Here is a 115,343-nt window from a genome sequence, read left to right as displayed (position 1 = left end):
ATTGTACTTACTTCACTTAAAGTTGCAAAAATGAGCGATCGTACAGCTATTGACGAAACCACAGCCCTTGCAATAATCCTTTTCATGACGGCCTGCATCCTTTCATTTCTTTCGATGAAAAGAAGAGGACCCGCAAACTACCCATTAGAGAGGGCTGCCGATATTATATTTTTATTAGGTCTGGTTGTTCTTTTTTTAACCACAATGATGGTTACCTTTAACGTTATAAATTAAATACCCAATGCCTAATAATATTCCCCCTGTTACAGCAAACGATCCAGCTTCAGCATTTCAAAGATTACTAACTGTATTAGACACTTTAAGAACGCAATGTCCATGGGATAAAAAACAAACCATGGAAACCCTACGTCATTTAACCATCGAGGAAACTTATGAACTGTCTGACGCGATCCTTGAAGGAGACCTGGATGAGGTAAAAAAAGAACTGGGTGATGTAATGATGCACCTCGTTTTTTATGCGCGTATTGCCTCAGAGACTAATGATTTCACTATAATCGATGTACTTAATGGTGTATGCGACAAACTGATCAGCAGACATCCACACATCTATGGCGATGTTGAAGTACAGGATGAGAACGATGTAAAGCGCAACTGGGAACAGTTAAAACTTAAAGAAGGAAACAAATCAGTTTTAGCTGGAGTACCAGCAGGCCTGCCTTCTTTGGTAAAAGCAAGTCGTATTCAGGAAAAAGCAAGGGGTGTAGGCTTTGATTGGGACAATAAAGAACAGGTTTGGGAAAAGGTTGAAGAAGAATTACAGGAATTTAAAGATGAGTATAATGTTACCAATGGTGCAGTTGTTGATATAGAAAAAGCAGAAAGTGAATTTGGCGACCTCCTATTCTCATTAATTAATTACGCACGTTTCATTAATATCAATCCCGAAAATGCTTTAGAAAAAACCAATAAAAAATTCATTAAACGCTTTCAATATCTCGAAAGCAAAGCCAAAGAAAATGGCAAAGCCCTTAATGATATGACACTGGCAGAAATGGATATTTATTGGAATGAAGCCAAGACCTTAAAATAAAGGCATCCCATACAAAAACCCAAGTCAAACGTTTGCATTAATAATAATCCACTGATATATTGACACTTACATAAAAGCTAAGATTTCAATATTCTTACCTTTAAATAAGCCCCTTATTTCTTATTTTAAAATGGGCCAAAACCACTTATTTGGCACTAAAAGCTGAGAAGCTTCTGATAATCAGACAAAATAAAAGCATGCAACAAGAGATAAAATTTATCATTAAATTAACCTCTTGTTAATTTCCGATAGTAATTCAGTAAAAGCACGAAAAAACAAACGTTTGCGCAACATTACTATTACAATTAAATAGCCCCCAACTATTTTTAGTTATACCTTCACTTATAATAACTTAAGTCAGTTTATGCACTCAAAAGTATAGACTTGATGGAGGAATAACTAAACTAAACATATAAATATGAGATCTAAATTTCTACTATTTTCACTATTAATAACATTTCTCCTCTCAATAGAGGGTTATGCCCAAACCGGGATTAAAGTAAACGGAAAAGTTTCGGATGCTAAGGGTCAAGGCATTCCGGGAGTTAGTGTTAAGGTAAAAGGGGGCAAAACAGGTGCGCTTACCGATGCTTCTGGCAGCTATACTGTTACCGCACCAAATGCACAAAGCATTCTGCAATTTTCATTTATCGGCTTTGATCCTCAGGAATTTACTGTTGGAACAAAAACAGAGATAAACGTTACTTTGGCCGAAACACAAAACGAGCTGGAACAGGTAGTTGTTGTGGGTTATGGTACATCTAAGAAGAAAGACCTTACCGGTGCAATCAGCTCTATTTCAAAAGAGAGCTTAAACCTTGGAGGCGTTACTTCAAACGTTGCACAAGCCATTCAGGGCCGTGCATCTGGTGTACAGGTTAGCCAAGCCAGTTCAGCTCCGGGTGGCTCTACGCTTATCCGTATCAGGGGTGGTAACTCTATTAAATCTACTAATGAGCCTTTATATGTAGTTGATGGTTTTATTACCGATAACGGTAAAGACATTGCGCCAAGTGATATTGAAGACATTCAAATTCTAAAAGATGCTTCCGCAACTGCCATCTATGGTTCAAGAGGAGCTAATGGTGTGGTAATGATTACCACTAAAAGAGGTAAAGCCGGTAAATCTGTAGTTGAATTAGAAAGCTATTATGGTACTCAAAGAATCAAAGAAAAACCAGAATTGATGAACGCCACCGATTACAAGGCAATTGCTAATGCTAAAGCTTTAGAGCAGGGTAATCCGCCTGAGTATACAGCTGCCGATCTGGCAAGTACAACCAATACCGATTGGTTTAGCCTTGCTACAAGAAACGCAACTGTACAGAGCCATAACCTAAGCATAACTGGTGGTAATGAGGATACAAGAATTTCAATTTCAGGAAACTACTTTGGACAGATTGGAGCACTAAAGAAAACAGATTTCAATCGTTACTCAGGTCGTTTCAACATCGATCATAAAGTTGGTAAGAGATTTACTACCGGAGCAAATGTTTATGCAGCCAGATCATTCTCAGAATTCAAAACTTACGACGGAAACATAGTACCTTCTAACGTCCTTTATGGCATCCTTTTTTCTTCTCCTGCTATTGCTCCTTACAATGCTGACGGAACATACGCACGCAGAAACGGAAGAGATAACCCATTGGCATGGTTACTTGAGCCAACAAATGATCGTTACAACAATAAAATGACAGCCAATATTTTTGGAGAACTTCAAATTATCGACGGTCTTAATTTACGTGTAAACGCAGGTACAGAGTTTTCAGCTACCAAGGAGGGAACTTACCTACCTACTACTCTTGTTTCAGGAGAAAAAGTTAAAGGACAAGCCTCAGTTAACGAAGTTAATGCAACGCGTAACCTAATTGAAACCTATCTTAATTACAAGAAGGTATTTAATGATATTCATTCGTTTACTGCTCTTGCAGGTTTTTCATATCAGTTTGATCAAAACGAAAGACATTACACTCAGGTACAAAAATTCACTACTGATAAATATCTTTACAACAATCTAGCTGCCGGTTCAGAAAGAATTGGGGCTATCACTAATAAAGAAGAAGAGATAAGATATTCTTATTTCGGTCGCTTAAACTATGCACTAAAAGATAAATACCTGGCTACTTTTACCTTACGTCAGGATGCTTCTTCAAAATTCCCATCAAAAAACCGTGTTGGTTATTTCCCTTCCGGATCATTGGCTTGGAGAGTTAGCGATGAAGACTTTATGAAAAACAATAAAGTGTTCTCTAACTTAAAAGTTAGAATGGGATATGGTGTAACCGGTAACGACAGGATTGCAAACTATATTTACTTAAGTACATTTGGGCCTACAGGCGTATCACTTAGCGAAGAAAGTGATCTGTATGGTGGTTTAATTGCTACGCGTTTACCAAATCCAGATTTAAAATGGGAAAGTAATTACCAGTTTGATGCCGGTGTTGATATGGGCTTCCTAAATGATCGCATTAATGTTACTGCAGATTATTATCATAAAACAACAACTGATTTGTTATTAGACATCCCTGTTCCTCAAATATTTGGTTTTACCGTTCAAACAGTAAATGCGGGTGAGCTGCAGAATCAAGGTGTGGAACTGTCAATAAATACCAGAAATGTTGAAACTGATAACATGACCTGGAACACCACCTTAAACATAGCTTATAACAAACAAAAAGCTACAGACTTATTTGGCAGACCTTATATCATTTCGCAAACATCCAATCCAGATGGTAGCGTTCCAGCGGCTGATTTTACAAAATTGGTAGTAGGAAGAGAATTGAGCGAATTGTATGGTTATGTTTATGATGGTGTTATTAAAACCGGCGAAGTTTATGCGCCACAACCACTTTCTAAACCAGGCGATCCTAAGTACAAAGATTTAAATGGAGATGGAGCAATCACAGCTGATGACCGTCAGATATTAGGAAATGCATATCCTCACTATGTAATGGGTTTCAACAACAGCTTTACCTACAAAGGATTTGAATTAGGCGTATTTTTTCAGGGCGCTTTTGGTGCCGACCTGTACAACATGAACCGTTTGTTATTAGAAACCTATACCGGTAAAGATGCATTACAGCGCTGGACACCTCAGAACAACAATACCGACGTTCCAAGAAATGGATATTTTACTTCAAAATATGGCGGTTATATCAACTCCAGATTTGTTGAAAATGCTTCGTATGTTAAGCTAAAAAACCTAACAATAGGTTACAATATTCCTACTTCAAAAATTGGATTCTTAAAAGGGGTAAGTAAGGCAAAAATCTATTTCACAGCTCAAGATATATTTACAATAACCAATTACTCTGGTCCGGATCCAGAGGTAAGTACTAATGATGCCGGTAACTCGAACTTAAGAGCAGGTCTTGATTTCAATGCTTATCCTGCTTACCGATCATTCACTCTTGGTCTTAAATTAAATTTCTAACCTATTACAATTGTCAATTATGAAACGTACTATAATTTTATTATCAGCTTGTTTAATAGGTCTTGCTTCATGTAAAAACACTGCAGAACCTAATGTATACAGCATACTTACCGAAGCTAATGCTTTCCAAACTAAAGCAGATGCAGTGGCTGCTGTAAACGGGGTTTATGCCCGTTTAAAACAACCAAGCGGAATTAGTGACTCTTACCAATATTATGCGGGCTTCCAAATGGCCATCACAGACTTTACTACTGATATTGGTCACTCTTTTCAGTCTGGTGATATCTCACAACTTTCAGACGCGCAATGGTCTACCAATAACAAATACCTAAACTTTGCATACCAGCATCAATACAAACTAATTGCCGATGCAAATAATGCTTTAGCTAACATCCCTAAAATCAAAACGCTAACAGAAGCACAAACAAACCAGTATTTCTCAGAGATCAAATTTTTGAGAGCATTGGCTTATATTGACTTAACTGATGAATTTGGCCCTGTTATCCTGATTACAGAGGAAGAAATGAAAAATCCTGACTATACGGCAAAAACACCTCCTGCAAGTCTTGAAACCATTAATACTTTCTTAATTAATGATCTCGAAACAGCAGCAGCAAACCTGCCGGTAAACTACGAAGGAAAAGCAATTTACCCTACTAATGATGTTGGACGTGTTACTAAAGGCGCCGCACTTTCATTACTTACCAAACTATACATGCGCGAGCATCAGTGGCAAAAAGCTTTAGAAACTATTCAAAAAATAGAAGACTTGCATCAATATGAATTATTCCCATCTTATGCCGGCCTTTTTGCAGAAAGCAACAAATGGTGTAAAGAATCTATTTTCAGTGCATTGGCTGATGCTTTAAATGATGGAACAGAGCTAATGAACCACTTTGGGCCGTTAAACAACCCGGTTGTAACAGATCGCTGGCAATATTATGCTGTAAGCTGGAGCTTCTGGAACTCATACGCACCAAATGATGAGCGTCGTGAAATGTTCTTTTATGATTACAAAGGTACTGATGGCTTACAATACATGCAGGCCCCTGCCGGCCAAACTACACCACCGGCCGGTAAATATTACCTGCCAGATGTAGCTACCAAAAAATATGCAGATCCTGCCGGTTCTAAAACATATTACGATGGCCACGGCATTCCAATTCTTCGTTATGCAGATATTGTACTTTGCAAAGCAGAAGCATTAAACGAAGTAAACGGGCCTACCCAGGCTAGTATAGATTTGATTAATTCTGTAAAAGCACGCTCAAAAGCAACATTACTTGGTGCTCCGGGCACTTATACTAAAGAAACCCTTCGCGACAAAATTCTACAGGAACGTGGTTGGGAATTCTTCTTTGAATGCAAACGCAGAGCAGATTTAATCCGTATGGGTAAATACCAGGAAGTAGTTAACGGCTATTTAAAATCTATTGGAAAACCAGCTTCAATAGATATTGCCAAACATAGATATTTCCCTTATCCTCAAACTCAGGTTGATCTAAATTCGAACTTGAACAATGCAGGAAGACTTTAACAATTAACACATCAGATCGGGATACAGCCATAAAAAGGTATTGTATCCCGATTTTTTGTTTCTATACAATTTCACATTACCTTGTACAACTTCTAAAACCATCCATATGCTATTTATTAAGAGGCTGATTCCTGTATTCCTTTTATTTCTGTTAAGTGCCTGCTCTAACCAGTGCGAACAGCAAATTACAGAGATAAAACTCAGCGCTCCTGATAGAAATAGTTTAAGGGTCCATGCAGATGTTGAGCTCAAAACTCCTTTAAATGTTTCAATAGAATACTGGATAAAAGGAAAAGAAAAGAAAATATCAAGAACACCTGTTTCAATAAACAAAAAGCATCACCGAATAGTGATGACCAACTTAAATCCGAAACAAGAGTACCAGTACCGCGTAATTACGCAGAACAGCAAATGCAAAGCAATAAGCAAAACATACGACTTTAAAACACCGGATTTCCCAATGTGGATTCAGGACTTTTTTAAAGTTTACGCTCCGGACCCTAAAGTAATTCCGACCTCTTTTAAAGAAGGTTACATGCTCATCTACAGACGAGAAATACCGGGCATAATTTTCATCATAGATGCTAAAGGTGCAATAAAATGGTACCATCAGGTAGATGGAACAGGTTTTAAAACCACACACTTTACCCAAAACAATACCATGCTCTCAATACTTGGCAATGATGAATATCCAACAAGTTATGGCAATGAAATACTGGAAGTTTCCTTAAACGGTGATACACTGCTTCACCTAAAAAAAGGCGAAAAAGATTTTAAGCAAACCATACATCACGAAATTATATTAAACAAGCAAAATCAGGTAGTTACCCTTTGCGTTGAACAAAAAATAATGGACCTGAGCAAGTATGGTGGCAGCAAACAAGACACCGTAAAGAGCGATGGTATTCTGGTACTGGATAGAAATGGCAAAAAAGTATGGAGCTGGAAAGTATTTGATGAGCTTGACCCACTTAAAGACAAAAATTTAATGAGGGATAAAAAAGACTGGATGCATGCCAATAGCTTAAACTTCGATAAGGATGGCAATTACATCATCTCTTTTTACAATAACGGACAAATCTGGAAATTAGACTCAAAAACAGGCAAAGTGATCTGGAAATTTGGTAAAGATGGCGACTTTAAAATGCCTGAAGGAAGCACCTTTGACCAAGGCCACTCTGTCCATATGAATAATCAGGGTAATCTGATGCTGTTCGACAATGGCACCAGCAAAAAACTATCAAGAACACTAATATTTAAGCTAAATGAAACCCAAAAAACAGCGCAGCTAATAACTGAAACAAAACTCCCTCAGGAAATCTATAACGATCGTATGGGAAGCTCTTACCTGATAGCCGATACTACAATTCTGCAATGTACCTCAAAAAGACATACCGTAGTGCTTACCAATTTCAAAGGAACCTTTCTGTGGATGCTCAAAAGCAGTATTATGCCTTATCGTGTAGAGTTTATACCTAAAGAAAAGTTAGCGCCATATATAGAAAACTAACTGTGTTTCTTTTTCATAGTCATCTTAGCCTTCTGCCCTATTCCGTAGTTGTAATCTTTAGCATTGCTTTCCTTTTTTTCATGAAAAGCACCACCGCCTTTAGGTAAATCTGTATTTTCTTTTACAGTTTTAATCTTTGCTGTAGTTTTAACAACTTTATCAACTACCAAATCTTCAGGCAAATCCATAACCGGAATTTTAGCCCCTAATGATTGTTCAATTTTTCTTAAATCCACCAACTCCATATCAGTAGCAAAAGTAATGGCTACAATATCTTCCGATCCTGATTTTACTACACGACTTAAAAACAATTCTTTTTGTTCAGGAACCTCGAAATGGAATATAAATGGAATACCCGATAGGTTTACATTTGCTGAACCCTCATTTGCTACAATTAAAACCCTCGCTTCAGGTGTATCTTTAAAATCATCTAAATGATCAAATCCTTCTTCATCAAAAAACAAAGGGTTCAACAAAGAAACAACACCGGGTTTTGCCGAATGTAAACTTTTGCTAAGCTTTTGCGCGGTCAATCTCGAATTCACAAATACTACTACCTTATCAAACACCTCATCATCACGAAGCAGCAGGTTCAATAAATTTACTTTCGTTTTAAAATTAGGAACCTGATATAACAAAAGCTCATGTGTTACCGCCTTACTGTCCCCTAAATCTTCAACCTCTAAAGTGGCAGGAAAATTCATAAACTGATCAATCATATGATTCAGTTTATCATGAACAACAGTAGTGAAAATTAAATGCTGAACCTTACCTGCACTTCTTGCCAATTCACAAACAGGCAACTGCATCCCTTGTTTTACAATTACCTCGGCATCATCAACAATCAGCATCTGTAATCTGTTTAAGTTAAGGCCAAGCTTTAAATATACCGCACGTGCTCTTGTAGGTGTAGCAACAACAATATCAATCCCATCAAGCAGTTCCTGTATCACTTCATCCATCCCTCCAGTGCCATACAAACCTATAATGCGCAGGTTGCGGTTTTTACTTAAAAGCCTGAACTCTTCAATTACAGCAAGTACACGTTCCTGATCAGGAACAAGAATCAATACTTTAGGAGCTTCATCGGTACTGTATTTTAAACGCATTAAAACCCCAAGCACATAGGTTGTAGTTTTACCACAGCCCTCTGGTCCAACAGCAATAATATCTTGCCCGCCAATTATTCTGGATAAGGCTTTAGCCTGAATTTCTTTAGCAGAAATATATCCGGCATCATTCATTGCTGTTACCAGCGGCTTGCTTAGTTTTAATTTATCTAACGACACAGTTTCCTAATATTAAATTGTAATGGCTGCAAATTTACAGAAATAAAACAACATCGCCGTTCACAGAGAACAGAAACCTAATACACCCTTAACAATTAGTTTAACCCATAATCACAAAACCATAATCCCATTTTCATATTGATTTTACAGCACCCCCCTAGATTTGCGCTGTAAAAATCAAACTCAAACATGAAAAGAAAACTACTTTTATTTAGTGTTATATGCCTCTTCTTCGCTCAGGCAGCTATAGCACAAAATCTCATTAAAGGGGTCGTAAAAGACACCAGGGGTGTAGGCATACCCGGCGTTAGCGTAAGTGTAGTAAATGCCAAAAAGGCTACAGTTACAGATTTCGAAGGAAAATACAGCATTCCGGCAGCAGCAGACGCAACACTTTCCTTTACTTACCTGGGCTACATTTCGCAAAATGCACCGGTAGCAGGTAAAGCCCAATTAGACATTATCTTACAAGAAGATTCTAAAACACTTGGCGAGGTAGTAGTAACCGCAATAGGTATTAAACAGCAAAAGAAAAAAATAGGATACGCAACACAGGAAGTAAAACTTGATGTATTGTCAGAATCAAAAACAATGAACATTGGTAATGCCCTATCCGGACAAGTTGCAGGTTTAACAGTAAACAACCCAACAGGGATGTTCCAGGCACCAAGCTTTTCTTTAAGAGGTAAAAACCCACTTATTGTAATTAATGGGATTCCTGTTGAAACAGACTTTTTTGATGTTTCTGGCGATAATATTGCCAACATAAACGTATTAAAAGGTACAACAGCATCAGCTTTGTACGGTTCAAGAGGTAAAAACGGTGCAATACTAATCACCACAAAAAATGCCGAAAATGACGGATTGGAAATCAACATCAATACCAACAATATGGTTACAGCCGGTTTCACTGTATTTCCAAAAACACAAACTGAATACGGAAACGGATCAAACGGAAAATATGAATTCTGGGACGGCGAAGACGGTGGTATCTCTGATGGTGATATGATCTGGGGTCCCAAGTTCCAGCCAGGTGTTAAAATTGCACAATGGAACAGCCCTATCAGAAACAAGCAAACCGGAGAAACCATACAATGGTATGGAAATGTTAAGGGAACTATTTATGATGATAAATCTAAGTACGAAAGAGTACCTACTGACTGGGTTAGACACGACAACTTAAACGATTTTCTTAGACCCGGAATAGTAACCAACAATGATTTTTCTGTAGCCTACAAAGGTGCTAAAGCACAATTTTATGCTTCGGGTAAATATTCATTTCAAAGAGGCCAGGTGCCAAACACCTCACTTACAACAGGCGGCATGAACTTTAACTCTTCATTTAACCTTACCAGCAACCTCCAATTAGACGCTACCTTATCATACAACAAAGTTAGCTCGCCAAATTATCCACGTTACGGATACGGACCTAAAAACCACATGTACACCATCTTAATATGGATGGGTGATGATGTTAATGGTAAAGACCTTAGAGACCACATGTATGTTCCGGGTATGGAAGGTTACAGACAAGCCAATTATAACTACGCCTGGTACAACAACCCATATTTCGCTTCCGAAGAACTTACACAATCAACAGATAGAAATGTATTAAATGCACAGGCAAAACTTAGGTGGCAGGTAACGCCTGATCTAAGTTTGCAGGCAAGAGCATCAGGCCGCGAAAACAAATCGTTCGATAACATGAAAAGCCCTAAATCGTACATGAACTACGGCGATTCAAGAAATGGCGATTACAAAATGTGGAACAATTCGCAAATGAATGTCGACCTGGATTTTCTTGCTTCATACAACAAAGAAATATCAAAAGACCTAACCTTCACATTAAACGCGGGTGCTTCAACCTTTAACAGAGACATACAACAGGAATACGCATCAAGCGACGGTTTAATTGTTCCTTTTGTTTACAGTTTAAACAATACTCAAGGCCCTGTACAGGCTACAAATTACCTGGAGCAGAAATCAATCCGAAGTGTATACGGATCAGCAAACTTTGATTTATTTAATGCAGTTTACCTAAACGTAACCGGCAGAAATGACTGGTCGTCAACCCTTGCAAAAGAGAACAGATCATATTTCTATCCATCTGCATCGTTAAGTACTATGGTTTCAGATTATATTAAAATGCCTAAAGCTCTTGATTATTTAAAACTTTACACCTCATGGGCAAAAGTATCAAACGACCTTGCCCCATACAGTATCTTTTCTACTTATACAAAAGATGTTACTTACGGATCTATACCATCTGTTAGCTACCCTAATGGCATTATCAATCCTAATATTAATCCAGAAAAATCTACATCATACGAGGTTGGTTTATCTACTTCGTTAGTTAAAAAAGTGGGTCTGGAATTTACCTATTACAATGTAATAGACGAGAACCAGATCATAGATTTAAGCACATCAGAGGCATCTGGTTTTAAAACACGTAAGGTAAACGGCAACAAATATAAAACACAAGGTCTGGAAATAATGGCCAATTATAACGCCGTAAAAACTCAGAATTTTAGATGGGACATTGCTGCAAACTGGAGCACCTCTGTAAAGAAATTAACCGAAATTTATAACAACCAGGCTAAATTTGGCGACCTTAAATTAAACGAAAGAGCTGACAGCTTTTATGGAACAGTATGGCAAAAAAGTGCCACAGGCGAGGTAATTTTAGATCCAAACACCGGCCTTCCTACCAGAGATAATTTTAACGTAAACCTTGGTCACAGCGATCCAAGCTGGCGTTTAGGTTTGCAAAACAAATTCATGATAAAAGGTTTTGATGTAAATATCGATATCGACGGTGCATGGGGTGGTGTTATGCGCTCTGTAACTATCGAAAAAATGTGGTGGGGTGGTAAACATCCTAGCTCTGTTGAATTCAGAGACGCAGAATACGCAGCCGGAAAAGCAATTTACATTCCAGAAGGTGTAGTAATTACCGGTGGCGAACTTAAAAGAGATGTAAACGGAAACGTACTTTCTGATACACGTACTTATAAGAAAAACACAACTGCTGTAAACTGGCAAACATGGAGTCAGATCTATCCATACCAGGCCAGGGTTACTGAAGATGAAAACAAGAAATTCGCTAACGTTTTTGATCGCTCATTCTTCAAATTAAGAAGAATATCTGTAGGCTATGACCTTGCAAAGGTTATAAAAATGGGCAGCTTAAAATCTGTTCACGTATCTGCATACAGCTACAACCCATTAATGTGGAAGAAAATGCCATTACTAGATCCTGATTATGGTGACGACAATAACCTGCAAGATCCATCTGCAAGATTTATCGGCTTCTCACTAAGTGTAAAACTTTAACAGCTATCACATTTAAAACAAAAGAATAATGAAAAAATTAATATATAGTTTAATAGCCGGGGTGCTCCTTATGTCGTCATGTAAGGACCAGGATTTGATGAACATAGACCCCAACAAACCTACCCAAACCCACCCTCAGCTTTTGCTTACAAAAATTGAATGGGATACCTTCCGTGCCTACAGCGGTACATCGCCTTTATACGCCACACGTATGCTGGTGCAAACAGATGGAGAAAGCGAAGGCCAGTATTTTAAATGGGGAAGAGGCGATTTTGGCCCTTACTCCTCTCTTAGAAATGTAACCAAGATGATAGAAGAAGCCACCCGTATTAACGATAACTCCTACATCGCCCTGGCCAAATTCTTTAGAGCTTATTATTTTTACAACCTAACCCTTACTTTTGGCGATATCCCTTACAATCAAGCCCTAAAAGGAGAAGATCAGGCTGGCTACACCCCTCCTGTTTACGACAATCAGAAAACTGTGTTCCAAGGCATCCTTAAAGAACTTGACGAAGCAAACAACATGCTTAAAGGCCTGAATGTAATTATTGCCGGTGATATCATTTACAAAGGTGATGCAGCTAAATGGCGCAGGCTGGTTAACTCTTTCAGATTAAAGGTATTGATGACCTTATCGAAAAAAGAAAGCGACAATGATCTGAAAGTTAAAGAAACCTTTGCCCAGATTGTACAAAGCGAGCCAATTTTAGGCAATACAGAAGCCGATGGCGATGGCCAGTTGATATTCCTGGATCAGGAAGGAAACCGCTATCCGGAATTTAACTCAAGCGGTTTCGGATCTGGTATGTTTATGGCATCTACTTTTATAGAGCACCTGCAAAACAGAAAAGACCCGCGTTTATTCCTGTATTGTACACAAACAAAAATCGGTAAAGAGGCAGGCAAGCCAATTAATGATTTCACATCATACGAAGGTGGAGACCCTGCAGCTCCATATGCCGAAACCAGTATTAAGGCCGCAGCAGGTAAAGTATCTAAAGTAAACGACCGTTTTCCAAGCAACCCTACCAATGAACCTTTGGTACTAATGGGCTACTCGGAACAAGAATTCATTATTGCCGAAGGAATTGTAAGAAACTGGATTACCGGCGATGCTAACCAGCACTACAAAAACGGGGTTAAAGCATCCTTTAAATTCTATCAAACTTATGTTAAAGGTTACGAGGCCTACTTAACCGAAGAAAAAGCAAATGAATACTTAGCATTACCCGTAAACAACTTTGCTTTGAGTACAACCACTGCCCAAAAAATGGAGCAGATAATTACTCAAAAGTATTTAAGAACCTTTTTCCAATCGGGTTGGAGTGCATTTTACGATAACCTTAGAACCGGATACCCTGATTTCCGTCGTCCTGCCGGGGTTACCATCCCTTACCGTTGGATTTATCCTCAGTCTGAATACGACAACAACAGGGAAAATGTTTCAAAAGCAATTGAATCCCAGTTCGGTGCAGGTAACGATAAAATAAACCAGCAAGTTTGGTGGGTAAAATAACCCCTTATTCTTTATAATTTGTACAAAGGATTGATTAGTTTAGGCTAACCAATCCTTTTATTATAACACACCTAAATGGAAACCAGAAGAGACTTTATCAAGAAAGCAACCTTATTAACCGGTGCGCTAGGCATAGCAGGCATTTTACCGCCATCAATACAAAGAGCTATGGCAATAAATCCTAAAGTGGGCAGTACCTTTTTAGATGCAGAACATGTGGTATTTTTAATGCAGGAAAACAGATCGTTTGACCATGCTTTTGGCACACTTAAGGGCGTAAGGGGCTTTAACGACCCCAGAGCCATTGCCCTGCCCAACCAATACCCTGTATGGTTGCAAAGCAATAAAAAAGGCCAAACCTATGCCCCTTTCAGATTAAATATTAAAGATACAAAAGCAACCTGGATGAGTGCTCTTCCACATTCGTGGGAAAACCAGGTAGATGCCCGTAACAACGGCAGATACGATGGCTGGCTTGAGGCCAAAAGATCTGGCAATAAAGAATATGCCGATATGCCACTAACCATGGGCTACTACAATCGTGAGGATATTCCTTTCTACTATTCTCTTGCTGATGCTTTTACAGTGTGTGATCATAATTTCTGTTCTATTTTAACCGGAACCAGCCCTAACCGCTGCTTTTTCTGGACAGGTAAAATCCGCGAAGAACAAAACGCCACCTCTACCGCACACCACTCAAACGGATATATAGATGGATCAGAAAAAGTTTCATGGAGTACATTTCCAGAGCGTCTGTCTAAACACAATGTAGACTGGAAAATATACCAAAACGAGCTAAGTGTAGGCGTTGGTCTGGAAAATGAAGAAGACGACTGGCTGGCTAATTTTACAGATAATGATATGGAGTTTTTTAAACAATATCATGTAAAAAGACATCCTGAGCACCTGGTTTACCTGCGCAAAGCAAAAACCGAACTAGAAGCCAAGCTAAAAGAGAAACCAGACGACAAACTAAAAAAGAAGCTTGATTTTGTAACCAAAGAGATTGAGTTTTTAGAAGTAAACACTCTTGATAAATTAACTCCGGAACAACAAGACCTACATAAAAGAGCCTTTGTTACCAACCGTAATGATCCCGATTTCCATAGCCTGGAAACCATTACTTATGACGACAATGGCACTCAAAGAACTGCCCAGATTCCTAAAGGAGATGTGCTGCATCAATTCCGCGAGGATGTTGACAAGGGTAAATTACCAACGGTTTCATGGCTGGTTGCACCAAGTAACTTTTCTGACCATCCGGGCGCGCCATGGTATGGTGCCTGGTATCTTTCAGAAGCAATAGATATTTTAACCAAAAATCCGGAAGTATGGAAAAAGACCATCTTTATTCTTACTTACGATGAAAACGACGGATATTTTGATCACCTGCCACCTTTTGTATCTCCTGATCCAAAAAATCCGGAAACCGGGATAGTTTCAAAATCATTAGACAACAGCTCTGAATATCTTTACAAAGGCAAAAACAGTGAAAGAGAAAGCTCTATTGGTTTAGGCTTCAGGGTGCCAATGGTAGTGGTGTCGCCTTGGTCACGTGGCGGTTATGTAAACTCTCAGGTATTTGACCACACCTCTTCTATCCAATTTTTAGAGCATTTTCTGAGTCATAAAACAGGTCAGAAGATTTACGAAGATAATATAAGCTCATGGAGAAGAAGTCTATGTGGCGACTTAACTTCTGTATTCAGACCTTACAACGGCGAGAACATTCCTTTGCCAAAAGCAGTAGAAAGATTACCTTTTCTTGAAAGCATTCATAAAGCTAAATTTGCCAAGCTACCTAACAACTTCAAAAACTTAGATCAGCTGGCTATTGCAGGTATCATTAAAAACCCTAAAGGCAATCCTAACCTACCAAAACAGGAACCCGGTATTAAACCTGCAAATGCAATTCCATACGAACTTTATGCCCATGGTGCTTTTGATAAGGCTAGCAATCAGTTTAAAGTTGACTTTACTGCAGGCAACAAATTCTTTGGAAACAAAGCTAAGGGCGCCGGTTTTATAGTATACGCTAATGATAATAACTGGAATTTTACGGTTGATGCAGGCGATATGCTAAACTATAGCTGGCCTTTAAACAACGATGCTTACGATTTAAAAATATACAGTGCCAACGGTTTTTACCGCAGATATAAAGGCGGTGCCAACGATCCTAAAATTGCTATTTCTTTAATGTACCAAAGTGAAAAGGACGGCAGCAGGGTAAATGGCAATGTATTACTCCATGTTAAACGTTTAGCTAATGGCGAACAGGTTAGCTTAACAGTAAAAGACAACAGCTATAAAAAAGCCGCTGTAAAAGCGGTTTTAAAGAAAAATCAGGAAGAGATTTTTATCCCTTTGGATCTGAAATCGAGCCACAGCTGGTATGATTTTGCGGTAACCGCAGAAAAACATACGGGCTACAGTCAGCAATTTGCAGGCCATGCAGAGCATTCAAAAGAAAGCTTTACCGATCCACTAATGGGAAATATGGTTTAAAACGCTTCGCACCTGGTTTTCATAATACGTCTTTACACTTCGTATTCACTTCTCGTCACCTCAACAACAAGAGAGATCTCATGGTTATGCCGGCTCAAGAGACTTTCTTATTGTTGAGATGACGATGGTTTTAAATGCAACTTTTAAACAGTTTTCCACAACACAGTGCCGAAAACTACTAAAAACATGTAAAAATCACTTAAAAACTATCTAAAACACTTGAAAAACAGTTGAGAAACTATTGAGAAACACTTGGGTTGGAAGATGGTTGGAAGATGGTTGAGAGATCGTTGAAGGATGGTTGGAATATGTATAAGGATATTCCAACCATATCTTAAGCATTGTTTAAACATCTCTATAACATCTTTAACTTCAAGTGTTTCTCAATAGTTTCTCAACTGTTTATTAATGGTTTCCAATTAAAATCTAAAAAAAGAGATACCCTTGTAGCGTTTCACTTCGCCTTTGCGTAATAGTAGAAGATTAACCACTATTATGACCATCAAACAAATACTACCAATTACACTAAGCTTATGCTTATTTATGAGTTGCAAAAAAAACAATGAAAAAGTAGTTTTCAACGGCACTTATAAAGGAAAGTTTATTGAAGGACTAACCAATCAGCTTGTTTCGGTTAATGCAGAAATTAAGTTTGATGGAACCGATTATATAGCAACAAATGGCACTGGTATATTTGCGGTTGAAAACTCACAGATTAAGTTTTCTATGGCTTACATAGCAACAATGGATTATATTGGCAACAAGGTTTTGAATGGCGATTATAAGTTTGTGATTAAAGGCGACAGCTTAATCCTAGACAGGATAACCAGTGAAATAAATTACAAAAATCAATATAGATTAAAGCGAATGAATTAATAAATGCTTATCGAACATAACGCCTCAGATGCTGAGTTAATAAGGGAGTGTAAAAAGGGCAACCTAAAATACCAGGAAATGTTGTACAAGCGGTTCTATGCTTATGCAATGGGAATTGGTATGCGCTATCTTATTAATAAAGACGATGCTTTGGTAGTGGTAAATGATGCTTTTATTAAAGTATTTAACTCTTTGCACAATTTTAAAGACGACTTAGAATTTAGACCCTGGTTTAGAAAAATATTGGTTAATACCGCTCTTGATAGTAAAAGAAAGAACTTGAAATACGTTTATGATAGTGAAATTCCGGAGGTGCATCAGCAAACCATGTATCCTTCTGCTATTGAAAAACTCTCGGCAGCCGATATTTTGAACCTGATGAAGCAGCTTCCGGAAACACACCATATAGTTTTTAACCTGTATGAAATTGATGGCTATTCGCATAAAGAAATTGGCCAGATGCTAAGTATACCCGAAAGTTCGTCGAGGACTTACCTTACCAGGGCGAAACAAGCATTACAAAAATTAATACAAAGCGACCTTATAAAGATATGAACACGTTAGACGATAAATTGAACAATCATATTAAGGCAGTTTTCGAAGAATTTGATACTGAAGGGGCAGATTATGGCTGGATAGAGCTTAGAAAAAATTTTCCGGTGAAAAGTAGTAACAGGCCTCTGTACTTTTGGTTGTCGGGCATTGCGGCTTCTTTATTAGTGGCTGGAACATTCTTATTTAACACATTTAATAATGATGCTTTAAAAAATGTTATCCAACAAAACAGAGTTACAAAAGCTACGCCTGCAGCGCCTCAAAAAACTGAGAGCAATTTAGATAAATCCAACGCTAAAAAAGAGATTATTTCTTTTGAAAAAAGAACTGTTTCTGTAAAAAACACTAAGAAAAACTTTCCTGTAAATGTGGTAAAAACAGAGATAGTAGCTGTTAAAATTACTGATACAGTACCAGCCAATGAACTTACCAAAAAGGTTATTACCCCACTTGCAAATGTTGCTGTTGCTAAACCCGATACTGTAAAAAACACCAAGCCTACTACTACCCTTGAATTTTTACAAAAAGAGAGTGAAAAAGAAACCAAATTTGAGCTTGCATCAACTGGTAAAAAAGCTACGAACCGAAAAAATGTATTGTTTGATGTTTATACTGCTACTTTTTTAAATTATTATGCAGACAATCCGGTAAAGGTAAATGCTGGTGCAGGTTTTAATGCGAATATTAGGATCAACAAGAGCGTATATCTTTCTATGGGTGCAGGCATTAGCGAAACTAAGATAACTTACCAAACCACAAGGCCTTCCTCTTTATCTAGCTACTCTAATTCCGCAGCAGATCTTGCGCTTATGAATGGTTATGTATTGGGGGCCAACAGTATTAAATTAAATGCGAGCTTTCTAAATATAGATATACCTGTGGCTTTTAAGTTTTATCCCGGGAAAAGTGGTAAATACTATTTTTCTACAGGCATAAACTCAAGCACATACCTCAATCAAAAATATTCCAGTTCTATAACGGGTTTTAATCCCACATCAAATAGTTATTCTGATTTTAAAGGAAAAACTGAGGAAAGCAATTTTAATGGTTTCGATTTTGCCAACAGTGCCATTTTTGCTATTGGAATTAATCAGCCAATTGGAAAAAGCAGCACCTTAACTTTTGAGCCCTTCTTTAAGCCATCTTTAAGAGGCTATGGCGACAAAGATATCAAAATAAACACTGCTGGTTTGAACCTGAAATTAAGTTTGGGTGGCAAGAAATAGTTATTAAATTTGATAATAGATTTACCATCTATTTTAAACTACATCTCTATGAAAAAGACCTATCCAATCCTGACCTTGCTGCTGCTGGTTTATTGTGTTAATGCCAATGCCCAATTTGGCAAATTAAAAGACGCGTTAAACAACGCCGCAGGTAATCTACTGAACAGCAAACAATTAAAACTACTTCAAAGTGACCCTATAACAACCAACTTTGACGACTGCAACAAAACAGAAACGATGCCTGTAAACTTTGGCGCTGACTCGGTTAAAAAGAAACTTTGTGATTTAACTTCCAGCTATACATCGGCACAGGGATTTACATTAAAGCCGGGCTTTTATACCGGAACTTTTAAAAGCTTTTGCCTAAAGGCAGGAACTCATGGCCCGGGTAATGGCGATGGCTATTTATATGCCCCCCTTGCCGGCCCTAAAGAAAAAATTGCAAGAACACTTATTGCAAATTGGGAGCAGCATCCTGAAATTGAACAAAGCAAGGTACAATTGCTTTTGTGGGCAATAATTGCGAAAACTAATTTTAGTAAACTATCGGCCGATCTTCAGCTTGCTGCGGCAAAATTGCTTAACAAAGATGACCTTTCGGCTTTAAGCAGCAGCATAATGGATTATTTATCAAGCGAAGCGATGCTAAAAATAACTGCCAACTTGCCTGAGCCTGCAAAGACAATTGTAGAAATTGAGAACAAAATGAGAGGGCTGTTATATCAGGCAAATTCATCGTACGATCAGATTGAGCAATTGGCTATGCTTAGCGGCAATGCCGTGCCTGATACTGATTTCCCACGCGGAATATGGGGCTTACACCCTGACGGTTATTATATTAAATACCTGCCTCATTCCTATACCAGAACTGAAGTAGTTATTTATGTTCCTAAAACTATTGCATCAGTAAAGTATCTTCCTGTTGGAACAGTTGCTGTACCTGCAAGCAGAGGCTGCCAGCGCCTGGGTCAATCTAACTTATTAGCCTGCGAGAATTAACATCGTACACATCTCTATATGAATGTTTCTGACATTATTAATTACCGTCTCTTTAACCAACAAATTGCCAGAACAGCGTTTAGTACCCCACAGCAAATTGTAAGCTGGATGGTTGCCATGCAGGCACAGGAGTATGCGATGTCGAAATGGGCAATTGGTTTGCGGTTAGGCGATGTTACTGATGCTGATGTAGAAAAAGCTTTTAATGATGGCGAGATACTACGAACCCACTTGCTGCGCCCTACATGGCATTTTGCTGCTCCAGATGACATTAGATGGTTGATTGAATTGACCGGGCCCAGAATTCGGAAAGCAATGACTTATTACGAAAGGGAGCTTGAACTTGATAATCAGCTTTTTAAAAAGTGTAATGATATTATAGGAAAGGCTTTGACCGGTGGTAACCACCTTACCAGAACTGCATTGAGTGACCTGCTTATAAATAATGGGATCAGTTTAAATGGCAGGCAAATGGGCCACGTAATGATGAATGCCGAAATGGACTGTTTAGTGTGTAGCGGCAAACGGCAAGGCAAACAATTTACTTATGCACTGTTTGATGAAAGGGCACCAACTCGTTTATCAATAGTTAAGGATGAGGCCTTGCTGTTATTAGCACAACGATATTTTGCAAGCAGAGGCCCTGCAACGCTTAAAGATTTTTCTGTATGGTCTGGACTTACCATTACTGATGCAAAAAAAGCCGGTTCAATGCTAGATAATAACGAATTTACCAAAGAGACTTTTAATGATATAGAATACATACTTAAAAGAGAAACATTAGAAATGGCATTGGATGCTGCCTCAGCTAAAAAGATTCAAAAGAGTTTTCTGATGCCTGATTATGATGAGTATGGAATGGGGTATATAGATCGCACTGCGATATTTAACCCCATTAAGCTGTCTAGCGAATTTAGAAAGAAAAACCCGGTGTTTGATAGAATGGTTATAGTTGATGGCATTATTGAAGGTACATGGAAAAGAACAGTAAAGGCCAAATCAGTAGTAGTTGAAACTTATCTTTTTAGGGAATTAAGTAAATTAAAATTGGAAGCTGTAAAAAAAGCTGTTAACAGATTTGTTAAGTTTACCGGTGCTAGTGAATAGTTTTAGATAATCGATATGACCACTACAGAATTAGAAAAATTACGTTATCCGATTGGTAAGTTTGAGAAACCTGCTCAAATAACCAGAGCATTGTTGGATGGTTATATTGCTACTATTGCTTCATTTCCTAAAGCTTTAAGAAAAGAAGTAGCTCATTTAACAGATACACAACTTGATACTCCGTACAGGCCTGGAGGCTGGACAATTAGACAGGTGGTTCATCATTGTGCAGATAGCCATATGAATAGTCAGGTAAGGCTTAAATGGGCTTTAACTGAAGATAGTCCGGTTATTAAAGCCTACTACGAAGAAAGGTGGGCTGAACTTGCAGACAGCAGAACATTGCCGGTTGAACCTAGCTTGATGATATTGGAAGGGCTTCATGAGCGGTGGACTTTTCTATTAAATTCGCTTAGCGCAGAGGAACTGGAAAGAGACTTTATACACCCTGAACATGGCAGAAGTATAAAGATCAATGAAAATACCGGTTTGTACGACTGGCATTGCCGTCATCACCTTGCTCATATTACGGAGCTGAAAAAAAGGCAAGGCTGGCAATAGGTTTATTTAAACCTGATGGCCTTTAACGGACTTATTCTGCTAACCAGTAATGATGGGATTATGAGTACTACAAAGCAGATTACAATTGTACAGATGTTTAGTAGTAACACATCTAAAAACTGTACTTCAATTGGTACATACGACAGGTAGTAAGATGCCTGATCTAATTTAAAGATATGCGTATGGGTTTGCAAAAAGGCTAAGCCAAGACCTAGAATATTGCCCAGTACAACTCCAATTCCTACAAGGTAAAGTGCATTGTAGAGGAATATTTTCATTACACTAAAATCGGTCATACCGAAGGTTTTGAGCATACCGATCATATTGGTACGTTCCAGTATCATGATTAACAAAGCGGTGATCATATTGATTACGCCCACTACCATCATTAATGCAAGGATAATTTTGGTGTTTACATCTAACAGGGACAGCCAGGTAAAAATTGCAGGAAAATACTCCTGGACCGACTCTGATTTTAATCTTGTTTCCAGATTGGTATAGATGTTTGTAGAGATGGTTCTAAGTTTGGAAAAATCTTTAACTCTGATCTCTATACCCCCTATTTCGTTGGGTTTCCAATTGTTTAAACGACGGATCAGGTTGAGGTCTCCTAATACAAAACCTTTGTCGATCTCTTCTACTCCTATATCATAAATTCCTACTATTTTAAACGGGCGGCGACGGGGAGGATCCTGCACAAAATGCATGATAAAGTTATCGCCTGTTTTTAGTTTTAGCCGGTTTGCGGTAAATTGAGATATCATAATCTGCTTAGTTGCGGCAGCACTATCGGCAAAATTTATGACTGTTCCGCTTACCAGGTGTTTACGTATATAATCCCAGTTAAAGGTCTTATCTATGCCTTTAAAATTTATCCCTTCAACTTCATCGTTGGCAGAAATGATAGCCGGTTTTGTTGCATAAGGTTGGAAATATTCGATTTCGGGATTGCTTTTGAGTCTGGCAATGGTTGCAGGCTCAGGCACAAAAGGCGATAGTTCAAATGAATTGTTAAGATCGAACTTAAAGATTCTTACATCGCCAATGTAACCTCTTACTTTTTCCTGGATCTCGGTTTTAAAGCCTTTAATGATTGCAACGGAAAGCATCATTACAGCAAGACTGAGCATTACTCCAGCTATAGCAATACGAACTATTAGTTTTGAGAATGTGCGCTCTGATTTTATGGCAATACGCCCTGCTATGAAATATTCTGTATTCAACCTCTTGCAATAAATTTTAACTTAGTAAAAGTGCTTTTATACCTCCGCACTTTTCGTTGTAAAAATGCAAATATTAAACTAATTATAGCAATAAAGCGCTACAATTCCGTATGGATAGTGTAGCGCTCAGCAAATTTGGGTTCTTTAATTACCGTTACTAAGGTCTAGTACAATGGTATTTGCTTTGGGTGATATTCTGAATACGGTTTCTCCGCCGGGTTTGGTAAACGTACCTTGTTTAGCAGATATTCCATACTTCATATGCTCAAATTCTGCATCAATGCGTTGAGGATTAATTTCTTTAAAAGGCAGTGGAAAATTACCTGCGGTTGTTAGGTCCAGATACCAGTTAAGCGCATTTCCTCCGCCTATTAACGTGATCTTTGTTTGTTTTTCATTCATATCGATCTGAATGGTGCCTTTTTGAGTTTTTAATGGCCAGGAGATCTTAAGCTGACCTTTTACTTCATTGGAGATCACCGGATCTTCGCCTTCAAGCATTTCCTCTTTTCCTTTGATCATGGCCTTAAACCTTAATCCTGCCAGGTTATGCGGCTTGCTCCACAGATAGCCATCCACAACGGGAAGTGTGAAAAAAGTACATTCATTAGAAGTAGCTTTCTCTGTGGTGTAAACTGAAGGAAATTTCTCGTCAAACAGGTGGATGTCGCGAACCCTCAGGCCACCATCTTCCCATAAAAAATTAAGTCTGTAAAAGCGGCTGTTGAACCAAACTGTTTTCAGATCGCTATTGTCCAGATCTTTATTTACAACAAAAGACGTAGCTGGTGTGGTTTTGTAATTCTTCTTAAACCACAAACCAGACTCTTCCAGCGTTTCTACTTTTATCTTTTTTTCATCTCTTAAGCGTGCAAGCAAGGGCAGCTGTATCTCAAAGCCTTTCTTCATTGCATCCCAGGTAAAGGAATTTTCCTGCCCTGCCTGGGTATAATTGAATTCCATCGATTCGCCCTCTGTAAATTCTTTTAAGAACCAGTTTACCCAATTGGCATCCCCACCGGCTTCGGGATATACAGGCTCTAGTGTAATTACACCTTGTCTGCTGGAATTGATCCCTGTATCGTATTGACGTATCGGGTCGCTACCCAGCATTCTGAAAATAGGGACAGGGATTTGGTTCTTTTCGTTCTGTGCCGGCATATAGGAGTTGATTTTGCTTGAGTAATAAGCCTGGTTCCAATATCCACCCCATAACGTATATCCATCCGTACCATATTGATCCTTACAGTTCGCAGAAGCAACGATCTTGTATTTTTCGTACATGTAATTCAAACTATGTGCATCAATAAACCATGACGCAACAGATTTGGGGTAATACCCAAATATATTTTTGAAGTCGGCCATATAGACATCAATGATTTTTTCCCTTTCCTGAGGGGTGTAGCCCGTTGCAAAACCTACGTCTGCATGCCAGTCCCAGGCATATCTTCCGCGCCATTTCAAACCAGCCTTTTCAATTAATGGCTGTGGGAGCTCCCACCAGGCACCAATTTCGAACGTTCCTTTGGGTAAATCCTTTAGCAGACGCTGATACCTGGCATCCATAAGTGCATCATATTGAAGTAAAAAACTTCCACCGAGATGGTACTTTTTCATCATCTCAACCTGCTTTACTACTGTTTCGTACAGAACCTGCTGGGTGATTTTAGGGTCTCTTGGTTCGAGAAGCCTGATAAAATTTACAATATTCACTATTTTAGGTTTAGGTTTCTCTGCCCCTTTCATCAATACTTTCTTAATGCTGAAAGAAGATAAGAAGATCAAACCGATCATGCCGAGGATAAATCCCAGAAATTGTTTGTTAAAATTATTTTTCATTCGTGTGTGTATATAAAGATGGGTATCGTTTTTTTATGATCAAATTTGATTTTTTAGGCATCTCACTTAGCAGAACAGGCTTATCCTGAGGTCTTGTTTGTTTTTGATTAATATCTCCCATCAGGCTCCACCTTCTGGTCATTCCAACTGGTTCAGCAGCCTTCAAATCATAGCGGGTAAAATCTATAACGAGTTTTGGCGTATTAAGTTTCCAATCTTTCAGCAGTGCTAATCTAAAATTTTTATTCATAAACCAGTGAATCTCCATATTGGCATCAGAGCCGCCAATTCCGGATCCCCTCTCCACAAATTGGTAATTGAAATTATTGCTTTTGTAATGTGCTCTCCAAAGCATACCAAACTCTCCTTGTGTAATCATTTTGGTATCAGGCCAGCGTTTTTTAACATTGCTTAACCAATCCTTCAATCGGGCAGCATCATAAGGCAAAGACAATTCCCAGCAATTGGTTACCCAGCCAAAGCCATTCAAATCAAACCCCTTATCGAAATGGATGGCTGTAGAGTGAAGCATTTCCTGCAAACCAATATCGTTTCCGTGTTTTCCTAATGTTTCAATCGGGCCAACCCCCATACGACTGTTAAAACCTTCTGCGAAACCTTGTCGCCTTGCGGCTAAGAAATCAACTGTCCAGCCATCGAGGTTAACACAATCAATAAAATCACTTTTATTTTGGGCAGGCTTGCAAAAGTGTTCTTTTGAAGGGTAAAAAGGATAACAAACTGAGCCATCGCCATCCTGATTGTCGATTGCAAACTGGCTCCAGATATTACCCTGACATACATGGATATTTTCCTTTTCGGCCAGGTATTCCTGATTTTTTGCGGAAAGAAAGCCAGCCACTACACTGAGCGGACGATAGCCATTTCCAACCATTTTACTTATCAAGGTAAGACCATCGTGCAAGTCTTTGTTTACCTGCTCAACATCGTTATAAGCATTTGCAAAATAAGCTCCCGGAATAAAGGTTATTTCATCTCCATATTTATGGTGATAACCCACCACTAATTTCCGGATTTCTTTATAGTTCTCTGTACTATCATTTAGCGCGAGCCAACTGAATGCCCAGGTCATTCTGGCACCGGGGAAGCCCTCTTCTACTGCTTCTCTAAAGGCGAGAACTTTTTCAGGTGTATGTAGTGCACGCTCATCTTCACCAACATTGCGATCCCTCGATACTTCGATCTGGTTTACCCGGATGATTGTATTAAAGGTTAGAAACCGATGACCCATGAGTGCCTCAGGAGCTGGCTTGTTTGTTTGCCCAAATGCGAAGGACATAAAACATACAAATACAAAGTTTAATAAAGCTGCTTTTTTTAACATATAATTCATTTTTCTATTATAAAAAGCCAGCCGACTTCCGTCGGCCGGCTCGAGCGTATATTATTCTACCACCCGGGATTTTGTTCTAATTTGTGACCGTTGGCCTGATAGAAGGCGACCTCTTTAGTTGGAAGCGGCTGAAGGTAATCCTTATTCGGATCGAACTTTCTGCTTTTTTCAGCAATCAGAAACCCATTTGCATCTACCTTGGTCAGGTAACTTGGATCGCTGTAAGGTGTTTTGGAAGCCCATTCAGAACCTGTGATCTTAATTCCTTTAACATCCTGCGGCAATTCCGTCTCGGCAGTTTTCCATCTTCGCAAATCGTCATAACGGAATCCTTCCAAAGTAAGCTCAACGGTTCTTTCTCTCCTGATCTCGTTTCTCATGTCAAGGTTGTGGGCAGCTACAAAAGTGTTGGTCAGATGTGGCATACCCGCACGATCCCTGAGTTTATTAATAGAAAGATCGAGGTCGCCGTCACTTATAGCGCCAGCCTTTTCAAAAACTGCTTCTGCATAGATGAGCAATACTTCAGCATAACGAATAAGATGTCGGTCAAAGTCAAATATACTGGCATCTCCATTCTGTCCGGAATTATTGGCAAGTGGGTCTTCCGACATATATTTATACAATATATATCCGGTATTGAAATTACGCTGTGGCTTATCGGGCCAATTGGCGATCTTAGTTACGGGGAAGAAAACCCTGTTGGTTAATGTTCCGGGAATGATCATAGTCATTGTCATCCGAGGGTCCCTGTCCTGAAATTCAGAGACGAATGTGCCGTATCCTTTAAAGACTGTTCCTGGAGAGGTAATTGGCAATCCATTCTTATCCAGATAAAGATCTACCATCTTTCTGGTTGGGTTATATCCATTTCCATCATACTGATAAGGAATGTCATGACCTAGAATATTCCGAGCGTATCTCCGATCTAGTATTGATTCACGGGAATCATCGCCATTTTCTAAAAACAAATAGCGATAACTTTGCTCCCCTTTATCCGTATAGAGGCCATAGGTACCACTATTAATGAGGTCTCGTGAAGCGGTAATGGCAGCATCGAGATATTTCGTCGCATTGCCATCGGCCCTGAATTTCCCCCACGTTCCTTCAAATAATGCCACACGTGCCGTTAAAGCAAGTGCTGCACCCTGAGTAATCCGGCCGACATCAGCAGAAGCTAATGCCGACTGCAAAGGCAAGTCGGCTTTGGCTTCCTGCAAATCTTTCATTATAAAATCAACGGTTTCCGTTCTGCTTGATCTTGGGGCAAACAAAGCAGGATCATTGGTGGCTAAAACTTTTGTAATTAAAGGCACGCCTCCATAGAGCCTAAGTAATTTCCAGTAATACCATGCCCTGAAGAATTTGGCTTCTGCCACATACCTTTTTATTTCCTGGTCGGCATTGGCCGATCCTTTTTCAATAATGTTATTGGATGAGCGGATATAGCCATAGCTATCCGTCCAGAGATTTACTGTTTCAGCAGGTTGCAGGTTGCCGTTACTTACAGAATTTGGGAAGTTAAATGCGATATCTGATTCGGTATCTTCAAAACCAAAGCGATCAAGCCCGTTATACAGATTATTTGCTGCCAGTTTAAAATCTGCACCTGTTTTCCAGAAGGTAGCATCGGTAATGCTATCTTCTGAAACCAGATTGAGGTCTTTTTTACATCCATTTAAAAACGCGGCAAGTATAAACACGCCAGCGATTAATAATTTTCTATGATTTATATATTTAAGTTTCATAAAGCTTGCGTTTAAAATTTAACAGTAAGGCCCAGAGAATACACCTTGTTGAAAGGATAAGTACCCTCGTTTCTGAATCCATCCTCCGGATCAAAGTTTCCACCAAATGTTCCTTTGGAAATGGTAAAGAGATCCTGACCACTGAAAAATATTCTGGCAGTTTTCATCTTTAAACTATTGGCAATACTTGCCGGCAGGTTATACCCCAGGGTAATTACCTTAAACCTTAAATAAGCAACATTTTGCATGGTGAGTGATGAAGCCCGATAATTATAGCTCCTGATGTCATCGTAACCTACACCACCCGGAAGGTAGCGAGGGAACTTAGCATCGGTCCGTTCAGGCGTCCAGGTCTTTCCGTTGTAATAAGATAACGAAGGCCAGTAAAATGTATTTGGGGTAGCGATGTTACCCTCGTACCTTACATCTCTCTTCCCTACTCCCTGTAAAAACACCTGAAGGTCTAATTGCTTATATCCGACACTAATGTTAGATGAAAAAGTGTAACGAGGAATCAGGTTGCCGAGATAAACCATATCACCATTAAGTCCTTTCGATTTGTCACCAAAAGCAGTCAATTTTCCATCCCCGTCAACATCACGGTACATTACATCGCCAATTGCAACCCGGGCAGGAACGCCTGTAAGTTTCTTATAGTTATCAAGCTGCGCCTGATTCTGGATGATACCATCGTACACGTAACCGAAATAAGACCAGATACCGTACCCTTGTCTGAATCTGTTAAGTCCTTCCTGATAATTATCCAGATTTTTAAGTTCCACCAACTTGTTACGGCTATCACTAAGCTGTAACGATACGCTGTAGCGAAAATCGCCCATCTTGTCTTTCCATGTCACTGATGTTTCAAAACCTTTGGTTACCAACTTACCCTGATTTGAGGAAGGTGCGTTACCACCATAGGTTGCGGGCACAGCGATGTCAACAAGCATGTCGTTGTTCGTTTTATTATAATAATCAAAAGAAAAATTAAATCTGGAACTAAGCATTGCCACGTCGATACCTATATTTTTATTTTCGATCGTTTCCCAGGTCCTGTCGGTAGATGCTGGATTAGCATTGGCCCCTGTTAAGCCTGAATTAGGACTACCTATCGGATAATTTCCACCTATGCCGATCAATGGAATATAATCATACAGGCCAAGTTCTCCTATCTCCTGGTTACCCATTTTACCCCAGGATGCACGTAGCTTTAACAGATCAAAAGTGTTTAGAGACTTAATAAAACTTTCTTCAGATAAATTGTAGGCCAATGCCGCCGATGGGAACACTGCACTCCAGCGCTTATCTGGCGAGAATTTGGAACTACCGTCGGCTCGAGCAGTTAGGTCTAAAACCAGTTTCTCTTTGAAAGAGTAACTGAACCTACCAAAATAGGAGCCCAATGCCTGATTGCTGAGTCTTCCTGTGAAATTGGCATAAGCAGCTTTGGTTCTGTCGGCCAGATTTAAAGTAAAGATGTTATTGCCAATAAAATTATAGCCATAGGTTGTTTGGCCTTCGATTTTGGTTTTTTCAATCGATCCTCCTCCCGTAAAGTTTATTCTATGATCAGCACCCAACTGTTTGTTATAATCAAGATATACCTGGTACAGTTGGTTTAATGTTTTCAGGTTAAGGTAAGAAGCTGAATTTGGTGTATTTCTGATATCCTGAACTCCGCCAACATAATTATATCGCGTAAAAGTCCTGCTGGTACCATTATCATTAAGGTAATCTAGTCTGATAGCTGCCTGTCCGATTAATTTAAGTCCTTCCAAAATGGTGTAATCAGCCTTAAAATTGGTGGCGAACCTAGACGAACTTCCACGCTGGGTACCGGCTTCTTCTAAAGACTGAGCGGGGTTTTCATAACCCTGATAACCATAGAATTGCCCATTTGGATTGCGCACCGGCTGATAGGGAAACTGACGGGTAACGTTAGTCAGCGCATTTCCAAGCATACTTGGTGTAATAGTAGACTTATTCTCAAAACTGGTTCTTGTCTCAAAATTGAACTTGGGAGTGAGCCGAAAATCATAATTGAGGCGAAGGTTATATCTTTCGGAGTTGTTTTCCCCAAATCTGAGTGATCCTTCATCTCTATTGTAGCCCATAGAAACTACATAATTATTGTTTTCTCCTCCGCCTGATATAGAAAGGTTATGCAGCTGTTGAGTAGAATTTTTATAGATTTCTTTGTTCCAGTCGGTATAACCAAAAAAGCCGGGATAACTAGTGATTCCGTAATTCCAGCCGCCATCCAGTTCCGGTGCAGCGTTAGCCTTGATTTTATCAAATACCTCCTGCGGAAATCCGTTGATACCCGCATTGCGAAGCCCCTCGTCCATAAACTCAGCATACTCTAAAGTGTTCTGAATTTTCCTTAGGTAAGTTGGCGTTTTCAAACCTACAGTGCCGCTATAAGTAATTTCCGGTTTTCCGCTTTTCCCCTTTTTTGTGGTCACAATGATCACTCCTTCAGCCGCACGGGCCCCATATATGGCTGCAGAGGCATCTTTTAATACAGAGATTTCGGCAATATCGTTTGGATTAATATTGTCAATATCACCGGGGATGCCGTCTATCAGGATCAGAGGGTCACTTTCACTTACAGATGAATAACCCCGAATTTTTATACCGTAACTTTGATTTCCTGGCTGCCCGCTTCCCTTGGTAATGGTTAATCCTGGAACTGTCCCCTGCAAAGCATCCAAACTATTATTAAGTGGTCGATTCTCAAACACGTCAGACTTGACTGTCGAAATAGCGCCAGTAACGGCACCTTTAACCCGAGTACCATAGCCAACAACTACAACCTCATTCAGGCTTGTGTTCATCTTGCTCATTTTAATCTCGATGGATTGTTGTCCATTGATCGGGATCTTTTCGGTACGGTAGCCCAGATAGGAAACTATGAGAGTAAAATTCGGCTCGGGATGGTTTATTGTAAAATTACCATCCTTATCTGTTACCGCCCCGGTCTTGGTTCCTTCAACCATAACCGAGACCCCTATCAGGGTTTCATTTGTAGCAGAATCTCTGACAACTCCTTTAAGCAGCTGCCATTTTTCGGTAGCTTGCCAAAGGTTGTTATCCCAGCGCCTTTTTGCTGTTATCAGCACTGTTTTATTCCGGATTTTGTAGTCGAAAGGTTGCCTTTCAAAACAGAGCTCAAGTACCTTTTTCAGATCTAGGTTCTTGATATCCAAAGTAACCGGTTTTGCATTTTTTAGAGTTGCATTGTTGTAAAGGAAATCAAAATCCGTTTGCTTCTTAAGCTCGGAAATGACATCCGTTATCTGTGCATTCTGAACAGATATACTGATTTTCTGCGCAAAGCTTTCTGCCCTGAGCTGAAAAACAGTAAAAAACAATAACATATAGGTTAGCCTCATCTTTAGGGATATTAGTCGAAACATACAGGAATCCCTCCTGAAAACTATTTCAGTATTTTTTTTATACATTTGGTCGGTTGGTTTTTTAAATTATTCGTTTAGTTTGATCAGACCTCCAGCTCCAGTTCAATCTGGCATGCCAAGGACGGCTCAAACGTCCTTGGTTTTTGGTGTCCTAATTTTTCGTTAGTGATTACACATCTTACTCCTTTCTTTTAAGTATTTATTGGTTACTACTTATACCGGATACAATAATATTACGGTTAGAAATCTGAAAACGAACACCACCAAGCTCCTCTAAATTTGCCAAAAGCTCTGACAGGTTTGCATTTCTGGAGAATGTACCTCCAAAGCGGTCATTCCCTAAACTATTGCCATACGTAACATCTACATTATACCATCGGCTTATGGTTTTCATTACACTTTTAATATCCTGATTATCGAACAAGAAATACCCATTCTTCCAGGCAATTGCCTGATCAGTTTTGACATAACTGATCTCAATATCCTTTCCGGTTTCGCTAAGGTTAGATTGCTGACCGGGCACCAGCATTTTTGCCTGACCTGTTGACAACTTACTAATCCGGACACTACCTTGTAGCAGGGTTGTTGCAATAGCAGAGTCTTCGGGATATCCTTTTATGTTAAAATGGGTACCCAACACACTTACTATCTGATCCCCTGTCTGCACTTTAAACGGTAGCCTTTTGTTATGGGCCACTTCAAAATAGGCCTCTCCGGTTAAACGTACCCGACGATCTTTTCCATTAGAGGTTACCGGAAAATAGAGTTTAGACTCAGAATTCATCCAGACTTTGGTGCCGTCTTGAAGTGTAATCTGATATTGGCCACCTCTTGGAACATATAGGGTATTGAAGGCCATTTTATCAGGTGTAACTGTTTGATTTTTTTCAGTATAGTAAGCTAAACTTCCGCTGTCCGTTTTGGTGATCAAAACACCATTCTTTCTCGAAATTTCTCCGTTTTTACTGTCATCGAGAACAATTTTTGTCCCATCAGCAAGCGTTAGCATCGCTTTATTTTTTCCCGGCAGTATTGGAACCTGCACCAATTCTGTAGGAACTTCGGAGTGATCCGGGAACAGCTTGTAAAACAACAATCCGGTGCCGAGCAAAATCAAAATTGAGGCGGCAGATATTTTCCATGACCAGCTAAACAGCTGATGTTTCTTCTGTATATTTTTTCTTTTACTAAAATTTCGATACAACTCCTCTGATAGCTCTTCCTCTCCGCCCGCCAGATTGATCCAGTGATCAATCTGGTTGCTGCCGGCACCTAACTCTTCATACCAGTTATTAAGTTCTTCCAGTTCCTGCTTAGTGCAGTTGGAAGTGTGAAACCGTTCGAATAAATATTGTAACCTTTCGCTATCCATAAATGATCTATCAGTGGCTTGTTTATAATAGTTAGACGTATGGAAATTATCTAACCGTTAGTCTATTTGTTTTTTTTGATAAAAAAATATGAGAGCATGGATACGTACAAACCGGGAAGCAGGATGGCAAAGGACAGTTATCACAATTACATTACTTATTTTCGTATCAATGGATACAGGCATCTTTCGCCTGCGCTGATAATTAATTTTTGAGGATTTTCGTTAGCCAAATATAGAATTATGCCTGTAGAGCTTAGTGATTCAGAATTGATATTGCTATGGCAGAATGGAGAGGATCATGCTTTTGAAGTACTATACAAAAGACATGCTGTTCGTTTGCTGGCGACTGCATTGAACAAAATCCGAAGCAGGGAAATATCTGAAGAAATTATACAGGAAACCTTTTTAACATTATTTACAAGAAAAAAAACGGCAAATCAAATTACCAATTTATCTGCATTTTTGTATACTACGGTTAAACATAAGATCATAGATCATTACAGACGGGAAAAACTATTAAAAAAGTATGAAGAACATAGTTTATACGTGTTCAATGAAACAGATAACTCTACCTTACAAGCCATTGAATCCAGAGAGCTGGAACAGCAACTAGCTTTTCAAGTAGAAAAACTTCCTTTTAGATGCAGGAGTGTTTTTACCCTCAGCCGCAGCCGGCATCTGTCTAATAAAGAAATCGCTGCTGAACTGGCTATTTCCGAAAATACAGTTGAACAGCATATGAGAAAAGCATTGAGATTGCTTCGTAATTATTTTTTTGATGGCAAACGAGGGTTAATCATTTTATGCACATTTGCAATGTGGCTTCTTTAGCTTTATAGATTCGATACCCTATTTTTATTATCTTTATCCTTATGACATCATCTATTATTCATATTTTAAGTACTGCGTTACTTACCCTTTCTCTACAGGCCTGCGGATCATCTACTAAAATCGCATTTAATCCCGCTGTTCCAAACCCGTACAAAGTAAAAGCTGAAAACTTTGACAAACCTAAAGCAGACGAACTTAGGACTGGTGCCGAACAAACCGAACTGTATGTGCCCTATTTGAAAGGAAAGCGCGTGGGTATGGTGGTAAACCCTACTTCTGTTATAGGAAAAGAGACGACGGTAGACAGCTTACTAAAGCTTGGTGTAAATGTAGTTAAGATATTTGGGCCTGAACATGGTTTCCGTGGAAACGCAAGTGCAGGCATGCATGTTGATGATGATATTGATAAAAAAACAGGAATCAAAGCTGTTTCGTTATATGGTAGCCATTCAACGCCAACAAAAGAAGATTTGGCGGATATTGACATCATGATATTCGACATTCAGGATGTTGGTGTTCGCTTTTATACCTACATAAATACTTTGCAGCATGTAATGGAGGCTTGTGCAGCCAATAAAAAAGAGGTTCTGATTCTGGACAGGCCAAATCCTAATGGCTTTTATATTGATGGACCTATATTAGACCCTCAGTTTAAATCTGGTATCGGCTTAAAGCCTATCCCAGCGGTACATGGCCTCACTGTAGGCGAGTATGCCCAAATGCTAAATGGTGAAGGCTGGTTGGATAATAAGCTTAAATGCAAGATCAAAATAATTAAGGTAGCCAACTATACCCATGACACACCTTATGAGCTACCGGTTAAACCATCGCCGAACCTGAATACTGCTCAGTCTATTTTATTATACCCTACCACCTGCTTGTTTGAAGGCACTTATTTAAATCATGGACGTGGTACTCTGTTTCCATTTACTATAATAGGCTCTCCCTCTTTAAAGGGTAAGTACAGTTTCTCTTTTACGCCAAAAAGTATTAAAGGCATGTCTGAAACTCCGATTTTCATGAACCAGGTATGCTATGGTCTGGATCTTAGAGACTACGATGCTAATATTTTCAGAAAAACTAAACAGATTAATCTAGAATGGATTATTGCACTTTATAAGGCATCACCAAACAAAGCAGATTTTTTCAATTCGAAATTAAGTAATCAGATGTTACCTATTGAAAGACTGATTGGGGTGGCTGATTTCAGGCAACAGATCATAGCCGGTAAATCTGAAGCCGAAATAAGGGCTAGCTGGGAACCGGGATTAAGTAAATACAAAACAATGCGTGAAAAATACTTGTTGTACCCATAAGTAGCCGCTAATTTTTTAGTTATTTTGCCACCTAAAATACGGATTGATGAAAATAGTTTTTATGGGTACGCCCGATTTTGCAGTTGCTTCTTTAAATGCATTAGTTGAAGCCGGATTTGATGTAGTTGGTGTGGTTACAGCGGCAGACAAACCTGCTGGTCGTGGGCAAAAGCTTAATGAAAGCGCTGTTAAGCAGTATGCGGTATCGAAGGGCATAAAAGTTTTGCAACCCTTAAAACTAAAAGACCCGTTATTTATTGAGGAATTAAAAGCCTTAAATGCCGATTTACAGGTTGTTGTGGCATTTAGAATGTTGCCCGAAATGGTATGGGATATGCCTGCAAAGGGAACTATTAACCTGCATGCATCTTTACTCCCTCAATACCGTGGCGCTGCCCCAATAAACCATGCGATCATCAACGGAGAAAAAGAAAGTGGGGTTACTACATTCTTTTTAAAACATGAGATTGATACGGGTGATGTAATATTTTCTGAAAGTGTCCCTATCGCAGATGATGAAACTGCGGGAGATTTACACGACAAACTAATGAATGTGGGTGCTGGTTTACTTGTTAAGACGGTTAAGTCAATAGAAGATGGTAATTATACAGAACAACCACAACCCCAAAGTACTGAGCTAAAACATGCGCCAAAAATATTTAAAGAGCATTGTTTAATTGACTGGAACCAGCCTGTTCACAAAATATACAATCAGATTCGTGGTTTAAGTCCTTATCCTACTGCTTTTACAAAGCTAAACGATAAAACACTAAAGGTGTTTAAAGCAGAACTTGAAGAAAAAGAACCTGGTATTTCGCCAGGAAGCTTTTTGTCTGACGGCAAAACTTATTTAAAGTTTGCTACCCGAGACGGTTTTATCAAATTGACGGATCTGCAGTATGAAGGTAAAAAACGCATGCAAATTGATGAATTTTTAAGAGGCATGCGCTTGTAAGATCTTTATTTTACCCGATTTATCAATTCTTTTCCGGCCAAAAATGCATCTACATTCTGAAATGTAATTTGAGCTATTTCTTCCATTGCTTCTTTAGTAAAAAAGCCCTGATGAGATGTAATCAGTACATTAGGAAAAGAGATTAAACGGGTAATAAGATCATCTTTAATTACATTTTCTGAGTGGTCATGAAAAAACAATGTGCTTTCCTGCTCATAAACATCGAGCCCCAAATATCCAAGCTGTCCTGTTTTTAAAGCCTCGATAACTGCTTTTGTATCAACCAGGCCTCCCCGACTTGTATTGATTAGCATTGCTCCTTCTTTAAAAAGTTTAAGCGTGTCTTTATTGATCAAATGCTTGGTAGTTTCGGTAAGGGGGCAATGAAGTGCCACAATATCTGCATCATTTAAAGTTTCCTCCAAAGTACCATACTTTACTCCAAGTTCCTGAAGTTCTTTTGATGGATATGGGTCGTATGCACTTATTAAACAACCAAAACCTCTTAAGATTTTACAAAATGCTTTACCTATATTACCGGTACCTATTACTGCTACTTTGTGTTTGTGCAAGTTAAAACCCATAAGTTTTTCTAAAGAAAAGTTACCTTCACGAACACGATTATAGGCTTTATGTGTTTTACGGTTAAGGGTCAGAATTAAGGCAATTGCATGCTCCGCCACTGCCTCAGGGGAATAGGCCGGAACTCTTAACACGGGAATATCCAACTCATTTGCGGTTTCAATTGCAACGTTATTAAAGCCTGCACAACGTAAAACAATTAGTTTTATCCCACCCTTATGTAAGGTTTTTATAATATCGGAACCTACGCGATCATTTACAAAAATACATACTGCATCAAAGCCTTCTGCAAGCTTAACAGTTTCTTCTGTTAAGGCTACGGTAAAAAAGGATAGATCATGGCCAGTATTAAATCGGCTTAAAAATTCTTCATCGTATCGGTAAGTACTAAATACAGCTATCTTCATATGTTTTTATGCGTTTAATGAAACGTAGAGTTCACTTTGTGTAAGCCATTTTCCATTTACCTTACGCCACATTGCGGCATAATTACCATGGTACTTTGCATTTTTATAATCCCACTTACCATTTTCCCATGCCAGATCACCTCCTTTACTTACAACAATTGTTTCGGGGATGCGTTCAAAAAGCGGGCTGCTTTTGGAGAACATATATTTCCAGTCGGCCACGATTTCGGCTTTGCCGACAGTATGGCTGCCATCACCTGCAATCTGTACAAAATCGTCCAGCCAATATTTAGACACGCCATCTACATCCTTTTTTGCAATGCAGCTATTTGAATCTAATCTTGCCTCTTTTATTAGTAATGCCTCTGATGAATTCATAATGGTAAAACTACAATTCTAAGTTGTAATTTTACCATTATTACTTAATGTATCTATTTGGCCTGAGGAAGGACTACCCATTTGTTCAGGGTATTGTCCTTAGCCTGAAGAACAACTTTATAAAACTCTGAAGGATAAGCTTTAACATCTGCAAAAAAGTGCTGTTGATTAAGGTCTACTTCTCCTAAAAGATGATAAGTATCTTTTCCTCCTGTTTTAAAATTATTTGTAGTGGTTAGCCAGACTTTAACCTTTCCGGTTTTCTGTAAAGCTTTCCAGCTAATATCAATGTGGTTTTGAGTATATATAGTTTTAAGCGATGCGACAGATACCGGACCAATAAAGGAAGTGCCATCTATTTCCTGCGCTACACTATCAGGTAGTTTTACATTTAAATAATGTGCAATGGAAGGCATTATATCAACCACACCAAGATCAAAATACTGCCCATAGGTATTCAGGTTTTTATAATTACTTACCATCCAGGTTGATCTTTGTCTGTCCGACTGCCCGCCATGTCCACGGCCACTTTTTTCATCACGACCATGATCTGTTGTGATAATAATTAACCAATCTTCTTTAAAGTTTTTCTGACGGTAACTTATTGCCTCCCAAACCCTGCCTACCTGTTTATCTAACATACCCACAGCATTATAAAATTCAGGGCTATCGCCATGAGCATGGCCCATATCATCAGTATACTCCAGATAAATCCAGGAAAGATCAGGTGCTTTATCATGAATAGTGGTAGCGGCATCAGTTATTACCTGCTCATCAATGCGATGCATATAATCTGCCTTTTTATCGTGTTTAAAACGAACAGTATCGAGCTCATAGCCATCAAAAAAGTAATCGACCTTTAAATTTCCAGCATCTGGCAGATTATGCCCCAATAGTTTGGTGCGGTTATCTGTCCAGCTAGAGAAAATAGCTGTTTTCTTATTGGGATATTGAGCTTTAAATAACCTGAATATATTCTGATAATTATAGTTAGGCACTTTAATATCATTGTCGGGAACATTGTGCTTATTTACCCAGGTGCCGGTAAGTAAACTATTATAACCAACTGCCGATATGGTAGGCGTTTCGCTGTAAGTACCTTTACCACCCCCTACATACATTCGGGAATACGATCCTTCTTGTATTATCCTCTTAAAATTAGGAAGATTTTGGTTTTCAATAACATCGGCAGGAATACCATCAGCTATAATATAAACAACCTTTTGTTGTTTTTGCTGAGCATATGTTGCCGCTGATAGCAAAACACTAAAAGCAAAAATAAATGAGATTCTCATAATGTTAAAAAGTATGTGGGAAATATTCATTTTCAACTGTGCCGTCTTCATATAAATTCAGCATTGCATAACCAGGAGGGGTTTCTAAATAGTATCCAGGTCCGGTAGACTCGGCATCGCCTTTACCCCACCAGAAACCACTCATTGCTCCATTACAACAGTACAAAACATTGTTGTAGCTGGTTTGATCTGACAAATGATTATGGCCACTTAAACAAACTTTCACTTTATCACGGTGCTTGTAAAAAAGATCTTTTAGCTTTTTACAGTCCGAGTGCCCGCCACCTACAAGAACCTGTGTAGTGCCCAAAATAGGATAATGCGACATCAGTAATGTTGGTGTTGACGCTGGTAGTTTCTCCAACTCTTTCTCTAACCATTCATATTGTTCCTGATCTAATGAGATGTTACTATTATTGCCATCAAGCACAATAAAATGCCAGTTCTTTTTAGAAAAGCTATAATACCGGTTAGGAATTTTTAACCGCTTAACCACATAATTTTTTCCATACATTTCATGCTCTTTAGAAGGAGCTTTCCACCATGGGTCGTGGTTACCAATACAGCTATGAACTTCGTATTTATCAAGTGTTTTTATGCAATCATCCCAAATACCCCATTGCTGAATTACCTGATCGTATTTAACATTATCATATGATGCATCATTAATGGAATCTCCTCCGTTTAGAAAGAAATCAGGTTTGTGCTTGTTAATGATTTGTTTTAAACAGCTTTTAAACCTTTCAGGTGCATTGTCTCCGTCTCTGATATGCACATCGGTTATATGTGCTACTGAGAGGGCAAGTTTTTTAGTTTTCTTATCCTGGTTTTCAGGATTAGAAGCAAAGGCAGACAGGCCGCTGGTTGCTACGGCGCCAACAGCTAGTCCTGCTGCCTTTAATAAAGATCTTCTTTTTAGTTTCGTCATCTCGTTTTTATAGCCAAATAAACTATTGGTTATTACCAGCCGAATATCTGTTTCAGGTTCGGGTTTAATACAACTTGTTGCTGAGGAATAGGGCGATAGTAATACTTAGGTTCTTCAAATTTACGAGTAACATTTTCAGTTACAATAACTCCACCATTTGCCCCATTTTTTAGGAATACTGTAGCATCAGATCCTATTTCACCTGTACGGTAATAGATAAGTGTTACCCCTAATGAGTTCTTTTCTTTACTAGCTTCGGCCGGGATAGTAACAGACTTGTCTATTAAAATAATATCTTCAACTCCATCGCCGGTCATATCATATTTACCTAAACCGGGGAAATACATTCCTTCAGGGCTTTTGGTAAGTAGTTTTCCTGCTTTCCATCTCATTAAATCATCGAACCTGCTATTTTCAAAAGCAAATTCAACCCTGCGTTCTCTTCTGATTTCAAGAATAACACCCTGGTTAGACTCAACATTATTAAACTGTTGCAATAATAATGGATCAGGAGAAGCATTTGCATCTGCCATGATAAGATTAGGCATACCTGCTCTCTTTCTAATCAGGTTAACAGACTCATCTAATTGCGATTGGTTAAGTGTTCCTAATTCAGCAAGGGCCTCTGCATAGCTTAGCAACACTTCAGCATAGCGATAAACAGGAAAATCAACACTGTTTAAGGTTACATTATCGGTACTGTTTACATACCCCTTTAACTGATGATAGCCTGTAAAGTTTTTATTTAACCTTTGTAGGTACGGCTGAGCATCAGGAACTCTAACCCAGCCTGGATAAGCCATTGTTTGAGCCAAACGAGGATCACGGTTCTCGAATTCCTTTACAAAACCAAGTTTATCATAGTTAGGCATTGCAGTAAAACGAGTTCCATCTTTCATTAAATAAGCCTGGATAAGATCTTTTGCAGGTGCTTGCTCATAATCGCCAAATACCACGCCATTTACATTTTGCGATACGTTTTTTGTCTGATCAAAGATGTTAGCCAATATAACTTCCGGGTTACTGGTTAAATCCTGACTTGCAAACAAGGTTGCATAATCTTGCAATGGCTTTCCGGTATTATAAATTGAGAACTTTTTAGATGCAATTATCTCGCCACTCACTCTTGCTGCTGTTTCTAAAAAAGTATTTGCCGAGGCTTTTAAATTAAGCTCATTATGGTATTTACGGTAAGTTCCTTCGTAGAGTGCTGCTCTTACATAAAATACGGCTGTGGCCCATTTACCTGGAGTTCCGGGAGTTACATTTTCTTTTACATTTTTATAGGCAAAATCCAGATCGGCCATAACACTATCCATTACCAAAGTGCGAGGGTCGCTTGCTTTAAAAAGCTCTTTATCCTGAGGGTTTAAAGTACCTGAATACCATGGCACATCAGAAAAGCGTTTCACTTTATCCAGATAGAACTGCGCACGATAGTATCTGGCAAGTCCGGCATAGTGCTTTTTAACCTCCAGTCCGATATTTGCTTTATTATAGTTCTCAAGAAAATAATTGATATTGCGAAGTCTGCTCCAGCTCCATCCACTATTAATATTTTGGGCATTTGTATTACCAGCCATCACATTTTTTACCTCAACAGCAGCAGTTGTTGCCACGTTATCACTGCTTTGGTCGTTCAAATAGCTATTACGATCTGGCATAGACAACAGTCCATTCACATACAAAGAAAGATCTTCTTCTGTATTAAAGAAAAGGTTTGGTGAAATAGAATCCTGAGGAAAACGATCGAGATTGCCCTTTTTACAAGCTCCCATTACAATTGCAAGAACCGTAAACAGGATATATATATTTTTTTTCATGACTAATTTTTAATGATTATTAAGTTCTGATTATTAAAAGTCCAGGTTTAAACCAACTGCATATTTCCTTTGAAACGGATATGCCCAAGCACTAGAACCTTGATTTACAGCCTCAGGATCAATAAATTTCTTAATAGCAGAGAATTCATAAATATTTTCTCCTGATACAAATATCCTTAAGCGGTTAACTTTAAAACGTTTGGTTAAACTTGTTGGCAGCGTATAGCCCAGGGTTACATTTTTAATCCTTAAGTAAGCGCCATTTAATAAATATTTTGTTTGCGGGATATCCAAACCACTACCGTAATTAGCATCTGCTAACCAAGATTGTAATACAGGGTACTCAGAATCAGTATTTGCATCGGCAAGGCCTGCTGCAATGTATGAGGCAGAGTGTTTAGCCCTTTGCTCAGGTGAATCAGATGTTCCCCTGTAGTAGTTCAAATTCCACGGATAAACGTTAGCATAAGGCTGCTGATAAGGACCCCAGAACAAATAATGATGAGGATAAAAATCTCTTTTTAATACACCCTGAACAAATACTGAAAGATCAAAGCCATTCCAGTCCATATTCAGGTTTGTTCCTATACTGTATCTATCTCTGCTATTTCCAATTACTTTAAGATCTTTTGGATCGTTACTGCTTAATCCTCTTTCAATTTTATTGTCACCATTTAGATCTTTATACTTTGGCCATCCCGGAAGAATTTCTAATGCTCCCCATGGGATAAGGCTTGTTTCATCCAAAGCAGCTATTTCTTCTTTGTTTTTAAAGAAACCATCATTCTCAAGTCCCCAGATTTCACCAATATCCTGTCCTACACGGTAAGAAGAGAACAAGTTCTGTTCATTTTTAAATTTAGTAATCTTAGAGCGGGAATCGGAAAGGAATATTTTTGCCTGGAAATTGAATGGTTTATCGGATATATCGAATCTATCTCTGTAGGTTACCGAAAGCTCCCAGCCTTTAGTTCTAAGATCTGCCGAATTTTGTGCAGGAGGTGTAGTTCCTAGCACTCCTGGCAACTCTTGCCCTGCTATTAACATTCCCTTAGTATCACGGATAAAGTAATCAAATCCCAAAAGGATCTTGTCATTCAATAATCCTACATCAGCACCCACGTTAGATGTTGAAACTCTTTCCCAGGTATAAGTTTGCGGATCAATATATAATCTTGGAGCTCCGGTGATAATCAAAGGTCGTTTACCACCTATCAAATAAGGAGAAAGATCTGTTCCCAGAGTTTGGATATAAGCAAAGTCACCAACATTCTGGTTACCAAGATCTCCATAAGTTGCACGTAACTTAAGAGTTGACAATACTGGAGCCAAAGGTTTAATAAAGTCCTCAGAACTTGCTATCCATGCAAATGAAGCCGATGGGAAAAAGCCCCAGCGTCTTTCTGTTGGGAAACGGGACGAGCCATCATAACGTCCTGTACCTTCCAAAATATAACGATCTTTATAAGTATAGTTTACCCTGCTAAATACACTATTGGTAGCATAAGCACTATAACCGGCAGACATTCTGGCATCACCAGTAGTTAGACTAAGAAAAGGAAGGGATGATGAGATAAGTACATCACGTTGCGCATTTACAGAAGAATAACGATAGTTTTCGCTATTAAAACCTACCATTGCGCTGAAGTAGTGGTCGCCGATGGTTTTTTTATACGTGGTATACATATTAAATACGTTACTGTATAAATATCCATTGGTTTCGCTTACATATCCATTACCACCTTCTTCTCTAACATCGCCCGGACCGTATCCAATTTTATACTTCTTAGAATCGTTATGGTATTTCCACAGTTCTCTTTTAAAAGACGCATCACCATTTACCTGCAAATCGCCATTAAGGAAAGTTGCCGTAGCACTTGTAATGTTATTAAAGCCAAACATGTTCTGAAGGTTGCCTCCACCATCAACAAGTCTGGCAGCCAGTCTACCAGCAGCTGTATTTGACCAGGTACCATCTGGATTTTTAGCAACATCAGTTGGTTGCAGATAATAAAGATCTCTAATATCGCTATTAGGCAATGCACGTTTAGTTTCATAAACGTTAAGGTTATTGTCTACCTTAAGCCAGCTTAAAGGAGAAAAACCTAGTCTTGACCTCAAACCATATCTATCCCAAAAATCGGGTGTAAGTTTATTAAGTCCATTATCTTTTGCGTAATCGGCCGAAAAATAATAAGTAAGTGGTTTGTCGTTTAACTTAGCTCCACCTGATAAAGATATTGTATGATTTTGCGAAATACTTGCATCATTAAAAAAGTAGCCGTACCAGTCATTGCTTCCCATATAGGCCCATCTTTTTGGATCAGCAGGATCCAGGCGTGTATCTGGAAGAGAAGGGTTTTCTGATCTTTCTTTTGCCCATTTATAATACTCGTCCGAAAAATTCACATAATCCCATGGAGTGTTATCTGTAGCGGTTTCTAAAACCCTCGAAAAGATATAAGGATCTGTAACCGGTTTAGGCAATACAGTAGGTTTACCCCATGAGCTGAATGCATTGTAGCTAATATTTTGTTTACCGGCATCTCCTTGTTTTGTAGTAACTAATATTACACCAAAAGCCGCTCTGGCTCCATAAATTGCTGCAGATGCCGCATCACGTAATACAATAAATGATGATATATCAGCAGGTGTTAACCTTAACATATCATCGTTTGTTGAAGGAATTCCATCAATAACAATTAAAGGTGAACCTCCGTTAATTGAAGTATACCCCCTAATATTTATGGCTGGAACTGTACCCGGAGAACCGCCTCCATAGGTAATGTTTAACCCAGGACTAAGCCCTTGCAATGCCTGCATTGCATTGGTAACCGGCCTCGATTCAAGTTCCTTTCCAGAGATCTGATCTATTGCCCCTGCAATGTTAATTTTTTTCTTTGTTCCAAACCCCACTACTACCACTTCTTGAAGATCACTCAAGTCAGGAGTTAGTGTTACGTTTACTTGTGTTTTTCCATTCAAGTTAATTTCCTGAGGCTTATATCCGATATAAGAAAATACCAGGATAGCTTTAGGGTTTACATTGGTTAGGGTGTAAATACCATTTGAGTTTGTTGCAGTACCCAGCTTTGTTCCCTTTACACTGATGTTAACTGCCGGAATAGGCCCTTTGGTTTCGGCATCCACAACCTCACCCTTTACGGTGATATTCTGGGCAAAACTCTTTGCTGCAAAAAACATGAAGCAAATTAGTAGTAGCTTTTTTTTCATAATTGCACTAAGATTAAGTTTGTTTGGTTTGTTATTGTATTTACTGTCTGAGCGCCGCAAATATCCACATGCAGTGTTAACAGTAGGTTAGAACTAAATTAATAAATTAATTGAACATACATTCAATCTATAAAAATAAATTTGCGAAATAAGATTACTTTTGATTAGTTTGGAAGAATAAATTTTATCATGGGAAGAAAGAGTCTTAAAGAGACAAGACAACTAGAAATTATTAAGATATTTTATAAGGTTGCTAAAAAAGAGGGGTATGAGAATACCTCGATAGCAAAAATTGCCAAAGTAATGGATATTAATCCAAGCCTTATTATCCATTACTTCGAAACAAAAGAAGACCTAACCTACGCCCTTATTGATTATATACTTGAAAGGTATCTGTTAATATATACTATTAAGAACAAGGATGCTGTTACACTTTCTGATTTGCAGAAAACAATTGAAATGCTTTTCTCTAAAAAATGGAATTTGCTCTTTGACGACGGGTTGTTTTATACTTTTTATGCTCTGGCATTCAGAGAAAAAAAGATTAAAGAGAAATATAAGACTATATTAGATTCTCTTAGGCTGGCCCTAGCTTCAATGATAGACCGTTGCAATGAAAAACAACTGATCAGAGTAGAAGATGCCAAAACGGCTGCCGATCTTATTTTTGTACTGGTTGATGGTGCCTATTTTTATCTTTCTTTAGAAAGTGATAAAAAGGCATATGCAGAAAGACTGGATTATTATAAAAGTAAAGCATATCAGATTTTAGGAATAGAGAAGTTAATCCTTTCTAACAGCACTCTGGGTTCTTAACTGCCGGCCAAAAGCATAAACCCCAATGAATACCCAAAGTAAATTGGCCATAACATTAGGCCAATCGCTGTTTTCGAATGCTATCGTTACTAAACAAGAGCCGCCCACAATATTGAGTAACTGGAAAATCCGAGAGTCGGAGGTTATGACTTTTGTGCTTAATAATAAGTAACCTAGTGTACATAAAACCACACCAAACCAGCCAATACCTGATATTATCATCTGAAACATGCTTGTAACTTGCTTTAAGAGTTAAAAGTAAAAATGCAATTTAATATGATACAGAGGAAATTTTATCGGATAATAGTTATACTTCCTTTTAATAAACCACATGCTCTTTTTAAATCAATTATATAATAGTAAGTCCCTACCGGCAAATCTTTCCCATTTTGTCGGCCATCAAAAGGTTGCTTGTATCCGGTTGACGCAAATACTTTTTGTCCGTAACGGTTAAAGATAAACACAGTTCCTTTGGGATAGTTTATCATGTCTGGTATTAACCAAATGTCATTGTGTCCATCATTGTTAGGAGAAATAGCATTCGGCACTTTAGACAAGCCTTCATTTTCTATAGTAACTCTTATTCTTCCGGTAGGACTCTCACATAATCCTACGACCTGACTAATAAAATAGTTTTGGCTATTTAGAATGTTAACCTTAAAAGTTCCAGATTTACTTTGATCTAAGCGTATTCCATTTTCATTATATAAAACATAGGTACCTATTCCAGGTTGCATTACCTGGATAAAAGCATCACCGGGAGCACAGATCTTTAAATCATTTAATATTGGAGGCAATAAAGTTTTCTCTTCATTTAAAACGGTATACAGAATCGTTTGTTTTGAACAAACAAGAGCATCACTAATCGTAAGTGAATAATTACCTGCAGAAATATTTTCGAGCACAGGCCCAGAACCGATTTGCTGACCATTATTGTCTGACCAGAAATAAGAGTATGGAGGTATTCCAGAAATACCTGGAGCTTTGATACTTCCCTTGCCTAAATTGCATTGATCGTTTGTGACTTTTTCTTCGCCTCGGTTTATTACAGCTGGATCCACATTTAGTATTGAGAATTCTCTGTAGAAGGATTCGCAGTTGTTATTATCAGTAAGATAAAGTTTATAGCTTCCAGCCAATGCAGTTAAAATCATTGAATTACCCACTGTTGTGCCTGAGGCATTAACCCACCTAACTCCCAAAGGTTGTAGTAAGCCATTAACTTTAATTGAGATTGTTCCATTAGATTGATTGCAATAAGCACTGCTTCCACCTACAGCTTGTACATCAAATAGTGTGGAGGGTAATTCTTTAACCTCATAAACCAGACTTTGTTTAGTACACCCAGAGGCATTACTTGCCAACAAATGATATTTCCCGACACCAATTCCTGTCAGATTCAGGGAATGTCCTACTTCCAGATTGGCTTGATTCATCCATTTATATGTAGTGGCTCCTGTAACTATTAAACCGGTTATGCCTCCAGATGTTGAATTACATGCTACTGGAATGAGTTTCGCATTCGCTTCATCAATGGTAATTCCATTTGTTTCTTTGACCTGAACGGGAGCAGATCCTAAAACGAGGCATGCCGTTCCATCTTTCACTTCAAGAACATACCAGCCTGATTGAACATTTATCAGGTCTTTTGTAGTGCCTACAGTTACTCCTGCCGCATTTTTCCATGTGTAAGTAATACTTCCTGTTCCTGCTACTTTAACGTTGGTTATAGAGCCATTAGAGCCGCCACAGGTTGCATTTTTAAAAATGGCGCCGGATAGATCAATGGACGGGCCGCTTTGATTAGTTAATACAACGGGGCCATAAGTTTTAATGCAATTTGAGCCGCTATATCTTGCCTCAAGAATGTATTCTCCTGAGGGAACATTTACCAAGTCAGCACTTGTCCCTAATTCTTGGTTATTTTTATCAAGCCATTTTAACTTCAAAGCACCAGGATCCACCATACCCACTAGTAAATTTTTAATGCTACCATTTTTCTGTCCGCAACTTGAATTAGTTACAATTATATTTCTATCATCGAATACTGGTGTTAGATCCTTAATATCGATAAAAGGTGATTCTTTACTGCAATTTCCTTCTCCCAGGATTAGCTTGTATTTACCTGGTTTAAGTCGAGTTATATTAAGCTTATCTCCTACAGGAGTTCCCAGTTCATTTACCCATTTGTAAACTTGTGAATTCATAGATTCTATACCTGAAATCGATCCGTTAGCTAATCCACACGATGCATTAATTACCTTAAGTCCATCCATATTCAAGGCAGCCTCTGTAAAAAGAGACGTTTGATTGTTTAGCGTTGCCGAGGCTACCACTGCTCCACTAATAGAACCTAGATATATCCACTTTCCATTAGCATCTGATTTCACTGTCGCTAAATAGATTTCGGGGGTACAACCTGAACAGGCATCATCATAAAAAAGTTCAACATCTGCCCCAGGTGTCGCAGTACCAGATAAGGTTTCAAATGGGGAAGAAGTAATTTCAACAACCGGAACATCATCAATATCAGAATGAATTAAAAAAGGTAATCCATAAAGACAAAACATTCTGTTTCTCGATACCTTACAGGTTCCTTCTGGAAAATTAGCGTCATAGACGCCATTTATCTGCGCATTTATGATATTACCATCTCCTTCGTTATCTCCTCCAATTAAACACTGAGCCTTGGTACTTAAAACGATAGCTATTCTAAAGCTAAAATTTGCAGGGGAAAAATCTAATGTACCTGTTAAATCTGTATTAAAGCTATTACCTTGTATAGCTACCGTACCGGATACAGCAGAAATGATTACTACATCTGAATTACATGCAGCTATTACATTTTTCTTTATTAATATATGATGCTCGTTGAATATAGGCTGTCCATTGTCAAAACTACCTTGAATTTCTATTCTTGGTTCCTCTACACCAAAACTCCGATCAGAATGATTTCGTGCGTAGTTAGCTCCAATATTATTATAACTTATATCTATATATTTTGGTCTAGTATCAGAAATGTTTACTTGGTCAGAATGTACCTGTAGTACGCCGGCGATCATGTTACCTTCATTTTCATTTCCACCGATCAAAATTTTATCCACAGCCTCCAAATAAATCCTGCCCCAATTCCCAACATTCCCATCTACACTTGAAAAGCAAACATTGCTTTTAAAAATAAATTCTTTAGTTTTACTAATAGTTATGCCATTCTGAAAGAAATTTCCTTTATTATTCCCGCCAATAATAATTTTACCCGAATTCAGTATTTCGATCGCATTAGTTGATGTACCACCTTCATATAGATTATTTATCCATAACCCATAAATCTCCAGATTATCTATAGCGTCTCCTTTTAAAGTTGATCTGTCATTAATTTGGCTAATTTTACTAAATATTCTAACTCGGCTGTTAGTTACACCAAAAGAACCATTTGGCTGGGTTGTTCCGTCTATAACTAAATTTGATGACAGAAGTGGTAGAGGTGTTAATGCAACTACGGTTCTGTCTATTTCAGTTGAACCGGGTAAATTAAAATGAATATAATCCTTTTCACTTACACCATTTGCGGCAGCCTTTTGAAGGGCATCTCTTAAGGTACCAACACCGCTATCTGCATTACTGGTAACCACGAAAGTGTTAGAAAAAGCATTAAAATTTAAACACAGTAAAATAAGAATCAGCGTAAATCTCATAATAGGAGCGTCTATTTAATTTAAATAGGCATTAACACCTATATTTAACAACCAAATTTAAGCTTTTATTAATATTTACGGTACCTGGGTTCCCATTAACAATCTGATTCCCTATACACCTGCTTTTTTAAGTACCTCTAGAGTTTTTCTTAATCCCGTTTCTGCTACCTTTTGCAAATCCTGCTTATAATATTCAGGATTATAAAGCTCAAGAGAAATACAGCCTTTAAAACCAGTTGCTTTAAGGTCTTTAAAAATCTGTGGCAGTGGTAAAATTCCGTCACCAGGAAAAACACGGTCTTTATCACCAAGGTCGGCAATCGCTGCGGGTGAAGCTGGAACATCCGAGAACTGGAATATAGCAATAGCATCTCCATTTATCAATTTCAATCCTTCAAATCCACCCTCAGAAATATACATATGATAAGTATCTGGAATAATCATAGCCTTTGGATGATTGGTATCCAAGGCAATCCCCATTGCCTGCCCCATTGTTTTTACCGGTTGATATTTGACGAATACGAGAGCGGGGTGAATATTAAACTCCTTCAACCCAATTTCAATAATGTCTCTATATCTACTGGCCACCCATTTCTGATTAAAGTTATCTCCAGCTGTATCTGGTATGGTTTGAATATGATGGGCACCAATATCAGCAGCCATACGCATTCGATTGCGAGTATCTACCAAAGATTTATCGAACAATTCTTGTGTAGGAGGTAATGAATTCCATAATCCAATTACACTTGGCACAAATAGCCCCAGATCTTTTATCTCTTTACCCAGATCTTTGAGGTTACCACCTTTTGCTTCATATTCCTGCAATTCTCCGTCCCAGGGTTCAATTGCATCGTAGCCTGCTTTCGCAGCTATTTTTACTTTATCTTTTAATGATGCAGGCCGTATGGTGGCAGTATCCAGACAAACGGGCCACGGACTGGCGCCTTTTTGAAAACGTTTTTCTTTTTTGTCTTTTAATAATCCATTTTCTCCAAGTACATATGTAGTTGGTGCAACAGAAACTGCCCCTGCAATAGTGCTAAGATTGATAAATTTTCTGCGGTTCATAATTAGCTAAAGGTTTTATAATTCGGTTTTCACGAATATAAAAATATTCCGACCTTTTTTAAGGCTTCTTATTGTTTAAAAAACCAATGCTAACCTCTGTTTTTCTTGTAAGCGCACTAATAGTTAATGTACTTTCGTACGGTAAACCGTAATAATCCTTGCCATCAATTACTCCATCATTATTAAGATCTACCCATTTAAAATTCCCTGGAGCAGCATTATTCTGTTTTGCAGCAGTATTTACTTCAGTATCCGATTGAAAGATTCCCGAAATAGCATACCCCATATAAAACCCGTTGTTTGGCTCAGCCGTACTTCTAAATGTATTCGTTTTGTTACCATAAATGGCTTCAATATAATATCTTCCGTTCACTAATCTCTTTAAGATTGCATGGCCGGCAGTGTTTGTTTTTCCGCTATACGCCACCTTACCTCTGGCATAGTCTGCTTGTGAGGCATAAAGATTTACCGTTGCACCAGAAGCTGTCTCTCCTTTAGCATTAGTAATGCTCCATTTAGAACTATCCCATACTGTAACCTCAATAGTTGTTGTGTGTAATTCATCGTTAGTAGTTGTAGAACTTAATGATGATTTTATTGTATGCACAGCATCATCGTCATTGTATATAATTTGTTTACCTCCTACCTGCACTCCATTTACCCATATTGTATCGGCAATACGACTAACCTTTAATTCTTTTCCGCTTAATGCTGTAAAAGTCCTTTTATTATGCAGTTCATAATGATTCAATGACCCTTTTACAATATGATCTTTAACCATTACCGAAGTAATGGGAACCTCATCATTTAGAAATGCGAATACAGTAACTCCATCTGATACTTCTTCTTTTGTAAGTGAAAGATTTTTAAGGGCATTAACAAAATTACTTATGCTATCAGCGCCTGCAAGTTCAGTAGTAATCTTTTTAATTAACTGTTGGGGCTCAAGGGATTTATCATTTTCAGATGCCGGTTTTTCTTTTTTACAAGAGAAAACAAAAGCAATTAGTATAAGAACAGCTAATAATTTACAGATTCCTTTTTTGAATGAGTTAATATCTCCTTTAAAGGAGAATAAATGATGAAACATAAATGAGAGAATTAAAAAGCGTTAATTTATAAGTTGGGTCAAGATACATCCTTACATGAATAAATCAAACAGCTATTTATCTGTAAAGATCAATTCACTGGTTATTTCCATTGGAGCAGTAACTCCTTCGGGCATTTTATCATTAGCTTTAATCTCAATACTGCCTTTAATGCTCTGGCTAATCTTTCCCTCAACTATCCAACCTGTCTTCTTGTCGATCTTAATAAGAGAATTCATAGTTCCCGCCAGATTATATTTTATTGGCAGGCCATTAGATTCTGTCGAAATATCTTTATTGGTAGTCATTGTCGAAGCGCCACTAAGTATAAATTGCGTGGGTGTAACTTCGTCCAGTTTATAAACGCCATCTAATGTTGCAGACATGCCTGCTTCCAGCTGCGTTTTTACACTCCAGGTATCTCCTTTGGCAACAGCGCGATCTGGAAATACAGCAGACAACATTTCTAAATTCCCTTTAAATGCCTTATCACCATAAGATTGCATAACCTTACTGCGTATCTGTTCTTTTTGCTCAGCGGTAAGCTGTGTAAACTTATCAAAGGCTCCTGCATATAAAGCTTCTATATTTTTAACTTCCGTTACTTTACCGGCTTTGGTCATTTTTATTTGAAATGGCTTATTTTTCATCATGGCAAAAACGGAAGACATGATATCCTTTTCATCATTTTTTTCAGAATCAAAGATAATTGAACCACCTGGATGAGCCATTTTCATAGATAAGTTTAAATAACTCAAGTCCATATTATATACCCCATCTGCATAATCAGTGACCATAAACTTCATTTGACCGGCAATGGTCATGTTAATATCGACTTGCTGCCCGTTAATAGTTTGTTTTACTACTGAGTTTACCACACTTTTTTGGAAATAAGCCTGGCCCTTAGTTAGATTCAATTCGATCTTTTGAGTTTGCGACAGACCTGAAAAACATATTACGAAGGCAAAAAAGAAACTTAAAATAATTTTCATAAGGCGTTAAATTAGCTTAATTGGTTACTATAACCAATGTAAAATTACAGGAAATTACGACATTCTAGCAATGTCATTAATAAATCATTTAAGTGTAACATTCCTTTGGTATGGCTTCCTATCTACATTATATTACTTTTCTTTGCGACCGAATGAACGTTCAATTAAACAATTCTAACAGTAAGCGAGACGCTATTTTAAACAGCACGCTAATACTCATTAAAGAGTACGGATTTCATGGCACTCCTATGAGCCAGATTGCAAAACATGCAAATGTAGCCGCAGGCACCATTTATCACTATTTTGATTCAAAAGAAACACTGATTGTAGAGCTTTACATAAGAACTAAAGATCAATTTGCAGAGGCCATACTTCAGGGCTATGATGAATCAAAACCTTATAAAGACCGTTTCTTTAAATTCATGATCAACCAATACAATTTTTACATACAAAATGAACCTGCAATGGTTTTTCTTGAGCAATACATAAACTCTCCTTTTGCAAAAAATTTTCCAGAAAAAGACAGTATATTGTTTAAAGAAAAAGTTATCGGGTTTTTTGAAGATGGGATAGCACAGGGATATTTTAAAAATGTTGATCCCAGATTGCTTGGCCCCACAATAAGAGGCACGTTAGTTGCGGCAGCAAACTTCAGATTATCAGAGCATATGATATACTCTGACGAGGATATTACGGAAGTGGTGCAAATTGTTTGGGACGGAATTAAAAGACAATAATAAATAATGGCTTTAACTACACTCAATTCCCCTTTTAAATATGAAAATTCATAAATTACTCGTAATGCTTCTTATTGGCTTACCTGCCCTGCTCCCCGAAAAAGCAGAAGCCCAAACGGTAAACAACGATAAACAGCTCAGCAATGCTACGCTCCAGGAAGTGATAGATTATGCACTAAATAACAGACCAGGAGTGAAGCAATCTCAGATCGATGAAGAGATTGGCGAACGCGATATCAAATCTGCGCTTTCGGGATGGTTCCCTCAAATTAATGGTACGGCAAACTATAACAACAACCTTAAGCAACAGGTTAATGCACTTACCACAAATGGCGAAACCAATTACATAACCTTTGGTACAAAACATACTTCTGCGCTTACTTTACAGGCAGATCAGCAATTCTTAAACGCCGGTCTTATCCAAGCTTCAAAAGCGTCTAAGTACTACAGACAACAATACAAGCAAAGTACAGAAAACACCAAAATAAACACCATTGTAGATGTAAGTAAAGCTTATTTTGATATCCTAACCAGTGGCGAGCAGCTAAACATTATCAATGAAAACATAGCACGCTTAGAAAAGCAACTGAAAGATGCATCCGCTCAATATGAACAGGGTTTGGTTGACAAGACAGACTTTCAACGTGCTCAGATTAGCTTAAGCAACTCCAAAGCCGACAAAAAGAGAACAGAGGAACTTCTCAAATACAAATACGCATACCTTAAGGAAATTATTGGTTATAGTACTGAAAAAGAGTTCAGTCTTAACCTAAAGTCTGACAGTATGGAGCAGGGTATCCTTTTAGATACCAACGCCCAACAGGCCTACCAAAATAGAGTGGAATATCGTTTATTACAAACACAAAAGCAATTACAACACTTAAATACCAGCTACAACAAATGGAGCTACCTGCCGTCTATTTCAGGTTTTGTAAACTACAGCTATAATTATTTAAATAACAATTTTGGCAACCTCTACGACAAAACCTTCCCTAGTTCTGTATTTGGGTTAAAATTAAGTGTTCCGATTTTTCAGGGTACCAAAAGAATCCAGGAGATTAGAAAATCTGAATTACAGGAAAAAAGGATTGACCTCGATTTGCTAAATACCAAAAACCGGATCAATACGCAATACGAGCAAGCAATGGCTACTTATAAAGCAAATCTGAACGATTGGAAAACTGCCAGATCAAACGTCGACATTTCAAGACAGGTGTACAATACTATTAAACTTCAATACGACGAAGGAATTAAAACTTATCTGGATTTAATGACTTCTGAGACAGATTTGCGTACGGCCCAACTCAATTATTTAAACTCATTATATAGCCTGCTTTCATCGAAACTAGACGTACAACAGGCATTAGGAACTATTACTGTAAATTAACGTAATTTAATAAGAACTCAAATGAATACTACTAACTACATAAAACTAGGCATTTTAATACTTGGAACAGTCACTTTAGCCTCTTGCGGTGGCGATAAAAAGGCTGCACAGCAAGGGCCGCCCCCTGCTACGCCCGTAACCACTTACACCGTATCGGATCAGGAAGTAATCACTACCGATTCTTATCCAGGCGTTGTAGTAGCTTTAAACGAAGTTGAACTGCGTCCACAAGTTGGCGGGTACATTACCGCGATCTATATAAAAGATGGCCAGAAAGTAACAAAGGGTCAGAAGCTGTATGAAATTGACCGCACAAAATATATTGCGGCAAACAATACAGCCAAAGCAAACCTTGCGGTTGCCAAAGCCAATCGTGATAAAGCAAAAAAAGATGCTGATCGTTATACCAGACTTGCAGAACAAGATGCCGTTGCAAAACAACGTGTTGATTATGCATTAACAGATCTGGCAAATGCAGAATCGCAGGTTGCCGCAGCACAGGCACAGGTATCTTCAGCTGCTAACGATTTACAACGTTCAATTATTGTATCGCCACTAACCGGAACAATAGGTATATCTCAGGTTAAACTAGGTGCCCTGGCATCACCTGGTACAACTTTACTAAACACAGTGTCTAGTAATAACCCAATAGCAGTAGACATTGCTGTTAACCAGGCCGAGATTCCACGTTTTGTACGTTTGCAAAAGAACACCGCAGCAGTAAAAGACTCGCTTTTCAATATCCAGCTTCAGGATGGCAGTATTTACACCGGACAAGGTCATATTACCGCCATCGATCGTGCAGTTGATCCTCAAACCGGAACCATTAAAGTAAGGATTAGCTATCCTAACGCCGAAGGAAAACTTTTTGCAGGTATGACAGTAAACTTAAAAGCTTTAAATAAAGCTACAGAACATGAGCTTGTAATTCCATACAAATCTGTTATAGAGCAACTGGGCGAATTTAATGTATTTGTTGTAGGTGATAGCAGTAAAGCCGAAGCACGCATTGTTAAGATAGGCAAACAGTTCGACAAAAGCGTGGTAATAAAAAGCGGATTAAAACAAGGTGAAGTAGTTGTGGTAGATGGTGTACAAAATGTAAGGCCAGGTGCTGTAGTTACAACAGCCGCTCCTGATGCAGGCCAGGGCGCACAATCAACAGCAGGTGCAGTTAAAAAATAGATTTAAAGAAATTCAGAGATATGATATCAGAAGTATTTATAAGGCGACCCATCACGGCTATCGTGATTTCTCTTTTGATTGTTCTGGTTGGTACCATCGTTATTACAACACTACCAATTAGTCAATACCCAAATATTGCACCACCAACTGTTACAGTTAGTGGCACCTATACAGGTGCCGATGCCCAAACTGTAGAGCAAACGGTAACTACTCCAATAGAAAGCCAGATTAACGGTACCCCGGGCATGAAATATATGTCATCGAACAGTACTTCCGATGGCCGTTCGGCAATAACAGTTACTTTTGATGTTGGTACAAACATAGATGTTGCCGCACTTGATGTTCAAAACAGGGTAGGTATTGCAGAACCAGCTTTGCCCGAAGCGGTAAGGCGTTTGGGAGTTACCACCAAAAAGGCAAATAACGACATTTTGATGGTGCTTGGACTTTACTCTCCTAACGGCACTTACGATCAGAAATTCATTTCGAACTATGTAAACTTATATGTAAAAGACGCCCTATTAAGGATTAAAGGTGTTGGAGATGTGCAGGCATTTGGTCAGCCATTTAGTATGAGAATCTGGCTTGACGCCAGCAAACTGGCAAGACTTAACATAACCCCGGCTGAGGTTTCGGCAGCAATTGCAGAACAAAACTCCAGGATTCCTGGTGGTACTGTAGGTGGACCTCCTCAAAATGACAATCAGACTTTTGAGTTTTCAGTAATCCTTGATGGCGACCTAAGTACCGAAGAACAATTCAGAGATATTGTAATAAAAACAGGTGCTGATGGCTCAGCCGTTTATTTAAGAGACGTAGCCAGAGTAGAGCTTGGAGAATTTAGCTATTCAACAACTGCAAAGGTAAATGGCAAAGTTTCTTCTATGATGGCTATTAACCAAACTCCCGGTGGTAATGCTGTGCAAACTGCCGAAGGGATAGACAAAGTAATGGCTGAACTGAAAAAGTCGTTCCCTAAGGATCTCGATTATGTAGTGGCTTACGAAACAGTATCAATTGTAAAAGTTTCTATAAACGAGGTTGTTCACACCCTTGTAGAGGCACTTATACTTGTAACGCTGGTTGTATTCTTCTTCCTTCAAAGCTGGAGGGCAACACTCATCCCCGTTCTTGCCATTCCGGTGTCAATAATTGGTACATTCATCTTCTTTACTCTTTTCGGATTTTCAATTAATGTACTTACCATGTTTGGTTTTGTACTGGCCATAGGTATTGTGGTTGATGATGCTATTGTAGTGGTAGAAGCCGTACAGCATTACATGGATCATGATGGACTCTCTGCACCTGATGCAACAAGAAGAGCAATGAAAGACATTACTGCTCCCGTAATTGCCATAGCCTTAATACTTGCTGCCGTATTTATACCAGTAGGCTTTATACCAGGTATGGTTGGCCAGTTATATCAGCAATTTGCAATTACCATAGCTGTATCGGTATTAATTTCCGCATTTATTGCGCTATCATTAACGCCTGCATTATGCTCGCTGTTGCTTACACCAATGAACCTGAATAAAGATTCAAGAGGATTAAACAAGTTCTTCTTTAAATTTAACACATGGTTTGCCAATGTAACCAGCAAATACTCAAACGGTGTTAAATGGGCATTAAAAAAAGCCCCGTTAATGATGATTATTCTGGTTTGTTTATACGTTGGAACTGTTGGCTTGTTTGCTAAAAAACCATCAGGATTTATACCAAATGAAGATGCCGGAGTATTTTTAATGGGTGTTACATTACCCGAAGCAGCCTCTGCAGCACGTACTGATGCAATGATTAAGAGGGTTACCGAAACTATCTTAAAAAAATACCCTGAGGTTAAAAACGTTACTTCAATTGGTGGTATCAACATCCTGAACAGGTCGTTCAAATCTAATGCTGCTACTTTCTTTGTGCAGTTAAAAGATTGGGATGACAGAGAAGGCGATGTAGCTACAACCATTGCTAGCATTTCTCAAGAATTTAAGGGCGATAAAGATGGAAGTGTAATTGTAGTTGCTCCACCTCCTATTCCAGGATTAGGTATTAGTGGCGGTTTCTCCTTACAGATTCAGGAAAAGCAAACCGGCGACATAAAACAGTTTGAAGCCAACGTAGGAAAGTTCCTTGGAGCAGCAAATCAGAGACCGGAAATTGCAATGGCTTATACCCTATTTAATGCCAGAACTCCAAATTATCAGGTTCATGTTGATCGTGACCAGGCCAAGAAAATGGGAGTTTCTATAGGTGCGGTTTACAGTACCATTTCGGCCTACCTGGGCAGCAGCTATGTAAACGACTTTACTAAATACGGCCGAAATTTCCGTGTGGTTACACAAGCTGACACCAATTTCAGAAAAGGAATTGAAAGCCTGAATAGCTTATATGTGAAAAATTCATCAGGCTCGTCAGTTCCATTAAGCTCTATAGTAAGCTTCGAGATAGTAGAAAAAGCATCTATTATAAACCACTTTAACCTGTTCAGATCTATTGAGGTTACTGGAGCCGCAAAACCCGGATTTAGTTCGGGTGATGCACTAAAAGCTATGGAAGAAGTGGCAGCACAAACATTACCGGCAAACTATTCTTATAACTTCTCGGGCTTAAGCTTAGAGGAAAAAGAAGCCGGTAACAGTACCACATTAATTTTTGCGTTGATTATTGTTTTTGTATTCTTATTATTAGCTTCATTATACGAAAGCTGGTCTGTTCCATTCTCTATTCTGCTGGCAGTTCCGCTGGGTCTGTTTGGGGCCATTCTGGCGCTTACATTTTTGCCAAAATTAGACAATAACATATACGCACAGGTTGGTTTAATTACGCTGATTGGTCTTTCTGCAAAGAATGCCATCCTGATTGTTGAATTTGCCAAAGAGCGTGTAGATTGGGGTATGGAATTAATTGCCGCTACAATTGAAGCAGTAAGGCTTCGTTTACGCCCAATTATAATGACATCCCTGGCATTTATATTAGGGGTTATCCCACTTGTTATCTCTCATGGTGCGGGTGCTGTTTCGAGGATGACAATAGGCTGGACAGTAGCTGCCGGGATGCTTTCGGCAACCATATTAGCTATATTTATTGTTCCAGTATTATTTGTATTAATTACTAAGCTGGCTTATGGTAAAAAGAAACTTGCCGAACTGCAGGCTTCATACAAGCCAGAAGACCATAAAGATACTTTACATGCCGACTAAGCTGTAAAGAGTAAGGTTTAAACAGAGAAAAAGCCGACCCTAGGGTCGGCTTTTTCTCTGTTTATTTTTCATACTTTAGCTATCACTATGCAAAAATCAATACTACTAAAAACCTTACTCGGTATTGCCGCAATAGGCTTCGCCACAAACCAACAAGTATCAGCCCAGCAAAAGCCAAATATTGTATTTGTACTAACAGACGATATGGGTTATGCAGATTTAAGCTGCTATGGAAATCCGGTAATAGAAACCCCCTTTTTAGATCAAATGGCTGCCAAAGGAGTTAAGGCTACCAATTTTGCACTGGCCTCACCAACATGTTCGCCATCTCGTGCGGCTTTCCTTACAGGCCGCTATCCTACCAGATATGATATTCCTGCACCTCTGGGGCCCGGTTCCAGCCAGGGCTTACCAGCCTCGGAACTTACCCTTGCCGAGATCTTAAAAACAGGTGGGTACAAAACAAATATGATTGGCAAATGGCATTTAGGAGACAACAAGGTTAACTTGCCAATGGAACAGGGATTTGACAATTATTACGGATTATTGTACAGTCATGATTATAAAAGCCCTTACGTTAAAACTGACACCACTATTAAGCTTTACCGTAATTATAAACCTGAAGTTTATAAACCTGCAGATAGTTCACTAACATCGCTATACAACAATGAAGCTGTAAAGTACATTAAAAAGCAAAAAAAGGGAGAGCCTTTCTTTTTGTATCTGGCCTATAACATGCCCCATTTACCTGTATACTTTGCTGCTCACAAAAAGAACAGCGATTTAACGCATGGCGGAGAACTGGGTTATGTAATAAATGAAATGGATAGAGGTTTAGACAAAATCTGGAAAACACTGGAACAACAAGGATTAGCTGATAACACTATTTTTATTTTTACCAGCGACAATGGCCCATGGACTAACTATCCCGAAAGAATGGCTTTAGATGGCAAAACAAAGCAAAACCATGCTGGGTATGCAGGTATATTCCGTGGCAGTAAAGCTACTACATACGAAGGAGGCACTAGGGTTCCATTTATTTTATATTGGAAAGGCCATACCCAGGCACAGGTTCAGAAACAGCTGTTTACCAGTGTTGATTTATTGCCTACATTGGCCGAATGGAGCGGTACCAAATTACCAGCCGACCTTAAAATTGACGGAGAATCAGTATCTCCATTATTCACTAGAAAGGACGCTGCCTTCAAACATCAGCCTGTATACTATGTGCATTATGGCGTTCCTGAAGTAGCTCGTGAGGGAGATTGGAAGCTTAGAAGAACTAAAGAAAGCGGAATTGAATTATTCAATCTGGCCGAAGATCCTTCTGAGCGTGTAAATTTAAATAATGACTATCCGGAAGTAACCAAAAAGCTATTAAAAATATTGGATAATTATCCCAATAAGTGAAACCACAGCAGGGCAGATAAATAGGCATTTTCAGGGCCTTGATAGGGTTGTAGCCCTCCCGAGGCCCTACGAAGGCCCTATCAACACCCCAGCAAGGCCCTGAAAACCGAAATCTGATTCTAAAGTGTATTTAACTTATCACTAAGCAACTTAGTTACTTCATTAAAATAGCGTTTGCGGCCATATCCCATTACCCAGCGAATACCTCCTACAGCATTGGTTATAAAAACTTCCTCTGCTTCTTTTAGCACTTCGGGATTTATTTGTGCTTGTACTACCGGAATTTCGTTGGTTTTAGCTATACTCATTACCACATTTCTCATAACACCTGCTATACATCCCTCTGATAGGGCTGGTGTATAAATCTGCTTATCGTAAACAACAAAAATATTAGAGCTGATACTTTCACATAAAAAGCCATTCTGATTTAATATAAAAGCTTCGTCCAGGTTATATTGCTTTTTATACAAACCCGCCATTACGTATACCAACGAGTTACAAGTCTTATAATTAGAAAGTTTATCAACAGATTTTGTAAGCTCATCAAACACGTCTATAATTAAGCCCTTTTTATTAAGTTCGTAAGTGTTTTCGGTTAATGGAGATGCTTCCAATACATATCCAGATTTATTACTGTTCGGAGTATACAGGCCATCGCCAGCTCTGTAAACAGATAATCTGAACCTTACATTATCCTTAAACTTGTTCTTTTTACAAAGCTCAGCTGTTTTTTGTTTCAGGAAATATTCGTCATATAGGGTTGCGCCTTCCAATTTAAGGGCTTTCATTCCGGCCTTTAACCTATCAGCATGAAGTTCTGGAAACTTAAGTTTACCATTGTTCATTCTCATAGATTCAAACAGGCCGTCGCCATACCTGAAACCACGATTATCTGCAGTTACAATAGGTTGGTTTTTTAATATAAATTCGTCGTTATGTAAAATGTACTCTTGCTGCATTTATTGAGGCTCTACAATATAGTTTCTCCATTTATTTAAAGCTGTATCGAAATCGGGTGGCAAAGGTGCTTCAAATTCCATATACTTTTTAGTAGTTGGATGAATAAAACCCAAAGTTTGTGCATGTAAAGCCTGACGCGGTAAAATATTGAAACTATTTTGAACAAACTGTTTGTATTTATTAAACGTAGTACCTTTCAATATTTTATCGCCACCATAGTTTGCATCATTAAATAATGGGTGCCCTATATGTTTCATATGTGCTCTTATTTGATGAGTTCTTCCCGTTTCAAGCTGACAGCTAATTAGTGTCACATATCCTAAACGTTCTAACACGGTATAATGTGTTACAGACCACTTACCTTTTTCTTCATCATCGTAAACATCCATCACTATTCTGTTTTTAAGGCTACGGCCAATATAACCTGTAACAGTGCCATCTTGGGCAATATCTCCCCAGGCAAGGGCAACATATTTACGGTTAATGGTATGATCAAAAAATTGCTTGGCCAGTTTGGTCATAGTAACCTCGTTTTTGCTAATAAGTAATAGGCCTGATGTATCTTTATCAATACGGTGTACTAAACCGGGCCTACCTTCATTGCCCGGCAACTGTGGCAATTGCTCAAAGTGGAAAGCAAGTGCATTTACAAGTGTACCGGTATAGTTGTTATATCCTGGATGAACTACCATTCCGGCAGGTTTGTTTACTACCAGAAGATCATTATCCTCATAAACAATATCTAATGGAATATCTTCAGGATAAACTTCTGTATCTCTTGGAGGGTGCGGAAATACAACAGATATCTCATCTGCCGGCTTAACCTTATAGCTTGGTTTTACGGGTTTTTGATTAACAAGAACATTACCGGCATCTATTGCATTTTGAATGCGGTTTCGGGAAGCGTTTTCTACCCTATGCATTAAAAATTTATCAATGCGCAATAAAGACTGTCCTTTATCAACAACAATGTTCAAATGCTCGTACAGATCCTGCTCTTCAAATTCCGACCCGTTATTGTTGTTTTCCATTAAAGTTGTGTTTTATTTCTATTAATTAATTGTGAAATTGAGCCACATTACCTACTTTTTTTAACATTTGAGTGTTGTAGCTATTTCGTTTTGCAAAACTAATCTTTAACAACAATATATTCAGAAAAGAAATTGGCCTATTATTTGAGAAGAGCATGATCTAAACTAAATAATCTCGCTTATGAAAAATTTTACTCAAAACGTTAAGATAATTCTTAATTTCTTCCCTTATTTGATTAAAAAAATCTATTTCAAACATTAACTAATACGGAGTTATAAAAGGGAATTTATATTTGTAAAATGTTTACAGATATTTACAGCCCTATACATCAGTTAAAACATTCGGCAAGAAACCATGTATTGGTAAAAAGGGATGATTTAATTGACCCTTACATCTCGGGGAATAAATGGCGTAAGCTTAAGTACATTTTAAATGATGTACAAAAAAAACAGAAAAATCATATTATTACTTTTGGCGGGGCTTTTTCTAATCACCTCGTTGCAACGGCATCGGCATGTGCCAGGGCTGGCTTAAAAAGTACAGCTTTTGTACGTGGCGAAGTAGTAAGCAATGAAATGCTATTACTTTGCAAACTGTTTGGTATGAATTTGATTTTTACCGATAGAGACAGTTACAGAAACAAAAAACTATTATTTAATACTCATTTTGGAACCGCATCTGACGCATATTTTGTTGATGAGGGTGGCGCCAGTGCCGAAGCGGTTAGAGGCTGTACCGAGATTATTGCCGAACTGCCACATGATATTGACCACTTGTTTTGTGCTGCCGGAACCGGAACAACCGCAGCGGGGTTATTAAAAGGAATTCATCAGCGCAAGCTAAAAACTCAACTTCATGTTGTGCCGGTATTAAAGGGTGGCGATTTTATTGCAGATGAGATTTATAAGCATACCGGGAACATTGAGCAACTGATTATACATACTGATTATCATTTTGGTGGATACGCTAAAACCCCTCCCACTTTGATTGAGTATATCAAAAAGTTTATTGCGGATGAAGGAATGCTTATTGACCCGGTATATACTTCAAAAATGTTCTTCGCTCTTGATGACCTGATCAGCAATAATTCTTTTAAAAAAGAAGACAAAATAGTTGCCTTACATACAGGCGGTTTACTGGGAATATGGGGTATGAAAGACAAGTTTATTTACTAACGTTTGTTAGACCAAAATAGATTTTATTTCAAAAACATACTTTAAACTGTTTAAACCCTGTTTTTTCGTTTACGGGTTCAAATAGTGCCTGCATTTGTTTATTTAGGGGTTTTTATTACATTTGATACATACCAAAACATAGAAATTATGTATCAACTAACTGTAGCTCCAGAGCAGGTAAATGAAACTTTAAGCAAACATATTTTAGCAGATGGCTTTGACCTTACATATGATATGGAAAAAAGTCAGGGAGCATATATTTATGATTCGAAATACAAGCGTTCGCTACTTGATTTTTTCACTTGCTTTGCATCTGTTCCTTTGGGTTACAATCATCCTAAAATGATAAAAGATGAAGGGTTTAAAAAAAACCTTCTGGATGCTGCACTGGCCAACCCTTCTAATTCGGATGTTTACACACAACAATATGCTCAGTTCGTTGATACGTTCTCTAAAATTGGAATCCCGGCTTATTTACCTCATGCATTTTTTATTGCGGGCGGCGGATTAGCAGTTGAGAACGCGCTTAAGGTAGCTATGGATTGGAAGGTTCAAAAGAATTTTGCCAAAGGGTATAAAGAAGAAAGAGGGTTTAAAGTACTTCATTTCGAGAAAGCTTTTCATGGCAGAACTGGTTATACTTTAAGTTTAACCAATACACTTCCTGATAAAACCAAATGGTTTGCCAAGTTCGATTGGCCAAGAGTGTCTGTTCCGGTAGTAAAATTCCCATTGGATGGAGATAATTTAAGAGTGGCTGTTGAAACAGAAGAAACATCTATTACTCAGATAAAACAGGCTTTTGCTGACAATAAAGATGACATATGTGCAATCATTGTAGAGCCAATTCAATCTGAAGGCGGAGATAATCATTTACGTGAGGAGTTTTTAATACAACTAAAAACATTGGCCGATGAAAATGATGCTTTTCTGATTTATGATGAGGTGCAGACTGGAGTTGGCCTTACAGGTAAATTCTGGTGCCATCAGCATTATAGTGAAAAGGCCCGTCCGGATATTATCGCTTTTGGTAAAAAGATGCAGGTTTGTGGTATTTTGGTCGGAAACAAGGTAGATCAGGTAGAGAGCAATGTATTTAAAGTGCCTTCGAGAATTAATTCGACATGGGGAGGCAATTTAGTTGACATGGTTCGCTCATCGCAAATCCTTCAAATTGTTGCCGAAGACAACCTATGTGAAAATGCTGCAATAGTTGGTCAATATTTAAAAGAAGGCTTGCAAACACTAGCTGGAAAGTACGATAAAATGGCCAACGTTAGAGGCAAAGGTTTGTTATGTGCTTTCGACTTTCCAAATAAGAGCATGCGCGATGAGTTTATAAAAAAAGGAATGCTGCATAATGTAATGTTTTTGGGTTGCGGAAATCAGACCATCAGGTTCAGGCCTGCTTTGTGCATGGAGAAGAAACATATTGATGAAGGTTTAGCAATTATGGAAACTATTTTACCGGCTTTATAATGCAGAGAAAATATTTGAACATCCTGCTGGGTATTACTATTTTGGTTTTAGTTGGATGGATGTTAAAGGGTACGTTTACCCAACCCGGAATAGATGGACTGAAAGGCGGATTCAAGGAAATTGCACATTACAGGAACGACAACAATACAGGCCCTATACAGTATGTGTTTGCTGTTACTGTAAAGGACACGGTTTGGGATGAAATGATCACCTACGGAAACTTTAAACCTCATCATAAAGGAGGAAATACTAAAGTATATTACTTTTTGGAGGGTACACCTGTGCCAGACAAATTATATGCAGGTAAAGTAAATTTTGATCCCAGTTTTAATAAACACTGTATTGCCCTTTATGAAAAAACGGCAATGGGCAATACTAGTATCGAAAAGGCTCCTTTTAAGTAATCACACGAAAGCTGAAAAGCCAGTTATAGCACGCCCCACAATAAGGGTATTGATTTCTTTAGTTCCTTCGTAGGAGTAGATGGCTTCCGCATCGGCCACAAAACGGGCTACATCGTACTCTAATAAAATGCCGTTTCCACCCATAACTTCGCGGGCCCGGCTTACTACATCTCGTGTGCGCATTGAGCAAAAAACTTTAGCTAACGAAGCGTGTTCATCGGTAAGCAGGTTCTGATCCTGCAACTGAGATAACCTGAAGCAAAGTGTTTGCATTGCCGTTAGGTTAGAGAGCATTTCTACAAGGTGGTTTTGGATGAGCTGGTAAGAGGCGATAGGTTTACCAAATTGTTTTCTGGTTCTGGTATATTGAAGAGCACTTTCGTATGCACCCCTGGCGCAACCTACTGCCTGCCATGCTACCCCTGCTCTTGTCATTTTTAACACCTTTGCCGTATCCTTAAATGAATTGGCATTTTGCAGTCGGTCTTCTTCGTCAACTTCGCAATTGGTAAGCGTTATGAGCCCGTTTTGTACAATACGCAAAGCCATCTTGTCCTGCATTTTCTCAACCGCGAATCCTTTAGTTCCCTTTCTAACCAGAAAGCCTTTTACTTCATTATCGTCCACATCTCTGGCCCATATTATGGTAACATCAGAAAAGGTAGAATTACCAATCCATTTCTTTTGTCCGTTTAATATCCACTTACTTCCTTGTCGCTTAGCGGTGGTAGTTAGTCCTCCTGCAACTCCAGAGCCTACCTCAGGCTCAGTTAGTCCGAAGGCGCCAATTATTTTCATCTGCTGCATATCTGGAAGCCATTGCTGCTTTTGTGCTTCAGATCCTAAAAGATATATGGACCCCATAGCCAATCCACTCTGTACTCCAAAAAAGGTAGACATAGAAGTATCTATTCTGGCCATTTCCATTGCCAGCATCCCTTCCATCAGGTTAGATTTGTTAGGGCATCCATAACCCTGATAGGTTAACCCACAAATGTTTAGTTCTGCTATTTTAGGAATAAGCTCAAAAGGAAATTCGGCCTTAAGCCAATATTTATTTACTACTGGTTTTACTTCCCGTTCCAGAAATTCGCGTACACTTAATTGCAATGCCCTGTCTTCATCTTTTAAAGCCTCATCGCCCAAATGGTAAAAGTCACCTTCAATTGGCGGGAGTTCTCGTTTTTTATGAGGGGCTCCCATCATTTTCATGAGTCCCTGCAGCTGGGTTTCATCAAGATTAGATACTGAATTTACAATTTTTGGAAGGTCAACTTTTTTAGAAAGTTCTTCGAGTTTTTTAAAATCTACGCTTTTAAAAAGGGTGTATGCGTTCTTTAGGGAAGAAAATATATTGGCCATATTAAACTGTTTATGTATAAAACAGAATTTATCTCCTTTTGTTGGAGTATGGCCAATTTTATGTGTTGGTTAGATGAGATCGAAAAGGCTATTTACCCCTAAAAGTTTGCGGCAGGTAAAACCTTCGGCATAGGTTGTTCCTATAGATTTACCAAACTCCCGTGATCTGCCAATTACACTTTCAAAAAAATCAGGAGAGGAAATATAGGTGGCAGGCCCATCCAATTCCGGATTAAAGAATTGGGTTTTAAACGCTTTTATTGATGCCAGTTTAGTTTCTATATAAGGTGTAATATCAATAATAATATCTGGCTTAATATACCGATCCTGAATGTATTGAAGCTGTAATCTTGGTCGCCATTCTTGTTGCGGCACTCCATTAAGTTCAGTAATTATTTTGGGTAACCCAGATAGGAAACTAGCATCGTGTGCAAGGTCTCCGGCCCTGCCATGATCAGGATGTCTGTCGTGCAATGCATTTGTTAAAATGATTTCAGGTTGATATTTACGGATCATTTTAACAATTTCCAGCTGATGCTCTTCATCATTTTTAAAAAATCCATCTCTGAACCTCAGGTTTTCACGTGCGTGGACACCTAGTATTTTGGCTGAATCTTCTGCTTCCAGATCACGTGTTTCTGCCGTTCCACGGGTACCGAGCTCTCCTCTGGTAAAATCAATTATCCCTACCTTTTTACCAAGGGCAATGTGTTTGGCAATAGTTCCTGAACATCCAAGTTCTGCATCATCTGGATGAACGGCAAGTACCAATAGATCTAACTTCATGATATGTATATTTTATGAAAGATTGCCTTACAGCAATTTTTGTATTTTCTTTTTTACTTTGGATGAAAGTGGTGTAGTAAACGGGAAAAAATAATCTACCACTTCCCCATCCTTATTGATTAAATACTTATGAAAATTCCAGCGCGGGGTAGATTTTTGCGTTAGGAATTTGAAAAGTGGGTGAGCGTGAGCCCCACGTACCATTATCTTATCGAACACCGGGAATTTAACACCATAGTTAACTTCGCAAAATGTATCAATTTCTTTTCCATTAAGGGGCTCTTGTCTGCCAAAGTCATTTGAAGGGAAACCCAGTACCTCGAAACCCTGAGCACTATATTCTTCTCGTAAATCTTGCAGTTCTTTTAATTGAGGTGCAAAACCGCAAGCAGAGGCTATATTTACAACCAAAAGTACTTTATCTTTATAATCGGATAGATTTTTTTCGGATCCATTAATAAGTTTTGCTTTAAATTGATGTATGCTCTTGGAATTTTCAGCCATGATTTTATTGATAAAATCCTGAAGAAATAATGATAGATTCAATATCTCTCTCTTCTTGAGGGTTATATGTACTTTTCAAATTATGCCCTACTACTCTTGCAACAGATTGATAAAGAAATGCGGTAAAGCCTCCTTTAGTTTCTTTAACAATATCGTAGGTTGTTCTGCCCAGTTCGCGATCAATAAGTTTGGTAAGTATTTGACCCTGGGTTATGGTAAGTTCTTTTATTTCTCGGTTAAACATGTCTTTTATTTCTTTATCACATTGTTTAACCAGTTTTTTCTGTTCTTTTTTTTCTGTTGTTAGCGCCAGGTCTTTTTCCAGCTGTTCATACCTTTGTTTTGCGTACAGGGCATAAGGCATAACTTTCATTACATTATACCTTAATCTGCTATATGCAGCACGCTCAGCCGGGGATTTGAAGATCCGTACGCCATAAATAACAACCTCTTGCAGGGGTATCCATGGTATCATTTCGCCGTTTTCATTAGTCCCGGCAACACGGATGGTATCATTTTTTCCAAGTACAGGCATTTTCACAGTAACGCCATTAACCTGCGCCCTAACCTGGGCACCGCTAATAATGACAATTAACAGAATAAATAACCTATAAAATTTCATAAATTTATACCCCTATAAAGGTAAAGCTAATTTATATTTTAGTTTTCATTTTCAACTCTAATATAATCTTTTAACGATAAAGAGCCATATTTTTTACGTAAATAATACAATACTAACCAAATAAAGACAAACTTAATTTTGGAAGAATTATTGCTCATATTAGTTACATCTTTATAAAAATCTTATATTGATAGAGGGAGTACAAAAACTTGGATGCTGTGGTTAGCGGGATTCATAACAATAAAAAAAATAAACACAAATGAAAAACGCTTTAGTGATTGATTTAGAAGCAGAGAAGCAAGAAATCTTAAAAAGATACAGAGCTCTTTTACGCGCCTGTAAGCCGACACTTCAGAGGGGGGATAAAAAGGAAATCAGAAAGGCATTTGACATGGCTCTGGAAAGCCACAAAAACATGCGCAGAAAATCTGGTGAACCATACATTTACCACCCTATTGCTGTGGCCCAAATTGCTGCTGAAGAAATTGGACTTGGAACCACCTCTATTGTATGCGCATTATTACATGATGTAGTAGAGGATACCGACATTACGCTTGAAGATATAGAACGTGAGTTTGGAAAGAAAACAGCAAAAATTATTGATGGTTTAACCAAAATCTCGGGCGTATTTGACTACAACAGCTCTTTACAGGCAGAGAATTTTAGAAAGATGTTGCTTACCCTGGCAGATGATGTGAGGGTAATTTTAATTAAACTAGCCGACAGACTGCATAATATGCGGACTATGGATTTTATGCCAAGACAGAAACAGTTAAAAATTGCTTCTGAAACCATTTATCTGTATGCTCCTCTTGCACACAGGCTGGGTTTATATGCAATTAAATCTGAGCTGGAAGATCTTTCAATGAAATATCTTGAACCTGATACTTATAAATACATTGCAACCCAGTTAAATGAGAAAAAAGCAGAACGGACCTTATTTATCAAAAGATTTGTTGAGCCTATAAACGAAATACTGGCGGAACAAGGTTTAACAGCCGATATTTATGGCAGACCGAAATCTATCCATTCTATATGGAATAAGATGAAAAGCAAGAATATTCCTTTTGAAGAGGTTTATGATCTTTTTGCCATCAGGATTATATTAGACAGTGCCCCTGATCATGAAAAAGCAGATTGCTGGAAGGCATATTCTATTGTAACAGATCTTTACCGCCCTAACCCAGACCGATTGCGCGATTGGGTTTCATCGCCAAAAGGAAATGGATACGAATCATTACACACTACGGTCATGGGTCCTAAAGGACAGTGGGTAGAGGTACAGATACGTACACAGCGAATGAATGAAATTGCTGAGAAAGGTTTTGCTGCACATTGGAAGTATAAAGAATCAACTAACGATAATGGTTTGGATCAGTGGATCATGAAGGTTAGGGAAATGCTAAATAATCCGGAAGCTAATGCACTTGATTTTCTGGACGACTTTAAGATGAATTTATTCTCTGACGAGATTTTCATTTTTACTCCAAAGGGGGCTTTACTACAATTGCCTTTGGGTGCCACTGCGCTTGACTTTGCCTTTGAGATACATACTGATGTAGGTGCTAAGTGTATTGGCGCTAAGGTAAATCATAAGCTTGTACCGCTTTCGTACAAACTTCAGAATGGGGACCAGGTTGAGATTATTACTTCTGGCAAGCAAATACCTAAGGAAGATTGGTTAAACATTGTTGTAACAGCAAAGGCTAAATCTAAAATCAAATCTTCTTTAAAAGAAGAAAAAAGAAAGATTGCAGATTTAGGTAAAGAAACTTTAGAGCGTAAGCTTAAATCTTTAAAAATTACTTACAATACAGATAATTTAAATAAGCTTACTTATTTCTTTAAACTTCCGTCAACGCAAGAGCTTTTTATAGCCGTTGCCAATGGAAAAATTGAGGTAAAAGACTTAAAAGATTACCTGGCAAGTGAAAAAGAGATTGAAAACAGAGGGGCCGAAAGAAATGACTATCAGAAGATTGAAACGCTACTTAACAAGGTAAAAGGGCCAGAATCTGATACATTACTAATTGGAGAAGACCTCCAAAAAATTGATTATACCTTAGCTGCATGCTGTAACCCAATACCTGGCGATGATGTTTTTGGGTTTGTTACTGTAAATGAAGGAATTAAAATTCATCGTACAAATTGCCCTAACGCGGCACAGTTAATGGCCAATTATGGTTATAGGGTTGTGAAGGCAAAATGGAATAAACAACAAGAGCTTACATTTTTAACTGGCCTGCACATTATTGGAATTGATGATGTGGGATTGATTAATAATATTACAAAAGTTATCTCTAACGATTTTAAGGTAAATATGCGTTCTATTACTGTAGATACAGATAATGGTATTTTTGATGGGTCAATAATGATCTTTGTAAATGATAAGGAGCACTTAGACAACCTGATCGAAAATCTGCTTCGGGTGAAAGGTGTAACGGGAGTTACGCGCTTTGATGCCTAAAATTGCTAAAAAATCGTAGAGTTTTATATAAAAATTGGTACCTTTGAAAGGAGTTTAAAAACTATGTCTACAAACCACAACAGCGAGTTGGTAAGAAAGATTTTCGAAGCCTATCTCGAAAATAAAAGTCTGAGAAAAACACCGGAGCGTTTTGCCATCTTAGAAGAAATCTATTCAAGAGATGATCATTTCGATGTAGAGACCCTCTATATCCATATGAAAAACCAAAAATACCGTGTTAGCAGAGCTACAGTATACAATACTTTAGAATTATTGGTTTCATGTGATTTGGTTACCAAACATCAGTTTGGCAAAAACATGGCTCAGTTTGAAAAATCATACGGTTATCATCAGCATGATCATATCATCTGCATTGATTGCGGTAAAGTTGTAGAATTCTGCGACCCTCGTATTCATCAGATTCAAAGTATGGTTGGCGAACTTTTAAAGTTCGAGATTAAACACCACTCTTTAAATCTTTACGGCGTTTGTTTTGATTGCTCTGCCAAGGCATCAATGGAAAATCAGAATGCCGCTATTAAACATGCAAGTTAAAATTCAATTATTATATTTCCATTTTTAAATTTAAATAATGACGCAAGTAGACGTGCTTCTTGGCCTGCAATGGGGCGACGAAGGCAAGGGTAAAATTGTTGATGTATTAAGTCCACAATATGATTTGATAGCTCGTTTCCAAGGCGGTCCGAACGCCGGACATACTTTAGAGTTTGATGGTAAAAAATTCGTTTTGAATACTATACCATCAGGTATCTTTAACGAAAAAACAATGAATCTAATTGGAAATGGTGTGGTTATAGATCCAATCATTTTAAAAAGAGAATTAGATAACCTACAAAAAGCGGGTCATGATCCGGTAGCAAAAGGTAAACTTGTTATAGCACGTAAGGCACATTTAATTTTACCTACTCATCAATTGCTGGATGCTGCAAATGAGCAAAAAATGGGTAAAGATAAAATCGGTTCAACCTTAAAAGGAATCGGCCCTACTTATATGGACAAAACTGGTCGTAATGGACTAAGAGTTGGAGACACTACACTTCCCGACTTTAAAGAACGCTACAACAGATTAGTTGAGAAACATAAAGAGATACTTTCTCATTATGATTTTGAATATGACCTTACTGAAAAAGAAGCTGCCTTTTTTGAAGCGATTGATTTCATTAAAAACATCCCTCATGTTGACAGTGAGCATTTTGTTAACGGATATTTAAAAGAAGGAAAAACAGTTCTTGCTGAAGGTGCACAAGGAACTTTATTAGATGTTGATTTTGGATCTTATCCTTTTGTAACTTCTTCTAACACTACTACTGCTGGTGCTTGTACCGGCTTAGGTATTGCCCCTAATAAAGTTGGAAGTGTTTATGGTATTTTTAAAGCTTATTGTACAAGAGTTGGTGGCGGTCCATTCCCTACTGAACTTGATGATGAAGTTGGAGAAACCTTGCGTAAGGTAGGTCATGAATTTGGTGCAACAACTGGTCGTGCGCGCAGATGTGGATGGATAGATCTTCCGGCACTTAAATATGCAATTATGCTTAATGGTGTTACTGAATTAATTATGATGAAAGCTGACGTATTAGACGGCTTTGATACTATTTATGCCTGCACACATTATGAGCACAATGGTGAAACTATTGATTACATGCCATACGATATTATAACGGTAAAACCTACACCGGTTTTAAAAGCTATAGATGGCTGGAAAACTGATGTTACTAAGGTAAGTAAGGTTGAAGAGATACCTGCTAAACTTAGCGAATACATCGCTTTCTTAGAAAAAGAACTGGAAGTTCCGATTAAATATCTTTCTGTTGGACCTGACAGGGTACAAACACTTGTTTTGAATTAATTTCTCTGAAATAAAATTGAAAAAGGCGGCTATTTGTCGCCTTTTTTCGTTTATGCTATTCTGATATTCTATACATTTGCGCAAACAAAATGAAAGTACAGGATTTAGATTCGTTTAAAGAAAAAGCACTGCAATGGGCCAGCCTATTTGATGTTTGCTGTTGCTATGATTCGAATAACTATCCCGACTCCTATGGAGAATTCGACTTTCTGCTGGCAGTTGGGGTTAGCGAGTCAATTAATCTTAAATACGGCGCTGCTTTTGATACCCTAAAAGAGTTTTATGATGCCAGAAGATGCTGGATGTTTGGGCTGCTTAGTTACGAGCTCAAAAATGAGGTTGAACAACTAAGTTCAAAGAACTCTGACAACCTTAATTTTCCTGATTTATTTTTCTTTGTTCCCCAATATCTGATTACAGTGATTAAAGGTGAGGTAAAAATTGTCCTTGGTGATGAATCAGCGCTAAATCAAATTGAGGGGTTTAATAGTAATGAACCAGAAATCCACTCAGATATTGCAATCCAAAGTAAACTATCCAAAGAGCTTTACATCAAAACTGTTAAAGAGCTTCAAGGACACATTATTAGAGGCGACATCTATGAGATTAATTTTTGCCAGGAGTTTTTTGCTGAACATGCACACATAAATCCCTTAAATATTTATACAAAGTTAAAAAAGGTATCACCTACTCCGTTCTCTGGTTTTTTTAAAATAAATGATCAATATATACTATCTGCAAGTCCAGAAAGGTTTTTATGTAAACGGGGGAATAAACTGATCTCACAGCCAATTAAAGGTACTGCAAGAAGAAGTAGCAATATAAAAGAAGATGAACTTATAAAGCTAAATCTGCAAAATGATGCTAAAGAACAGGCAGAAAATGTAATGATTGTTGATCTGGTTAGAAACGATCTGACCAAAAGTGCCGTGAAGGGCAGTGTTATGGTTGAAGAACTTTTTGGCATTTATGGCTTTGCCCAGGTTTATCAAATGATATCAACAGTTACCTGTCAGCTAGATCCGGAAGTACATTTTATTGATGCAATAAAAAATGCTTTCCCTATGGGTTCCATGACCGGAGCACCGAAAATAAAGGCAATGGAATTGATAGAGGAGTATGAATTTAGTTGTCGTGGCGCTTACTCTGGAACGTTTGGATACATAACTCCTGATGGAGACTTTGATTTTAATGTGATCATCAGAAGTATCCTTTATCAATCGTTATCAAAGTACCTTTCTTTTCAGGTTGGAGGTGCCATTACATATGCATCTAACGCCGCTGCCGAATATGAAGAGTGTATGCTTAAAGCATCTGCAATAATACAAACTCTTGAAAACTAAAAAGCCTGAATCGTAGTGAAACAGGCTTTTTGGTTTATTTTATTGGTTTCCCCGTTGTAGATTTATAATATTTCTGTGCTTCGGGTATGCTTCTCTGTATTTGTGCTATCCTTGTAGCGTCACTAGGGTGGGTGCTTAAAAATTCTGGTGGTTTCTGGCTACCTTGAGAGGCTGTGGCCATTCTTTGCCAGAAGGTAGTTGCACTTTGAGGATTATACCCCGCCATTGCCATAAAAATAAGACCTAGTCTATCAGCTTCCAGCTCCTGATTACGGGAATAGTTAAGCATTACCAAAGGTGTGCCTACTCCGTAAAGTGTGTTAAATACAGATTGTGTTTTTGAATTTTTTGATAAAGCCACATTTCCTGCTACGCCTATACCTTGCGAAACCATTTGCTGCGACATACGCTCAGCTGAATGCCCTGCAATGGCATGGGCAATTTCATGTCCCATTACGGTTGCTAAACCAGCATCATCCTGGGTAACTGGTAATAATCCGGTATAAACTACAATCTTCCCCCCTGGCATACACCAGGCGTTCATTTCTTTATTTTCTACAACATTTACTTCCCATTTATAATCCTTAATTAAATCTGCATAACCATTGTTATTCATATAACTTTTCACAGATAAAATAAGACTATTACCCACACGTTTAACACGTTGTGCCTGGGCATTTGTTGAGGGCAATACCGCTGTTTTGTTTTCGGTAAGGAATTCTGAGTATGCCTGAAAAGCCATAGGTAATACCTGATCATCGCTCACCAGATTTAATCTGCTTCTTCCAGTTAAAGGAACAGTAGAGCATGAGGAAAACGCCAGCCCTATTGCCGTTACTCCTATTATTAATATCTTTTTCATTAGGTTAAGGTTAGTTAATTTGTCGTTTTTTAAACAGATAAACTTTTGATTCTTTGCCTTTGAGCAGGCGTTCAAGGTTTTTTTGGTGTGTTACTAAAATAAGTATGCAAACACACATACCATATAAAACCTCGGACTTTACTGACGAATGAATTATGAACACTATACTTAATGGGAAGGTAAATCCTGCACAAATAGAACTTAGAGAAACATATTTAGTTGCCAGTAATACTACTACAAATACAAGAACACAAAACATTGCTGCAGTAAAGTTAACTGCCAAAATCATTCCAAAAAGAGTTGCCACTCCCTTCCCACCTCTAAATCCGGCAAAAATAGGGAACAAATGACCCATTACGGCAGTAACACCGAGTGCGAGCTCGTAATTAATAAACTGGGAAGAATTTTGAGGGCCAGTAACTGAAAGACCTATAAAGTATGCAAGCTTTGTTGCTGTATAACCTTTAGCAATATCTATTGTCATTACAGCTATACCTGCTTTTTTGCCTAATACCCTGAAGGTATTGGTTGCGCCGGCATTACCACTTCCATATTCTCTGACATCTACACCATAAAACGCCTGGCCAAGCCAAACCGCTGTTGGTATAGAACCAAACAGGTATGCCAAAACAACTGCTGCAATAGAATAGATGGAAATCATAACCTAAAAGGCTTTTAAACTCATGTCTAAACTCTTCACAGAATGGGTTAATGCCCCCATGGAAATAAAATCTACTCCACAAGCAGCGTATTCTGCAACATTTTCTTCGGTAATACCTCCGGAGGCCTCCGTAATGTACTTACCATTAATTGTTTTAACGGCCTCTTTAAGATCAGCAAAGGTAAAATTATCAAGCATAATCCTGTTTACTTTACCATTTTTTAGAACTTCGTCCAGCTCAGACAAGTTCCTTACTTCAATCTCTATATCAAGTGCCTTGTTGTTATCTTTTAGGTACTGATTGGCAGAATTAATGGCATTAGCAATACCACCTGCATAGTCAACATGATTGTCTTTAATTAAAATCATATCATACAAGCCAATTCGATGGTTTACACCGCCTCCAATCCTTACTGCCCATTTCTCCAGATATCTCAATCCCGGAGTAGTCTTTCTTGTATCTAATAGTTTTGTTTTATAGTTGCCTATAAGCTTAACTACATGATCTGTTTTTGTTGCAATACCGCTCATGCGCTGCATACAATTTAAAACTAAACGCTCGGCCAGTAAAATTGAATGTGTACTACCTGATACCGTTAAAACAATATCACCATATTTGACAGCGGCACCGTCTTTAATAAATGTTTCTACAATTAATCTAGGGTCAATATGGTTAAAGATTGCCAATGCCAATTCTACTCCGGCAACTATTCCATCTTCCTTAATTAGCAGTTTTGCTTTCCCCTGGGCATTTGCAGGAATGGTTGACAAGGAGGTATGATCTCCGTCGCCCAAATCTTCCGCAACTGCATTTTTTATAAATTGATCTATGATTAGCTTATCCAAAACTTAAATTTAAACCCAAAAATAGCATTTTACAACTATTTCTCAGTCTCAATTCTTAATTCAGTAATAAAAAAAGCATTGCCTGCCTTTTTCATTGTAATGGAAACTCTGAAAGTTCCATTTTTTGTGACAAGAGAAAGTGCTCCATACCTGTAATTTGGGTTAGTATTTAACCGATGGATTACCGATGATTTTACAGGAATATATTTAGTGAAAAAACTTCTTAATATTTGTTCAGCTTGTGCTTTTGAATATACATCTTCTTCATCGATTATAATTAAATCGACAGAAGGAGAAAAATGAGAAGCTATTTCTTTTGAATTTCCAGCTTTAAAATTTGTTGATAAACCATCAATAATATCGCCTTGAAGAGCCGCAAAAGAGGAAAAGTGAACAAAAAAAATCAGTAATGAAAGTAAGGGCTTCATAATCTCTAAATAGCTAATGCCTATTATTGCACATAAACTATGCCATAAAAGCCATTTAAAACATAAACCACTAGCCATATGATGTTATAAAATTATTGACATGTTCTTGTAAAAAGAGACAAATATTGATATGAATTGCAATTAGGTTCAAAAAAAAGACACAATAGACTTATCTTTGTTAATAAACGAAAAGTAGACAATAATGAATAATAAAAAACTAGTATTACTTATCCTTGATGGTTGGGGTTATGGAAAAAAAGACAAATCTGATGCTGCTTATGCTGCCAACACTCCTTTCTTTGATTCCCTGCTAAAAAATTATCCTAACTCAAAGCTTGAAGCTTCGGGAGAAGCTGTTGGTTTGCCGGCAGGACAAATGGGCAACTCCGAAGTTGGCCATATGAACCTTGGTGCCGGACGAGTGGTATATCAGGAGCTCGGACGAATCAACAAAGCAATAAGCGATAGAACCTTGCATCAGAATGAGGTTTTACTAGATGCTTTTAATTATGCTAAAAAGAATAACAAACAAGTTCACTTTATTGGACTAGTTTCGGATGGAGGTGTTCATGCCCATATTAACCACTTAAAGGCATTATGTGATGCAGCGGACGAACAAGGTTTGAAAGATGTATTTGTACATGCTTTTTTAGATGGAAGAGATACAGATCCTAACTCGGGATTAAACTTTATAAAAGACCTTAATCAGCACTTAGAAACCTCTTCAGCTAAAATAGCCAGTTTAATTGGTCGCTATTATGCAATGGATAGAGATACCAGATGGGAAAGAGTTAAATTAGCGTATGATCTACTTACAAAAGGAGTAGGCGAACCTACAAACAACCCTATTGCCGCAATTGAGCAATCGTACAGCAACGGTATAACTGATGAATTCATTAAGCCGGTTGTAATTACAAAAGCAGATGGTTTGCCTGTTGCAACAATACAACCAGATGATGTTGTAATCTGTTTCAATTACAGGACAGACAGAGGAAGGGAAATAACTTCGGTATTAAGCCAAACTGATTACCCTGATTTTGGAATGCATAAACTACCATTGTACTATGTAACAATGACAACTTATGATGAAAGTTTTGAGAATGTTAAAGTTGTATTTACAAAAGATGATCTTTCTCAAACTCTTGGAGAAGTCCTGGAAAAAAATCACAAAAACCAAATCAGAATTGCGGAAACTGAAAAATATCCTCACGTAACATTCTTCTTCTCGGGAGGAAGGGAACAAGAATTTGAAAATGAAAAAAGAATACTTGTGCCTTCTCCAAAAGTAGCAACTTATGACCTGCAACCCGAAATGAGTGCCGCAGGAATTACGGAAGCTATTTGTAAGGAATTAGAAACAGGCTGGCCTGATTTTGTTTGCTTAAACTTTGCAAACCCAGATATGGTTGGTCATACAGGAGTATTTGATGCCGTTGTTAAAGCTGTTGAAACTGCTGATCATTGCACTGAGATAGTAGTAAATAAAGGAATTGAAAATGGCTACTCTTTTATTATACTGGCAGATCATGGCAATTCTGAATATATGATAAATGGTGATGGTTCTGTTAACACCGCTCATACCACCAATCTTGTTCCTTGTATTTTAATTGATAAAGATTTCAAAACTGTTGCTGATGGTAAACTAGGAGATATTGCTCCTACCGTTTTACAAATATTAGGTATTCAAAAGCCAGAAATCATGACTGGTAACAGTTTAGTATAAATGAGAAAACCAATCTTGTTATTTTTAAGTTTTTTACTTTTTATCGGCTGTAATAATTCGGCTGATAAAAAGCAAAAAACTGACTTAAACTATTTTGACATAAAAGGCTATTTTGAGAAAGAAGTTGCACAACTAACCTTAAAAAATCCTTTAATAACCAAAACAGTTAGTGTAAATGGGGCTACAGAAAGTAAACGCATAAAAATTACTGACTGGAAAAAAGAACTTACTCTTTTTTCGGATGCTGATATTAACAGAGCTTCATGGAAAGGTTTATTTGAACTTAAAAAATCAAATGATCAGGAACTTTACTCATCCAATAATGAAAAAGTGCCTGTTAAAGAGCTGATGGTAATTTATAAAAACAATAAGGTACTGGGCATTAAAATTCTGATAAAGAATGTAAACTCATTGTATACTTCTATTGATACCTTAAGCTATTACACCGACAGCCTGTATCAGGTAAAAAAAATGCAAAACATTAAATTACTGTCTGAAAAATCCTATACAATTACCGGATCTTTCAAATAATAAAGAAGGCCAATGTAAAATAATACATTGGCCTTCTTTATTTGTGCTAATAGAGCTATTATTTTAAGCTGGTTACCTGTGCCTTTACATAATCTATTAACGATATAATGTCTTTACGTTGCGGTTGCACCAGTAATATCTTTTGAAAATCGGAAACCGAGCTATTGAATAAAGCAACACATGCTTTTTTCTCTACTGACTTTTTAATTTTATAGGACTTATAAATTCCATAATCTTTGTAGGCCAATCCTCTGTTTTGTAACAATTGAGGATCCTCCTCCCCATTTATCTCTATAGCTTTCGAAAAATCTTTAATTGCAGCAAGGTAAAAGCTCTCTCTCATCTGATTTAATGATTCTTTTGGGTCATTGGCTACATTTAACCTGGCTTTTCCTCTGTAATAGTATGCAGAATAATCTGAAGGTTTTAAAGTAAGGAAACGGCTATATGTGTTTATTGCATTTTCATAATCGCCACACTGATAGTAAGAATAGCCCAGCATTTTTAAAACGTTAGAATTATTAGGATCTTTAGTATCAGCTTTCTCTAATTGAGCCACAGCACCTTTATAATCGCCTTTTAACCATGCCTGCATTCCCAACTTATCGTAATTATTGTTTTGGGCAATACTGCTGTTGGCCGAAATAACAAGTAATACCAGAATCGTTTGCTTTAAATAGTTCATTAATTTTTATTAAAAAATAAATATATTTAGTTTTATTCAATACCCTCACAAATTTTAAAACTTTTTTTCCAGGTACCCCTTGAATATTTATATCAGGCAACTATCATACCATTTACAAATATGATATACTAAACGTTAAATAATTAAAAATATGATAAGTATCAATTTTTAATTATTATCTGACTTTTTAACATAGAAAACATGCTACTGAGCTTTTGGCACAAGAGTTGAAATTACGGGTATTAAATACAATTAATAATTTCGCAAGCGACATGCTGTCAGATTGTCGTTTTTTTAATTTTAAGAAGGACTATATTAATGAGTAAACAAGATCAGTTTGATTTTAGCAATGCACTACCTATCATAAATGAAGATACAGAGTTCTTTCCATTGATGTCTCAGCAGGACGAAGATGAAATGAACAATGAAGAAACACCAGAGGTCCTGCCCATACTCCCACTTAGAAATACAGTTTTATTTCCAGGTGTGGTTATTCCTATTACTGTAGGTAGAGATAAATCAATAAAACTAATAAAGGAAGCCTATAAAGGAAATCGCATAATTGGAGTTGTTTCTCAACGTGATGTTTCTATAGAAGACCCAACTTTTGAGCAGTTAAACAGTGTAGGTACAGTGGCCCACATTATAAAAATGCTTCAAATGCCTGATGGTAACACTACTGTAATCATTCAGGGAAAACAACGTTTTAGATTGATTGAAGAGGTTCAATCTGAGCCTTATATTAAAGTTACAATAAGTAAATTCACTGAATCAAAGCATAAGAGCGATAAAGAGTTTAAAGCTTTAGTTGCTTCTATTAAAGAGATGTCGAGCCAGATTATCCAACTGTCTCCAAACATCCCTAGCGAGGCCGGAATTGCATTAAAGAATATTGAAAGCACTTCCTTCCTTATCAACTTTATATCATCTAACATGAATGCAGATGTGTCTGACAAGCAAAAAATGCTTGAAATGACCAACCTGCGTGAACGTGCCATGATGGTAATGGAACTGTTAACACTGGAGCTTCAAATGCTTGAACTTAAAAACCAGATACAGTCAAAAGTTCGAACCGACCTTGATAAGCAACAAAGAGATTATTTCCTGAACCAGCAATTAAAAACGATACAGGAAGAACTTGGAGGTAATTCGTCTGACCTGGAATATGAAACTCTACAGACTCGGGCCAAAAAGAAAAAATGGGCGTCGCAAATTGAAAACCATTTCAACAAAGAGCTGGAGAAACTTGGAAGAATGAACCCTGCAGCTCCAGATTACTCTGTACAGATTAATTATCTGGAATTATTGCTTGATTTACCATGGAATGATTTCACTAAGGACAATTTTGACCTAAAACGTGCACAACGTATTTTGGACAAAGATCATTTTGGCCTTGAAAAGGTAAAGCAAAGAATTATTGAATATTTAGCAGTACTGAAGCTTAAACGTGATATGAAAGCCCCTATCATTTGTTTGGTAGGCCCTCCCGGAGTTGGAAAAACATCACTTGGAAAATCAATTGCCAAAGCATTGAACAGGAAATATGTTCGTATGGCACTTGGTGGGATACGAGATGAAGCGGAAATTCGCGGCCATAGAAAAACCTATATCGGTGCAATGCCGGGCAGAATAATACAGTCTATTAAAAAAGCGGGTGCTGCTAATCCGGTATTTGTTTTAGATGAGATTGATAAGGTGGGCTCTGATTTTAGAGGAGACCCTTCATCTGCCCTTTTAGAAGTATTAGACCCGGAACAAAACAATGCTTTTAATGATCACTATGTTGAAGCAGATTACGATCTATCTAATGTTCTTTTTATTGCAACAGCAAACTCTTTAAGCACTATTCAGCCAGCTTTATTGGATCGTATGGAGATTATTGAGGTAAACGGTTACACCATTGAAGAAAAGATAGAAATTGCCAAAAAGTATTTGCTTCCAAAACAAAAGGAGCAGCATGGCATCAAATCTAAAGATATTGCCCTAAAAGGAACGCTAATTGAAAAAGTGATCGAAGATTATACTCGTGAATCGGGTGTTCGTGGTTTAGAGAAAAAAATTGGTTCACTTGTACGTGGGGTAGCTACAAAAATTGCTATGGATGAAACTTATGAGCCTAATTTAAGCTCAGAAGATGTTGAGCGTATACTTGGAGCTCCAATTTATGATAAAGACTTGTACGAAGGCAATGAAGTTGCTGGTGTAGTAACAGGCCTCGCCTGGACACAAGTTGGCGGAGATATCTTGTTTATTGAAGCAAGCTTAAGTCCTGGAAAAGGGAAATTAACCTTAACAGGTAATTTGGGCGAAGTAATGAAAGAATCTGCCATTATAGCATTAGCCTACTTAAGAGCTCACGCTGATTTGTTTGGGATTGATCATTTATTGTTTGATCAATGGGATATCCATGTTCACGTTCCGGCAGGTGCAACACCTAAAGACGGGCCATCGGCAGGTATAACCATGCTAACCGCCTTAACTTCTGCTTTTACCCAACGTAAAGTAAAACCTAATTTGGCCATGACAGGGGAAATTACCTTACGTGGAAAGGTTTTACCGGTTGGAGGTATAAAAGAAAAGATACTTGCCGCCAAAAGAGCAAATATTAAAGATGTGATTCTTTGCAAATCAAATAAAAAAGACATTTTAGAAATTAAAGAAGGTTACATTAAAGATCTAAACTTCCATTATGTAACTGAAATGCAGGAGGTAATTGAGATTGCACTTACTAAGGAGAAAGTTAAAAACCCTCAAAATCTTAGTGTTAAGCCAAATCAAATTGCTAACTAGGTATTTTTTATTTAATATTGCCGGCAAACAAACCATTAAAATGAAGAAATCCATTCTGCTGCTTACTATCCTGTTTTCAACAATAGGACATAGCAGCATTTTTGCGCAGGAAAACGACCCTGCAATAAAACGAGCACAAAACATATTTATTGAATTAGGAGGGCAAGGACTTACCTTTACCGCAAATTACGATTCCCGTTTTACCAATAAAAGAGACGGATTAGGTGGAAGAGCAGGGATTGGATACTATGCTCAGGATGGAGATAAAATTACAACTGTACCACTTTCATTAAATTATTTGATGGGTAAGGGTAATAAATTTTTCGAAATGGGCCTGGGAGCAACTTATATTTCAACCAGTGGCGATAGTGAAGTGCTGTTCAATAAAAATGAAAGCAATGTAATTGGAACTTTAAGTTTCTTTTACAGAGTACAACCTGCTGATGGTGGTTTTGCATTTAGAGCCGGTCTGAGTCCTGTTTTTAGTAAAGATTTCTTTTTACCGTATTACGGTGGCCTTAGTTTAGGATATACATTTTAGTCATTAAGTACTATATTAGACTCCGGTAATTATACCGGAGTTTTTTTTTACAACAAACAAATGAACAGCAGATCTATTCTCTTATTTTCAATTTTATTTATACTAACATTTAGCGCTTCGGCCCAAACTTTTAAAAATGAGTTCGGTTTTAAAAGCGACAACGACTCTTATCTTGCTCAAGGTTCTGATCGTTATTATACCAATGGTTTATTTATTGATTATCGCAGAGCAATGGACCAAAGCAAGCTAAAAAATGGACTGGAAAAGAAAATCTATGAGATATCGGCCGGACAAAAAATGTACAATCCTATTTCTGGCTATTCACCTGATCCCGCAAAACAAGACAGACCATTTGCCGGATACTTGTATGTTGGCGGTGCATTAAGCTGGTTTCATAGTAATGAAAGTATATTAAAAACTAGTATAGAACTAGGAACAACCGGACCAAATTCTTTAGCAGAAGATGGACAAGAATTATTACACAATACTGTTGGATTTTATGAGCTTGACGGTTGGCAATATCAAATTAAGAATGAACTGGCTGTAAATCTTTCAACCCAATACACCAGACTGTTACATAGGGCATCAAATAATGCTATAGATTTTTCATTTGATGGTTATGCAAATATTGGTACTACATTTAGCGGTGCAGGAGCGGGTATTTTATTCAGAGCCGGCGGTATTAATCAGCTATTCAACTCTGCTTATACAAATTCAGTGATTGGGAATAATCCAAAAACAAAAGCACTGATAAAAAGAGAGATTTTCTTTTACGCCAAACCGCAATTGAATTTTGTTGCTTATGATGCTACCGTACAAGGAAGTATGTTCAATAATAATAGTCCCGTTACTTTTGGCGTAAAACCTATTGTTTTTGCGCAACAGATTGGCTTTAACTACAGTTCACAACGCTTCACCTTTGATTTCGGCATGTTATTTAAAACAAAAGAGATAAAAAGTACTGCTAAAGCACACCAATACGGATCAATAAGTATGTTTTACAGGTTTAATTAGAAATTTAATCCAGCTGAGGGCGCCTTCTGTTCTCTTTTTTAGTTGCGGTTAATTGTTTATCTGCCAACCTTTTTCTGATAACTGATTTAGGAGTTTTTGTCGGTTTCCTGCTTTTTTGAATATGGAGAGCAGATTTCAACAGTGCAATCATTTTAATGATGGTTCTTTCCTTATTCATGAGTTGACTTCGGTCCTCTTGAGACACAATATGCAAATTGCCTTCCTGATCTAGCCTGTTTGCTAATCTTTCCTTTAAAAGCTCTTTTTCGCTCTCATTTAGGAAGAAAGACTCATCTATATTTAAAATCAGCTCCACCTTACTAGAAACCTTATTTACATTTTGTCCGCCCTTACCTCCACTACGTGAGGTTTTAAATAATGCAATCTTAAGAATGTCTTCTTTACTGGGTATCATACAGCAAAAGTAACTATTTACTTACCTCCAATTTACTTTATTGGAAATTTTGATAGAAAATCTGTCATCAAAATACTAACTTTGCTTTATATGAGAAAAAACCTGGTTATAGCTATTGACGGCTATTCTTCTTGCGGAAAAAGTACTCTTGCAAAAGCATTGGCCAAAAAACTGGGTTTTATTTATATAGACAGTGGCTCAATGTATCGTGCTGTTACCCTGTTCTTTCTACGCAATAATGTTGACATTAGTAATCCTGAGGCTGTAAAAGATGCACTCCAGCATATCGAACTAAACTTCCACTCCAGAGATTATGAATCCCATATCACTTTAAACGGCGAAGAGGTTTCTGATGAAATCAGGCAAATGCCTGTTTCCGAAAAAGTTAGTGAAGTTTCTGCCAATAAACTGGTTCGTCAGGAAATGGTAAAACAGCAGCAACGTATGGGTAAATCCAAGAACATTGTAATGGATGGACGGGATATAGGTACAACTGTATTTGCTGATGCCCAGGTAAAGTTCTTTATGACGGCAGATCCTAAAATCAGAGCAGAGCGCCGTTTCAAGGAACTACAAAGTAAAGGTGATACTACCACATCTTTGGAAGATGTTTTTGAAAACCTTGCTCATAGAGATTATGCTGATACCACACGTGCCGAAAGCCCATTAACCAGAGCTGAAGATGCCATAATACTTGACAACACAGAATTGACTCAAGAGGAACAGCTAAACTTTGCATTAGAACAGGCTCACCAGCATTTACCCGTCTGATTTTATAGTCACCTACCCCATTATCTTTTCATTATTTTTCTGCAAAGCTTTAGTTACATAAGCTTACATAGCCTAAACATTACATTTTGATGTTTTATCTATTTTAAAGTATCAATAATTTCGCAACCCGATAGTAAATATCTTAAAATCCTGCTACACGAATGAAAACAAAGATCCAATCTATTTATTTTTTATTGCCAGTTTTATTAATCGTTAGTTCTTGCGGAAGTAATGATAAAAAAAAGGATGCCTCGGCGGCAAATCAGGTTCAAGCCTACCCTGTTGTTACATTAACAGCCCAGTCTACATCTCTTGAAACAGATTATCCGGCAACAATTGAAGGCATACAAAATGTAGACATCAGACCCAAAGTTGATGGCTTTATTGAGAAAATTTATGTTGATGAAGGAGCCCTTGTAAAAAAAGGCCAACGCCTTTTTAGTATTGATGCCCCGCAATATGAACAACTTGTTAGAACTGCAACCGCAGCAATTAGTAGTGCAGAGGCTGATGTAAATGCAGCTCAGCTACAAGTTAACAAAACAAAACCTCTGGTTGAAAAGGATATCATCAGTAAATATGATCTGGATGCAGCTCAGCTCACACTTCAAAGTAGAAAAGCTGCACTGGCCCAGGCAAAAGCCGAACTGGTAAATGCAAAAGTAAACCTCGGTTACACTACCATTACCAGCCCTGTTGATGGTGTAATTGGCAGCATTCCTTTTAAAACAGGTAGCCTGGTAAGTGGCAGCACTGCTGAACCACTAACCACTGTATCAAACATTTCAAAAGTTTACGCTTACTTCTCATTAAATGAAAAACAGCTTCTTGACTTTTCAAGAAATTATAAAGGGGCTACTCTTGATGCACAAATGAAAAATATCCCAGCCGTTTCTTTAGTATTGGCTGACGGGAGTGCGTTTGCTGAGAATGGAAAGATTGAATCTATTAATGGTTTAATAAATACTAATACTGGCTCAGCAAGCCTAAGAGCTACTTTTTCTAACCCTTCAAAACTTTTAAGAAGTGGTGCAAGTGCATCGGTACGTATCCCCCAGCATCTGGAAAATGCCATTCTTATTCCTCAAAAATCAACTACTGATTTGCAAGGTAAAAAGTTTGTTTTTCTTGTTGACGGCAAGGGAATCATCAAAAATACTGAGATCGAAATTATGGAAAATGCAAAAGGCAATTTTTATGTTGTTACCAAAGGACTTAAAACTGGAGATAAGATCGTGCTTGAGGGTTTCCAATCTTTAAAAGATGGTGCTGAGATTAAACCTGAAGAGAAAAGTGCAGATTCAGTATTCGCTGATCTTAAAAAATAAATAACAGTTTATCTAATCCGGCACTAACCGGTTGAAATAGAATATATGTTTAAGAAATTTATAGAGAGACCTGTTTTATCAACAGTTATATCCATTATAATTGTAATATTGGGGATATTAGGTTTAATTACTTTACCTGTATCTCAATATCCTGAAATTGCACCACCTACTGTTCAGGTATCTGCATCTTATCAGGGTGCCAATGCCGATGTTGTAATGAACAGTGTAGTTGTTCCACTAGAGGAACAGATTAATGGAGTTGAGGATATGACCTATATGACCTCAACAGCCAGTAATGATGGTACGGCAACAATTACAGTAAACTTTAAGTTGGGTACAAATCCAGATCTGGCAGCGGTAAACGTTCAGAACCGTGTGTCAAGGGCTACTAGTTTATTACCTGCTGAAGTGACACGTTCAGGAGTAATAACCGCAAAAAAACAAGCAAGTAACGTTTTGATCTTTGGTATTTATAGCGATGACCCATCATATGATCAGAAATTTCTTCAAAACTACTCCAACATTAACTTAATACCACAAATTAAGCGTATTAATGGTGTGGGTGATGCCAATGCTTTCGGATTAATGGATTATACCATGCGCATATGGCTTAAACCAGAGGTAATGGCAACTTATGGTCTGGTTCCAAATGACATTAACGTAGCACTTGCAGAACAGAATGTTGAAGCAGCACCCGGGCAGTTTGGAGAACAAGGGAACCAATCGTTCCAATACACATTAAAATATTCGGGGCGCCTAAAAAATGAAAGTGAGTTTAGCAATATAATTATCAGAACCGCAGCAAATGGACAAGTACTCCGCCTTAAAGATATCGCCAGGATTGAATTGGGAGCTCAAAGTTATGCAAGTTCAGTAAGGTTTGATGGAAAGCCAGCACTTGGTATTGCCATAAACCAAACCGCAGGCTCCAATGCAAAAGACGTTATTGAAGGGGCAATAAAGGTATTGGATGATGCTTCTGTGAACTTCCCCAAGGGTGTTCATTATGCGCCACTTGTAAATGTTAATGATTTCCTTGATGCATCCATAGAAAAAGTAATACATACCCTTGTTGAAGCATTTATACTTGTGTTTTTAGTGGTATTTATATTTCTTCAGGATTTCCGTTCAACTTTAATCCCGGCTATTAGTGTTCCGGTGGCTATTATTGGTACCTTCTTTTTCCTTAATTTATTCGGTTTTACCATAAACCTGCTTACGCTATTTGCCTTGGTTCTGGCAATTGGTATTGTGGTAGATGATGCTATCGTAGTAGTTGAAGCAGTCCATGCTAAACTCGATCATGGTTATAAATCAGCCAAAAAGGCTACAATTGATGCCATGGAAGATATTACAGGAGCGATCATATCTATCACATTGGTAATGGCTGCTGTATTTATTCCAGTGAGTTTTATTCAGGGATCCTCAGGTGTATTCTATAAGCAATTTGGTTTAACTCTTGCTATTGCAATTATACTTTCTGCCATTAATGCATTAACATTAAGTCCAGCACTTTGTGCGCTATTCTTAAAACCACATGAAGAAGATCATGAGAAAAAGAAAAGCTTCCTGCAAAAATTCTATGTAGGGTTTAACACCTCATTTGATTTAATGACTAACAGATATAAAAGGTCTGTTAAGTTTCTGGCAAGAAGAAAATGGATTGCCGGTTTAGGAATTGCTTTGTTTACGGTAGTTTTAATCTGGACAATGAACACCACGCCGAAAGGGTTTGTTCCAAATGAGGATTTGGGTACCATCATGTCCGACATTTCATTGCCAGCCTCTACCTCACAAGAACGTACAAATGAAGTTATTGCCCAAATTGACAGCATAGTCCATTCCATTCCTGAAGTAAAAAATTCCATCAGAGTGGTTGGTAGAAGTATGATTAGCGGATCCGGAAGTTCTTACGGTATGGTAATTTCCAGGTTAAAGCCATGGAATGAAAGAACCCGAGATGTAAAACAAATTATTGGTGAGTTGTTTGCAAAAACCGGCAGTATTAAGGGTGCAAAAATCATTTTCTTTGCGCCGCCAACAATTCAAGGTTTCGGTACCAGTGGAGGTTTTGAGTTCCAGTTACAGGATAAAACCGGTGGTGATATTAATAAATTCAATGCAATAGGAAATGAGTTTCTTGCTGCCCTTAGTAAACGTCCTGAAATTCAATATGCATCTACCTCTTTCAATCCAAATTTCCCTCAGTATCAAATAGACGTTAATGTTGCAACAGTAAAACAGGCTGGTCTAACTGTAACTGATGTATTAAGTGTTTTGCAAGGATACTATGGTGGTGTATATGCCTCAAATTTCAATAAATATGGCAAGCAATATCGGGTTATGTTTCAGGCAGATGCTCAATACCGAGCAAATCAGGCAAGCTTAAATAATATCTATGTAAGAAATGCGAGTGGTAAAATGGCACCTGTTAGTTCATTTATAACCTTAACTAAGGTGTATGGCCCTCAGGCAATTTCCCGATTCAACCTGTTTACGTCTATTGCCGTTACAGGGAATCCAAACAGTGGATATAGCTCTGGAGATGCATTAAAAGCAGTACAGGAAGAAGCTGCAATCCATTTACCAGTTGGTTATGGCTATGAGTTTTCAGGATTATCACGGGAGGAGATGTCTAGTGGCAGTCAAACCATTTTCATATTCCTTTTATGTGTTGTATTCGTTTACTTTTTACTTTGTGCCCAGTACGAGAGTTATATACTTCCCCTTGCGGTTTTGATTTCTCTTCCTATAGGTTTGGCCGGTGTATTTATTTTTGATAAGATTTTCGGAATAGACAACAATATATATACTCAAATTACCCTAATCATGCTTGTAGGACTACTTGCCAAAAATGCAATTTTGATAGTTGAGTTTGCTGTAGACAGACGAAGAAAAGGAATGAGCATAATAAATTCTGCCATTAATGGTGCTACGGCACGTCTTCGCCCTATTCTAATGACATCCTTTGCTTTTATCCTTGGGTTGTTACCATTAATGCTTTCAACAGGCGTTGGTGCTGCCGGGAATAAGTCGATTGGTACAGGTGCTGTTGGGGGAATGCTTATAGGAACAATATTCGGAATATTTGTTATTCCGGCGTTGTTTATCATTTTCCAGACATTACAAGAAAAGGTAAGCTCAAAATCTCCTTTTGAAGAAGGTATTGTTAAAGAGCAAGGGGAACTTGAATTTCCGGAGGTAGATACCCGTGAACATTAATTTTAATCACATGAACTTTAGATATAAATCTTATATAATCATCGGTTTTGCTACGCTCTGTTTAACTGCCTGCGTAACTAAAAAATACGAGCGACCAGCCTTAAATAGCAACGATCTTTATCGGGACAACTCAGGGACTGATACTGCAACTATTGCTAATTTACCCTGGAAAACTTTATTTGGTGATGCTACACTTCAGACTTTAATTCAACAAGGATTAGATGAAAACCTTGATTTAAAGCAGGCAATTGAACGAATTAAAATTGCAGAAGCAACTTTAAGACAGAGCAGAGCAGCCTTTTTACCAAGTTTGACTGGCGATTTGTCGGTTACTGATGCAAAGCAATCCAGAGCAGCGTTAAACTTTCCTCCGGGAATAAATATTAATACAGAAACGCAGACCTATAAGGCACAATTAAGTACTAGCTGGGAGGCCGACATATGGGGTAAACTTAGTAGTGCCAAAAGATCGGCATACGCTTCATTGTTACAAACAGATGCGGCAAAAAGGGCTGTACAAACACAACTTATAGCCAATATTGCCAATACTTATTACAGCCTGCTTGCTTTGGATAAACAATTAGCAATTACAGAACAAACTGTAAAAATCAGAGAAACAGATGTTGAGACCATGAAGTCCTTAAAGGAAGGGGCAATAGTTAATGGAGCAGCAGTAGTACAAAGTGAAGCTAACTTATATGCAGCTCAGGTAACAATTCCGGATCTTAAAAAAAGTATAAAAGAAACGGAAAATGCACTTAGCGTCCTTTTAGGAAAAGGCCCCGGTACTATCAACCGAAATACTTTAGATGAACAACAACCATTTAGTAATTTACAGGTAGGTGTGTCTTCACAACTTTTGCAAAACAGACCGGATGTACAGGCGGCAGAATTTGCTTTTAGGGCAGCATTTGAAAACACCAATACAGCAAAAACATACTTCTACCCTGCCTTAACATTAACTGCAAATGGTGGATTATCTACTCTTGACCTTAAAAATTTCTTTGATCAGTCTATATTTTATAATCTGATTGGTGGAATTACGCAACCTATCTTTAATAAGGGACAAAACAAAGCGAGACTAAAAACTGCGCAGGCTCAACAGCAACAAGCATTTTATGGCTTTCAGCAAACGCTCTTAACCAGCGGACAGGAAGTTTCGAACGCATTATTTGCCTACCAAACTGCTTCTGAAAAAGAAACAACCCGAGCAAAACAAATTGCTTCTCTTACCAAAGCGGTAGATTATACTAAAGAGTTGCTTCGTTATAGCTCTGCTACTAATTATACAGACGTTCTAACTTCTGAGCAAAGTTTACTTGCTGCCAAGCTGAGCAGCACAAATGATCGGTTACAGAAACTTCAATCTATTGTAAATTTATACAGAGCCCTTGGTGGCGGTTGGAAATAGAAATCAATTTCATTATTATTACAGAAGCCTGCATAAGTTTATTATTTTTAGAATAATATACCTTATGCAGGTTTTAACATAATAGACTAAGCTGCTTTCTGATGAAAATACTGATTGTTGAAGATGAAAAAACATTAGCACTGGAAATGGCAGAATTTCTTGGCAAGGAAGGATATACAATTGAACATGCCTGGAAAAAATCATCTGCTGAAGAAAAGATCTTTGTAAATTCTTACGACTTCATTTTACTGGATTTGGGCCTGCCTGGTGGCGATGGGTTTGAACTGTTGCGCCAGCTAAAACAAATCGGTGGTCGTGAGGATGCTGTCATTATACTAACTGCTCGAGGTGATGTTGATGACCGCATAAAAGGTTTAGAGGCAGGTGCTGACGATTATCTTGCAAAACCTTTCTCCTTAACAGAGCTTTTAGCAAGAATGCATGCTATAACCAGACGCAAGCATAAACTCGAAATGAATGAAATAAACATTCATCAATTCACGCTCGATATTAAAAATCATAGCGTTTGTTTTAATAGCGAAAAGATCAATTTAACAAATAAAGAGTTTGAAATTTTTAATTATCTGGTATTAAACAAAAACAGGGTCATTTCAAGAGTAAACCTAACTGAGCATGTTTGGGGAGATATTCTTGAAATCAACTCTGATTCGAACTTTGTTGACGTGCATGTTAAAAATTTACGCAAAAAGCTATCTGTACATGCGCCAATTGATTGGTTTGAAACTGTTAGAAGTATTGGCTACAAAATCAAGTTCTAATGTGTAATTTCATAAAGATAATCCAATTATGAAATTACAGTTTAAGCTTGCCTTTTATAATACAATAACAAAGATCGCCATTATAACATTCCTCGGCATACTTATACTGGTATCTATAAATCATATTTCTGTAAAACACCTTCAACAACGTCTGATTCAAAAGAAAGCCAAGTTTGTATCAAACCTATCAACCGGAGAAATTAACGATTTACTTACACAACAAAAAACCTTTACAGATTATAACCTGCTTAAAGAGGAATACATCATTTTAAAACAAGTAAAACAGAATAACAAACCGCTTAAAAACCACTTTAGTCAGGAGATACGCAGTATAGAAGATAATGAAGAAGAATACCAGATATTAACTGCCGACCTTGTTTTTGAAGGGACCAGATATGAACTGGAACTTGGCGAAACAATGGCTGCCGTATCTCAGCTGGAGCACACCATTTCGGTTTTTACATTCTTCATACTTTTAGCCGCTGTTATCTTAACCCTAATAACAGATCTTGCTTTCACTCAATTCTTATTAGCTCCATTTTATCGAATTATAGATCAGAAGCTTAATAGAGTAAACGATCCAATTAATTTCAATTACGAGCCAATAAAAACTACAACAGAAGACTTCAAAATACTAGACAACAGCATTAGTATATTGATGAATAAAATTGCAACGCTGTTTCTTACAGAAAAGGAATTCATTGCTAATGTTTCTCATGAATTGCTTACTCCTATTTCAGTTTTAAATACCCGTTTAGAGAATTTATTAAACGATGAGCAGCTAACCCAGGAAGGAGAAAACAAACTATTTGCCTGCCTAAAAACTTTAAGTCGACTAAAATCAATAATAAACAGCTTATTATTAATCTCCAAAGTTGAAAACAATCAGTTTAACAAACCAGATCTTATTTCTATAAAAGATACGGTAACAGAAGTATATGAGGAATTAGAGCATAGGTTATTAATGATGAAGTTAAAGGTGAATATCAATCTTCCCGAAGATTATAACTTTACCGGCAATCGTTCATTACTCCATACCTTAATAAGCAATCTGGTTAGCAATGCTATTAAGTACAATGTTCAATCAGGGCTAATAAACATCTATGGTAATAAAGAAATTGATGGTTTTCATCTATACATTGCTGATACCGGACAGGGGATGAATCCCGAAGAGGTGAAGAATGCCTTTGTTCGTTTCGAAAAATTCCAATCAAAAAAGGAAGATAGTTATGGTCTGGGCCTTGCTATAGCTAAAAGTATAGCAGCCTTTCATCAAATTATTGTAGATATTAAATCAGAAAAAGATAAAGGCACAACGGTTGAACTTATTCTCCCTATTTAGCCTTTATCGATCTTCATTAAATCTTCATTTTTGGTTTGCATCTTTGATCTAACAATTAACACAAAATAATTTTAGATATGAAAAGAACAATCTTAGCGTTAGCATTAGTTGCAACAACTTTTGGCGCATTTGCACAAACTCCTGCTGCTCAAAAACCAGCTGCACAAACAACAGCTGCTGCTCAAAAACCTGTAGCTCACAAAACTAAATCACATAAAAAAGCCGCAGTTAAAAAAGCTGCTACAGCTGCCACCCCAAAAGCAGCCGAGAATAAAAAATAAGGCAATTAATTAGGTTCAATAGTTTTGTCTAGCCGTCTGCTTATTAGCAGGCGGTTTTTTGTTAAAAGCCAAAAGCGGGGTTATCTCGTAAATAAGCTCTTATAGCCAGTATAGCATCATCTCTTAACTGTCTAATCCGTTCCTTACTCCGGTTTAAGAAAATTGATATGTCTTCTAAAGTACGTTCAGTTTGTCCTATTCCATAAAACATCTTTAATATCAATTGCTGTCTGGAGGGCAGTATCTTAAGTACTTTTTCTATATTATAATGAAAAGAATCTAAAAGTAGAGCAGCATCTGTAGGCGGCACATTTTCATCGGCAATAGTATCCATTAGGGTATAGCCTGTTTCTTCGTTTATCACCATATCAAGAGAACAAGTCCTTTCTGAACTTAATATACATTCTGTTATTTTCTCTTCAGAAACACCTATTTCTTCGCTAAGTTCCCAATAAGTGGGTAACCTTTCATTCTTTTGCTCAAAAGAACTACTTGCCTGATTAATCTTCAGCAAGTTTAAAATCTTATTTCCTGGTAATCTTACTACACGATTACTTTCTTGTAAACATCTCCAGATATTTTGGCGAATCCACCAAACAGCATAGGTAATGAGCTTAAAGCCATGTGTCTCATCAAATTTTTCGACTGAATGTATAAGACCGATATTGCCTGCACTAATCAAATCAAGCATTGAAAGACCTCTGCCTTGGAATGTTTTGGCAATAGAAACAACAAACCGCAAATTCGCTTCTACTACTCTATTTCTGGCACCTGCTACACTTTTTCTTACATCTCTTATAAGGCGGGCTTCCTCGTCCATAGATAATAATGCAATTTTATTTATCTCATTCAAGTATATAGATAGTTCCCCAGAATCCCTGTTTAAGATGGATTGAGTAATCTTTAACTTTCTCATACTGCGTTTATATTTGTTTAAGTTTAAAGTTTTTAAATAGATCTTTATGTATAAAATCGCTCATACATTGCACCAGAAATTCCACTCCTAACATATCCATTGCGTTGTACAGAGAGGCCCTAAATCCCCCTACAGAACCAAAGCCTCCAATTCCAACCACTCCTCTGCTTTCAGCAAAATTCAAAAACTCAGGTTCGCGTTCCCTATTGTACATTTTGAAGGTTATGTTCATCCTAGACCTGTCGGCCTTATCCGCTAAGCCATAAAAACATTCACTGCTATCAATGGCATCATAAAGTAGTTTTGCCTTTGCTATATTTGTTTCTTCGGCTTGTTTAATTCCACCCATTTCCTTTAGCCTGCGTAAATTCAGCATTGCTACATAAATCGAGAATAAAGGTGGAGTATTAAACATTGAATTATGATCATTATAAATCCGATAATCAGACATAGAAGGAATTAAGTTTTGAATTCCCTTTAGTAAAGCTTTTTTAACAATAACAAGTGTTAAACCAGCCGGCCCCATGTTCTTTTGGGCGCCTGCATAGATCAACCCAAAATCAGCGACATTAATTTCCCTGCTAAAAATATCGGACGACATATCACATACAATCGGCACATCCGTTTCAGGAAAATCAAAAATTTCTGTTCCTTCTATTGAATTATTCGAAGTACAATGAAAATAGGCAGAGCCACGCGGGATATGATAGCCAACAGGTATATAATCGTAGTCCCTATCTTTAGAGCTTGCAACAACCTGCACTGGCCCGAACATTCTGGCTTCTTTAATGGCTTTTAATGAAAAATATCCTGTATCAAGATAAACAGCTCCTTTATGCGGTTGCATCAGGCACATTGGTACCATAGAAAACTGCGTACTCGCCCCACCCTGCAAAAATAAAATACTGTAATCAGCTGGTACCTTTAAAAGTTCCCTTACTAAATCCTCGCATTCGTTTATTATTTTTTCAAACTCTGATGAACGGTGAGAAATCTCGAGAATACTCAATCCGGTTCTATTATAATCTTTAACAGCGTCTGAAGCACTATTTAGAACCGAATCAGGAAGAATACATGGGCCTGCTCCAAAATTATATTTTTTCTTAGACATTGCGGTTTATATTAATAAACACAAAAGTCGTAAGCATCTTTATCAAAAATGCAGGCAGTATAAAGTTCAGTAAACTATCCAGAATTAGAACAATTCACCAAATCTTATTAGTTATACAACTTCAATAATGAAATTAACCAAATATAATTCTTAGATTATTTTTACTTTGCAAGCGTAGAATCTCTGATGTTTAGAACTGTAGGTAATACAACCTCATAAGGTTCTTGGTCACCTTTTTGATTATCCAGTCTATTCAGCAATATGTTCATGATATTTTCAGCGATATCTTCAAGCGGCTGAGCTACTGCAGTAATTGGAGGTGCAGAGAATTCCAGTAACTCAAAATCATCAAAAGATAACAAGGCTATGTCGTTAGGAATTTTTAAGCCTAATTGCTGTATAGCCCTTAAACTTGCCATGGTAATATAGTTTGTAGCACAGATAACTGCATCAAGCTTTTTTTCTTTTTTCAAGAATGAGGTAACTTCTTGAATCAGTTCAGATGAAGGAGCATAAGTTAGTTTTTTAATATATGGTTTTAAACCTTCTGCTTTAACAGCATCTTCATAACCACTCAATCGGTCAAGCATTTGCTGTTCAATTGTATCTATAGTAATAAATCCAATATTTTTATACCCTTTATCCTTCAAATGTTTAACAGCACTGTATGTTCCTTCATGATTATTGATCGTTACATAATCAGTTTTTAAATCAGGGAAATACCTGTCAAACAACACCACTGGTTTTTTGCTATTGGTTAATAACTTAACCTCGTCTTCCAAACCATGTGGTAACGCTATAATATATCCGTCAACATGTCTGTCCTGGAAAATTTGTAATAATTCCTGCGCTTTGGTTTTGCTATTTTTTGTACTGCTATATATAATTTTATAACCCTTTTGGGAAGCTTTTTCATCTATAAGTCGGGCAATGCTTGAAAAAAAAGGTTCAGAAATGTCATCTACCAAAAAACCTATAATATTGGTTTTTCCAGTACGAAAACTTTTTGCCAACGCATCAGGCTTATAACCCAGTTCTTCAACAAGCTCTAAAACCTTCTTCGTTAATGGTTCACTAATTCGTTTTTCTTTAGCCTTACCATTTACCACAAAAGAAACTGTACTGATTGAAATCCCCAACATTTTGGCGATGTCCTTAATTGAAACTTTTTTTTCCATTAATTTAACTTCCCTATTAACACTGCAATATAGTAAATCGGTAATTATTTCCTATTCTACCATTAAAGTAATATTCTAATCTACGCTATAATTGATTACTCAATTGAGAAAAGATTTAAAATACCCCTATGTATCAAAGACCATTTCTCAAAATTATGAAACTAACAAACACAATCAAGTTAGATTAATTCTAAATAAATTTTGATTATAAACTATTAGACGCTTACTTTGCAATTAATTAGAATTAATCCAAATAAAAAAGAAAAGAATAAATGAATAAATTTAGACTAGTTAATTTACTTATAACGCTCTTATTCCTCTCAGTGAGTGCCATTGCCCAACAATCGGGCAGCATTACCGGAAAGATCACTACATCAGATGGACATAATGCTGCATTTGTATCAGTTAAGTTAATTGGGACTCCATTTGGGGCAACTACAAACGAGAAAGGCGATTATGAAATCAACAAAGTAAACCCCGGAAAATATACAATTAGAGTTTCGGCAGTTGGTTTAAGCCCTCAGGAAAAACCGGTAGAGGTTATAACTTCTGCAAATACCAAAGTCGATTTTGTATTAAGAGAAGATCTTAGCACACTGGAAGAGGTTAATATATCTACAAATACCAAAAGATATAAAGTAGATCAGCCATCATCATCTTTAAGATTAAACCAACCATTATTAGAAATTCCTCAAAATATTCAAATCGTTAGCTCACTAGCTCTTGCAGATCAGCAGATAATTAGTATGAGCGATGGTGTTCTAAGAAATGTTAGTGGCGCTGCAAGATTAGAACATTGGGGCGATATGTATACTAATATTACAATGCGTGGCTCCCAAATCCAAGCAATGAGAAATGGCTTTAACTTTGTTTCATCATATTGGGGACCATTAACAGAAGATATGAGCATGGTTGATCATATTGAGTTTGTAAAAGGACCCGCTGGTTTTATGATCGGTAATGGCGATCCAAGTGGTATGTATAACGTTGTTACCAAAAAACCGACAGGAAACAACCGCGGTGAAGTTTCTTTTACAGCAGGCAGTTTCGACCTGTACCGAACCAGTATAGATTTTGATAGACGATTAACTGATGACGGCAAATTATTGTTCCGGTTAAATGGTGCAGCCCAAACAAAAGGCTCATTCAGACCGTTTGAGAAAAATGATCGCTATACTTTTGCCCCTTCACTGAGTTACCAATTTTCTGAAAAAACAAAATTAACCGCCGAGTATGCATTGCAAAATGCAAAAATGACGGAAGTTGGCTCATACTACATCTTTTCTCCTGAAGGATACGCTACCTTACCTCGTAATTTTACACTTACCCAACCGGGTGTACCTCCAACCAGAATTAATGATCACAGTGCTTTTATTAATTTACAGCACGACTTTAGCAACTCATGGAGGGCGACAGCTCAGGTAGCTTATTCAAAGTATCTGCAAAATGGATATAGTTCATGGCCATCTGCAGTATACGCAAACAGTACCTTAATTAGAAATGTTGGCATTTGGGACGCTGAAAGCACCATGAAACTAGCTCAATTCTTTATCAATGGAAAGGTAAAAACAGGCGGTATTAGTCATAATATTCTGGCAGGTTTTGACGGAGGAAAGAAAAACTACATCGCAGATTGGGGACAATCGCATGATTTGGATCTTCCATCTTCACCTTTTGATTTAAATAATCCCAACTATGGTTTCCCTTCAAATGGTTATCCAGAATTTGACAGAACAACTAGTTTAAAAGACCGGGCAATTGCTGCTGGAGGTTTAATGGATCAAAAATACCTAAGCGGGTATTTACAGGACGTAGTTGGCTTTATGGATAACAGAATTCGCTTAACGCTTGCTGGAAGATATACTTATGTAAGCCAGTCGGCCTGGGGTGGAAGCCCCGATAAGGCAAAACATTTTACACCACGGGTGGGCCTCAGTGTTTCGGCAGACAAAAACACATCCGTATATGCTGTATATGATGAAGCATTTACACCTCAGAGCGGTTTCTTACGAGACGGCGGAAATATTGAACCGATTACAGGAACCAACTACGAAGTAGGTATTAAAAGAGATTGGTTCAATGGAAAGTGGAATACTACTTTATCTGTCTACCGAATTCTTAAACAAAATGAACTTACTGCAGACCCTTTCAATAAAGCAGGTGAAAACTTCAGTGTGGTAGTTGGCGAAAAAAGAGCACAAGGTATAGAATTCGATTTAAAAGGCGAGATCTTTACCGGACTCAAATTAATAGCAAATTATGCATACACAGATGGCAAAGTAACTAAAGTGGCAGAAGGTGTAACCAGTATGGTTGTTGGCCAGGTGGTTCCAGGCTTCTCAAAACACACCTCAAATGCATGGTTAAGCTATACATTACAACGAGGAGCTCTTAAAGGCACGGGTATTTCATCAGGCTTTACTTACCTTGCAGGCAGAGCTATGGGTACTTATAGTGGCGACAATTCAGAACAGAATCTGCCAGATTACTTTAAGCTGGATGCAGGACTTTTCTGGGAAAACAAAAGCCTCAGAATTACTGGAAATGTATTTAATATACTTGATAAGTATTTGTATTCAGGTGCATATTACACCAATTATTGGAATGCCCCAGATTATAACCAGCCTATATACTCATGGCAAGCAGAATCTCCAAGAAACTATAGATTGAGCATAGCCTATAAATTTTAAATGATCAACAATAAGAAATACAGATTCAAATATTGGATCGGAAAAGTACATTTATGGCTCGGATTAACATCCGGGCTATTTGTGTGTTTTTTGGGCATTACTGGTTGTATACTCGCATTCCAGAGAGAGATAGAAGATACTGTACAACTATACAGATATGCTGAGGTAAGAAATCAACCTCTACTCCCTCCTTCTGAAATAAAGAAAATTGCCGACCGCGCCCTTCCCGGTAAAGAAGCACACAGTATAGGATACCAAGATGGAAGAGCCTCAATAGTATCTTATTTTAAAGAAGGCGAAGATTATTACTGGACTGTATATGTAAATCCATATTCAGGAGAGGTATTGAAAGTTAAAGACATGGCCTGGGATTTTTTCAGAGTCATGATTATGGGACATTATTATCTGTGGCTACCTCCAAATATTGGCCAGCCTATACTGGCTACTGCCACATTGATGTTTACTTTTCTATTATTTTCTGGACTGGTACTTTGGTGGCCAAAAAATAAAGCAGCAAGCAAAAAACGCTTTACGGTAAAATGGAATGCAAAATGGCGAAGGGTAAACTATGACCTGCATAATGTGTTTGGATTTTACATGACATGGGTCTTAATTTTCATCGCATTTTCTGGACTGGTTATGGGCTTTCAATGGTTTGCCAAATCAGTATATTGGGTATCTTCGGCAGGTCGCCAAATGATTCCTTTTGAAGAGAGCATCTCAAAAAGCGCTTCTGATGCGCAATTAGTCGCATTGGCGGCTGGCAAAGCTCCAGCTGAGGATATTCTTTGGGCAAAAGCCAGAACTGACAGGCCAGGTTTTAAAGGGAGCATGGATGTACATCCCCCTCATGCTAAAAACTCGTCTGTAGAAATATCAATTAATCCTGATCCATACACTTATTGGAAAGCAGACTACCTCTTTTACGATCGTTACACACTTAAGGAAATAGAGGTAAAACATATGTATGGCAAACTTGCCAATGCAACAGCAGCAGATAAGCTTGCCCGCATGAATTACGATATCCATGTTGGTGCAGTACTGGGGCTCCCGGGAAAAATAATGGCCTTTGCAGCCAGTTTAATTGCTGCCAGTTTACCAATTACCGGCTTCCTTATTTGGCGCGGACGCAAAAAGAAAAGCAGGCAATCCCACACATAGTTCACGCCTTCTACACACATCCTTCACAAAAAGGTACCCTTTTGTGTATTTGGTGTGAAGGATGTGTGTAGAAGGCGTGAAGAAACAATAATCTTGTGAACATATGCAACACAATCTGTTCTAAATCAACAACATTTATCAAAAAAATCTTTTCATTAAAAATAATAATTATTATCTTTGCCGTCCCTAAACGGGAAAAGGAGATTTAATTTTAATGGCTAAAAAACAAGTAGCAGAAAAAGAACTAGAGGCTAAAACAGCTGAACTACAAGGCGCAGACGCTCGTCTTGCTGAAAAAGAAACCATTGAATCAGAAGCTGATTCAGTGTCGATCGAACAGATCAAATCATCATTAGCGACACCTGATCAAGATTTTGACTGGGATGCTGATGATAAAGTTTTCGGAAAATACTCTGACGAAGACCGTAAAAAGTTTGAAGACATGTATACCGATACTTTCAATCAAATCACTCAAGGTGAGATTATTAGCGGTACTGTTGTTTCAATTAACAACAAAGACGTGGTATTAAACGTTGGATTTAAATCAGACGGTTTAGTATCTACTTCTGAGTTCCGTGATACACCTGATTTGAAAGTTGGCGATAAAGTTGACGTTTTCGTGGAAGCCCCTGAAGATGCTAACGGCCAATTGATTTTATCTCGTAAAAGAGCTAAAACTCAGAGATCATGGGAAACTATCAATGAAGCTCTTGACAATGACAGAATCATCAACGGATTTGTTAAAAGCCGTACTAAAGGTGGTCTTATCGTTGACATTATGGGTGTTGAGGCTTTCTTACCAGGTTCTCAAATTGACATCAAACCTATCCGCGATTACGATGTATACGTGGGTAAAACAATGGAATTCAAAGTTGTTAAGATCAACCACGAGTTTAAAAACGTAGTTGTATCTCATAAAATCTTAATCGAGGACGACTTAGAAAGCCAAAAAGTTGAGATCGTATCTAAACTTGAAAAAGGTCAGGTTCTTGAAGGAACTGTTAAAAACATTACAGATTTCGGTGTATTCATCGATTTAGGTGGTGTTGATGGTTTACTTCACATTACTGATATTTCTTGGGGCCGCATAGAGCATCCAAAAGAAGTATTGAGCTTAGACGAAAAAATCAATGTTGTAGTTCTTGATTTTGATGACGAGAAAAAACGTATCGCATTAGGATTAAAACAATTAACTCCTCACCCTTGGGAATCTTTAGATGCTAACTTAGCTGTTGGTTCTAAAGTTAAAGGTAAAATTGTTACTGTTGCTGATTACGGTGCTTTCCTTGAAATCATCCCTGGTGTTGAAGGTCTAATTCACGTATCAGAAATGTCTTGGTCTCAAAACTTACGTAGCCCTCAGGAATTCCTGAAAGTTGGCGATGAAATCGAAGCTGAAGTTTTAACTTTAGATAGAGATGAGCGTAAAATGAGCTTAGGTATTAAACAATTAACTCAAGATCCTTGGCAAAATGTTGCTGAAAGATATCCTATCGGAAGCAAACATACTGCTGTAGTTAAAAACATGACTAACTTCGGTGTATTTGTTGAAATCGAAGAAGGTATTGATGGTTTAATCCACATCTCTGATCTTTCTTGGTCTAAAAAAGTTAACCACCCTAACGAATTCACTAAAGTTGGTGATACATTAGACGTTGTTGTTCTTGAATTAGATGTTGAAAGCCGCAAATTAAGCTTAGGTCACAAACAACTTGAAGAAAACCCTTGGGATACTTTCGAAACTATCTTCACTGTAGATTCAATCCACCAGGGAACTGTTGTTAAAGTAACTGATAAAGGCGCTGTTATTGCTCTACCATATGGTGTTGAAGGTTTCGTACCTACTAAGCACATGGCTAAAGAAGATGGTACTACTATCAAAGCTGAAGAAACTAATGATTTCAAAATCATTGAGTTTAACAAAGATGCTAAACGTATCGTTGTTTCTCATGCCCGTATCTGGGAAGAGGCTAAAGCTGAAGCTGTTGCTGAAGAAAGAGCTACTAAGAAAAAAGAAGCTAAAGCATCTAGCAATGCAGTGAAAAAAGTTAAAGATTCAGTTGAAAAATCTACATTAGGTGATTTAGGAGTGCTTGCACAATTAAAACAACAAATGGAAGGTGAAGAGAACAAAGCTAAAAAAAGCTAGTTCCATTTAACTTTATATAATTTAAAAGCCCTCAAATTTTGAGGGCTTTTTTTATGCTAAAATTTGTACTCCTATTTATTATTTTTGAGCAACACACATCATGTCTTTTAGTATGAGAATAACGCTTAGCTTAGTTTTACTTATCCTTATTTCCCTTAAAGTGAGTGCACAGGACATAATACCAGCACCCGTAGAAATGAGGGAAGGCTCCTTCCCTAACGAGAGATTTAGCTTAGATAAAAACACTGTAATCTTTATTAATACTTTGCAGGCACAACCTTCTGCACAGTTTTTATCAGACTACATTTCAAAACACTATAACATACATCTGCCCATAATTACTGATATTGCAAAAATTGGCTCGCGGCAATCTATAAATTTAATTACCAACAGTACCATATATACCAATCCTGACAAGTATACACTCTCTGTACTTCCGACCATAATAAACGTAGGATCCTCATCTCCTCAAGGTATATTCTACGCTGTACAAAGTGTTATACAACTCTTACCATCAGGAACCAACAATACAGATAAGTTAGCTATTCCAACTGTTGAGATTATTGACTATCCCCGCTTTGCATATAGAGGAATGCATCTTGACGTTAGCCGGCATTTTTTTGATGTTAATTTTATAAAGAAGTATATTGATTACCTAGCATTACACAAACTAAATTATTTCCATTGGCACCTAACTGATGATCATGGTTGGCGAATAGAGATTAAAAAGCACCCAAAACTTACTGCGATTAGTGCATGGCGTAACGGAACTATTATTGGTCTGTATCCTGGGACAGGGAATGATGGGATTAGATATGGTGGATATTACACACAGGAGGAAGTTAAGGAGGTAATAAAATATGCTATGGCCAGATACATTACTGTTGTTCCGGAAATAGAAATGCCCGGACATAATATGGCTGTGTTAGCCGCATACCCTGAATTAGGAACCACTCCTGCTATACCAACCCAGGTTGCGCAAACATGGGGAATTTTCAATAAATTCAATAACGTACTGCAACCGAGGGAAAAGACTTTTAGTTTTCTGGAAGATGTTTTGACGGAGGTAATGGAATTATTCCCTTCTCCATACATTCATATTGGAGGAGATGAATGCTCCAAGATCTGGTGGAAACAATCTGCATTCGCTCAAAAACTCATTAAAGAAAAAGGATTAAAAGATGAGAATGGTTTACAAAGCTATTTTATTCATAGAATGGAGAAATTTGTAAATAGTAAAGGAAAAACAATAATAGGATGGGACGAGATTTTAGATGGTGGCCTGGCCCCTAATGCAATTGTAATGAGCTGGCGCGGAGAAAAAGGCGGTATTGCAGCAGCAAAACAGCAGCATAAAGTTATTATGACTCCCGAAAATTCTATGTACTTTAATCATGCACAGTTTATGAAGGATGATTCGCTAACAGCGGCTAAATTTTTACCGCTAAAAACTGTTTATGATTATGAACCTGTACCGGCTGAACTTACGCCCAAGGAGGCGGAATATGTTTGGGGAGGACAGGGAAACCTATGGTCTGAATATATTGCAAATCCGGCTAAAGCAGAGTACATGCTTTTCCCAAGGCTGGATGCACTAAGTGAAGTGCTATGGAGCCCTAAAAGTAAGCGTAATTATATCGATTTTAGAAGAAGACTTAAAACACAATTTAAGCGATATGATTTATTAAAAATAAACTATAGTAAAAGATACTTAACTGATCAGTAAGCAATTCGTACTTCTTTATTCAATTTTATCAAAAACACCCATTAAATTTAATCCGATTTTTTTATATTTGCCTAATCATTAGTCAATGCAAAAGAGAACCCTGCTAGACGGACAAAAATTCCAAATCACAATTAAGCGACTTTGTCATCAATTAATTGAGAATCACATCGATTTTTCTAATACTGTTTTAATAGGTATACAACCAAGAGGTAGTTACTTTGCCAACAGGGTGCAACAAGAGCTTTCCCAAATTCTTAAGAAAACCAATATTAAAAAAGGTAATCTGGATATTACTTTTTTTAGAGATGACTTTAGAAGAAAGGATGGAATTGTTTCAGCAAACAGCAATACCATAGATTTTATAATTGAAGGTCAGAATGTTATCCTTATTGATGACGTATTATGGACAGGCCGAACCATTCGGGCTGCTATGGATGCATTATTAGCATATGGACGACCTGAAAAGGTTGAACTAATGGTGTTAATTGACAGGCGTTTTTCGAGACAGCTACCTATCGAACCAGATTATATTGGCCAGCAGGTAGACAGCCTAAACTCACAAAAAGTTAAGGTAAGCTGGAAGGAAACCGAAGGAGAAGACAAAGTTATCTTATTATCAGAAAGCAATAAATAGTATGGCAGCAGAGAAATTATCAACCCGACATCTTTTAGGTATCAAAGATATTAACCGGAATGATATTGAATTGATTTTTGAAACTGCAGATAATTTTAAAGATGTAATTAACAGACCGATTAAAAAGGTTCCATCTTTAAGGGATATAACTATTGCAAATATTTTCTTTGAGAACTCTACCAGAACCAAACTTTCGTTTGAGCTGGCAGAAAAGAGACTATCTGCTGATGTAGTTAATTTTGCAGCATCTTCCTCTTCTGTAAGTAAGGGAGAGACGCTAATAGATACTGTAAATAACATCCTGGCCATGAAAGTGGATATGGTAGTAATGAGACATCCATATGCCGGAGCCGGCCAGTTTTTAAGTAAACATATTAAAGCCCAAATTGTAAATGCCGGAGATGGCGCCCATGAGCATCCTACTCAGGCTTTACTTGATGCTTTCTCCATTCGTCAGAAACTTGGAGATGTGGCTGGTAAAAAAGTAGTAATTGTTGGAGATATCCTCCACTCCAGAGTTGCCATTTCAAATATTCTTTGCCTGCAAAAGCTTGGTGCTGAAGTAATGGTATGCGGCCCTACTACCTTGATACCTAAACACATTCAAAGCCTGGGCGTAAAGGTTGAACATAACCTGATTAAAGCGCTTAACTGGTGTGATGTGGCTAATATGCTTCGCATCCAGCTGGAAAGACAAGACATTAAATATTTCCCCTCATTAAGGGAATATGCCATGATGTATGGCTTAAATAAACAGATCTTAGACAATCTGGATAAAGAAATTATTGTAATGCATCCAGGCCCTATTAACCGTGGCGTAGAGATCACCAGTGATGTTGCCGACAGTAAGCAATCAATCATTCTGGAACAGGTAGAAAACGGGGTTGCAGTAAGGATGGCGGTACTTTATTTGCTTGCCTCTCAAAGGGATTAACTTTCTTTAACAGCTTTTTTATACCATTTCCTTTTTCTGTTCGTTAAACCTGTGTTATTAACACATGTTAATTTCTTATGCTATCAAGACACAATACTATATCTATATTAGTACCAACCATATTTGAAATCAGATGCAAAAAAAATACTTTTTTATTCCGCTGTTACTAGCAGGCGGCTTTACTGCAAGTTATGCGCAGTCGAGCCTACTGGTTAACCTCAATAAAAATTATCAAACAGGCTTAGAACTGCTTGACAATGAAAAATACGTTGCTGCTGCCCAGCAATTTAAACTGGTTGAACAGCTCAGACAAAAACCCGGCACACAACAGGAAAGTAATTCTGAACTTTCTTTACTTAAAGAAAATGCTAAATTTTATGCTGCCGTTTGCGCATTAGAATTAGGCAATAGTGATGCTGAAAGCCTGTTCCAGAATTTTATAAAAGACTATCCCCTTAATCCGAATACAAAACTTGCCTACTTTCATGTAGGAAAATCTTATTTCGATCAAAAAAACTATAAGAAAGCATTAGAATGGTTCGAAAAAACAGACCCATCTACCCTTTCTGCCAAACAGCGTTTAGAATATCAATTTAAACAAGGGTATGCTTATTTTCTACAAAATGATATAGAAAAAGCTGAGCCTTTATTTGAGGCTGTTAAAAAAGAGAAATCTCCTTTCCAGGAAAGCGCAACCTACTATTTTGCTTACATCAATTACCTTAATAAAGAGTATAAAACTGCGCTAAGTAACTTTGAAAAGCTGAAAGGATCCCCAACTTATGAGGCCAGCTATCCTTACTACATTACCTCAATGTACTATCTTGATGAAAGATACGATGATGTATTATCATATGCATTACCTATCCTTAAATCTTCAAAGCAACAGTATGAGGCAGAAATGTTAAGTCTTATTGCTGCTTCTTATTTTGCAAAGTCTGATTTTGTAAATGCAGAAAAGTACTTTAAAGAGTTCTATGCCAAAGATAAATCAAATGTTAAAAATAACCTTTTCATTTATCAGTATGGCTACTCGCTATTTCAATTGAAAAGATATCCGGAATCAGTTTCTATCTTAGAAAAACTGGATACTGATGATGTGTATCTTCAAAGTGGTATGTACACTTTAGGTCGCTCTTTCATTATCCTAAAAAATAAAGAAAAAGCAAGAAGTGCTTTCTTCAGAGCATCAAGACTTGATTTTGATAAAGTTATACAAGAAGAATCGTGGATTAACTATGCAAGGCTAAGCTATGAGCTTGATTTTAACCAGCAAGCGCTTGATGCAACTCAGAACTTCCTGAAACAATTCCCTAAGTCGCGCAAAATAAACGAGGCCAAAACGTTACTGGGAGAAATTCTATTAACCAGCAAAAACTATCAGGCCGCCATAGATATACTTGAACCAATACAAAGTAAATCGCCGGAAGCAAGAGAAGCCTACCAGAAAGTAACTTACTTTAGAGGACTTGAGTTTTACAACGAACGTGCATTTCCGAATGCTTTATCAATGTTCTTACGCTCTGAAAAATTCCCTGAAGATAAAGAAATCCATGCATTGAGCACTTATTGGAAAGCTGAGGCTTCTTATGAATTAAGAAAATTTGGTGAAGCTGTTAAACATTTTGAAACTTTCCTTGGAATGCCAGATGCTGATAAAACCGGTGTATACAATTTCGCTAACTATGCACTTGCTTATGCTGCATTTGAAAACGAGAGTTACGCTAAAGCTGCTACTTATTATGAGCGCTTTTTAGCTGGTAACGACAAAGATCAAAAAACAGTTAACGATGCTATTATTAGACTAGCTGACTCTTATTTTGTGAATAAGAGCTATGGTAATGCACTCGTAAATTATAACAAGATCATCAATGCCAGATCTACCGGCGAGGATTATGCATTATTTCAGCGTGGTATGATCCAGGGATTAGAAAACCAAAACGAAGCTAAAATTGGAACTATGCAGGATTTGCTTAAGCAATTTCCTAATTCCAACTATGCTGATGATGCTGGTTTCGAAACCGCTTATACTTATTTCAATATCGGAAATTTCGATAAATCGAGTACAGATCTTATAAGCTTGGTTAGTCAATATCCTAACAGTAGTTATGTTCCAAGAGCTTTGGTAACTATAGGACTGGTACAATACAATCAGGATAAAGATGACCTGGCATTAGAATCATTTAAAAAAGTAATCAGAGATTATGCAAGTAGCGAAGAGGCAAAACAAGCTTTAGAATCTATCAAAAACATCTATGTGGATCGTGGCGATTCACAAGGTTTTATCACTTATGCCAACTCAACCCCGCTAGGTAATTTCACCGTTGCAGAACAAGATAATATAGTTTTTCAGGGAGCCAATAATCTTTATTTAAAAGGCGACTTTAAAGGCGCATTTGAAGCTGTAAATGCTTATTTTGATAAATATCCGAAAGCAATACATGATAAAGAGGCTAAGTTTGTTAGAGCCGAATCATTGGTTAAACTTGGTCGCCCGCTAGAAGCTGTTGCTGATTACGAATATATACTTAATGACTGGACAAGTGATTATACTGAACGTTCACTGGTTAGTATTTCGCAATTGTTTTTAGATCAGAAAAAATATAATGAAGCGATTGTTTATTTAAAAAGATTAGAAACAACAGCCGATTATAAAGTACACCATAGCTATGCTATAAATAACCTTCTCAAAGCTTACGATGCTCTGAAAATGCCTGATGACATGATCAAGTATGTTCAATTAATCAAGGAATCTGAAAAAGGTTCGGAAGAAGAAAAAAACAGTGCAGACCTATATGCAGGTAAGGCATATTTATTAAAATCAGATACAACAAGTGCTGTAAAGGCCTTTAATAATGTAGTTAGTAAAACTAAAACACTGGCTGCTGCCGAAGCTAAATACAATATTGCTGCGTTGCAGTATGCCAAAGGTGATTATAAAACATCAACAAAAACATGTTTTGATCTGATTAACAATATGGCATCTTATGATTATTGGGTAGCTAAATCATTCCTTTTATTAGCAGATAATTATTTAGCACTAAAGGATAAGCTTCAGGCCAAAAGTACGCTCTTAAGTCTTATAGACAATTATGAAGGCAAGGACGATATTGTTCCAACTGCCAAAGAAAAATTACAGAAAATTAAATAAGATTAAGCAACATGAGATTTACTAAATTAATATATAGTACCCTTTTCTTTATCACAGCGGCATCGTTAGGATTGCAGGCTCAGGATACAAAAACTACAGAAAAGAAAACGGAAGAGAAAGCTGTTACCGAAGAAATTGAAGTTGTAAGACCTTACAAACCTATTTTAGCAGAGGCTGTTAAACTTAGAAGAAGCCCGGATCTGAATGATATTAAAACATATAAAGCTAAATTTAACTATAGCCTTACCGACAGAAAATTAGAGCTGAATTCTGACATTAATAAATTGCAGGCCCAGGAAGTAGTTGCTGCAAAGCAGGAAGAATTGATAAATAATTATGTTAAAGGTGGTTTTGGATCAGCAAAGACCATTTTTGGTGAGGCCTATATCAATATCGGACGTGATGAAGCAATGCAAGCAGGTGGATATTTTCAGCATTTTAGCCAATCAGGAAAGTTAAATAAACAACAATCAAGTCAGCAAAAGCTAAGCATTTTTGGCCGTAGCATTGGTGATGTGGTTACATTAAGTGGTCGTGTTAACTTTCAAAGAAATGGATTGTATTTTTATGGAATTGATAAGAATAACCCTACTTTAAACCCAGATCCGGAGAAACAAACCCTTAATTTCTTTGAAGCAGAGGGTGAACTGGTAAACAAGTATACCGAAGACCCTGATGCACTTAGCTATGCGCTTAAACTTAATGGATATATCTGGAGTGATAAGTTCAATGCCAAAGAAAATTCAGTTGTTTTAAACGGATATGTAAATAAGAGGATCAGTAAATTTAACCTTGGCCTTGCTGCATCTACTGAATTTGGAAGCACCAAAGATGAATTGGTAAGTGTAGGCAATAACCTCTTAAAATTGAATCCCTATATCAGATTACAGGCCAGCGGTGTAAAAATTACTGCCGGAATTAATTTTGTACAAGAATTCGGGGCATTCTCATCTACCAGAATTTTCCCTGCCGTAACTGCTGATTTTACACTAATACCTGATTACTTACAAATATTTGGAGAGGTAAAAGGCGATGTAAACCGTAACTCATTAAAACAGTTTACTGATGAGAATCCTTTCCTGAACAACAATATTACCATTAGAAATTCAATTGAAAAATTAAGTATCAGTGGTGGAATTAAAGGTACAGGTGGTCCGGGTTTTGGATATAAAGCAAGAGTATACCATAAGAGTATTGAAGATATGCCGCTGTTCGTAAACAACTTCTCAAACTTCAATAAATTTGATGTGATTTACGATTTCGGTACTATGAAACTTATTGGTCTAGAAGGTGAACTTTCTGTTCAGGTAAGTGACGCATTAAAATGGACTGGAAAGTTAAATTTTGAAGATTATAAACCTGCAGCAGAAACGCAAAGCTGGTTTAAACCTCAAATGCGTTTAAGTTCTGATCTCTCTTACGTAATCAATAACAAAGTAACCCTTAATGCCTCTGTAGCAATTCAGGATGATAGCAAAGCAAAAATTTATACTTCAGCTCCTGCTAATCCTTACTACACACCTGATCCTGCTAATGAAACTGTAGTTACAGTTAAAGGGTTTGTTGATCTGGGTGCCGGAGTATCTTACAAGATAAATAATAAGTTTTCTGCATTTGCCAGAGCAAACAATTTGCTAAACACATCATACAGCAGATACTTGCATTATGAGGTAATTGGGCTTAATGTTTTTGGAGGAATAAGCTATTCATTCTAATAGCTTTTTAATTAATAATTGGTTGATACGGAATTAAAATTTATTTTTACCAGAATGGATATCTTATCATACCTTACTGAACTTATAAAAACCCGTAAAGAAGTGGGAATTTCCGGACTGGGTACTTTTTATAAAAAGAAGTCGCCAGGAAGGTACGATGTTGAAACACACTCATTTCTGCCTCCAAGTTATACTTTGGCTTTTATGGAAGAGCTTAGAGAACAACAATCTCTTATCACTTACATAAGTAAAAAAAGAAGTATATCAACAGAAGCTGCAACTTATTATATTGATCAGTTTGCAGAAGGGACACTAAAACAACTGGCTGAAACGCAGCGTGCTGATTTTGGAGAAATGGGTATACTAACTGGTACACCTGGAAGCCTGACCTTTAACCCTAAAGACGAGTTAAGCTTTGGGTTCGACTTTTATGGCTTGCCTCCTTTAAAAGAGGAACCCATATCTGAAATTGAAACAGCAGATGAGGCCGTTATCCAACAACCACCTTCTTTTGAACAGGAACCTATAATTACTGAAGAGCAACGCAACCTTGAAGATAACAATGCCGATTTAAGTGATGGGTCAGAAGAGATAGAGGTTATTGTTCATTCTCATGAAGAGAAACCTGTGCTTGATGAACAACCTGTTTACGATGAAATATCAGAAGTTAAAGTTGTTCAAAAACCTGCTGCCTCAGTTTCAATTGAAACCGCAGAAGGCTTAACTGATAGTTCGGATTTATCTGAAGAGGTAGTAACACCAAAGGCAACAAATACTCCTTTCTTTAATACCCCTAGCCCTTTAGACACAAGAATAGCTGAACCCATAATTACTGAAGAAGAAAGTCAGGGACTTCCTTTCTATTTAAAAACTATTATAGCTTTTGCAATAATAGTAATTGTGGGTTTGGCAGCATATTTTATAAAACCTGAATTATTCAATGGTGTTCTAAATAAATCTGAGAATACAGTTCAGGATAATATTCTTCCTGATAATTCCGACACGATTCAAAATAATGATAAAATCAGGACTGATTCAATTGCCGAAGCAGATAGTTTAAGAATAAGTAATGAAAAAGCTATACAAACAGCCGATTCTATAAAGAAAGACAGTATAGCAACTACTCCTACTACTGCAAAAACTATTGCCCCTGTTACTGCAGCCACTGGCTCCGAAACAGTTACCTGGGAGGTTATTGGTGCTTCAGTAATTAATCAGAAAGAAGCAGACAAATTCATTGCTCAAATGAAAGCAATAGGCATAACCGCAAAAATTATCCCAACAATGCCAGGTAAGAGAAGACTAAAAATCAGCATTGCTACATTTAAAGATGAAGAAAGTGCAAAAGAAGGTCGGAAGTTACTAGTTACAAAATTAAAAGATCCGGGAATTTATATACATCAAAATAAACACACACACAAACCACAATAAATATGATCGTTTTACTACAAGGTGCAACAGATACCGCTAACAAGATTATTGATTCTGCTAATAACTTAAACCAAGCCATTACAACTGCCCCACCAGAACTTCACTTTATCGACCTTCTTTTTAAAGGCGGCTGGGTAATGATTCCTTTAGCATTTTTGGCATTCCTTGGATTAGTAATCTTTGTTGAAAGATACCTGACGATAAGAAAAGCTTCTAAAACTGAATCGAATCTGATGCTTCAGATTAAACAATACATTCATGATGGAAGGCTGGAAAACGCAATAACTTTATGTCGCAATAACAATTCTCCTTTGGCCAGAATGCTTGAAAAAGGACTAAAACGTATTGGTAGACCAATAAAAGACATTGAAGCTGCTATTGAAAACAATGGAAAATTAGAAGTATCTAAATTAGAGAAAAACATAGGCATATTAGGTATTATTGCAGGTATTGCACCCATGCTTGGTTTCGTTGGAACAATTATCGGGGTAATTACTATTTTCCACGATGTATCTATTAAAGGAGCAATCGAAATCGGTACAATATCTGGTGGTCTTTATACCAAAATGATTACATCAGCAACAGGACTTATCATAGGTATTATTGCATATGTACTTTATCATATTTTAAATATGATGGTTGAGCGCATAATTTTAAGAATGGAAACTGACGCTATTGAATTTATTGATCTATTAGAGGAGCCAGGAAAATAATGAATTTACGCAAAAGAAATAAAGGAACTGTAGAGGTACATACCTCTGCATTGAACGATATCATGTTCTTCCTGCTTTTGTTTTTTCTATTGGCATCAGCTGTAGTTAATCCACAGGTAGTGAAGTTATTATTACCCCGTTCAGAGTCTGGGCAACAATCTAATGCCCAAAAAACCGTTACTGTATCTATAGATGATAAATCAAATTATTTTATAGACAAGAAGCCAACTACGATTGAAAATCTTCAAACTGCAATAGAAACTTATCAAAAGACATCACCAGATCTAACTATTGTACTTTACGCTGAAAGAGGTGTTGCCATTGAAAATGTAATGCTTGTTTATGATGTGGCTAATAAGTTAAAACTAAAAGTTGTACTGGCTGTAGAACCTAAGAAATAATGACAACTTATCCTAAAGAAGAAAACAATTATCCTAAGGCACTGGCAATATCTACCGGTATCATGGCTGCATTGCTTGCTTTAAGCTTCTTTATTGTTATTGGGAGCTTCGAGCCGGAAGATGCAGGTATGGGAGGAATGGTGGTTAACTACGGAACTTCTGTAACAGGTATGGGTTCAGATTATACCAGTATTGAAGAGCCATCTGCAGATCCTAACGCAAATAATCGTCAACCTGATAAAGTAACACCAACAGAAGTAACCAAAGAGACTCCAACTCCCCAGGTAAGTGAAAAAGAAATCATTACTCAAAACTCTGAGGAAGCTGTAGCTGTAAAAAGCAAGGAAACAAAAAAAGAAGCGACCCCTACTGCAACTAATGCAGAAACGAAACCTTCAAAACCGGTTGTAAACCAAAATGCCCTGTACAAAGGAAAATCCAGTAAAGGAACCGGCGGGGGTGATGGAACCGGTGATACACCAGGAAATCAAGGAAGCAAAAACGGAGATCCTCTGGCCAATAATTATGGTGAAGGTGGCTCTGGCTTTGGCGAAACCCCTATTGCCTTAAGAAAGTTTACAAATCTGGTTACGCCTCAGGATGATGGGCAGAAAACAGGTAAAATTGCCGTACGTATAAAAATAAACAAAGCTGGTCTTGTTATAGACGCTACTCCCGGAGTTAAGGGAACTACCCTGAACGACAGAGAATTATGGCAGAAATGCAAGGAAGCTTTAATGGGTGCCCGTTTAGCTCCCTCAGAAACAGCTCCTGATATTCAAATTGGTGTAGTTGTTTTCAATTTTAAAGTTAAATAATCAGGTAGCTTTGATACTTTTGTGATGTTATTAAACATCAGAAATGAATTACGAACAAACTATTGATTATCTGTACCGCAAGCTACCAATGTTTACCAGAGTTGGTGCGGTTGCCTTTAAAAAGGATTTACACAATACCGTTGCTATGTGCGAAAGGTTAGATAATCCGCAAAATAAATTTAAGACAATACATATTGGCGGCACAAATGGGAAAGGTTCAACCTCTCACATGATTGCCGCCATTTTTCAACAAGCCGGTTATAAAACCGGATTATATACCTCCCCCCATTTAAAGGATTTCAGAGAGCGCATCAGAGTTAACGGAGAAATGGTTTCTAAAGATTTTGTGATAAACTTTGTTGAGCAACAACAAGGAATTATTGAAGAAATCAGTCCTTCTTTTTTTGAAGTAACCGTTGCAATGGCATTCTCATATTTCTACGAACAGAATGTTGATATTGCTATAATAGAAGTCGGTTTAGGTGGCCGGTTAGACTCAACAAATATCATAACACCCGAGTTATCTGTAATTACCAACATAAGTCTTGACCATACCAATATTCTTGGCAATACATTAAAAGAAATTGCAGGAGAAAAAGCTGGAATTATAAAACCCGGTATTCCTGTTGTTATTGGCGAGAGTCACCCCGAAACTGATCCGGTGTTTATTCAAAAAGCAAAGGAAACTCAAAGTTCAATTCTCTTTGCCGATCAGCAATTGCAGATTAGCAAATCTACTAAGGAAGGTGAATTTTTAAATGTTTCTGTTTCCAAAAATGGGAGCAACCTATTTGAAAACATCCTGCTAGATCTTACAGGAACCTATCAATTAAAAAATATTTTAACTGTTATACAGGCAGTAGAAACCTTAAAAACATTAGGCTTTAAAATTCATAATGATGCACTTTATTCAGCCCTAAAGAATGTAAAGGATTTAACAGGTTTAATGGGCCGCTGGCAAATACTAAGTAAAAATCCTTTAATAGTTTCTGATACCGGACATAATATTGCGGGCATAACAGAAGTAGTACAAAATATTAACACTACACCACACAACAAACTTCACGTTGTAATCGGCATGGTAAAGGATAAAGACATTAATGGAGTTTTAAATCTTCTTCCTCCTACAGCCTTGTATTATTTCTGTCAGCCACAACTTGAAAGAGCACTTTCTGCTCAGGAACTTGCAACTGAAGCAGAAAAA

Annotated in this window: 88 protein-coding genes (2 of these 88 cut by a window edge); 55 read left to right on the top strand and 33 right to left on the bottom strand. The window is 37.7% G+C overall.

Translation table 11 applies throughout. From position 1 onward, the window contains the following. The 5 genes from CPT03_RS00680 to CPT03_RS00660 all read left to right on the top strand — a co-directional run. On the top strand, positions 1 to 234 hold the 3' portion of the coding sequence (locus CPT03_RS00680; protein WP_099437040.1) for a hypothetical protein. It extends 63 nt beyond the left edge of the window; only the last 234 of its 297 coding nucleotides appear in the window; the start codon falls outside the window, past its left edge; the stop codon is at positions 232 to 234. Between the two features lie 7 nt (positions 235 to 241). Next, complete coding sequence (gene mazG, locus CPT03_RS00675) at positions 242 to 1,051, top strand: nucleoside triphosphate pyrophosphohydrolase (protein ID WP_099437039.1); 810 nt, start codon at positions 242 to 244, stop codon at positions 1,049 to 1,051. A 418-nt stretch (positions 1,052 to 1,469) separates the two neighbouring features. Beyond that, a complete protein-coding gene (locus CPT03_RS00670; protein ID WP_099437038.1) occupies positions 1,470 to 4,484 on the top strand; it encodes a SusC/RagA family TonB-linked outer membrane protein in 3,015 nt (1,004 codons plus the stop codon). Positions 4,485 to 4,503: 19 nt separating this feature from the next. Beyond that, the gene (locus CPT03_RS00665) at positions 4,504 to 6,021 is read left to right on the top strand and encodes a RagB/SusD family nutrient uptake outer membrane protein (protein ID WP_099437037.1); all 1,518 of its coding nucleotides are present in this window, start codon (positions 4,504 to 4,506) and stop codon (positions 6,019 to 6,021) included. Positions 6,022 to 6,127: 106 nt separating this feature from the next. Next, positions 6,128 to 7,531: an aryl-sulfate sulfotransferase gene (locus CPT03_RS00660; protein WP_099437036.1), complete on the top strand. Its 1,404-nt coding sequence runs from the start codon at positions 6,128 to 6,130 to the stop codon at positions 7,529 to 7,531. Here CPT03_RS00660 and CPT03_RS00655 read toward each other — a convergent pair. Next, complete coding sequence (locus CPT03_RS00655) at positions 7,528 to 8,820, bottom strand: DEAD/DEAH box helicase (protein ID WP_099437035.1); 1,293 nt, start codon at positions 8,818 to 8,820, stop codon at positions 7,528 to 7,530. The two genes, CPT03_RS00660 and CPT03_RS00655, sit on opposite strands and share 4 nt — an antisense overlap. A 189-nt stretch (positions 8,821 to 9,009) precedes the next feature. On the opposite strand from CPT03_RS00655, the gene CPT03_RS00650 reads away from it, so the two are divergent. The 9 genes from CPT03_RS00650 (at position 9,010) to CPT03_RS00610 (ending at position 21,501) form a co-directional block, all read left to right on the top strand. Next, the gene (locus tag CPT03_RS00650; RefSeq protein WP_099437034.1) at positions 9,010 to 12,153 is read left to right on the top strand and encodes a SusC/RagA family TonB-linked outer membrane protein; all 3,144 of its coding nucleotides are present in this window, start codon (positions 9,010 to 9,012) and stop codon (positions 12,151 to 12,153) included. 28 nt (positions 12,154 to 12,181) lie between these two features. Next, the gene (locus CPT03_RS00645; protein WP_099437033.1) at positions 12,182 to 13,672 is read left to right on the top strand and encodes a SusD/RagB family nutrient-binding outer membrane lipoprotein; all 1,491 of its coding nucleotides are present in this window, start codon (positions 12,182 to 12,184) and stop codon (positions 13,670 to 13,672) included. Positions 13,673 to 13,747: 75 nt separating this feature from the next. Continuing rightward, complete coding sequence (locus tag CPT03_RS00640) at positions 13,748 to 16,177, top strand: phosphocholine-specific phospholipase C (RefSeq protein WP_099437032.1); 2,430 nt, start codon at positions 13,748 to 13,750, stop codon at positions 16,175 to 16,177. 543 nt (positions 16,178 to 16,720) lie between these two features. Next, entirely contained in the window at positions 16,721 to 17,053 is a 333-nt protein-coding gene (locus CPT03_RS00635) for a hypothetical protein (RefSeq protein ID WP_157766310.1), read from the top strand. Between the two features lie 3 nt (positions 17,054 to 17,056). Further along, a complete protein-coding gene (locus tag CPT03_RS00630) occupies positions 17,057 to 17,608 on the top strand; it encodes an RNA polymerase sigma factor (protein WP_099437030.1) in 552 nt (183 codons plus the stop codon). Beyond that, the gene (locus CPT03_RS00625) at positions 17,605 to 18,834 is read left to right on the top strand and encodes a hypothetical protein (protein WP_099437029.1); all 1,230 of its coding nucleotides are present in this window, start codon (positions 17,605 to 17,607) and stop codon (positions 18,832 to 18,834) included. Before CPT03_RS00630 ends, CPT03_RS00625 begins: the two co-directional genes overlap by 4 nt. Before the next feature lie 48 nt (positions 18,835 to 18,882). Continuing rightward, positions 18,883 to 19,833, top strand: a complete 951-nt coding sequence (locus CPT03_RS00620; RefSeq protein ID WP_099437028.1) for a hypothetical protein — start codon at positions 18,883 to 18,885, stop codon at positions 19,831 to 19,833. Between the two features lie 18 nt (positions 19,834 to 19,851). Then, positions 19,852 to 20,940, top strand: a complete 1,089-nt coding sequence (locus tag CPT03_RS00615; RefSeq protein WP_099437027.1) for a winged helix DNA-binding domain-containing protein — start codon at positions 19,852 to 19,854, stop codon at positions 20,938 to 20,940. 15 nt (positions 20,941 to 20,955) lie between these two features. Further along, positions 20,956 to 21,501 carry a YfiT family bacillithiol transferase gene (locus CPT03_RS00610; RefSeq protein WP_099437026.1) on the top strand — a complete coding sequence of 182 codons (546 nt, stop codon included), beginning with the start codon at positions 20,956 to 20,958 and terminating at the stop codon, positions 21,499 to 21,501. Positions 21,502 to 21,503: 2 nt separating this feature from the next. Here CPT03_RS00610 and CPT03_RS00605 read toward each other — a convergent pair whose 3' ends face one another. The 6 genes from CPT03_RS00605 to CPT03_RS00580 all read right to left on the bottom strand — a co-directional run bounded on the left by CPT03_RS00605 (position 21,504) and on the right by CPT03_RS00580 (position 32,456). Further along, positions 21,504 to 22,724: an ABC transporter permease gene (locus CPT03_RS00605; protein ID WP_099437025.1), complete on the bottom strand. Its 1,221-nt coding sequence runs from the start codon at positions 22,722 to 22,724 to the stop codon at positions 21,504 to 21,506. A 144-nt stretch (positions 22,725 to 22,868) separates the two neighbouring features. Continuing rightward, the gene (locus CPT03_RS00600) at positions 22,869 to 24,563 is read right to left on the bottom strand and encodes a hypothetical protein (protein WP_216641582.1); all 1,695 of its coding nucleotides are present in this window, start codon (positions 24,561 to 24,563) and stop codon (positions 22,869 to 22,871) included. Next, positions 24,553 to 25,908 (bottom strand): DUF3863 domain-containing protein, encoded by a 1,356-nt coding sequence (locus CPT03_RS00595; RefSeq protein ID WP_216641581.1) that lies wholly within the window; start codon positions 25,906 to 25,908, stop codon positions 24,553 to 24,555. The genes CPT03_RS00600 and CPT03_RS00595 overlap by 11 nt, the downstream gene beginning before the upstream one ends. Positions 25,909 to 25,973: 65 nt before the next feature. Beyond that, the gene (locus CPT03_RS00590) at positions 25,974 to 27,665 is read right to left on the bottom strand and encodes a RagB/SusD family nutrient uptake outer membrane protein (RefSeq protein WP_099437023.1); all 1,692 of its coding nucleotides are present in this window, start codon (positions 27,663 to 27,665) and stop codon (positions 25,974 to 25,976) included. Positions 27,666 to 27,676: 11 nt separating this feature from the next. After that, positions 27,677 to 31,060, bottom strand: coding sequence for a TonB-dependent receptor (locus tag CPT03_RS00585; protein ID WP_157766309.1), 3,384 nt, complete (start codon positions 31,058 to 31,060; stop codon positions 27,677 to 27,679). Positions 31,061 to 31,283: 223 nt separating this feature from the next. Further along, a complete protein-coding gene (locus tag CPT03_RS00580; protein WP_099437021.1) occupies positions 31,284 to 32,456 on the bottom strand; it encodes a FecR family protein in 1,173 nt (390 codons plus the stop codon). A gap of 240 nt (positions 32,457 to 32,696) precedes the next feature. On the opposite strand from CPT03_RS00580, the gene CPT03_RS00575 reads away from it, so the two are divergent. From CPT03_RS00575 to fmt, 3 genes are read left to right on the top strand one after another with little or no spacing between them, the layout of a single operon-like run. Beyond that, complete coding sequence (locus CPT03_RS00575) at positions 32,697 to 33,287, top strand: RNA polymerase sigma-70 factor (protein WP_099437020.1); 591 nt, start codon at positions 32,697 to 32,699, stop codon at positions 33,285 to 33,287. Between the two features lie 41 nt (positions 33,288 to 33,328). After that, positions 33,329 to 34,603, top strand: coding sequence for an exo-beta-N-acetylmuramidase NamZ domain-containing protein (locus CPT03_RS00570; protein ID WP_099437019.1), 1,275 nt, complete (start codon positions 33,329 to 33,331; stop codon positions 34,601 to 34,603). Positions 34,604 to 34,649: 46 nt separating this feature from the next. Beyond that, positions 34,650 to 35,558, top strand: a complete 909-nt coding sequence (gene fmt, locus CPT03_RS00565; RefSeq protein ID WP_099437018.1) for a methionyl-tRNA formyltransferase — start codon at positions 34,650 to 34,652, stop codon at positions 35,556 to 35,558. 5 nt (positions 35,559 to 35,563) lie between these two features. Here the strand turns inward: fmt and CPT03_RS00560 are convergent, their stop codons facing one another. From CPT03_RS00560 to CPT03_RS00535, 6 genes are read right to left on the bottom strand one after another with little or no spacing between them, the layout of a single operon-like run. Beyond that, entirely contained in the window at positions 35,564 to 36,547 is a 984-nt protein-coding gene (locus CPT03_RS00560) for a 2-hydroxyacid dehydrogenase (RefSeq protein ID WP_099437017.1), read from the bottom strand. 6 nt (positions 36,548 to 36,553) lie between these two features. Then, a complete protein-coding gene (locus CPT03_RS00555) occupies positions 36,554 to 36,925 on the bottom strand; it encodes a YybH family protein (protein WP_099437016.1) in 372 nt (123 codons plus the stop codon). 53 nt (positions 36,926 to 36,978) lie between these two features. Next, positions 36,979 to 38,220 carry an alkaline phosphatase family protein gene (locus CPT03_RS00550; protein WP_216641580.1) on the bottom strand — a complete coding sequence of 414 codons (1,242 nt, stop codon included), beginning with the start codon at positions 38,218 to 38,220 and terminating at the stop codon, positions 36,979 to 36,981. A 4-nt stretch (positions 38,221 to 38,224) separates the two neighbouring features. Continuing rightward, entirely contained in the window at positions 38,225 to 39,148 is a 924-nt protein-coding gene (locus CPT03_RS00545; protein ID WP_099437014.1) for a metallophosphoesterase family protein, read from the bottom strand. Positions 39,149 to 39,180: 32 nt separating this feature from the next. Then, positions 39,181 to 40,971, bottom strand: a complete 1,791-nt coding sequence (locus tag CPT03_RS00540; RefSeq protein ID WP_099437013.1) for a RagB/SusD family nutrient uptake outer membrane protein — start codon at positions 40,969 to 40,971, stop codon at positions 39,181 to 39,183. 33 nt (positions 40,972 to 41,004) lie between these two features. Then, entirely contained in the window at positions 41,005 to 44,205 is a 3,201-nt protein-coding gene (locus CPT03_RS00535) for a SusC/RagA family TonB-linked outer membrane protein (protein ID WP_099437012.1), read from the bottom strand. 189 nt (positions 44,206 to 44,394) lie between these two features. Here CPT03_RS00535 and CPT03_RS00530 point away from each other — a divergent pair, with 189 nt between their 5' ends. After that, positions 44,395 to 45,021 carry a TetR family transcriptional regulator gene (locus CPT03_RS00530; RefSeq protein WP_099437011.1) on the top strand — a complete coding sequence of 209 codons (627 nt, stop codon included), beginning with the start codon at positions 44,395 to 44,397 and terminating at the stop codon, positions 45,019 to 45,021. Here the strand turns inward: CPT03_RS00530 and CPT03_RS23320 are convergent. The 5 genes from CPT03_RS23320 to CPT03_RS00505 all read right to left on the bottom strand — a co-directional run bounded on the left by CPT03_RS23320 (position 44,989) and on the right by CPT03_RS00505 (position 51,864). Then, positions 44,989 to 45,243, bottom strand: coding sequence for a CBU_0592 family membrane protein (locus tag CPT03_RS23320; RefSeq protein ID WP_410522619.1), 255 nt, complete (start codon positions 45,241 to 45,243; stop codon positions 44,989 to 44,991). The genes CPT03_RS00530 and CPT03_RS23320 overlap by 33 nt on opposite strands. Positions 45,244 to 45,314: 71 nt before the next feature. Further along, entirely contained in the window at positions 45,315 to 48,716 is a 3,402-nt protein-coding gene (locus CPT03_RS00520) for a gliding motility-associated C-terminal domain-containing protein (protein WP_099437009.1), read from the bottom strand. A gap of 111 nt (positions 48,717 to 48,827) precedes the next feature. Further along, entirely contained in the window at positions 48,828 to 49,784 is a 957-nt protein-coding gene (locus tag CPT03_RS00515; RefSeq protein WP_099437008.1) for a sugar phosphate isomerase/epimerase family protein, read from the bottom strand. A 58-nt stretch (positions 49,785 to 49,842) separates the two neighbouring features. After that, complete coding sequence (locus tag CPT03_RS00510; protein WP_099437007.1) at positions 49,843 to 50,874, bottom strand: hypothetical protein; 1,032 nt, start codon at positions 50,872 to 50,874, stop codon at positions 49,843 to 49,845. A 72-nt stretch (positions 50,875 to 50,946) separates the two neighbouring features. Continuing rightward, a complete protein-coding gene (locus CPT03_RS00505) occupies positions 50,947 to 51,864 on the bottom strand; it encodes a DUF6263 family protein (protein ID WP_099437006.1) in 918 nt (305 codons plus the stop codon). A 152-nt stretch (positions 51,865 to 52,016) separates the two neighbouring features. Between CPT03_RS00505 and CPT03_RS00500 the strand changes: the two genes are divergently transcribed. The 5 genes from CPT03_RS00500 (at position 52,017) to CPT03_RS00480 (ending at position 59,777) form a co-directional block, all read left to right on the top strand. Next, a complete protein-coding gene (locus CPT03_RS00500) occupies positions 52,017 to 52,601 on the top strand; it encodes a TetR/AcrR family transcriptional regulator (protein WP_172954117.1) in 585 nt (194 codons plus the stop codon). A 40-nt stretch (positions 52,602 to 52,641) separates the two neighbouring features. Continuing rightward, positions 52,642 to 53,988: a TolC family protein gene (locus CPT03_RS00495; RefSeq protein WP_099437004.1), complete on the top strand. Its 1,347-nt coding sequence runs from the start codon at positions 52,642 to 52,644 to the stop codon at positions 53,986 to 53,988. Between the two features lie 21 nt (positions 53,989 to 54,009). Further along, on the top strand, positions 54,010 to 55,173 hold the full coding sequence (locus CPT03_RS00490; protein WP_099437003.1) for an efflux RND transporter periplasmic adaptor subunit: 1,164 nt from the start codon (positions 54,010 to 54,012) through the stop codon (positions 55,171 to 55,173). Between the two features lie 20 nt (positions 55,174 to 55,193). Further along, positions 55,194 to 58,367 carry an efflux RND transporter permease subunit gene (locus CPT03_RS00485; protein ID WP_099437002.1) on the top strand — a complete coding sequence of 1,058 codons (3,174 nt, stop codon included), beginning with the start codon at positions 55,194 to 55,196 and terminating at the stop codon, positions 58,365 to 58,367. 87 nt (positions 58,368 to 58,454) lie between these two features. Further along, positions 58,455 to 59,777, top strand: a complete 1,323-nt coding sequence (locus CPT03_RS00480) for a sulfatase-like hydrolase/transferase (protein ID WP_099437001.1) — start codon at positions 58,455 to 58,457, stop codon at positions 59,775 to 59,777. 119 nt (positions 59,778 to 59,896) lie between these two features. Here the strand turns inward: CPT03_RS00480 and CPT03_RS00475 are convergent, their stop codons facing one another. Beyond that, positions 59,897 to 60,736, bottom strand: a complete 840-nt coding sequence (locus CPT03_RS00475; RefSeq protein ID WP_099437000.1) for an aminotransferase class IV — start codon at positions 60,734 to 60,736, stop codon at positions 59,897 to 59,899. Continuing rightward, a complete protein-coding gene (locus CPT03_RS00470; protein WP_099436999.1) occupies positions 60,737 to 61,768 on the bottom strand; it encodes an RluA family pseudouridine synthase in 1,032 nt (343 codons plus the stop codon). A gap of 300 nt (positions 61,769 to 62,068) precedes the next feature. Between CPT03_RS00470 and CPT03_RS00465 the strand changes: the two genes are divergently transcribed. The 3 genes from CPT03_RS00465 (at position 62,069) to CPT03_RS00455 (ending at position 64,827) form a co-directional block, all read left to right on the top strand. Continuing rightward, positions 62,069 to 62,944 (top strand): 1-aminocyclopropane-1-carboxylate deaminase/D-cysteine desulfhydrase, encoded by an 876-nt coding sequence (locus tag CPT03_RS00465; protein WP_099436998.1) that lies wholly within the window; start codon positions 62,069 to 62,071, stop codon positions 62,942 to 62,944. Between the two features lie 147 nt (positions 62,945 to 63,091). Continuing rightward, positions 63,092 to 64,423 (top strand): L-lysine 6-transaminase, encoded by a 1,332-nt coding sequence (gene lat / locus CPT03_RS00460; protein WP_099440954.1) that lies wholly within the window; start codon positions 63,092 to 63,094, stop codon positions 64,421 to 64,423. After that, positions 64,423 to 64,827, top strand: coding sequence for a hypothetical protein (locus CPT03_RS00455; RefSeq protein WP_099436997.1), 405 nt, complete (start codon positions 64,423 to 64,425; stop codon positions 64,825 to 64,827). The genes lat and CPT03_RS00455 overlap by 1 nt, the downstream gene beginning before the upstream one ends. On the opposite strand, the gene CPT03_RS00450 is transcribed toward CPT03_RS00455, so the two are convergent. The 4 genes from CPT03_RS00450 to CPT03_RS00435 form a co-directional block, all read right to left on the bottom strand. Beyond that, complete coding sequence (locus tag CPT03_RS00450; RefSeq protein WP_099436996.1) at positions 64,828 to 66,189, bottom strand: acyl-CoA dehydrogenase family protein; 1,362 nt, start codon at positions 66,187 to 66,189, stop codon at positions 64,828 to 64,830. A gap of 69 nt (positions 66,190 to 66,258) precedes the next feature. Next, positions 66,259 to 66,975 carry a bacillithiol biosynthesis deacetylase BshB1 gene (bshB1, locus tag CPT03_RS00445; RefSeq protein WP_099436995.1) on the bottom strand — a complete coding sequence of 239 codons (717 nt, stop codon included), beginning with the start codon at positions 66,973 to 66,975 and terminating at the stop codon, positions 66,259 to 66,261. A 27-nt stretch (positions 66,976 to 67,002) separates the two neighbouring features. Further along, positions 67,003 to 67,479 carry a glutathione peroxidase gene (locus CPT03_RS00440; RefSeq protein WP_099440953.1) on the bottom strand — a complete coding sequence of 159 codons (477 nt, stop codon included), beginning with the start codon at positions 67,477 to 67,479 and terminating at the stop codon, positions 67,003 to 67,005. A gap of 4 nt (positions 67,480 to 67,483) precedes the next feature. Beyond that, complete coding sequence (locus CPT03_RS00435; RefSeq protein WP_099436994.1) at positions 67,484 to 68,101, bottom strand: DUF4294 domain-containing protein; 618 nt, start codon at positions 68,099 to 68,101, stop codon at positions 67,484 to 67,486. A 259-nt stretch (positions 68,102 to 68,360) separates the two neighbouring features. On the opposite strand from CPT03_RS00435, the gene CPT03_RS00430 reads away from it, so the two are divergent. From CPT03_RS00430 to CPT03_RS00415, 4 genes are all read left to right on the top strand, one after another. After that, the gene (locus tag CPT03_RS00430) at positions 68,361 to 70,568 is read left to right on the top strand and encodes a RelA/SpoT family protein (protein WP_099436993.1); all 2,208 of its coding nucleotides are present in this window, start codon (positions 68,361 to 68,363) and stop codon (positions 70,566 to 70,568) included. A gap of 63 nt (positions 70,569 to 70,631) precedes the next feature. Continuing rightward, complete coding sequence (locus CPT03_RS00425) at positions 70,632 to 71,123, top strand: Fur family transcriptional regulator (RefSeq protein ID WP_048907113.1); 492 nt, start codon at positions 70,632 to 70,634, stop codon at positions 71,121 to 71,123. A gap of 37 nt (positions 71,124 to 71,160) precedes the next feature. Further along, positions 71,161 to 72,438 (top strand): adenylosuccinate synthase, encoded by a 1,278-nt coding sequence (locus tag CPT03_RS00420; protein ID WP_099436992.1) that lies wholly within the window; start codon positions 71,161 to 71,163, stop codon positions 72,436 to 72,438. Positions 72,439 to 72,527: 89 nt separating this feature from the next. Beyond that, positions 72,528 to 73,781 carry an anthranilate synthase component I family protein gene (locus CPT03_RS00415; RefSeq protein WP_099436991.1) on the top strand — a complete coding sequence of 418 codons (1,254 nt, stop codon included), beginning with the start codon at positions 72,528 to 72,530 and terminating at the stop codon, positions 73,779 to 73,781. Between the two features lie 34 nt (positions 73,782 to 73,815). On the opposite strand, the gene CPT03_RS00410 is transcribed toward CPT03_RS00415, so the two are convergent. The 4 genes from CPT03_RS00410 to CPT03_RS00395 are packed head-to-tail and all read right to left on the bottom strand — an operon-like array spanning position 73,816 to position 76,656. Then, positions 73,816 to 74,643 carry a M48 family metallopeptidase gene (locus tag CPT03_RS00410; RefSeq protein WP_099436990.1) on the bottom strand — a complete coding sequence of 276 codons (828 nt, stop codon included), beginning with the start codon at positions 74,641 to 74,643 and terminating at the stop codon, positions 73,816 to 73,818. A 10-nt stretch (positions 74,644 to 74,653) separates the two neighbouring features. Next, the gene (gene plsY / locus CPT03_RS00405) at positions 74,654 to 75,304 is read right to left on the bottom strand and encodes a glycerol-3-phosphate 1-O-acyltransferase PlsY (RefSeq protein WP_099436989.1); all 651 of its coding nucleotides are present in this window, start codon (positions 75,302 to 75,304) and stop codon (positions 74,654 to 74,656) included. A 3-nt stretch (positions 75,305 to 75,307) separates the two neighbouring features. Further along, positions 75,308 to 76,150 carry a carboxylating nicotinate-nucleotide diphosphorylase gene (gene nadC / locus CPT03_RS00400; protein ID WP_099436988.1) on the bottom strand — a complete coding sequence of 281 codons (843 nt, stop codon included), beginning with the start codon at positions 76,148 to 76,150 and terminating at the stop codon, positions 75,308 to 75,310. Positions 76,151 to 76,185: 35 nt separating this feature from the next. Then, complete coding sequence (locus CPT03_RS00395; protein ID WP_245869928.1) at positions 76,186 to 76,656, bottom strand: DUF4783 domain-containing protein; 471 nt, start codon at positions 76,654 to 76,656, stop codon at positions 76,186 to 76,188. A gap of 124 nt (positions 76,657 to 76,780) precedes the next feature. On the opposite strand from CPT03_RS00395, the gene gpmI reads away from it, so the two are divergent. Both gpmI and CPT03_RS00385 read left to right on the top strand, forming a co-directional pair. Further along, positions 76,781 to 78,301, top strand: coding sequence for a 2,3-bisphosphoglycerate-independent phosphoglycerate mutase (gene gpmI, locus CPT03_RS00390; RefSeq protein ID WP_099436987.1), 1,521 nt, complete (start codon positions 76,781 to 76,783; stop codon positions 78,299 to 78,301). Further along, positions 78,302 to 78,832, top strand: a complete 531-nt coding sequence (locus CPT03_RS00385) for a hypothetical protein (RefSeq protein WP_099436986.1) — start codon at positions 78,302 to 78,304, stop codon at positions 78,830 to 78,832. It begins immediately after the preceding gene. Positions 78,833 to 78,890: 58 nt separating this feature from the next. Here the strand turns inward: CPT03_RS00385 and CPT03_RS00380 are convergent, their stop codons facing one another. Further along, positions 78,891 to 79,517: a tetratricopeptide repeat protein gene (locus tag CPT03_RS00380; protein WP_099436985.1), complete on the bottom strand. Its 627-nt coding sequence runs from the start codon at positions 79,515 to 79,517 to the stop codon at positions 78,891 to 78,893. 318 nt (positions 79,518 to 79,835) lie between these two features. Here CPT03_RS00380 and lon point away from each other — a divergent pair, with 318 nt between their 5' ends. Genes lon through CPT03_RS00365 form a run of 3 tightly spaced genes read left to right on the top strand, consistent with a single transcriptional unit; the run spans position 79,836 to position 83,862 of the window. Further along, the gene (lon, locus tag CPT03_RS00375; protein ID WP_099436984.1) at positions 79,836 to 82,307 is read left to right on the top strand and encodes an endopeptidase La; all 2,472 of its coding nucleotides are present in this window, start codon (positions 79,836 to 79,838) and stop codon (positions 82,305 to 82,307) included. Between the two features lie 40 nt (positions 82,308 to 82,347). Further along, complete coding sequence (locus CPT03_RS00370) at positions 82,348 to 82,848, top strand: hypothetical protein (protein WP_157766308.1); 501 nt, start codon at positions 82,348 to 82,350, stop codon at positions 82,846 to 82,848. Between the two features lie 60 nt (positions 82,849 to 82,908). After that, complete coding sequence (locus CPT03_RS00365; RefSeq protein ID WP_099436982.1) at positions 82,909 to 83,862, top strand: lipid A deacylase LpxR family protein; 954 nt, start codon at positions 82,909 to 82,911, stop codon at positions 83,860 to 83,862. A gap of 4 nt (positions 83,863 to 83,866) precedes the next feature. On the opposite strand, the gene arfB is transcribed toward CPT03_RS00365, so the two are convergent. After that, a complete protein-coding gene (gene arfB, locus CPT03_RS00360) occupies positions 83,867 to 84,277 on the bottom strand; it encodes an alternative ribosome rescue aminoacyl-tRNA hydrolase ArfB (protein ID WP_099436981.1) in 411 nt (136 codons plus the stop codon). Positions 84,278 to 84,367: 90 nt separating this feature from the next. On the opposite strand from arfB, the gene cmk reads away from it, so the two are divergent. From cmk to CPT03_RS00325, 7 genes are all read left to right on the top strand, one after another. Beyond that, positions 84,368 to 85,048 (top strand): (d)CMP kinase, encoded by a 681-nt coding sequence (cmk, locus tag CPT03_RS00355; protein WP_099436980.1) that lies wholly within the window; start codon positions 84,368 to 84,370, stop codon positions 85,046 to 85,048. A 161-nt stretch (positions 85,049 to 85,209) separates the two neighbouring features. Next, positions 85,210 to 86,376, top strand: a complete 1,167-nt coding sequence (locus CPT03_RS00350) for an efflux RND transporter periplasmic adaptor subunit (protein ID WP_099436979.1) — start codon at positions 85,210 to 85,212, stop codon at positions 86,374 to 86,376. 45 nt (positions 86,377 to 86,421) lie between these two features. After that, positions 86,422 to 89,598 (top strand): efflux RND transporter permease subunit, encoded by a 3,177-nt coding sequence (locus CPT03_RS00345; RefSeq protein ID WP_099436978.1) that lies wholly within the window; start codon positions 86,422 to 86,424, stop codon positions 89,596 to 89,598. Between the two features lie 10 nt (positions 89,599 to 89,608). After that, complete coding sequence (locus CPT03_RS00340) at positions 89,609 to 91,009, top strand: efflux transporter outer membrane subunit (protein ID WP_099436977.1); 1,401 nt, start codon at positions 89,609 to 89,611, stop codon at positions 91,007 to 91,009. A 101-nt stretch (positions 91,010 to 91,110) separates the two neighbouring features. Continuing rightward, on the top strand, positions 91,111 to 91,788 hold the full coding sequence (locus CPT03_RS00335; RefSeq protein ID WP_099436976.1) for a response regulator transcription factor: 678 nt from the start codon (positions 91,111 to 91,113) through the stop codon (positions 91,786 to 91,788). Positions 91,789 to 91,816: 28 nt separating this feature from the next. Next, a complete protein-coding gene (locus tag CPT03_RS00330; RefSeq protein WP_099436975.1) occupies positions 91,817 to 93,130 on the top strand; it encodes a sensor histidine kinase in 1,314 nt (437 codons plus the stop codon). Positions 93,131 to 93,207: 77 nt separating this feature from the next. After that, positions 93,208 to 93,411, top strand: a complete 204-nt coding sequence (locus CPT03_RS00325) for a hypothetical protein (protein WP_099436974.1) — start codon at positions 93,208 to 93,210, stop codon at positions 93,409 to 93,411. A 61-nt stretch (positions 93,412 to 93,472) separates the two neighbouring features. Here the strand turns inward: CPT03_RS00325 and CPT03_RS00320 are convergent, their stop codons facing one another. From CPT03_RS00320 to CPT03_RS00310, 3 genes are all read right to left on the bottom strand, one after another. After that, positions 93,473 to 94,327, bottom strand: coding sequence for an RNA polymerase sigma factor RpoD/SigA (locus CPT03_RS00320; RefSeq protein WP_099436973.1), 855 nt, complete (start codon positions 94,325 to 94,327; stop codon positions 93,473 to 93,475). Positions 94,328 to 94,334: 7 nt separating this feature from the next. Further along, positions 94,335 to 95,438 carry a 3-phosphoserine/phosphohydroxythreonine transaminase gene (serC, locus tag CPT03_RS00315; RefSeq protein WP_099436972.1) on the bottom strand — a complete coding sequence of 368 codons (1,104 nt, stop codon included), beginning with the start codon at positions 95,436 to 95,438 and terminating at the stop codon, positions 94,335 to 94,337. Between the two features lie 161 nt (positions 95,439 to 95,599). After that, positions 95,600 to 96,616: a LacI family DNA-binding transcriptional regulator gene (locus CPT03_RS00310; protein ID WP_099436971.1), complete on the bottom strand. Its 1,017-nt coding sequence runs from the start codon at positions 96,614 to 96,616 to the stop codon at positions 95,600 to 95,602. A gap of 272 nt (positions 96,617 to 96,888) precedes the next feature. Between CPT03_RS00310 and CPT03_RS00305 the strand changes: the two genes are divergently transcribed. From CPT03_RS00305 to CPT03_RS00245, 13 genes are all read left to right on the top strand, one after another. After that, positions 96,889 to 99,306 (top strand): TonB-dependent receptor, encoded by a 2,418-nt coding sequence (locus tag CPT03_RS00305; RefSeq protein ID WP_099436970.1) that lies wholly within the window; start codon positions 96,889 to 96,891, stop codon positions 99,304 to 99,306. Beyond that, on the top strand, positions 99,307 to 100,467 hold the full coding sequence (locus CPT03_RS00300) for a PepSY-associated TM helix domain-containing protein (protein WP_099436969.1): 1,161 nt from the start codon (positions 99,307 to 99,309) through the stop codon (positions 100,465 to 100,467). Between the two features lie 214 nt (positions 100,468 to 100,681). Then, positions 100,682 to 102,616, top strand: coding sequence for a 30S ribosomal protein S1 (rpsA, locus tag CPT03_RS00295; protein WP_099436968.1), 1,935 nt, complete (start codon positions 100,682 to 100,684; stop codon positions 102,614 to 102,616). Positions 102,617 to 102,728: 112 nt separating this feature from the next. Continuing rightward, positions 102,729 to 104,342 (top strand): beta-N-acetylhexosaminidase, encoded by a 1,614-nt coding sequence (locus tag CPT03_RS00290; RefSeq protein WP_099440951.1) that lies wholly within the window; start codon positions 102,729 to 102,731, stop codon positions 104,340 to 104,342. 85 nt (positions 104,343 to 104,427) lie between these two features. Continuing rightward, positions 104,428 to 104,976, top strand: coding sequence for a bifunctional pyr operon transcriptional regulator/uracil phosphoribosyltransferase PyrR (gene pyrR / locus CPT03_RS00285; protein ID WP_099436967.1), 549 nt, complete (start codon positions 104,428 to 104,430; stop codon positions 104,974 to 104,976). Position 104,977: 1 nt separating this feature from the next. After that, a complete protein-coding gene (locus CPT03_RS00280; protein ID WP_099436966.1) occupies positions 104,978 to 105,910 on the top strand; it encodes an aspartate carbamoyltransferase catalytic subunit in 933 nt (310 codons plus the stop codon). Positions 105,911 to 106,043: 133 nt separating this feature from the next. Then, positions 106,044 to 109,061, top strand: a complete 3,018-nt coding sequence (locus CPT03_RS00275) for a tetratricopeptide repeat protein (RefSeq protein WP_099436965.1) — start codon at positions 106,044 to 106,046, stop codon at positions 109,059 to 109,061. A gap of 11 nt (positions 109,062 to 109,072) precedes the next feature. After that, positions 109,073 to 110,776 (top strand): TonB-dependent receptor, encoded by a 1,704-nt coding sequence (locus tag CPT03_RS00270; RefSeq protein ID WP_099436964.1) that lies wholly within the window; start codon positions 109,073 to 109,075, stop codon positions 110,774 to 110,776. Between the two features lie 54 nt (positions 110,777 to 110,830). Next, positions 110,831 to 112,207, top strand: coding sequence for an HU-CCDC81 and SPOR domain-containing protein (locus tag CPT03_RS00265; protein ID WP_099436963.1), 1,377 nt, complete (start codon positions 110,831 to 110,833; stop codon positions 112,205 to 112,207). A 2-nt stretch (positions 112,208 to 112,209) separates the two neighbouring features. Further along, positions 112,210 to 112,920, top strand: coding sequence for a MotA/TolQ/ExbB proton channel family protein (locus CPT03_RS00260; protein ID WP_099436962.1), 711 nt, complete (start codon positions 112,210 to 112,212; stop codon positions 112,918 to 112,920). Next, positions 112,920 to 113,321 (top strand): ExbD/TolR family protein, encoded by a 402-nt coding sequence (locus tag CPT03_RS00255; protein ID WP_099436961.1) that lies wholly within the window; start codon positions 112,920 to 112,922, stop codon positions 113,319 to 113,321. The genes CPT03_RS00260 and CPT03_RS00255 overlap by 1 nt, the downstream gene beginning before the upstream one ends. Continuing rightward, the gene (locus CPT03_RS00250) at positions 113,321 to 114,139 is read left to right on the top strand and encodes an energy transducer TonB (RefSeq protein WP_099436960.1); all 819 of its coding nucleotides are present in this window, start codon (positions 113,321 to 113,323) and stop codon (positions 114,137 to 114,139) included. The genes CPT03_RS00255 and CPT03_RS00250 overlap by 1 nt, the downstream gene beginning before the upstream one ends. Positions 114,140 to 114,182: 43 nt before the next feature. Continuing rightward, a protein-coding gene (locus CPT03_RS00245; RefSeq protein WP_099436959.1) for a bifunctional folylpolyglutamate synthase/dihydrofolate synthase crosses the window boundary here: on the top strand, positions 114,183 to 115,343 show its 5' portion. Its footprint extends 126 nt past the window's final position; 1,161 of the gene's 1,287 nt are visible here — the first part of the coding sequence; its start codon is at positions 114,183 to 114,185; its stop codon lies off the right edge, out of view.

Origin of the sequence: Pedobacter ginsengisoli, from assembly GCF_002736205.1 — a bacterium.
Classification (GTDB): Bacteria; Bacteroidota; Bacteroidia; order Sphingobacteriales; family Sphingobacteriaceae; genus Pedobacter; species Pedobacter ginsengisoli_A.
Note: the sequence above shows the minus strand (reverse complement) of the source record. Positions and strands in the feature narration are given on the sequence as shown.

Bases quoted from the DNA above. Each gene is read 5' to 3' on its own strand.
- mazG (WP_099437039.1), top strand. From the start codon at position 242: ATGCCTAATAATATTCCCCCTGTTACAGCAAACGATCCAGCTTCAGCA.
- CPT03_RS00670 (WP_099437038.1), top strand. From the start codon at position 1,470: ATGAGATCTAAATTTCTACTATTTTCACTATTAATAACATTTCTCCTC.
- CPT03_RS00665 (WP_099437037.1), top strand. From the start codon at position 4,504: ATGAAACGTACTATAATTTTATTATCAGCTTGTTTAATAGGTCTTGCT.
- CPT03_RS00660 (WP_099437036.1), top strand. From the start codon at position 6,128: ATGCTATTTATTAAGAGGCTGATTCCTGTATTCCTTTTATTTCTGTTA.
- CPT03_RS00650 (WP_099437034.1), top strand. From the start codon at position 9,010: ATGAAAAGAAAACTACTTTTATTTAGTGTTATATGCCTCTTCTTCGCT.
- CPT03_RS00645 (WP_099437033.1), top strand. From the start codon at position 12,182: ATGAAAAAATTAATATATAGTTTAATAGCCGGGGTGCTCCTTATGTCG.
- CPT03_RS00640 (WP_099437032.1), top strand. From the start codon at position 13,748: ATGGAAACCAGAAGAGACTTTATCAAGAAAGCAACCTTATTAACCGGT.
- CPT03_RS00635 (WP_157766310.1), top strand. From the start codon at position 16,721: ATGAGTTGCAAAAAAAACAATGAAAAAGTAGTTTTCAACGGCACTTAT.
- CPT03_RS00630 (WP_099437030.1), top strand. From the start codon at position 17,057: ATGCTTATCGAACATAACGCCTCAGATGCTGAGTTAATAAGGGAGTGT.
- CPT03_RS00625 (WP_099437029.1), top strand. From the start codon at position 17,605: ATGAACACGTTAGACGATAAATTGAACAATCATATTAAGGCAGTTTTC.
- CPT03_RS00620 (WP_099437028.1), top strand. From the start codon at position 18,883: ATGAAAAAGACCTATCCAATCCTGACCTTGCTGCTGCTGGTTTATTGT.
- CPT03_RS00615 (WP_099437027.1), top strand. From the start codon at position 19,852: ATGAATGTTTCTGACATTATTAATTACCGTCTCTTTAACCAACAAATT.
- CPT03_RS00610 (WP_099437026.1), top strand. From the start codon at position 20,956: ATGACCACTACAGAATTAGAAAAATTACGTTATCCGATTGGTAAGTTT.
- CPT03_RS00600 (WP_216641582.1), bottom strand. From the start codon at position 24,563: ATGAAAAATAATTTTAACAAACAATTTCTGGGATTTATCCTCGGCATG.
- CPT03_RS00595 (WP_216641581.1), bottom strand. From the start codon at position 25,908: ATGTTAAAAAAAGCAGCTTTATTAAACTTTGTATTTGTATGTTTTATG.
- CPT03_RS00590 (WP_099437023.1), bottom strand. From the start codon at position 27,665: ATGAAACTTAAATATATAAATCATAGAAAATTATTAATCGCTGGCGTG.
- CPT03_RS00585 (WP_157766309.1), bottom strand. From the start codon at position 31,060: ATGAGGCTAACCTATATGTTATTGTTTTTTACTGTTTTTCAGCTCAGG.
- CPT03_RS00580 (WP_099437021.1), bottom strand. From the start codon at position 32,456: ATGGATAGCGAAAGGTTACAATATTTATTCGAACGGTTTCACACTTCC.
- CPT03_RS00575 (WP_099437020.1), top strand. From the start codon at position 32,697: ATGCCTGTAGAGCTTAGTGATTCAGAATTGATATTGCTATGGCAGAAT.
- CPT03_RS00570 (WP_099437019.1), top strand. From the start codon at position 33,329: ATGACATCATCTATTATTCATATTTTAAGTACTGCGTTACTTACCCTT.
- fmt (WP_099437018.1), top strand. From the start codon at position 34,650: ATGAAAATAGTTTTTATGGGTACGCCCGATTTTGCAGTTGCTTCTTTA.
- CPT03_RS00560 (WP_099437017.1), bottom strand. From the start codon at position 36,547: ATGAAGATAGCTGTATTTAGTACTTACCGATACGATGAAGAATTTTTA.
- CPT03_RS00555 (WP_099437016.1), bottom strand. From the start codon at position 36,925: ATGAATTCATCAGAGGCATTACTAATAAAAGAGGCAAGATTAGATTCA.
- CPT03_RS00550 (WP_216641580.1), bottom strand. From the start codon at position 38,220: ATGAGAATCTCATTTATTTTTGCTTTTAGTGTTTTGCTATCAGCGGCA.
- CPT03_RS00545 (WP_099437014.1), bottom strand. From the start codon at position 39,148: ATGACGAAACTAAAAAGAAGATCTTTATTAAAGGCAGCAGGACTAGCT.
- CPT03_RS00540 (WP_099437013.1), bottom strand. From the start codon at position 40,971: ATGAAAAAAAATATATATATCCTGTTTACGGTTCTTGCAATTGTAATG.
- CPT03_RS00535 (WP_099437012.1), bottom strand. From the start codon at position 44,205: ATGAAAAAAAAGCTACTACTAATTTGCTTCATGTTTTTTGCAGCAAAG.
- CPT03_RS00530 (WP_099437011.1), top strand. From the start codon at position 44,395: ATGGGAAGAAAGAGTCTTAAAGAGACAAGACAACTAGAAATTATTAAG.
- CPT03_RS23320 (WP_410522619.1), bottom strand. From the start codon at position 45,243: ATGATAATATCAGGTATTGGCTGGTTTGGTGTGGTTTTATGTACACTA.
- CPT03_RS00520 (WP_099437009.1), bottom strand. From the start codon at position 48,716: ATGAGATTTACGCTGATTCTTATTTTACTGTGTTTAAATTTTAATGCT.
- CPT03_RS00515 (WP_099437008.1), bottom strand. From the start codon at position 49,784: ATGAACCGCAGAAAATTTATCAATCTTAGCACTATTGCAGGGGCAGTT.
- CPT03_RS00510 (WP_099437007.1), bottom strand. From the start codon at position 50,874: ATGTTTCATCATTTATTCTCCTTTAAAGGAGATATTAACTCATTCAAA.
- CPT03_RS00505 (WP_099437006.1), bottom strand. From the start codon at position 51,864: ATGAAAATTATTTTAAGTTTCTTTTTTGCCTTCGTAATATGTTTTTCA.
- CPT03_RS00500 (WP_172954117.1), top strand. From the start codon at position 52,017: ATGAACGTTCAATTAAACAATTCTAACAGTAAGCGAGACGCTATTTTA.
- CPT03_RS00495 (WP_099437004.1), top strand. From the start codon at position 52,642: ATGAAAATTCATAAATTACTCGTAATGCTTCTTATTGGCTTACCTGCC.
- CPT03_RS00490 (WP_099437003.1), top strand. From the start codon at position 54,010: ATGAATACTACTAACTACATAAAACTAGGCATTTTAATACTTGGAACA.
- CPT03_RS00485 (WP_099437002.1), top strand. From the start codon at position 55,194: ATGATATCAGAAGTATTTATAAGGCGACCCATCACGGCTATCGTGATT.
- CPT03_RS00480 (WP_099437001.1), top strand. From the start codon at position 58,455: ATGCAAAAATCAATACTACTAAAAACCTTACTCGGTATTGCCGCAATA.
- CPT03_RS00475 (WP_099437000.1), bottom strand. From the start codon at position 60,736: ATGCAGCAAGAGTACATTTTACATAACGACGAATTTATATTAAAAAAC.
- CPT03_RS00470 (WP_099436999.1), bottom strand. From the start codon at position 61,768: ATGGAAAACAACAATAACGGGTCGGAATTTGAAGAGCAGGATCTGTAC.
- CPT03_RS00465 (WP_099436998.1), top strand. From the start codon at position 62,069: ATGTTTACAGATATTTACAGCCCTATACATCAGTTAAAACATTCGGCA.
- lat (WP_099440954.1), top strand. From the start codon at position 63,092: ATGTATCAACTAACTGTAGCTCCAGAGCAGGTAAATGAAACTTTAAGC.
- CPT03_RS00455 (WP_099436997.1), top strand. From the start codon at position 64,423: ATGCAGAGAAAATATTTGAACATCCTGCTGGGTATTACTATTTTGGTT.
- CPT03_RS00450 (WP_099436996.1), bottom strand. From the start codon at position 66,189: ATGGCCAATATATTTTCTTCCCTAAAGAACGCATACACCCTTTTTAAA.
- bshB1 (WP_099436995.1), bottom strand. From the start codon at position 66,975: ATGAAGTTAGATCTATTGGTACTTGCCGTTCATCCAGATGATGCAGAA.
- CPT03_RS00440 (WP_099440953.1), bottom strand. From the start codon at position 67,479: ATGGCTGAAAATTCCAAGAGCATACATCAATTTAAAGCAAAACTTATT.
- CPT03_RS00435 (WP_099436994.1), bottom strand. From the start codon at position 68,101: ATGAAATTTTATAGGTTATTTATTCTGTTAATTGTCATTATTAGCGGT.
- CPT03_RS00430 (WP_099436993.1), top strand. From the start codon at position 68,361: ATGAAAAACGCTTTAGTGATTGATTTAGAAGCAGAGAAGCAAGAAATC.
- CPT03_RS00425 (WP_048907113.1), top strand. From the start codon at position 70,632: ATGTCTACAAACCACAACAGCGAGTTGGTAAGAAAGATTTTCGAAGCC.
- CPT03_RS00420 (WP_099436992.1), top strand. From the start codon at position 71,161: ATGACGCAAGTAGACGTGCTTCTTGGCCTGCAATGGGGCGACGAAGGC.
- CPT03_RS00415 (WP_099436991.1), top strand. From the start codon at position 72,528: ATGAAAGTACAGGATTTAGATTCGTTTAAAGAAAAAGCACTGCAATGG.
- CPT03_RS00410 (WP_099436990.1), bottom strand. From the start codon at position 74,643: ATGAAAAAGATATTAATAATAGGAGTAACGGCAATAGGGCTGGCGTTT.
- plsY (WP_099436989.1), bottom strand. From the start codon at position 75,304: ATGATTTCCATCTATTCTATTGCAGCAGTTGTTTTGGCATACCTGTTT.
- CPT03_RS00395 (WP_245869928.1), bottom strand. From the start codon at position 76,656: ATGGCTAGTGGTTTATGTTTTAAATGGCTTTTATGGCATAGTTTATGT.
- gpmI (WP_099436987.1), top strand. From the start codon at position 76,781: ATGAATAATAAAAAACTAGTATTACTTATCCTTGATGGTTGGGGTTAT.
- CPT03_RS00385 (WP_099436986.1), top strand. From the start codon at position 78,302: ATGAGAAAACCAATCTTGTTATTTTTAAGTTTTTTACTTTTTATCGGC.
- CPT03_RS00380 (WP_099436985.1), bottom strand. From the start codon at position 79,517: ATGAACTATTTAAAGCAAACGATTCTGGTATTACTTGTTATTTCGGCC.
- lon (WP_099436984.1), top strand. From the start codon at position 79,836: ATGAGTAAACAAGATCAGTTTGATTTTAGCAATGCACTACCTATCATA.
- CPT03_RS00370 (WP_157766308.1), top strand. From the start codon at position 82,348: ATGAAGAAATCCATTCTGCTGCTTACTATCCTGTTTTCAACAATAGGA.
- CPT03_RS00365 (WP_099436982.1), top strand. From the start codon at position 82,909: ATGAACAGCAGATCTATTCTCTTATTTTCAATTTTATTTATACTAACA.
- arfB (WP_099436981.1), bottom strand. From the start codon at position 84,277: ATGATACCCAGTAAAGAAGACATTCTTAAGATTGCATTATTTAAAACC.
- cmk (WP_099436980.1), top strand. From the start codon at position 84,368: ATGAGAAAAAACCTGGTTATAGCTATTGACGGCTATTCTTCTTGCGGA.
- CPT03_RS00350 (WP_099436979.1), top strand. From the start codon at position 85,210: ATGAAAACAAAGATCCAATCTATTTATTTTTTATTGCCAGTTTTATTA.
- CPT03_RS00345 (WP_099436978.1), top strand. From the start codon at position 86,422: ATGTTTAAGAAATTTATAGAGAGACCTGTTTTATCAACAGTTATATCC.
- CPT03_RS00340 (WP_099436977.1), top strand. From the start codon at position 89,609: ATGAACTTTAGATATAAATCTTATATAATCATCGGTTTTGCTACGCTC.
- CPT03_RS00335 (WP_099436976.1), top strand. From the start codon at position 91,111: ATGAAAATACTGATTGTTGAAGATGAAAAAACATTAGCACTGGAAATG.
- CPT03_RS00330 (WP_099436975.1), top strand. From the start codon at position 91,817: ATGAAATTACAGTTTAAGCTTGCCTTTTATAATACAATAACAAAGATC.
- CPT03_RS00325 (WP_099436974.1), top strand. From the start codon at position 93,208: ATGAAAAGAACAATCTTAGCGTTAGCATTAGTTGCAACAACTTTTGGC.
- CPT03_RS00320 (WP_099436973.1), bottom strand. From the start codon at position 94,327: ATGAGAAAGTTAAAGATTACTCAATCCATCTTAAACAGGGATTCTGGG.
- serC (WP_099436972.1), bottom strand. From the start codon at position 95,438: ATGTCTAAGAAAAAATATAATTTTGGAGCAGGCCCATGTATTCTTCCT.
- CPT03_RS00310 (WP_099436971.1), bottom strand. From the start codon at position 96,616: ATGGAAAAAAAAGTTTCAATTAAGGACATCGCCAAAATGTTGGGGATT.
- CPT03_RS00305 (WP_099436970.1), top strand. From the start codon at position 96,889: ATGAATAAATTTAGACTAGTTAATTTACTTATAACGCTCTTATTCCTC.
- CPT03_RS00300 (WP_099436969.1), top strand. From the start codon at position 99,307: ATGATCAACAATAAGAAATACAGATTCAAATATTGGATCGGAAAAGTA.
- rpsA (WP_099436968.1), top strand. From the start codon at position 100,682: ATGGCTAAAAAACAAGTAGCAGAAAAAGAACTAGAGGCTAAAACAGCT.
- CPT03_RS00290 (WP_099440951.1), top strand. From the start codon at position 102,729: ATGAGAATAACGCTTAGCTTAGTTTTACTTATCCTTATTTCCCTTAAA.
- pyrR (WP_099436967.1), top strand. From the start codon at position 104,428: ATGCAAAAGAGAACCCTGCTAGACGGACAAAAATTCCAAATCACAATT.
- CPT03_RS00280 (WP_099436966.1), top strand. From the start codon at position 104,978: ATGGCAGCAGAGAAATTATCAACCCGACATCTTTTAGGTATCAAAGAT.
- CPT03_RS00275 (WP_099436965.1), top strand. From the start codon at position 106,044: ATGCAAAAAAAATACTTTTTTATTCCGCTGTTACTAGCAGGCGGCTTT.
- CPT03_RS00270 (WP_099436964.1), top strand. From the start codon at position 109,073: ATGAGATTTACTAAATTAATATATAGTACCCTTTTCTTTATCACAGCG.
- CPT03_RS00265 (WP_099436963.1), top strand. From the start codon at position 110,831: ATGGATATCTTATCATACCTTACTGAACTTATAAAAACCCGTAAAGAA.
- CPT03_RS00260 (WP_099436962.1), top strand. From the start codon at position 112,210: ATGATCGTTTTACTACAAGGTGCAACAGATACCGCTAACAAGATTATT.
- CPT03_RS00255 (WP_099436961.1), top strand. From the start codon at position 112,920: ATGAATTTACGCAAAAGAAATAAAGGAACTGTAGAGGTACATACCTCT.
- CPT03_RS00250 (WP_099436960.1), top strand. From the start codon at position 113,321: ATGACAACTTATCCTAAAGAAGAAAACAATTATCCTAAGGCACTGGCA.